Source organism: Streptomyces sp. NPDC036813 (assembly GCF_055609245.1).
This window is the reverse complement of the sequence record NZ_JBVJPV010000001.1, coordinates 362,574-474,211: the sequence shown is the minus strand read 5'-3', so window position 1 is coordinate 474,211 and position 111,638 is coordinate 362,574. Positions and strand designations below refer to the sequence as shown.

Here is a 111,638-nt window from a genome sequence, read left to right as displayed (position 1 = left end):
CCGAGTCGACCGGGATCTGGTCCGCGGGCACCCCGAGGCTGCGCAGGAACTGCGAGAGCACCTGGTCCGGCGGGAGCGGCGCGTACGCCCCGCCCCGCTCGTAGCCGCGCAGGTTGACATAGAGCTGCCCGTCGGGGAACGCGGCGCGCACACGCCGGCCGAGGCACACCGCCAGCGCCGTCTTGCCCACGCCGGGCGGCCCGGACAGGACCACGACGGGGACCCCGGTACGGTCCGGCGCCGGGGGCAGGGCCGCCTCGACCCGGGCGCCGATGTCGTCACGCCCGACGAACCCGAGGGCCAGCGGAGGCAGTTGCGCGGGCACGGTGACGACCCGGTCCACGCCGGGGCGCGGCCCGTCGGGCGCCGCCAGCGAGGGGTCCGATTCGAGAATGCCGGTGTGCAGCGCGCGCAGCCGCTCGCCGGGCTCGATGCCGAGCTGCTCCACCAGTTCGCGGCGGGCCTGCTGGTAGACGTCCAGTGCCTCCGCCTGCCGCCCCGAGCGGTACAGGGCGAGCATCAGCAGGCTCCAGAAGTTCTCCCGCAGCGGGTTGTCCATCGCGGCCGTGCGCAGCTCCTTGACGAGCTGTGCGTGCCTGCCGAGGAGCAGCTCCGACTCGAAGTACGCCTCCAGGGCGCCGAGCCGCTCGTCCTCGAGTGCCGGGACCTCGTCCTGGCGCAACGAGTCCGAGGGGATGTCGGCGAGCGGCGCCCCGCGCCACACGCTCAGTGCCTCGCCCAGCAGCCGCGCCCGCTCCTCCGGCGTCGTCGTCTGCTGCGCGGTCAGGACCAGGCGGCGGAACCGCGTCAGGTCGAGTTCGTCTTCGCGCAGGTCGATCCGGTAGCCGCCGGCCACGGTCTCCACCAGGCTCGCGTCGCCGAGCAGCAGCCGCAGACGGCGTACATACGTGTGCAGCGCCCCGCGCGGGTTCGACGGCTTGCGCTCGTCCCACAGCCAGTCGGCGAGGCGGTCGTTGTCGACCACGGCTCCGGCCCGCAGCAGGAGGGCGGCCAGGAGGACCCGGAGTTTTCCGGAATCCATGACCTTTTCATTGCCGGCTATTGACGCTGAGAGCGGTCCGAGAATCCCGAAGTTGTTCCCGTCGCGGTGCAGGGCAGCACTCTGCGATGGGACATATTCCGTTCTTGCCATGTGCGGTTCTTGCCTTCCCCCGTAGGCTGTGCACAACCGCCCCCGTCACACGCACCGCATCATTGCGGAAATGCGCACTTCAGGGGTCTGGTCGGGTTGTGCGGTTGACAGAATAAGGGAGACCGGTGACAGCCCGGTGACCGCAGGTTGTTCGGAAGATCACACGGCGAACTCCTCGGCGACGCGGCGCGTGGGCGAATCGGAAGGTTCGTCGCACAGCTCACCCCGTTCCGGTGAACCAGCGGATCGCCGTCGTCAGCGGGTCCGACGACGCCGGGTCGTCGCGCGGATAAAGAGGCCGCGGGGTGCGCAGTGCCCGCAGGAAGTCCCGCTGCGCGTCCGCCCGAGCGGTGCCGCCGTCCGGTGGTGCGGGCTCTTCCTGCGGCGGCGGCACGACCCCACCGGCCGCAGGCGCGTACGGGAGACCGGCGTCGGCATCGGACCCGCAGGGCGGCGCTGCCTGGCGGCCACCGCCGTACGGGAAGCAGGTGGCCGACGCCGCGCCCACCCGCGCTCTCGGCTGCGGACGCAGGGAAGCGGTCCGGCCCGTCAGGTGACGGCGCATCACAGTCTCCTTCGTACCCGGATCAGGCGGGGCGCGTGCGCCGGCCGCTGTGGTCCGACGGGTGGGACCGGCGGAGGTGGTCGACGATCAGCTCCCGGATCACCGGCGACCAGTGCGGGGGAAAGATGTGGCCCATGCCGGCGATGCGCCACAGGCGCGCGCCGGGGATCACCCGGCGCAGTTCCTCACCGTGCTCCGGCGGGAAGACAGGGTCCTGCTCGCCGTGCACGACCAGCGTCGGCACGTCGAGGGCGGCGAGCCGGTCGGTGAGCGGGGGCGTCCGGTCCAGGGCCGTCAGATGGCGCCCGGAGGTGTCGGGCAGTTCCCCGCGGGACATCACACGCCGGACCAGGTCCTCCCAGTAGGCCCGGTCGAACGGTACGGCGGGGCCGACCAGCACCCGCCAGCCGTCGACCGCGGCGGCCAGTAACTCCTCGGGGCCGCGCGGCGGCGACGCGGAGAGCCGGGCCACCCGGTCCACCATCGCCGGGCCCGGACCGGGCAGTCCGGTGCGCGGCGGGCGCGACACGTCACCGTTGGCGTCGGGGGAACTGGACAGCAGCACCAGGGACCGGACGAGTCCGGGCCGTTCGAGGGCGAGCAGCTGGGCCACCATGCCGCCGAACGACTGGCCCACCACATGCGCCCGGCCCAGCCCGAGCCCGGTGATCACCTCGGCGGCGTCCGAGGCCGGCGCCGAAAGGTCGTACTCCCCCACGGACTTGCCCGATCTGCCGGTGTCCCGGTGGTCGTAGCGCACCACGAAGTAGCCGTCCGCTGCCAGCAGTCGGCACAGTTCGTCCGGCCACACGATGCCGGGCACCGTACCGCCCATCACCAGCAACACCGCCGGATCACGGCGGCTGCCGAACGTCTCCGTCCACAGCCGCAGCCCGTCCCGCGTCGTGATTGGCCTCTCCACTGGGCTGTACTTCCCCTTGGTAGTGTGCCTCGGGACCGCCGATCATCCGTCCCTGGGGGAACACATGACCCGCGCCCGCACGGCACTTGTCCTGATTGATCTGCAACGGTGGATCGTCGACATGCCGTGGCAGCCGATCAGCGGTGACGCCGTGGCCGACGTGTGCGGAAGGCTGCGGGAGCATGTCGCGGACACCGGCTCCTCGACCGTGGTCCTCGTCCGTTACGTACGCGCCGACGGCGCCGACGGCGGCATCGGTGCCGCCCCCAACCAGCTGGTCCCGGCCTGCGCGCCGCGCACCGGCGACCACGTGGTGACCAAGAACGGCCTGGACGCCTTCGAGGGCACCGAACTCGACGGCATCCTGCGCCGCGAGGGGGTCACCGAGGTGGTGGTCGCCGGGCTGTCCACCGCACACGGGGTCGCCGCCACGGCCGCGACGGCGGTGCGCCTGGGCTACGACGTGGTCGTCGTCTCCGACGCCACCGCGAGCGTGAGCGAGGCGCAGCACCGCGAGGCCCTCGACCGGCTCGCCGCGTCCGGTGCGCGCACCGCCCCCCTCGCCGACCTCCTGGCCGCGCAGGCTGCCGGGAGCTGACCCGGCGGCCTGCGGCCGGGCCGCTACTGGTAGCTGACCGCCGTCGGCTTGACCACGTACACGATGCGGTGCGCGGCGTCCGGCGGCGGGCCGTCCAGCTTCATGCCGTACCGCTCGGCGAGCTGCGCGAAGAACTCCGCCGAGGAGTCGTCGTCGATGCGGACCACCTCGCCGCGGATCTCAAGGTAGCGGTAGGGCTGCTCGGGATCGTTGACCGACACCGCGACCTGGGGGTTCGCCGTGATGTTCTTGTACTTGTAGCGGATGGTGGTGTTGGTGAAGCGGATGTACTCGCCGTCCCAGGAGAACCACATCGGGTTCACCTGCGGTCCGCCTGCCCGGCGGATCGTGGCCAGGTGACCGAAGAGCGGCCGTTCCAGCAGGTCCCGGTGGCTGTCCGGAATGAGACTCATGCCGTGTGTGCCTTCACTTTCTCTTGTGTGTCCTGCCGGCTGTCGAACAGGGGCCGGAACAGATCGGTCAGTCGGGCCCGCATCGCGCGGGCGTCCCTGGCGGTGATGTCCACGTGGCCGTCCGGGCGGGCCAGCACCAGGGCCGGCCGGCCGCGGTGGGCCACGGAGCGGATGTCGAGGACGACGCCGAGGCGGTCCGCGCACCAGCGTGTCAGCTCCCGCGTCTCCTCGTCCGGCTGCCCGGCGACGATCAACGTGTGGCGCAGGTCGTCGAGGCGGCCGCGCAGCGGCTTCGGCACCAGCGCACCGGGCACGAAGCCGGCGACCTTGCCCCCGGCCGCCGCGTCGGCGCGGTACTTCGTCCGCAGACCGGCGAGCCAGGGTATGTAGGCGATGTCGAACAGGCGCAGGCCGGAGGCGACCCGCAGCGCGTTGTCCCGCAGCACGACCTGGTGCCGCTTGCGCAGCAGCCACAGCCTGGTCTGCACGTCGGCCTGGCGCACCACCGCGCGCGCCACGTCCCCGCGCTCGCCGGCATACGTGTCCAGCAGCCGCCGCGCGCCGCGCCCGTGCCAGACGAGGGCGAGCTTCCACGCCAGGTTGTGGGCGTCGTTGACACCGGTGTTGAGCCCCTGGCCGCCCGCCGGACTGTGGATGTGCGCGGCGTCCCCGATCAGGAAGACCCGGTCGACCCGGGTGGTCTCGGCGTGCCGGGCGTGCACGTCGAAGACGCTGATCCAGTCGGGGTCGCGCAGCCGGATGCCGCCCGGCCCGCGCTCGTCGACCAGCCGCTGCACCGCCGCCAGGTCGATGTCCTCCCGGGTGACGCCGGGGGGCGCCGAGGTGAACACACGCCAGCGTCCGTCCGGCAGGCCGCACGCCACGAGGATGCCCCGCGGCGAGCAGAAGTAGTGCGTCATACGGTGGTCGAAACGGGTGTCGACCCTCACGTCGGCCACCACGAAGCGCAGTTCGTACGTGGAGCCCTCGAAGCCGACGCCCAGGTGCCCGCGGACGGTGCTGCTCGCCCCGTCCGCTCCCACCAGGTAGGCGTACTCCTGCTCGTGCTCGGTGCCGTCCGGGCCGCGCAGTCTGGCCCGCACCCGGTCGCCGAGCTGTTCGAAGCCGAGCAGTTCGGTCGCCCACTCCACGGCTCCCCCGACGGTGGCGAGGTTGGCCCGCAGCACCTCCTCGATGTCCGGCTGCGGACAGATCAGGGGCTGGGTCTCGGGACGGTAGCGCAGGTCGGCGATGACCTTCCCGTCCGAGTAGTACCGCATCTGCGACTGGGGCAGCGCGCGGGCGGCGAGCAGGTCTTCTCCGCCGACCCGGTGGATCAGTTCGACGGTCCGCGGCCACAGGCCGAGCGCCTTGGACAGGGTGGTGGGGCCGTCGGCCTTGTCCACACAGCGCACCGGTACGCCACGCCGGAGGAGTTCGGTCGCCGCGGTCAGCCCGGCCGGTCCCGCACCGGTGACGAGGACGGGCAGCGCATCCGCCGGGGTGCTCATACGGCGGCCTTCTCGGGGGCGGGCTCGGCGGGTGCCGCCTGCTGGGCGGGCTCGCGCAGCATCACGCCCACCAGCACGGCGCTCGCGGCACAGATGGCGACCACCACCCACAGCACCAGGTGCAGAGCGTCGGTGTAGCCGCCGGTCAGCAGGGCACGGAAGCCGGAGCGTGCGGAGCCGGCGACGGTGCCGGCGGCTCCGGCCAGGTCACCGCTGATCACGCGGTCGGCCAGGGCGCCCGCGTCGGCACCCTGCGCCCCCGGCACGCCGGGCAGGCCGTCGGCGATGTGCGAGCGCGTCGAGTTGAGCAGCACGGCGCTCATCACGGCGATGGCGAACGCCTCACCGGCCAGCCGCATCGTGTTGAACATGCCCGCGGCGGCACCCGCCTGGGTGGGCTCCACTGAGGTGATCGCCACGCCGTCGACCAGACCGGCCGTCATGCCCATCGAGATGCCGAGCAGCAGCAGCGGACCGGCGAGCGTGGCCACCGACACGTCCGGGGCGATCAGCGTGAGCCAGCCGGCACCCAGCGCGGCGACGACGAGGCTCAGGGTGAGCACGAGCCGGGTGGAGACACCGTTCTTGACCAGCTTGCTGACGACGAGCGGCGCCACCAGGACGGGCAGGGTGAGCAGCATCATCGTGGCGCCCGAGGCGTTGATGCTCATCCCCGCCGCCGAGGTGAAGTACGTCGGCAGCAGCACCAGCAGGCACACGAAGCTGAAGGAGAGCGCGACGGGAATCAGCGACACCGCCATGAAGCGGCCCTGCCCCAGCAGCGACAGCTGGAACATGGGCTGGCGCTGGCGCAGTTCGGCGACGACGAACAGGGCCATCAGCACGGCCGCGGAGGCGAACAGCAGCAGCGTCGCAGCACTGGTCCAGCCCCGCTGGGGGCCCTGGACGATGGCGAACATCAGGCAGAACAGCGACAGCGTGAAGGTCGTGGTGCCGGCCCAGTCGACCTTGGTCGCGGCGGGGTTCCTCGACTCGGGCATCGCCGGCACCGCGAACAGCACGATTACGGCGACGACCAGGTGCGACACGAACACCGCACGCCAGCCGAAGGCGTTGACGAGCGCACCCGCGGTCGACGGGCCGAGCGCCAGACCGGCACCGGCCGACGAGCCGAGGACCGCGAAGGCACGGGCCTGCGCGGCGCCCTGGAAGGTCGTGGCGAGCATCGCGGCGCCCGCCGTCATCACCGCGGCGGCCCCGAGTCCGGCGAGCGCACGGGCCACGTCGAGGACGACGATGCTCGACGTCACCGCGCTGGCCAGGCTGGACAGGGCGAACAGCACGGTTCCGGCGGCGAACATCCGGCGCCGGCCCAGGATGTCCGCGAGCGAGCCGCAGCCCAGCATGAAGCAGGCGAAGGCGAGGTTGTAGGCGTTGACCACCCACTGGAGCGGCGCGAGCCCGACGTGGAGCGTGGAGCTGATGTCCGGCAGGGCGACCGAGGTGCCGGTCAGCGAGGCGGGCAGCACCAGGACGGCGAGGCACACCGCGGCGAGAGTCAGCGTCGGATTACCGCGTGCGGTGTCCGGACGAGCCGTGCTCATGAAACGTTTCCCTTTCGTGGGGGGGTGATGGGGGTATGCGGAGAAGGACGAAGAGGTGGGGTCAGCGGGCGGGACGGGCGACGACCGCGCAGGTGAAGCCGAAGCCTCCGCCCGCCGAGATCGCGAGGGCGATGTCGCCCGGCGCGAGCAGCTCCTGCTCCCGGATCGCCGTCAGGTTCGCCGCCATGTCGCCGGCGCCCAAGTGACCGGTGCGGTCGCCCAGTTCGACGATCTGCGCCTTGGTCAGGCCCTCGACCGCCGGGTGGTAGGTCTCCCGGCGGACCTTGATGCCGACCCGGGGCAGAGCGAGGAGGCTGATACGCGGGTCGTCCACGTCGAGGCCGGCCTCGTCCAGCGCGGTCGTGACGACGGTGCGCAGCGCAGTGGACACCCCGCTGTAGAAGCCGTCGAGGCCGGCGTCGGTGATGTACGCCTTCTTCGTGCGCCTGACGTCGATCCGGTCACTGATCCAGCGGCCGGCCGGGGTGAACTCGTCCCGGCCGCGGTGCAGCCCCTCGGCCGCCGAGACCGCGGCGCTGGACAACCCGAGCAGGGTGAACTCGTCGACGCTGTCGTCGCGTTCGTGCAGCAGGAGGGCGGTGGCGCCGTCGCCGTAGAAGACGCCGTAGTCGCCCGCCCAGCGGTCGAACCCCTCGTCGGGGAAGCGGTCGCCGGTGGTGACGAGTGCGGAGCCCGTGGCGGGGTCGGCCAGGAGCCGGGAGGCGGCCGCCTCGAGCGCGGTTCCGCCGCCGTTGCACATCACCTGGATGCCCAGCGGCACCCCGCGCACCGCGCCGACGCGGTGCGCCACGTAGTGGGCGGGCGACCAGAAGTCGTGTCCCTGGTGGTGGATCCAGGCGTGGGTGGTGAAGCCGAGGGCGGCCCCGTCCCAGCCCGCGGCGGCGAGCGCGTCCCGGGCGGCGGCCACCGCCATGTCCGGTGCCGAGACCGTGTCCGCCACCGGGACCTCGAGGACACCGGTGTTCCTCAGGTCCTCCTCGCTGATCCTGCCGCGGGTGAGGGCGTCCTGGGCGGTTTCGACGGTCTGCGGCAGCCAGGTCGTGACGGCCCGGATTCCCAGCCCGTTACCGAGTCGCATCGGTGAGTTCCTCCGTGCTCGAGGTGGATGGAGCGGATGGTGGTGACGGCGTGAAGGCTCCCCGTGAGGCGGGCGGGCCGGTGGCCGGGGCGGGCGGGCCGGTGGCCGGGTCCGCAGCCGCACTCCCCTGTGCTGCGGCTGCGGACCCGGCGGCTGCGGGGAACCTCGTCCAGCCGTGGCGGCCGGCGTGCTCCACGAGCACCGGGTCGTCCCCGACGACCCCCGCCCGGCCCACACAGGACAGGAGCGACAGGTCGGAGGCGTGATCGCCGTAGGCCGCGCACGCCTCGGGACGGGCCCCGGAACGGTCCATCAGGGCGCGGGCGGCCACGGCCTTGCCCTCGCCGATGACGGTGCTGAGCACCTCGCCCGTGTAGCGGCCGGCGACCACCTCGGGCTCGCTGCATAGCACGTGGTCCGCGCCGAGGTACTCCGCGATGGGGTCGAGGCAGGCCCGGAAGGAACCGGAGACCAGAGCGACGCGGTATCCCTCCCCCTTCAGCCGGCGCAGTTCGCTCACGGCTTCCCGGTGGAAGAACCCGGCGCGCCGGTGCGCGCCGGCGAACCAGCGCCGCCCGCTCTCGGCGACCGCCGCCCGCTCCATCCCGGCGTACGCGCGGTAGTAGGCCCGGTTGGTCTCCTCGCGGGGCACGCCGTCGCGTGCCGCACGCGTCAGGGCGTCCGCGACCGCCCGGTAGCGCGCCAGGTCGGCGAGGTGGAACTCCAGGAAGGCGAACATGCTCTTGAGGCCGATGAGCGTCTCGTCGACGTCGAAGAACGCGATCCGGACCGGGCCCGCGGGGCCGCTCGCCTCCTCGCTCGCAGGGAGTCGGGTGGTGGCGCTCATGGGCTCAGTACCTGCTTCCGTGGGCCGGGGGCAGCGCGTCCAGGTCGGCCAGGTCCTGCGCGGTGAGGTCGACCTCCGCCGCGGCCAGGTTCTCCCGCAGATAGCGGGAGTTCTTCGTGCCGGGGATCGGCACCACCCGCTCGCCCTGCGTGAGCGTCCAGGCGATGGCGACCTGGGCGGGCGTGACCGCGCGGCGGTCGGCCACCTCACGGACCACGTCGACGATGCGCTGGTTGGCCTCCATCGCGGCGCGGTGGAAACGCGGGCTGGCCGCGCGGAAGTCGGTGTCCTCGAACTGGTCCGCGTGCAGCGTCCCGGTGAGGAAGCCGCGGCCCAGCGGAGCGAACGGAACGAAGCTCGCCCCCACGCTCTCGCACCAGCCGACGACACCGCCCCCCTCACCCTCCAGGGCATCGCGCGTCCACAGCGACAGCTCGGACTGCACGGCGGTCACCGGGTGGATCGCGTGGGCCTCCCGGGCCTGTGCCACGGTCGGCTCGGACAGGCCGAGCCAGCGCACCTTGCCCTGTTCGACGAGTTCCGCCATGGCCCCCCACGTCTGCGCCAGCGGCACGGCCGGGTCGATGCGGTGGACGTAGTACAGGTCGATGACGTCGGTGTTCAGCCGCCGCAGGCTGGCCTCCACCGCCCTGCGCAGATACGCCGGGGAGTTGTCGCGGTGGGCCTCGCGCGCCTTCAGGTCGTCCAGGACGATGCCGAACTTCGTCGCGACGACGGCCTCCTCCCTGCGGCTCGCGACGGCTCTGCCCAGCAGCGTCTCGTTGTGGCCCGCCCCGTACAGGTCGGCCGTGTCCAGCAGGTTGCCGCCCAGGTCGAGTGCTTCGTTGATGACCCGGATGGAGCGTTCGTCGTCCCGGGCGGACTCCTGGTAGAGCCAGCTCATGCCCATGCACCCGAGGCCGACGCTGCCGATTTTGGATCCCGTGTTGCCCAGATTCCTCAGGCGCATTTCTTTCCTCCCTTTCCTGTCAGGCGGCCGCGAGTACGAGTGCGGCGTTGTGCCCGCCGAATCCGAGCGACGTGCTCACCGCGACCTGGAGGTCCGCCGTGGCCGCCGAGCCCGTCGGAATGTTCAGGTCGATCTCGGGATCGAGCTCGGTGAGATTGGCCGTCGGAGGGACCGACCGGTGGTGCAGTGCCAGCGCGGTGAAGGCGGCTTCGACGGCGCCGGCTGCCGCCAGCGTGTGCCCGGTGACGCCCTTGGTCGACGTGACCAGCGCCCGCTCGCCGAGGACCCGGCGCAGCACGCGCCCTTCGGTGACGTCGTTGAGCGGGGTGGACGTGCCGTGCGCGTTCACGTGGTCCACGTCGCCCGCGCCGACCCCCGCGTCGGCGAGTGCGGCGCGCAGGGCACGTTCCATGCCCGCACCACTCGGATCGGGCGCGGTGGCGTGGTGTGCGTCGGACGACCAGCCGAAGCCCACGACGTCGGCGTAGCTGCGCGCACCCCGCGCCCGCGCGTCCTCGGGCCGCTCCAGCACGAGGATCCCTGCGCCCTCGGCGGCGACGAAGCCGTCGCGCGCCGCGTCGAACGGCCGGGACGCGGCGGCCGGGTCCTCACGCCGCCCCGACAGGCCGCCCATCCGGGTCAGGCCGGTGATGGTCGCGGGTGTCAGCGCGGCCTCGGCCCCTCCGGCGAGCACCACGTCGCAGGTGCCGGACCGCAGCAGATCCCGGGCGAGGCCGATCGCGTTGCTCCCGGACGCGCAGGCGGTGGCCGTGACCATGCTCGGCCCGTACGCCTTGACGTCGATGGCCAGATGGCCCGCGACCATGTTCGACATCCCCATGGGGACCGTCAGCGGGGAGACGCTCTTCGGCCCGTCGTGCAGGAACCGGCGGTGCTGCTCCTCCCAGGTGGCCGTGCCGCCGAGGGAGTTGCCGACGATGACACCGACCCGGGTGCCGTCCCAGCTCTCCGGGTCGAGACCCGCGTCGGCCACCGCCTGGCGGGCGGCGACGATCGCCAGCTGTGTGAAGCGGTCCAGGCGCCACGCGCCGGCGGGCCCGAGCAGCGCCCCGGCGTCGAAGCCGGGCACCCGGCAGGAGAAGTCGACCGGGAGACCGGCGAGTTCGGGATCGGGGGCGGCGGTCGGCCGGCCGGAGCACACCCGCTCCCAGCTCGTCCGCGCGTCGAGGCCGGCCGGGGTCACGAGTCCGAGACCCGTGATCGCCACGGCCCCCTTGGACGAGTCGGTCACGCCGGCACGCCCTGGGACTCGATGAGCTCGACGGTCTCGGCGATCGTCGTCTCGCCCTGGAGGAGGTCGTCGCCGAGGTCGGTGCCCAGCTCCTTGTTGATGATCATCGTGAGTTCGATCAGGGCGAGCGAGTCGAGGCCGAGGTCCTTGTAGGAGATGCCCGCCTCGACCTTCCCGGCGGGCACGCCGAGCTGGGTGACGAGGAGACCGGTCAGCTTTTCGTGGATCGCGCTCATGGTTCTGCCTTCTTCTGTGTGCGTCGGTGTCTACGGATGTGTCGGTGTCTACGGATGTGTCGGGGTCTGCAGATGTGCCGGTGTCTACGGATGGATGGAGCGACCGGCGTACGCGGGCCGTGGGCCGGGCGGGCTAGCTCGCGTGGGCGAGCTCGGCCGGGGCGGAGGTGGGGTACGGCAGCGGTTCGACGGACAGTTCGGGGAACCGCAGAGCCGCGGCCCCCCAGGTGAGGCCTCCGCCGAAACCGCACAGCAGCACCCGGTGGCCGGGGACGATCGACCCCGTGGCCACCGCGTCGGTCAGGGCCAGCGGGATGGAGGCGGCGACGGTGTTGCCGACCCGGTCGAGGTTGGCGACCACCTTCTCGCCGGACAGGCCGAGTTGCGCGCCGACCGCCGACAGGATGCGGATGTTCGCCTGGTGGGCGACGAGCCGGTCCACCGATTCGACCGGCCAGTCGAGGCGTTGCGCGAGCCGCAGCGACGACTCGCTCATCCGGGTCACGGCGTTGCGGAACACCGAACGGCCCTGCATGGCGAAGAACGCGTCGCCGGGCTCGGTGAGTCCCTTCGAGCGGTACTCGGATCCGCCGCCCGGCACGGTGATCAGGTCGGCCTGCGAGCCGTCACTGCCCAGGTCGAACCCGAGCAGCGCACCGTGTTCCTCCGGGTGACCGGCGCGCAGCACCACGGCACCCGCGCCGTCCCCGAAGATCGCCCTGGTCGTGCGGTCCTCGGGGGCGAGGATCGTGGAGAAGGTGTCGGCGCCGATCACCAGCGCGCTGTCGGCCACCCCCGCGCTGATCATGCTCGACGCGGTGGCCAGCGCGTACACGAACCCCGTGCACACGGCGGCCACGTCGAACGCGGGGATCTCGCCGAGACCGAGCCGGCCGGCCACCTCCGGCGCGGTGGCCGGACACGGGTGATCCGGGGTGCTGGTGGCGAGGACGAGGAGGTCCACCCGGTCGGCACCGGCCGAACCCAGCGCCCGCGCCCCCGCCTCGACCGCCACCCCCGAGGTGGACAGGCCCGGCGGGACGACGAACCGCTGCCGGATCCCGGTCCGGGTGGTGATCCACTCGTCGCTGGTGTCGAGTTCCCGGGCGAGGTCGTCGTTGGTGACCCTGACCGGCGGCAGCCAGCCGCCGAGCCCGGCCAGCACCGCCGCCCGTGCGCTCACCGGGCCCTCCGGTGCGAGGCGGGCACGGCCGCGGTCTCGACCGTGCCGAACACGATCTCCTCACCGTTCTGCCGGAAGGCGACCCGGAAGGTGCGGATCCCCTCGCGCTCGTGCCCGGGGCTGACGCTCACCGTGGTCAGTGCGTCGAGTTCGGCGAACCTGGTGAAGGCGAGGTCGAATCCGGTCATCGTGGTGGCGTCCGCGGGCTGTCCGAGGAGCCGGGCGCCGCAGAGCAGGGCTGCCTGACGCGCGGCCTCCGTGAGCACCATCCCCGGCAGGTGGTCCTGCGCGTGGTCGAACATGCTGGGGTTGTCGGTGGGGATCCGTACGCCGGCGACGATGCCGTCACCGTCCCGCACCGGCTCGGTCAGCAGGGCGTTCACGGCACTGGCGCGCCCGACGTCCGGCGCGTCGACCGTCGCCGGCACGGCCGCGACGTCGTCGGACGAGACGGGCGGGCTGCCGCGCCGCTTCGACCGGATGACGGAGTACGCCGCCGACGACACGTAGCCGACCGCCATGCGCACCTCGCCGACCTCCTGGCCCCCGAGGAGGAAGCGCATCTCGTACGCGGCCGAACGCGCGGGGGCGCTCGCCCCGGCGGGACGGTCCGTGGTGACGTCCATGGTCAGTTCGGCCGGGTCACCGCAGTGTGCGTGGAACAGGCCCGGCAGCCGCATCGACCACGACTGGAGGACGAACTTCGTGTCGTCGTCGACGCCCAGGTGGCGATGCGCGCCGCAGGTCTCGGCCTGGCGGGCGCACTCCAGGAGGAGCATCGGGTCGACCACCGTGTGTCCGAAGTGATCGGTGAAGTAGGCGTGAGAGGAGGGGAGCTGGGCGCCCGCGAGGAAGCGCTGCCCGTCCACCGCCGCGGTGTCGGTGAGGAAGACTTCCGACAGGGCCCGGCGGTGGAGCAGGCGCCGGTCGACCGACCGGACGAACTCGAGCTCGCGCAGACCGGGGGTGAAGGCACTGGTGGTCACCGTCATCGGTGGGTAGCCCCTCTCTCGAGAACGCGGCGATCCCCGCGCCGGCGCTCTCGGCATCTCGTGGTGGTGCGCCGCTGGACGAACCCGTCCGCGGCGGATGCGAAGAAAACTAGCCACGGCTTCTGTCGCGCCACTGTCGGAGCGTGTAAGAGGCTGACTCGCGCCTGCAAGGAGGCCGGCTCGAGCGCGAAAGGAAGCTGACTCGAGGGACGCTGGAAACGACAGCACGGCAGCGGCAGAGCGGAAATGACGGCGCGGAAACGACAGCGCGGACCGTCCCCGGAAGTCCGGGGGCGGTCCGCGCCGGTGTGAGAGGTGCCGGGGGGTGGGCTCAGGCGAGCTTCGCGTCCAGCGTGATCGGTACGGCCTTCAGTGCCTGGCTGACCGGGCAGTTGGCCTTGGCGTCCTGCGCGGCGGCGACGAAGGCGTCGTTGTCGATGCCGGGGACGGTGCCCTCGACGGTGAGGTGGATGCCGGTGATGCCCTCACCGGGCTGGAAGGTGACGTCGGCGGACGTGACGAGCTTGGTGGGCGGGGTGCCGGCCCCGGCCAGACCGTGCGACAGAGCCATGGAGAAGCAGCTGGAGTGGGCGGCGGCGATCAGCTCCTCCGGGCTGGTCTTGCCGTTCGCCTGCTCGGCGCGCGACGGCCACGACACCGGCTGCTGACCGATGCCGGAGGAGTCGAAGGTGACGACACCGTTGCCCTCGAGCAGGTTGCCTTCCCAGACGGTGTGTGCGGTACGCGTGGTGGCCACGATTCTTCCTTTCGCGTGTGGTCCCGCCGAAGCGGGTTCCCTTGGCCCCCATCCGATCACATTTCCCCACGCAGCACGCGCAGGATGAGCCCTCATGCCGCCCGCGCGGGACGGCCTCTCACGCCGCGCCGCGCTGCCGCCGCGCCGCGAGCCACGCGTACACGGGAACGCCCGCGAAGAGGAACAGCACGCCCTGGTAGACGGCCGCGTATCCGGCACCCGCGACGAGCCACAGCGAGAAGCCGAAGGCGAGGGCGGCGAGGACGGCGTCGCGCACCAGCCGCACCCGGTCGACCTGCTCGCCCCGGGCGAGGTGGTGGATCTGCGCGGCGGTGGCCAGCAGGTAGGGGACGGTGGCCGTGAAGGTGGTGACCAGGACCAGGATCTCGAAGACCCGCGCCGAGCCGGCCGTGTAGTTGTAGACCGTCAGCAGGGAGGCGAGGACGACGGTGACGCCGACGCCGACGGTCGGCACACCGCGCCGCTTGCGGGTGAACGCGGCCGGGAACAGCCCGTCCCGGGCCGCGGCGTAGGGAGTCTGGGCGCTCAGCAGGGTCCAGCCGTTGAGGCAGCCGGTCATCGACACGAGTGCGGCGAGCGCGACGGCCCAGCCGCCCCAGGAGCCGCCGAACATGGCGTTCACCGCGTCGGAGAACGGGGCGGTGGAGTGCACCAGCCGGTCGTGGGCGACCGTGCCGAACACGGCGAGGGTGCCGAGCAGATACACCACGGCGGCGCCTACGGTGCCGATCACGGTGGCGCGGCCGACGTTGCGGCGCGGGTCGCGCACCTCGCCGGCGCTGACCGCGGCGGACTCCACGCCGAGGTAGGAGAAGAGCAGGATCGCGGCGGACGCGGAGATCGCGCCGAGCGTGCTGCCGCCGCCCGCCTGGAAGGGACCGAGGTTGCGCGCGTCGAAGTGGAACAGGCCGCCGACCGCGACGAGCAGCAGCGGTGCGAACTTCAGCACGGTGGAGACCAGCTGCACGGCGCCGACGTACCGGCTGCCGGCGAAGTTGGACAGGGCGGGCAGCCACTGGATGACGAGCGCGGCCAGGCACGCGCTCCACTTGTGGTCGTTGACCGGGATCAGCACGTCGAGGTAGCCGACGGCGGCGACGGCGAGGGCCGCGTTGGAGACCCAGGTGGTGATCCAGTACGCCCACGCGGCGAGGAAGCCGGCGAAGTCACCGAAGGCCTCGCGGGCGTAGACGTAGGGTCCGCCGGTGCGCGGATCGCGCTCGGCGAGCCGGCCGAAGACCAGGGCCAGCGCGATCGCGCCGAGCGTCAGGACACCGAAGGCGAGCAGGCTGACGGTGCCGAACGGGGCCACGGAGGCCGGGAGGAGGAAGATGCCGCCGCCGATGATGTTGCCCATGACGAGGGCGGTGGCGACGGGGAGCCCGAAGCGCCGGGCGTGCTTCTCGGGTGCCGACGCGGACCGGGGTGCGGTCGCCTCGGGGGCCGGAGCCGGGACGGTTCCGGAGTCGTGCATGGGCAGGTGCGCCTCTCGTACGTGCTGGGTGGCCCGGGGGTCGCCGGGCGGCCCGTGGAGCTGCCGGGCCGGTGTCCGGGATCGCCGGACGACCGACCATGTTCGGTCACCGGTTCGAGCCGTTCCAAATCACGCGCTTTTGTCCTGTACGGCCGGGTCGGGCGCCGTAAAAGGTGCGCCCCCGAGGCTCTCGTACCGCGAATCGTCCAGCGGTACCTGAGGGCCGTCCGCCTCGCGCAGCCAGCGCCGCAGCACCCGGTGCAGGTGCTCGGCGCCGACGAGATCCGCCCCGTCGGCCACGGGCGCGGACAGCGTCAGGGGCGACAGCAGGAAGGGCCGGCTCTGGGCGCCGCCGAGGCCGCCGTGGGAGCCGATCTGCTCCTCGAAGGCGAGCACCTCGCCGTCGGTGGGGTCGTGGGAGGAGTTGACCATGATGTCGGCGGCGTGCGGGAAGGAATGAGTACGGCGCACGGCTTCGGCCGCGCCGGCCCCGAAGGGAGCGAGCGGCCCGCAGCCGTCCTTCAGCTCCTCGACGGGTATCTCGGCCCCCCGCGCACCGAGTACCACCCCACCGTGCTCCGCACTGCGCACCAGCAGGAAACCGACGCCGGGATGGTTGGCGAGGGTGGGCAGCAGCGCGGGGTGGCGGATGTCGATCTCCTCCCTGGTCATGCGGTGCGCGACGTCCGGGAAGGAGACCAGGCCGAGGTTGCCGGAGGCCAGCACGATCGGCTCGGAACGCCGCCCGGACGGCCGGTGCTGCTCGCCGCCCTCCTCCACGGGCCGGCGCAGCGCGGCGCGCACCGCGTTGCGCGCCTCGGCGCCGCTGCGGGTGCGCCGTGCACGGCGCGGCACGGGCAGTCCGCACCCGGCCCGCACCAGGTCGCCGAGCGTGAGCCCGTAGCGGGAGCGGAAGGTCTCCCCGGGACTCTGCCCGTGATCGGACAGCACGACGATCCGGTAGGGCCGAGGGGCATGCTCGGCGGCCTTCTCGATCAGCGCCAGCGACCGGTCGAGCCGCTGGAGCACCTTCTCGGCGTCGCGGCTCGCCGGGCCGGAGTGGTGGGCGACCTCGTCGTAGGCGACGAGGTCGGCGTAGACACTGGTGCGGCCGGCCAGCAGGTCGCCCATGACGGCGGCGACGACGACGTCGCGTTCGACGACGGTGGCGAAGGCGCGCACGAAGGGGTAGAGACCGCCGCGGCCGACCCGCGGCCGCTGTCTGCGCAGCCGGGCCCGGACGGACTGACCGATCTCCCGGCCGACCTCGGCGACGAAGGACAAGGCGGTGCGGACGGCGTTGGCCGGGTCGGAGAAGTAGGCGAAGTACCCGACGCGGGAACGGTTGGCGCGGCCGATACGGGCGGACACGGACAGCACCAGGGCGTTCTCGTCGGCCCCGCCGCTGAAGAGGTTGCCGCGGCTGGCGCCGTCGGCGGTGAGCAACCCGCCGTCATGCGTGCGTGCGACGGCACGGCGCTGCAGCTCGGCCGCCGACGACGGCCGGTTGCAGACCATCACCTCCCGTGTGTCCTTCTCGTACCAGCGGAAGGCGGGTACGTCGTGGTTGGAGCCGTGCAGGATGCCGAGCTGGCTGGCACCGGTCTGACTGGACCAGTCGGTGCGCCAGGGGGTGAGCCGGTGGGTGGGCTCGCCGAGCCAGCGGCTGACGGTCGGCATCAGCCCCTTGGCCAGGGCGTCCCGCAGCACGTCGTGGCCGACGCCGTCCAGCTGGAGGAAGACGGTGCCGGGCCCGGACGGGCAGGGCGGCCCGCGCCGGCGCCGGCGGCTGGCGAGCCGCAGCAGCCGGCGCCGGTAGGCGTCGTCGTCCCGCACCGCGAGGGCGGCGCCGGTCGCGGAGGCCACGGCGGACATCACGGCGGCGACGATGACGGCCGTCTCGGGAGCGGCGGCGCTGTCACCGGAGGGGTTGATCCGCAGGGCGAGCCACAGCAACGACCCGTTGAGGAAGAACACCAGCAGCCCCAGCAGGAGGGCCGGCACGAGCAGCAGCAACCGCACGAGCAACGGCCACACGAGCGCCGACAGCAGACCGAACGCCCCGGCACCGAGCGCGGCGGTCACGGCGATACGGGTCGCGCTGTCACCGTCGGCGGACTGCAACTGGAAGTCCGGCAGCAGCCCGGCGAGCACGAGCATGGTCACGGTGGACGCGGCCCACACGACGACACTGCGCCCCACCTGCCCGAACACCCGCCCCCAACGCCCTCCCCACACGGCACACCAACCTCCCGTCCCGGCCCCACGCCCGACGGGGCCTCCGCCTGTACACCCTGTCATACCGGTTTGTCCGGGGTGGGGGTGTGGTGGGGGCTCTTCCGGACGGTGGGGGCTCTTCCGGATCACCGCCTTCGTGCCTCGTCTGCCCAGGTCGGCGCTCCCGGCGCAGCGGACGCCCGCGGCTGCCGGCCCTGCCGAGAGCGAACATCCTTGAATCCGGGGCGCGTTGTGTGAAGGTGGGGACAGCACACGTCCCGGATCCCGGAGGCCTTTCATGAGCGCCGAGCACACGAACACCCTGTACGAGGCCGTGGGTGGCGCCGATGCGCTGCGCAGACTCTCCGAGACGTTCTACGAGGGCGTCCTCGCCGATCCCCTCCTCGCACCCGTCTTCGCCGACTTCACCGCCACCCATGTCGAGCACGTGGCCGTGTGGCTGGCGGAGGTCTTCTCGGGACCTGCTCTTTTCACGGCGGAGCACGGCGGGCACCAGGCCCTGCTCGGTGCCCACCTCGGGCTCGGCATCACGGAGGAACAGAGGCTGCGCTGGATGGAGCTGATGACGGCGGCCGTGGAGAAGGAACTGCCGGACGACGCCCTGCTGCGCCGCAGGGTGATGGAGTACTTCGACTGGGGCACGCGGATCGCCAAGGACGTCTCGGCCTCGGCTCCGGACACGGACCTGGGCGCCCCCGGCCCCACCCCGCGCTGGGGCTGGGACGGCCTCGCCTGACCCCGCCACCGCACTGCGGCCCGGGCTCCGGCTCCATGACCCTCGGGACATCCCCGGTGGGGGGCAGGGACGGCCGATGTCGCCGGGCCGGGGCGGTGAGCCGGGGGCGGAGCCTCGGGGCGCTGTCCCTTGTCCCGTCGAGTCGGGTGGTGGGTGGGCGGACTTCCCGGGGTCCGGGGCGCAGTCTCAGGGGCGGTACCCCCAGCCACCCCGCACCCGGTGGAGCCGTCAGCGGCCGTCGTACCCCGCCGTCGGCATCGACAGCCGCCGATGCACCCGCGCCTTCATCTGCGCGTCATACGCCGGCTCGGCGCAGCCGACCGTCTCCACCCGCACCCCCCGCCGCGCGCACTCCGCGGTGAACTCCTCCACGGAGGACAGCGCGGACTCCAGCACCCGCCGGCTCGGCGCGACGAACACGTCCCGCCCCGCCCGCACCCCGTCCCACAGCACGCAGTGGTCGGCCCGCAGCCCCCGCACGAGCAGTTCCCGCGCGACGACGTAGCCGCGCTCCGCGGCCCAGCGGGCACACATCGCGAACTGGCTGCGGGAGTCCACCAGAAAGGGGTCGCTGTCCAGCTCCTCCAGCGGCGTCAGACCTGCGATCGACGTGACGCGGACCTGGGCCGGCCGGCCGAAGGCACCCCGCACCTCTCCCATGGCGTCCCCCTCACCTCCGGGTTTCGCCGCCGACCCTACTCCTGCCCGTAGGCTTCGGGGGAGTCGCGCGAAGGAGGCATTGAGGTGCCGGTGGAGATCACCTGGTGGGGTCACGCCACCTGCACGGTGGAGGACTCGGACACCCGTGTGCTCACCGATCCCCTGTTCACCCGCCGGCTGGCGCATCTGCGGCGCCGCCGCGGGGCGCTGCCGCCGCCGGACGCCTGGCGCGCGGACGTCGCACTGGTCTCCCACCTGCACGCCGACCATCTCCACGTGCCCTCCCTGGGGCGGCTCGCGCCGGGCACGCGCCTGCTGGTGCCCCGCGGTGCGCCGGGCGCCGTACCGGGGCTACGGCGTCTGACGCATCTGGATCTGCGCGAGATGGCACCCGGCGACGAGACCCGGGCCGGCGATCTGGTGATCCGCGCGGTGCCGGCCGAGCACGACGGCCGCCGGCTGCCGTTCGGCCCGCACCGCTCCCCCGCCCTCGGGTACGTCGTCGAGGGCGAGGCGCGCACCTACTTCGCCGGGGACACCGGGCTGTTCGAGTCGATGGCGAAGGAGGTCGGCCCGATCGAGGTGGCGCTGCTGCCGGTGGGCGGCTGGGGGCCGTACCTCGGGGAGGGGCATCTGGACGCGGGGCGGGCGGCGCAGGCGCTGGCCCGGCTCGCGCCGCGCTGCGCGATACCCGTGCACTACGGCACGTACTGGCCGATCGGGATGGACGCGGTGCGCCCGCACGAGTTCCACGCGCCCGGCGAGGAGTTCGTGCGGCTCGCGGCGCGCTGGGCCCCGGACGTGACCGTGCACCGGCTGGGCCACGGCGAGAGCGTGCGCCCGGCGGTCGCCCCGTGAACTGGCTGGCCGCCGCGGTGACGGCGGTGCCGACCGAGTCCACGCAGCAGGCGCTCGGCTATCCGTCGCTGTTCCTGCTGGTGCTGATCGGCGCGCTGGTGCCGGTGGTGCCGACGGGCGCGCTGGTGAGTTCGGCGGCGGTGGTGGCCTTCCACCAGACGGCGCCCTTCTCGCTGGCGCTGGTGTTCGTCACGGCCTCGCTGGCCGCGTTCTGCGGAGACGCGGCGCTGTACTGGCTGGGCCGGCGCGGGATGCGCTCGCACAGCGGCTCGCGCTGGCTGGAGGCGATCCGCGCGCGGGCGCCGCAGGAGCGGCTGACACAGGCCCAGGACAAGCTGGCGGAGCACGGGGTGGCGGTGCTGGTGCTGTCCCGGCTGGTGCCGGCGGGCCGTGTCCCGGTGATGCTGGCGTGCCTGCTGGCGAAGTGGCCGCTGCGCCGTTTCGCCCGCGGCAACCTCCCTGCCTGCCTGGCGTGGGCGTTGACGTATCAGGTGATCGGCATCCTCGGCGGCTCGCTGTTCCCGGAGCCGTGGGAGGGTGTGGTGGCGGCGATCGCCCTGACGATCCTGGTCGGCGCGGCCCCCGCCCTGTGGCGCCGGCTCCGCGGCACCCCGGCCCGCTAGACAGCCTCGTCCCCCAGCTTCCCGCCCGCGCGACAGACTCGGCTCCCCCGCCTCACGCACCCGCGACCGCCTCGTCCCCTCTTCACGCACCCGCAGTCTGCGCTTTCCGCACCCCGCGGCAGCCTCAGTCCCCGGCTTCCAGCACCCGGGAGGCACCCACCGCCAGGTCCCACAGGTCGTCGCGGTCCAGCCCGGCCCTCTGCCACGCCTCCCGCACCCGGGTCAGCGGTTCCAGGACGGGTTCCGCGGAGAGGATGAACGTCCCCCAGTGCATCGGGGCCATTCTGCGCGCGCCGACGTCGAGGGCGGCCTGGACGGCCTCCTCCGGGTCGCAGTGGACGTCGCTGAGCCACCAGCGCGGGTCGTAGGCACCGATCGGGAGCAGGGCGAGGTCGATACCGGGGTAGCGGCGGCCGATACGGCTGAACCAGTGGCCGTATCCGGTGTCACCGGCGAAGTACAGCCGCCGGCCGTCGGGCGCTGTGAGCACCCAGCCGCCCCACAGGCTGCGGCAGGTGTCGGTGAGGGTGCGCTTGGACCAGTGATGGGCGGGGACGAAGTCGAAGCGGACGCCGGACAGTTCGGCGCCCTCCCACCAGTCCAGTTCGGTGACGCGGGTGAACCGGCGCCGCTGGAACCAGCCTCCGAGGCCGGCGGGGGCGAACACCGGGGTGTCGCGCGGCAGTCGGCGCAGCGTGGGCGCGTCGAGGTGGTCGTAGTGGTTGTGGCTGATGACGACGGCGTCGACGTGCGGCAGATCCTCCCACTCCACGCCGACGGGCGTGATGCGAGCCGGGGTGCCGAGGATGCGGCGCGACCATACCGGGTCGGTGAGCACCGTCAGTCCGCCGACCCGGACCACCCAACTGGCGTGCCCCGCCCAGGTGATGGCGAGGGTGCGGGCGTCGACGCGGGGCAGCGGGGCGGGAGCGTAGGGCAGGCGGGGGATGTCGGCCAGGCCCTCCTTGCCGGGGCGCACGGCTCCCTCGCGGGCGAAGCGGGCCATGGCCTTGAGGCCGGGCAGCGGGGCGGTGAGCCGGTCGTGGAAGGTCCGCGGCCACACCCGCCGCTCCCCCAGCGGGCGGGGCTCGGCGAGGGGCGGGAACGGCGGCGCGAAACGGGACAGGGATGCCTGGGACGCCGGGGCGCCGGGGGCCGGGGACGGCGTCGTGCCGGTGACGGCTGACGGGGGCGGCGTCGTACTCGTGACCGGGGTCGGGGACGGCGTCGTGCCGGTGACGGCTGACGGGGGCGGCGTCGTACTCGTGACGGGGCTCGGGGACGGCGTCGTGCTCGTGACCGTGCCGGTGGCGGGCGACTCGGACTGCTGCGTCATCGAGGAGGCTCCCATCGCTGGGCGTCGTCGCGGAGGTCGTCGAAGACGGACCGCACCGTGCTCAACGCGCGGTGCACGTGTGGCAGTTCCAACGGCGCGGGGGACGTGAGGCATTCCGCGCGCTCGGCGTCCGTGCCACCCAGCAGCGGACCGGTGGTCAGCCGCACGCGCAGCGCGGCGAGGTCGTCTCCGAAGCGGTGGCCGCCCGGCGCGGGCATGCCGAGCCGGGCGGTGAGGTACTCCTCCACGTCCTGCGCGTCGCTCACCCCGTGCCCGGCGAGCGCCGTGCGCAACGGGCCGAGGTCGACGTACAGGTGGCGGCCGGCCTGCGGCGGGCGGGCCAGGGCGCCGGCGACGACGACGGCGTGATGCACGGCGGCGGCCACGCGCGCGTGCAGCGCCACGGTGGCCGCGACCCGGGCGGCGACCGGCTCGGGTTCGGTCAGCGCGTAGGCGGCCGCGGCGGCGACGGGCGCTGCGACACGGGCGCCGAGCGCGGTGAGGATGTCCAGCACACGCGCGTGCAGTTCACCGCCGCGGCCGTCCGCCGGGAACCGGGCGATCGCCGCCGGCCAGCCGGCCGGCAGCAGCGCGCCGGCCAGGTCGGTGACGACGGTGACCCGGCCGGGCAGCATCTCGGCGGGGCTGAGCAGGACGGTGTCGTGCCGGGCGTGCAGGGTGTCGCGCCAGGTCTCGTCGCTGACCAGGTGCAGTCCCTCCGCGGCGGCGGCCTCCACCGTCTCGTGGAGCAGTTCCGGCGGGGCGACGGTGCCGGTCGGGTCGTCGGCGAGCGACAGCACCAGCAGCCGCGGCTCGCCGCCCTCGGCACGCACCCTTCGCACGGTCTCCAGCAGGGCGTAGGGATCGGGCACGCCGCCGGACTCGGCGGGGGTCGGCACGTGGAAGACGGGTCTGCCCAGCACGCGCGCGTACGGCCCCCACCAGGCCGCGCAGGGCCGGGGTACCAGGACGTCGCCGCCGAGGGCCGCGGTGAGCGCCAGCAGCAGCGCGGGCGCGCCGGGCGCGGCGACGACATGACAGGGATCGCCGGCGAGGCCGCGCCGCTCCCAGTAGCCGCACGCCGCCTCGATGACGGCGGGTGAGCCGCCCACGGGTTCGGCGTCGGCCCGGTCGGCGGCGGCGCAGACGCGGGCGGTGAGTTCGGGGAGCACCGGCAGTCCGGTGCCGGGCAGTGGGGGGCCGTAGCGGACGGGGCCGTGCCCTTCGGGGTCGGTCCGCCGCATGCGTGCCTCCGCGCAGTCGCTCGTGCCCTGGGGCGGGTCGGTGCCGCGTCACCGCCTCGCCGTTCCGCCTCCAAGTACCCACGTCGTGCGCCCCCCATGGCTCGGGGCGCGGGTCGCGCCGGTCACACCCGCCGCTCGTCTCAGGTGCGGTTCCGTTCACGCTGCCGCAGCCGGTGCGCGGCGGCGCCGGCCGCGCCGAGGATGAGCAGTCCCCCGGTCACCAGTGCGGGTGCCGAGGTGGTGAAGGCGCCGCCCTCGCCCGCGTGCACCCCGTGCTCGATCGCCGGGGGCCGGGCCGTGGGCTGCTGCCAGGCGGGTTCCGGCGAGGCCGCTTCCTGCCCGGGCGGCAGCGGCATCTCCCCCTTGCCTCCCGTGTCCCCCGTGTCCTCCTTGTCCTTGCAGGGCGTGAGGTGCGCGTCGGGGCAGGCAGGGGCGGCGGTGGCGCCGTGGGAGGCGTGGGCGACGTCGAACGTGGTGCTCCAGGGCCGGCCCTTGCCGCCCGGCGGTGCCGGACAGGTGCCGTCCACGGTCCAGCCGGCGCCGGAACCGCCTCCGGCCAGGCCCTCGAGGTCCGCGGCGGGGACGATCTTCGCGGTGCCCTTGTAGGCGGGCCCGGACAGTTCGTCGTCGCCGCCGGGGACCTTCTGCAGCTTCACGGTGCCGTCCGCGAAGGCGGCCTCGGAGCTGGCGTCGATGCTCTCGGGCGCGGGTCCGCCCGTCGGGTCGCAGGTCACGGACACGGTGACGGTGCCGCCCGGCTCCACCGAGGCGGGACTGATCTGCGCGGCCGGCGCGGCCGGGTCGCCCGGGCCGGCCTCCACGGCCGTGTCCAGCGGGTCGACGGGGTCGGCCGGGTCATCCGCGGCCCCGGCCGGTGCGGCACCGGCCAGCACGACCAGCGCGGCGACGGACAGGGCACGGGCGGTGCGGCGCATGGGGAGAACTCCTTCGGCCGTACGACTTCGGGCACGGGGGTGTCGTGCCGTACAGCCATCACAGCCCGCCCCGATGCAGGACGCGCGCGGCCGGACCCCGTCAGGGGGACGAAGGACAGCCGACCGGGTGATTCGGGCGACGCGAGGGCAGCCCACCCAGGGACGCGGGGAACTGCGCGAGCAACCCCTCACGATCGCACCGGGCATCGCGAGCCCGGCCCCCACGGCGCTACTCCGCCATGACATCGTCCCGCAGCCGCGCCACGCACCGGCTGATCAGCCGGGACACATGCATCTGCGAGATCCCCAGCTCCTCCGCGATACGGCTCTGCGTCATGTCGCCGAAGAACCGCATGTACAGGATCGCCCGCTCCCGCTCCGGCAGCGCCGCCAGCCGCGGCCGTACCGCCTCGCGGTCCACGACCGTGTCGAGGGCCGCGTCGGGCGAGCCGAGCGTGTCGGTCAGCGCGTAGCCGCCCTCGGCGCCCGTCATCTCCGCGTCCAGGGACAGCGCGGTGAAGCTCTCCAGCGCCTCCAGACCGGCCTTGACGTCCTCCTCGCTGAGCTGTGCGCGTTCGGCGATCTGCGCGACGGTGGGCCGCTCGCCCGAGACGGTCTGGGACAGGTCCTTGACGGCGGCGCGGACCCGGTTGCGCAGGTCCTGGACGCGGCGCGGCACGTGCAGGGTCCACATGTGGTCGCGGAAGTGCCGCTTGATCTCGCCGGTGATGGTCGGCACGGCGTAGCTCTCGAAGGCGTTGCCGAGTTCGGGGTCGTAGCGGTCTACGGCCTTGACCAGGCCGAGGGCGGCGACCTGGCGCAGGTCGTCGTAGGACTCGCCGCGGTTGCGGAAGCGTCCGGCGAGGCGTTCGGCCATCGGCAGCCACGCCTCGGTGATCTCGGCGCGCAGGGCGTCACGCTCGGGCCCCGGCGGGAGCGCGCCGAGCCTGCGGAAGGCGTCGGCGGTGTCGGGGGCGTCGTCGTGCGGGTGCGTGCCGGTTCGGGTTCGCATGGTGCGTCGCTCTCCCCTGGGTGCTCTGGGTGGACGGTCACCGAGGGAATGCGGCAGGCCCGGACGGGGTACGCCGGGGCCACGTGCAGCCGTTCCCACGGACGTGCCTCCGGTCCGAAGCACTGATCCTGCGCCTGCCCTCGACCCCGGCGGGCAAACCCGGGCTCAGGTTTTCCGGGATGCCTGCGGGTGACTCGTCCCGTGCCGACGCTCACCGAAGCCTGTGCGACCTGGAGGTACTGCATGAGCAGCAAGGTGTCCGACTACGTCCTCGAGCGGCTGCGCGACTGGGGCGTGGAGTGCGTCTTCGGCTATCCGGGTGACGGCATCAACGGACTGCTCGCCGCCTGGGGACGCGCCGAGGACAAGCCGCGCTTCATCCAGTCCCGGCACGAGGAGATGTCCGCGTTCGAGGCGGTCGGATACGCCAAGTTCAGCGGCCGGCTGGGGGTGTGCGCGGCCACGTCGGGCCCCGGCGCGATCCATCTGCTGAACGGGCTGTACGACGCGAAGCTGGACCATGTGCCGGTCGTCGCGATCGTCGGGCAGACGCATCGCACCGCGATGGGCGGCTCCTACCAGCAGGAAGTCGACCTGCACACGCTCTACAAGGACGTCGCCTCGGACTTCGTGGAGACGGTGACGGTCCCCGAGCAGCTTCCGAACGTGCTGGACCGGGCGATCCGCACCGCGTACGCGCGGCGCGCCCCGACGGCCGTGATCATCCCGGGTGACGTGCAGGAGCTGGACTACTCGCCGCCGGGTCACGCGTTCAAGATGGTGCCCTCCAGCCTGGACCGCAGCTCGTGGACGGCGATCCCGTCGGAGGAGTCGCTGCGCCGGGCCGCGGAGGTGCTGAACGCCGGCGACAAGGTGGCCATCCTCGTCGGGCAGGGCGCGGCCCACGCACGGGAGGAGGTGCAGCACATCGCCGAGCTGCTGGGCGCGGGCGTGGCGAAGGCGCTGCTCGGCAAGGACGTCCTCAGCGACGAGCTGCCGTATGTGACCGGCTCGATCGGTCTGCTGGGCACCCGTGCGAGCTATGAGCTGATGCGGGACTGCGACACGCTGCTGACGATCGGCTCGTCGTTCCCGTACTCGCAGTTCCTGCCGGAGTTCGGCAAGGCCCGGGCGGTGCAGATCGACATCGATCCGCACATGGTGGGCATGCGCTACCCGTACGAGGTGAACCTGGTCGGTGACGCGAAGGCGACGCTGGACCGGCTGATCCCGATGATCGACTCGGGGCGCGGGCGGGAGTGGTTCGACACGGTCTGCGACAACGTGCAGCACTGGCAGCAGGTGATGGAGCGGCGCGCGCACCTGTCCGCCGACCCGATCAACCCGGAGTACGTCGCCGCCGCGCTGGACCCGCTGCTGCCGGACAACGCGATCATCACCTCCGACTCGGGGTCGACCGCGAACTGGTACGCCCGGCACATCACGATGCGCGGCACCATGCGCGGCTCGCTGTCCGGCACGCTGGCGACGATGGGCCCCGGGGTGCCCTACGCGATCGGCGCGAAGTTCGCCCATCCGGACCGGCCGGTGGTGGCGCTGGTCGGTGACGGCGCGATGCAGATGAACGGGCTCGCGGAGATGATCACCGCGGCGAAGTACGCCGACCGCTGGCAGGACCGGCGGCTGGTCGTCGCCGTGTGGAACAACCAGGACCTCAACCAGGTGACGTGGGAGATGCGGGCCATGGAGGGCGCGCCGTCCTTCGTGGAGTCGCAGGCGATCCCGGACGTGCAGTACGCGGCGTTCGCCCGCTCGCTGGGCCTGACCGGGGTGCGGGTGGAGAAGCCGGAGGACGTGGAGGCGGGCTGGCGCGCCGGTCTGGAGGCCGACGGTCCGGCGGTGATCGAGTTCCTCACCGACCCGGCGGTGCCGCCGGTCCCGCCACACGCCACCTGGGAGCAGATGGAGGCCACGATCGCGTCGATCCTCAAGGGCGACGCCGACCGGAACGCCATGGTCAAGCAGGGCTTCAAGGCGAAGGTGCAGGAGTTCCTGCCGGGCCGGGACAAGAAGTAACCGCCGAAAGGAGCGGGACATGCAGCGAGGCAGCGACCGGATGAGCGTCCACCGGGACGACGAGATGAAGCACCAACTCCAGGGGCTGCTCCGGTCCGGCCACCCGACCCGGACGGAGGAGTGGCACGACCCGGAACCGGCCGCCGACGACGACCCCGAGGTCTGGGGCGGCCCGGTGGCGCCCGGTGGCCTCGGTTCCTCCCTGGAGACCGTCCGCCTGGAGCTGGCGCGGATCCTGGGCCGCGGCTCCTTCCCGGCGAGCCCTCATGAACTGATCGGTGTGCTGCGCCGCAAGAACGCGCCGGACGCGCTCGTGGCCGCGCTGGAGGGGCTGCCCCGCAAGGCGCACTACGGCAACGTCCAGCAGCTGGCCGAGGCGGTCACCGGCACCCCGTCCACACGTACGAAGGGATGATCATGCGTATCGCTTTCCTGGCGGCCCCCGAGGGCGTCGAACAGATCGAGCTGACCGACCCGTGGCAGGCCGCGAAGGACGCCGGGCACGAGCCGGTGCTGGTGTCGACGAAGCCGGGTGAGATCCAGGCGTTCAACCACCTGGACAAGGCCGACACCTTCCCCGTCGACGAGGTCGTGGGGGACGCCTCCGCCGACTCCTTCGGCGGCCTGGTGCTGCCCGGCGGCGTCGCCAACCCGGACTTCCTGCGGATGGACGACAAGGCGGTGGCGTTCGTCAAGGACTTCTTCACGCAGGGCCGCCCGGTCGCGGCGATCTGCCACGCCCCGTGGACGCTGGTCGAGGCCGACGTCGTACGGGGCCGGGTGCTGACCTCGTGGCCGAGCCTGGAGACGGACATCCGCAACGCGGGCGGCACCTGGGTCGACGAACAGGTCAAGGTCTGCGACCACGGGCCGAACAAGCTGGTCACCAGCCGCAAGCCGGACGATCTGAAGGCCTTCTGCGCGACCTATCTGGACGTGTTCGCGCAGGAGCAGGCCGCCTGAGCGCGGGAAGACCCGGCGGGCCGCCCGAGCGGCGGCCCGACATCCGGGCCGGCCTCCCGATCGCCGGCGTCACCAGGTCAGGACGCCGGCGTCCGGCCCGGGTCGCCGGCGATCGGCCGGCGTCACCAGGTCAGGACGGGCGTCAGCAGGTCAGGAGCGGGGAGTCGCCGACTCCCCGCTTCCGCGTTCCCGGGCGCCTTCCCGGGTGCGGCCGGCCGCGACGGGACGGCTCGGATTGCGGCGCAGGTACTCGCCCTCGAGCTGCGCCATGCGTTCGTTGTGGGCGCGCAGCGCGTCGTTCGAGCCGTACAGCAGGGTGTCGTGACGCGTGCGGTGGATGGTCTCCAGCTCCCTCATCAGCTGCTGGTCGTCCAGTCGCTCTGGGTCGACTCCGCTCATGGTGGTCCCGTCCGGTCGGTCGTGTTCGTGTCTGCGGTCCGGGTACCCGCCCGGTGAGCACTACCCCCGAGCGCGTCACGGGAGCGAGCCATGGATCTCGCCTTTCTGCATCCACTCTATGAACAGTCCGGCTCCTGGGCCTCCGTGTACGTCGACCTCTCACGCCATGCGGAGGACACGGCGCACGAGCGGGAACTGACGGCGCAGGCGGTGGCGCGGGAGCTGGCCGGGCAAGGGGCGGACGAGGCGACCTGCCGTGCGGTGCGCGAGGCCGTGGACGAGTTGCGCCATGCGAGTGATCCCCACGGGCGCGCGTTGTTCGCGCGGGACGGCGAGGTGGTGCTGGATCCGCCGCTGGCCCGGGCGCCGGTGCGGGGCAGCTCCGCGCAGTGGGCCCCGCTGCCGCGGGTGTCGCCGCTGCTCGAGCTCGCCGGAGAGGATCCGGTGTGCGTGGTGGCGTACATCGACCGCAAGGGCGCGGACTTCGAGCTGCGCTCCGGTCTGGGCAGCCAGGGGACCGGCTCGGTCAGCGGGCGGCAGTGGCCGGTGCACCGCACCAGTTCGGTCGACTGGTCGGAGCGCCACTTCCAGCTGCGGGTGGAGAACACCTGGGAGCACAACGCGGCGGAGATCGCCGACGCGCTCGCGGTGTGCCAGGAGGAGTCCCGCGCCGATCTGCTGATCCTGGTGGGTGACGCGCGCGAGCGGCGGGCCGTGCACGAGCGGCTGCCGCAGCGGCTGCACGGGAGTGTGGTCGAGGCCGACCACGGCAGCGGCAGCCGGCTGCTCGACGAGGAGGTGGATCGGGCGCGCGCCGCGCATGTGCGGCGGCGGGCGCAGGAGGACCTGGACCGCTTCCTGGCCGCCCGCACGCCCGGCGGCGAGGGCCGCGCGGCCGCCGTGGAGGGTGTGCCGGCGCTGGTGGAGGCGGCCCGTGAGCACCGCATCGACGAGCTGCTGATCCGGCCGGACGGCCCGGACACGCACCGCGAGGTGTGGATCGGCGAGGACCCGGACCAGGTGGCGGTGCGCCGCACGGAGCTGAAGACGCTCGGCGAGCAGCACTCGTGGTCGGCTCGGGCCGACGACGCCCTGCTGCGCTCGGTCGTGACGACGGGCGCCCCGGCCATATCGGTCACCCCGGCCCTGCCGGAACAGAGCGACGACACCCCGGCGGGCGGCCTCGGAGCCCTGCTGCGCTGGAGCTGACGCAACGCCCGGGTGGGGCGGGTCCCGTCGGACCCGTCCTACCCGTCGTTCTCGGCCGATGGGCCCGCCCTGACCTCGTCGTTCCGGCCAGGGCCTGTTGCGAAAGTCCCGATGTACTCGGGCTTGTGCCCGGCGCGGCGAGAGTGCGTGCCGGGCGTCGCGCGGCAGGCGGGACTTTCGCAACAGGCCCTGGCGCGCCCGCAGCGGCCTTCGTTCGGTCAGCGCGCCCGCTCCACCCGGCGTTCGTCCCACACCGGGGCCGGGGTCTCGCGGACGTGGCCGTCCGTGCCGAAGACCAGGTAGCGGTCGAAGGAGCGGGCGAACCAGCGGTCGTGGGTGACGGCGAGGACCGTGCCCTCGAACGCCTCCAGGCCCTCCTGAAGCGCCTCCGCGGACTCCAGGTCGAGGTTGTCCGTCGGCTCGTCCAGGAGCAGGGCGGTGACGCCGGCGAGTTCCAGCAGCAGGATCTGGAAGCGGGCCTGCTGACCGCCGGAGAGGCGGTCGAAGGACTGCTCGGCCTGCTGGGTGAGCTCGTAGCGGCGCAGCCGGGACATCGCCGCGCCCCGGTCCTGGGAGTGTTCCGTCCACAGGATGTCCAGCAGGGTGCGGCCCACCAGCTCCGGGTGTGCGTGGGTCTGCGCGAAGTGTCCGGGCACGACCCGCGCGCCCAGCTTCCACTCACCCGTGTGGGCCACGTCCTCACCGGCGAGCAGGCGCAGGAAGTGCGACTTGCCGGAGCCGTTGGAGCCAAGGACGGCGACCCGCTCGCCGTAGAACACCTCCAGGTCGAACGGTTTCATCAGGCCGGTCAGTTCGAGGCGTTCGCAGGTGACGGCGCGTACGCCGGTGCGGCCGCCCTTGAGGCGCATGGTGATGTCCTGCTCGCGGGGCGGCTCGGGCGGCGGTCCGGCCTCCTCGAACTTGCGCAGCCGGGTCTGGGCGGCGGCGTACCGGGAGGCCATCTCATGGCTGACGGCAGCTGCCTGACGCAGGTTCAGCACCAGCTTCTTCAGCTGGGCGTGCTTCTCGTCCCAGCGGCGGCGCAACTCCTCGAAGCGGGCGAAGCGTTCCCGGCGGGCCTCGTGGTACGTGGCGAAGCCGCCGCCGTGCACCCACGCGTCGGCCCCGGCCGGCCCGGGCTCCACCGAGACGATCTTCTCGGCGGCGCGGGATAGCAGTTCACGGTCGTGGGAGACGAAGAGCACGGTCTTGCGGGTCTCCCGCAGCCGTTCCTCCAGCCAGCGCTTGCCGGGCACGTCGAGGTAGTTGTCCGGCTCGTCGAGCAGCAGCACCTCGTCGGTGCCGCGCAGCAGCGCCTCCAGCACCAGCCGCTTCTGCTCACCGCCGGACAGCGTGCTCGCCTGCCGCCACTGCGCCTTCTCGTACGGCACTCCGAGCGCGGCCGTGGTGCACATGTCCCACAGCGTCTCCGCCTCGTAGCCACGCGCCTCCGCCCAGTCGGACAGGGCCTGGGCGTACCGCATCTGGGCGGCCTCGTCGTCGACGGTGAGCAGGGCGTGCTCGGCGGCGTCGACGGCGGCCGCGGCCTCGCGGATCCGGGGCGACGCGACGGAGACCAGCAGGTCGCGTACGGTCGTGTCGTCCCGGACGGACCCGACGAACTGCCGCATCACGCCGAGCCCGCCGCTGACGGTGACGGTCCCGCCGTGCGGTTTCAGCTCGCCGGAGATCAGCCTGAGCAGCGTGGTCTTGCCGGCGCCGTTCGGGCCGACGAGCGCGACGACGGCGCCTTCGCCGACCCGGAAGGACACGTCACCGAGCAGTGCCCTCCCGTCGGGGAGGTAGTACTCCAGGTGCGCGGCTTCCAGATGTCCCATGGGCAGGCATTCTCCGGTGCAGTGAGGAACGGCGGCAAACTCTTAATCGCGGGGCCCGTCGGCCGGCCCCTGCGGACACCGGTCACTCGGCGTCGGGGACGGGCTCTCCCGTCGGGCCCGCCTCGCCCGGCGGCACCACCGTCTCGTCCGCCCAGGTCAGGGCCGTCCAGCCGGTGGACGGGCTGCCCTCGAGCACGACCACGCCGGTGTTGCGCAGGGGGTGCGCGGCGGCGAAGGGGACATCGACGTTCGCGGCGCGGACCGCGGTCCACAAGCGGATCACCGCGCCGTGGCTGACCAGGGCGGCCGTCCCGGCGCCGGTCGCCGCGGCCTCGGCGACCACCGCGTCGTAGCGTTCCAGCACCTCGTCGCCGCTCTCGCCGCCGGGCAGACGCAGTCCGGTGTCCCCGGCGGCCCAGGCGAACACGGTCTTCATGTACAGCTCCCCCTGGGCGCTGTCGCCGGGCAGCATCTCCAGGTCGCCGGCGGTGACTTCCCGGATGCCGTCACGGACGCGCACCTCGAGACCGCGGGCGGCGGCCAGTGGGGCGGCGGTGAGCTGGGTGCGGATCAGGGTGGAGGCGTAGAGCACCGTGATGTCCTCGTCCGCCAGCGCCTCGGGCAGCGCGGCGGCCTGCTGTGCGCCGAGGGTCGTCAGAGCGGGGCCGGGCACCCCCGTGTCCAGCAGATGCCGCACGTTGGAGGGGGTCTCGGCGTGGCGGACGAGCAGCAGACGCATACGGCGGTCTCCGTGCGGTGTGGCCCCCCGGTCGGCAAACGGCCACTTCAGGGTACCTGCCAGGGTATGAGTCCCGATCTCGACCTCACCGCGCCCCGCTCCGGGGGCCATCCCCTGCGGCAGAAGCTGCTCGCCCTGGACTGCCGTCTCTTCGAGTTCGCCGCCGAGCGGAACTGGCCGGCCGCCGAGCCGGTGCTTCCCCGGCTGAGCCGCAGCGCCAACCACGGCCTGCTCTGGTTCGCGACGGCGGCCGCCATCGCGGCGAGCCGTACCCCCCGCGGCCGCCGGGCCGCCGCCCGCGGTGTGGCCTCGCTGGCGCTGGCCTCGCTGACCGTCAACACGCTCGGCAAGCGCTCGGTGCGCCGCGACCGGCCGGTGCTGGACCCGGTGCCGCTGGTACGGCAGCTGAAGCGGCAGCCGATCACCACGTCGTTCCCGTCGGGCCACGCGGCGTCGGCGGCCGCGTTCGCCACCGGGGTGGCGCTGGAGTCCCCGGCCTGGGGCGCGGCCGTGGCGCCGGTGGCGTTCTCGGTGGCGATGTCGCGGGTCTACACCGGCGTGCACTTCCCGAGCGACGTCCTGGCCGGTGCGGCGCTCGGCGCGGGCGCCGCCTTCGCCGTACGCGGCCTGGCGCCCACCCGGGCCCAGCTGGCGCCGCCGGCCCGGCCGCGCGCGGACGTCCCGGCGCTGCCGGGCGGGCGGGGTCTGGTGCTGGTGGCGAACACCGCGGCGGGCACCGCCGACCGGGTGCGGGCGCTGCGGGACGCGCTGCCGGCCGCGGAGATCGTGGAATGTGCGCCGCAGGACGTGCCGGCGGAGCTGGAGAAGGCGGCGGCGCGGGCCGTCGTGCTCGGCGTGTGCGGCGGTGACGGCACGGTCAACACGGCCGCCGAGGCCGCCCTGCGCCACGGGCTGCCGCTGGCGGTGCTGCCGGGCGGCACGCTGAACCACTTCGCCCTCGACCTGGGCCTGGAGGACGTCCGGGACCTGGCCGGGGCGCTGACGCGCGGCGAGGCGGTGCGCGTGGACGTGGGCCGGTTCACCTCCGGCGAGCAGCGCGGCATCTTCGTCAACACGCTCAGCCTCGGCGTGTATCCGGAACTGGTGCGGGAGCGGGACCGCTGGGCGCACCGCGTCGGCGGCTGGCCGGCCGGGGTGCTGGCGGCACTGCGCGTGCTGCGCGCGGACCGGCATCCACTGGAGGCGGAACTGGGCGGCCGGCCGCACCCGCTGTGGCTGCTGTTCGTCGGCAACGGCACCTACCACCGCATGGGTCTCACCCCGGGCCGCCGCCTGGACCTGGCGGACGGGCAGCTGGACGTGCGGGTCGTGCACGGCGGACGCAACCCGGCACTGCGACTGCTGGCCGCCGCCGTCGCGGGCCCGCTCACGCGATCCCCTGCGCACGCCGCGGTGCAGGTGCCCCGGCTGCGGCTGGCCGGTCTCGCCCCGGGCACGCTGCTGGCGTACGACGGGGAAGTGGCCGAGGTGCAGGGCGAGGTGACGGTGGAGAAGCTGCCGCAGGCGCTGACCGTCTACCGGCCGGCGACCACGCGCTGACGATCCGTCAGTCCACATAGCAAAACACAAATCTCACCATGCGGCCAACGCGCGTACGGTGACGAGCACCGGCCGGGCATCCGGCCGGTCTCGACGAGGAGGGCACAGCCATGCCGGAAGCGCAGGAGAAGGCCGTCTACACGCACGGGCACCACGCGTCGGTGCTGCGATCGCACACCTGGCGCACCGCCGCCAACTCGGCCGGCTACCTGCTCGGCGCGCTGAAGCCGCACATGAGGATCCTGGACATCGGCTGCGGCCCGGGCACCATCACCGCCGACCTGGCCGCACTCGTCCCGGACGGGCACGTCACCGGTGTGGACCGGGCAGCGGGTGTCCTGGAGCAGGCGCGGGCCGAGGCCGCCGGGCGGGGTCTGACGAACGTCGACTTCGCCACCGCCGACGTGCACGCCCTCGGCTTCCCGGACGACACCTTCTGCGTGGTCCACGCCCACCAGGTGCTGCAGCACGTCAGCGACCCGGTACAGGCGCTGCGCGAGATGAAGCGGGTCACGAGGCCCGGCGGCTTCATCGCGGTCCGCGACGCGGACTACGCGGCCATGACCTGGTACCCGCACGTGCCAGGGCTGGACGACTGGCTGGCGCTGTACCACCGGGTCGCCCGCGCGAACGGCGGCGAGCCGGACGCGGGGCGCCGGCTGACGGCGTGGGCACGGGCGGCCGGCCTGACCGACGTCACGGCTACCTCCGGCACCTGGACGTACGCCACGCCCGAGGAGCGGGAGTGGTGGAGCGGCCTGTGGGCCGAGCGCACGACGGCCTCCGCGTTCGCCGGGCTGGCCGTCGCCGGCGGGCACGCCACCGAGGCGGAGCTGGCCGCCGCGGCGGCGGCCTGGCGGGAATGGGGGAAGCACGAGGACGGCTGGTTCGCGGTGCTGCACGGCGAGATTCTGTGCCGAAAGGAAGTCTGAATCCCTCTTTTCGGGAAACCCGGAAAGCAGGAGGTTCAGACTATGGTTCCCATCCTGCTGGTACTGCTTCTCGCGATCGTGCTTTTCGGTCTCGGATTCGCAGTGAAGGTCCTGTGGTGGATCGCGCTGGCGGTCCTGGTGGTATGGCTTCTGGGATTCCTGCTGCGGAGCACAAGTGCGGCAGGCGGCAGGGGCCGTTGGTACAGGTGGTGACACAACCGTAAGCCCTGACTCCCGGGGGCTTCCCCGGGAGTCAGGGCTTTCCTGCGGGAGTCACTCCCGGGGAAGCAGCGGTCCGAGCGGCCCGAGGTCCAGATTGAGGTCCTCGGGCCGCAAGCCGTAACGGTCCCGCAGTTCTGCCATCCGGTCCTCCAGCAGCATCAGGGTCAGCCCGATGCGTTCCTCCTGCTCCTCGCTCAGGTCGCCCTCGTCGAAGCGGCGCACGGCCTGGCGCTCCATGAGCTGACGCAGCAGTTCCACCACCGTCAGGACGAGCTTGACCAGGTCCCGCTCCACCGTGTCGGGATCGAGGTCCATGCGGCGGTCGGTCACGGCAGCTCCTTGCGCGAGGGGACCAGGGGGTCGAACGGCGAGGGCACCTGTGCGTTCACCGAGCTGATCAGCGCGTTGAGGTCGATGCGCACCAGATCGACGTCGGCGATGCGCAGGGTGATGTCCCCCGTGATCACCACGCCGCCGGCCAGCAGCCGGTCCAGCAGGTCCACGAGCGCGATCTCTCGGCGTTCGACGACGGTCACCCGGATCCCTCCCCCACCGGCCGCGGGGTCTCCACGAACGAATAGGCGGCCCATGGGCCCGTGAGTTCCACGCGCATTCCCGGGACGTCGTCCTTCGTCCGGTCCACGAGTTCCACGAATTCCTCGGACGCCGCCCGCGGCACCAGATAGGCCGCATTGAGCACATTACGTCCGGCCGCGCCGGAAAGCGCCGGGTTCTGCGGCGCGTGTACCCGGGAATCGACGGCGTGCGCGGAAAGGGACTCGTGCAGCCGCGTGGCGAATTCCTCGGCCTTCTGCCACATGTCCTCGTGCGCCCGGGCGCGCATGCTGCGCCGGCGCAGATAGTCCCGCCCCGACGCGGCCGGCGCCGCCCCGGAGGAGTCCTGCGGTGACGGGGTCCCGCGCTGTGCCTCCTCGCCCTGGACCTCCGCGTACACCTTCACGCCCCACTCGACCTTGCCCTGGAGCCGGTCCAGGGTGCGCCGGAAGTCGCGCTCGCGTGCCTCCATCATGGTGCGCACCCCGCTGTCGTCGTGGAAGACGGTGCCCAGGCGCAGCGGCAGCGGCGTGGTGACGACGGTCAGCGCGTCGATCACGCCCTGGTGGGCGCGGGCCGTCGAGGTCACCCAGTCGAGGTCCTCCAGGTGCGCGCGCAGCGGTTCCTCGGCGAAGTCCCGGGCCGGGACCTCGCTGTAGACGGCGACCAGCCCGTGGTGGGTCAGATGCCGGGGCGGCGCGCCGCCCACCCCTGTCAGCTGCGCCTGGAGGGGCGCGCTGAACGGGCGGCAGACGGCGTAGACGTACCGCAGTCCGGTCATGGGGCCTCCTCCTGGCCGTGCCCGGGCTCCAGCTCCGCCAGCCGGGCCCGCAGCTCGGCGTTCTCGCGGGTCAGTTCGTCGCGGCGGGCGCGGCTGGAGAGCGCCGGATCGGTCTCCCACCAGTCGATGCCCATCTCCTTTGCCTTGTCCACGGAGGCGACGATGAGCCGCAGCTTGATGGTGAGCAGTTCGATGTCGAGCAGGTTGATCCGGATGTCACCCGCGATGACGATGCCCTTGTCCAGGACACGCTCGAGGATGTCGGCGAGGTTGGCTCCGCTGCCGCCCCCGTAGGGCTCGGGCATCCGGCCGGACATGGGGCTGGGTGTGGTCATCGCCGGCTCCCGGAGTACTCGTCCTCGTCCTCCTCCTCTTCCTCGTACTCCTCATCGGCGTCCCCGGCGCCCTCGGCGCCCTCGTCCTCGTAACCCTCCTCGGGCTCGTCCTCGTCCTCGCCCTCCTCCTCGTCGTACGGCTCCTCGTCCTCCTCCTCGTCCTCGGAGGCGGCCTGCCGGTCCGCGTTCTCGGGGGCCTGCTCGTCCTCGTCCTCGTCCTCGTCCGTCTCCTCGTCGTCGTACTCGTCCTCGGCCTCGGCCTCGTCGCCTTCGGCTTCCTGGCCTTCCCCCTCCTCGCCTTCCGCTTCCTCGGCCTCCAGGGCCTCCTCGTGGCTGCGGACGACCTCGCCGTCCTGGATCTCGCCGCGCCAGCCCTCGTCCGCCTCTCCCTTGAGGGTGATGAAGCGGGCGTAGTTCTTCAGGTCGAGCCGGGCCCGGCGGCCCTGGGCGCGCCAGATGTTGCCGGTCTTCTCGAACAGACCGGAGGGGTAGTACTCGATCACCAGCAGGACACGGGTGAGATTGTCCGCGAGCCGGTGGAAGGTGACCGCGCCCTTCGTGGTGCCCTTGGCGCCCTCCGACGTCCACGCGATGCGGTAGTCCGGTACCTGCTCGGTGGTGGTCGCCTTCCAGCTGCGGCTCGACCAGAACACCTTGGCCTGCCAGTCGGAATGGGTGTCGTCGGCGCGGCTCGCGCTCTTGACGCCCTTGGCGAAGTTGCTGAAGTCCTGGTACCGGGTCCACTGGTCGTATGCGGTGCGCAGCGGCACACCGACGTCGATGTGCTCGATGATCACGGTCGGCTTGTTGCCGGCGCGTCCCTTGCCGCCCTTCTTGCCACCGCCGCCGAGGCCCTTCAGCTTGTCCATCACGCTGTCCTTGGCTCGGGAGGTGCCGAGTTCCAGGGCCGTGCGCAGCGGGCCCTTGCCCTCGGCGAGCTTGCGCCCGCCGTCGAGGGCCAGCTTGGCGAAGCCCGGGCTGTTGCCCTCGGCGATGTCGTTCAGTTTCCCAGTGGTCTCGCCGAGCTTGCGCCCGACGCCGCTGAGCATCCGGGTCGCCTGTGCGGCGAGGTAGTCCTGTACTTCGGCCTTGAGCCGGTCGGCGGCCTCGCTGTGCGCCAGGTCGGCCAGCGGGTTCTTGTCCGTGGCGCCCTTGGCTGCGCCTGCCGCACCCCGCGCTGCAGAGCCGGCCGATCCCAGGGTGTCGGTCATCGTTCACCGCCTCCCTTCTCCTGCCCGCGCCCACCGGCGGACTTCTCCGCCGTCCTGCGGGCCGAGGCGGTCTTCTTGGCGGCGCCGGAGCCCGGCGCCTTCTTGGCGGCCTTCTTGGCGGGGGCGGCCTTCTTGGCCGGAGCCTTCTTGGCCGCCTTCTTCGCCTTCTGGGCCGAGCCCGCCGCCTTCTTCGCCGGGGCCCGGCGCTCGCCGCGCGAACCCTCCGATGCGTCGTCGGCGCCCTCGTCCCGGTCCTCGGCGTCGTCCTCGTCCCGGTCCTCGGTGTCGTCCTCGTCCCGGTCCTCGGTGTCGTCCTCGGGCTCCTCGTCCCGGTCCTCCGGCTCCTCGTCCTCGTCGTCCCGCTCACCGCGGGAGGAGCCGCCGGAGACCTGCCCGCGCAGATCGGCCGTACGGGAGTGCAGCCGGTCGGCGAGGGCGCCGATCTGCCGCTCGACGAGGGCGCCGGAGGCCGCCTTGCCGACTCCGCGCAGGTCCCCGCGCAGCTGGTCCCCGATCTCCTTGACCTGGGGATTGTTCTTCAGCTGCTGGTTCACCAGGTCGGCGACCATGCGCGGGCTGAGGTTCATCCGCTTGCCGGCGACCATGCTGCCGACGGCGATCGCCAGCTTCGCCTTCTTGGTACGTCCGAGGACGTATCCGGCCCCTACCGCGAGGCCCAGTCCCACTCGGTTCATTGCGCTGTCCACTCACCTGTTCCCGCGCTCGCGCGCGTCGCCGTCTCCAGCCGGTCGAGAAGCTCGTCCTCCTGACGGTCGAATTCCTCCTCGGTGATCTCCCCGGCCTCCAGCCGTTCCTCCAGGCGGGCCAGCTCGGTCCGGATGGTGGCCGGGTCGTAGTAGATCCGTTCCGCTTCCTGGAGGACCTGTTTGATCACCCAACCGCTGCCGCGCACCGGTGCGAACGGCAGCAGCAGCACCTCGCCGAGCAGGCCCATGCCCTCACCCCTCCTCGGTCTCCGCGCTGCCGGCCAGGGTGGCCGTGTGCTCGGCCGGGCCCGGGTCGACGAAGCTGTAGGGCGGCAGCGGACCGTTGACGCGGATCTCCAGCTGCGGCAGGTCCTTACGGGCCTGCTCGACGGCGGCCAGGAACTGCTCCGCGCTGTCCTTGTCCACCAGGAACGACATGTTGGCCAGCCAGCCGGTGGACTCCGGCCCCGCGCTGACCGCGTCGGCGTTCGGCTCCAGCAGCCGCTGCAGGATGGTGCCGTCCTCGGCCTCCTTGGCCTTCACGGCGGCGGCGACCATCTCGCCGAGGCGCAGCTTGTCGTCGTAACTCCCGCCGCCCGCCTGCCGGTTGGCCTCGGCGAGGGTGCGGATCTCCGGGCTTTCGGACATCACCCGGTGCAGGACCGCCTCTTCCACGTGGTTGGCCTTGATGTTGTACTCCACGCGGTTGTCGAGGGCGCGCAGGCGTTCCTTGTAGTGGTCGGCCCGCTCGGTGAGGACCGAGGTGACGGTGTCGTCGTCGGGGGCGACGCTGCCGAACCGCATGGGCAGCACACAGCCGGCCGCGCCTGCCTCGCCGAGCACGTTCTGGTGGGCGAGCAGGTCGCGCCGCTTGGGGCGCAGCCCCTCGGGGGCGTCACTGACGACGGCCGCCAGCTCACCCGCCCTGAGGATGCGGACGGGACGGGCGGGCTCGCCGACCCCGTCCATGCCCTCGGGGAGCTTCGGGTGGGAACTCGCAGTGATCCCGTAGACGTACGTGCTCACTCCTGCTCCTCCTTACGGCGGGCGGCCGTGCTCTTGCGAGGCCGCCGCTCCTCCGCCTCACCCTCGCCACGTGCCTCCTTGAACGCGTCCGAGATGGTCTGCGCGGCACCGGACAGGGCGCCCTTGGACTTGCCGCGCGCGCCGGACTCGGTGATCTCGCCGACCAGGTCGGGCAGGCCGGGGGCCTTGCGCGGCCCGGCCTCCAGGTCGAGCCGGTTGCACGCCTCGGCGAAGCGCAGATAGGTGTCGACGCTGGCCACCACGACCCGTACGTCGATCTTCAGGATCTCGATGCCGACGAGGGACACCCGCACGAACGCGTCGATGACCAGCCCCCTGTCGAGGACGAGCTCGAGAACGTCGTAGAGGCCGCTGCTGCCGCCTCCGCCGCCGGACTGCTGTGCCGGGACAACGGTCATACCGACCGTGCCTCCTTCTGTCGTGATCGTGTGTGTTCGGTCGTCGAGAGCGGCCGGCTACCGGCCGCGGGCGTCGGACCGGCCGCGCTCGTAACGACGGACCTTCCGGTAACCGGTGAGCTGACCCTCGGGGTCCAGCTCCACCTGGTAGCTCGCCATCAGGCTCATCGTGTCGGGGACCCGGGCGAGTTCGAGGACTTCGACCTCCAGTGCCCAGCCGTCCTCCGTCTGCTCGAAGGACGACACGGACTCCGGGTTCATACCGGTCAGCTCGGCGAGCTGGGCCCGTGCGTTGCGGAGCACCTCCATCGGCCGGAGCCTCGACTCGGCGGTCTTCCGCTCTCGTGCGGGTTCCCGTTCCTCCGCGGGCTCCCGCTCTTCGGGTTCGTTCGGTGAATTCTGCGAATCTCGCGTGTTCTTTGTGTTCGCCATGGCCACCTCTCTCCTCCGTGTGGCCGCTCGTTCCATGGCCAAACCTTCACCGGGGCAGGCGCAAGCGGCGCGGGCCGTTCCGCTCGCACAGGGTGGCCGGTCAGCCGCGCAGCGCGTCGAGCCGGCGCCGGGCAGGCCCGAGCGCACGGCCCCGGCCCATCAGCCCGGCCCACGGGTTGGTACGGGCCTGGTCGACGGCGTCGGCGAGGGTCCAGCGGCGGGCGTCGACGCCGGGATCGTCCAGCTGGTCCCAGGTGACGGGCACGGCGACGGGCGCGCCGGGCAGGGCCCGCACGGTGAACGGGGCGACGGCGGTCTGCGCGTAGGCGTTGCGCTGGATGTCCAGGTAGAGCCGGTCGCCGCGGTCCTTCTTGCGGGCGGCGGTGGTGAGCCGGTCGGGGTGCTCGGCGGCGAGCAGCTCGGCGGCGTCGCGCGCGAACTGCCGTACGGTGTCGAAGTCCTGATGGGCCGCCAGGGGAACGACGACGTGTACCCCTGACGATCCGGTGGTCATCGGAGCCGACGGCAGGCGCAGCTCGTCGAGCAGCTCGCGCAGCCACCGGGCGGCGTCCCGGACGGCCGCGAAGCCGTCACCGGAAGGGTCGAGGTCGAAGACCATCCGGTCGGGCGTGTCGACACTGCCGGTGCGTGAGAGCCAGCGGTGAAAGGTGAGACAGGCCTGGTCAGCGAGGTAGACGAGAGTGGAGGTGTCGTCACACACGGTGTGACACACCGTGCCGTCCTCCTTCGCCAGCTCGACGCGGGTAATCCACTCCGGATAGTGCTCCGGGGTGTTCTTCTGCATGAATCGGGGTCCGTCGACGCCGTCGGGATGCCGCTCGAGCATCAGCGGCCGGCCGCGCAGATGCGGCAGCATGAACGCGGCGACGGACCGGTAGTAGTCGACGAGATCGCCCTTGGTGTACTCCTTGGCTCCAAAGCCGCCCGGGAAGAGGACCTTGCCGGACCGGTGCACCGCCACGCTGCGGCGCCCGGCCCGCACCGTCCGCGTGTCGTCGCGGTCGCTCACCGCACGACCGCCTCCCCCACCAGCAGCCGTCCGGCCGCCGCGATGGACTCGGCGTCGATGCCGGCGGCGTGCAGCTGCTCCTCGGGCGTGGCCGATCCCGGCATGTTCCGCACGCCGAGCCGGACCAGCCGCGGCACCGGACGCCCGTCGGAGAACGCCTCCGCCACGGCGTCGCCGAGACCGCCCTCGGGGTGGTGATCCTCGACCGTGAGCAGGCAGCCGGTCTCCTCGCCGGCCCGCCGCAGCGTCTCGACGTCGACGGGCTTGACCGAGTACAGATCGATCACCCGCACGGCGATGTCCTGCGCGGCCAGCGCGTCCGCGGCGGCGAGCGCCTCGGGCACGGTGACCCCGGCGGCGACGACCGTCAGCCGGTCACGGCCGGAGGAGCGCAGCACCTTGCTGCCGCCGACGGGGAACTCCTCCTCGGGCCCGTACAGCACCGGGCTCTTGCCGCGCGAGGTGCGCAGATAGCGGATGCCGTCCAGCCCCGCCATGGCGGCGACCAGCTTGGCCGTCTGGTTGGCGTCGCAGGGGTAGAGGACGGTGGAGCCGTGCACGGACCGCATCATCGCCAGGTCCTCCACACCCATCTGGGAGGGCCCGTCCTGCCCGATGGCCACCCCGGCGTGCGAGCCGACGAGATTGATGCCGGAGCCGCTGATGGCTGCCATGCGCACGAAGTCGTGGGCGCGGGTGAGGAAGGCGGCGAAGGTCGCGGCGTACGGCACCCAGCCGCGCGCGGCGAGCCCGACGGCGGCCGCGACCATCTGCTGCTCGGCGATGTAGCACTCGATGTACCGCTCGGGATGCTCCTTGCCGAACAGCTCCGCCCGCGTGGAGTCGCCGACCTCTCCGTCGAGCGCGACGACGTCGCCGCGTCCGTGCCCTAGGGCGGCGAGGGCCTTGCCGTAGGCGTCCCGCGTGGCGGCCTCCTCGCCCTTGTCCCAGCGGGGCAGCTCATAGGGCGAGGTGGTGGCCGAACGCAGCACCGTGACGGTCGGCGGTTCGTGCACCTGCACCCGCAGGTCGCGCACCCCGCCGAGCTGCTCGATGGCCTCCTCGGCCTCCGGCAGCGGCTTGCCGTGCAGCCCCTCCCGGTCCTGGACGCCTTCGACGCCCTTGCCCTTGAGGGTGCGGGCGATGATCGCGGTGGGCTGCCCGGCGGTGGACAGGGCTTCGCCGTAGGCGCGGTCGATGGCGTCCACGTCGTGGCCGTCGATCTCGACGGTGTGCCAGCCGAAGGCCTTGAAGCGGCGGGCGTAGGCGTCGAGGTCGTGACCGTGCCGGGTGGGTCCGCGCTGTCCGAGCCGGTTGACGTCGACGATCGTGATCAGGTTGTCGAGATGCTCGTGACCGGCGTGCTCGGCGGCCTCCCACACCGAGCCCTCGGCGAGTTCGCTGTCGCCGGTGAGGACCCATACGCGGTAGCCGTCGTGCTCCAGCCGCTTGCCGGACAGCGCGATGCCGACCCCGACGGGCAGGCCCTGCCCGAGCGAACCGGTGGCGGTCTCCACCCAGGGCAGCCGCTGCGGGGTCGGATGCCCCTCGAGCCGGCTGCCGAGCTTGCGGAAGGTCAGCAGTTCCTCGTCGTCGATCGCCCCGGCCGCCTTGTACGCGGCGTACAGCAGCGGTGAGGCGTGGCCCTTGGAGAGCACGAAACGGTCGTTGCCGGGGTGGTCGGGCCGGTCGAAGTCGTAGCGCAGATGGTTCGCGAGCAGGACGGCCATCAGATCGGCCGCGGACATCGAGGACGTCGGGTGCCCGGAGCCCGCGGCGGCGGCCGCGCGCACGCTGTCCACGCGCAGCTGCTGACCGAGTTCGACGAGTTCACCGGTGTTCATGAGTCTCCTTGGGCGTCGGAATCGGTTGCGTCGGTGCGGGTTTCATCGCTGCCGGTCTCGTCGGTGCGGGTGGCGTCGGTGCGCTTGACCGGCCCGGGGGCGGGATGGTCCGCGTCGAGGGCGTCGGGCCCGGGCCGCTGGGCGGGCGCGGGCTCCTGCCGTCCGGGGGCCCCGGGCGTCCGGGCCAGCTCCGGCGAGGCCGTGTCCAGGGGCACCGACCAGGACCGTACGAGTCCCAACTGGACGCCCTGGCGCGGCAGTACGGCGTCGAGCAGCCAGTCGGCGGCGACGCGCACCCGGTTGCCGGGCATCGCCGCGAGGTGGTAGCCGCGGGTGACCAGGCCGGCGACCGGCCCGGACAGCGGGACGCCCAGCGGGTTGGCGGAGGCCTGCGCGCCCCCGAGGTCGACGACGAACCCCAAGTCCCGGTGGCGGTAGGACCGCAGCGCGCCGCCGGTCAGCGAGGCGGCCACGTTCTGCGCGGCGACCTTCCCCTGCCGCCACGCGTGCTGCGCGGTCATCGGGGTGTACGACCCCGGCTCGTCCAGGTCCGGCACGGCGGCGGCGTCACCGCAGGCGAAGACCTCGGGACGCCCCGGAACCCGAAGGGTGGGCTCGACGAGGAGCCGGCCGCGCTCCAGCGGCAGCCCCAGCGACTCGGCGAGCGGATCGGGCCGCACACCGACGCACCACACCAGGGTCCTGGTCTCGACGAACTCTTCGTCGGTGAGCAGGACGCCCCGCTCGGTGGCCTCCTTGACGGAGGTCCCCATCCGCACGTCGACACCCCGCTCGCGCAGCACGCGGTCGGCGGTGCGCGACAGCCGCTCGTCCAGCTCGGGCAGGACGCGTTCGGCGACGTCGAGCAGCAGCCAGCGTGGGCGCATGCGGTCGCGCGGAGGGTGGTCGCGCACCAGCGCGTCGGTGAACAGCTGCCCCTGCGCGGCGACCTCGGTGCCGGTGTATCCGGCGCCGACGACGACGAAGGTGCAGCGGGCGGCGCAGGCGGCGGGGTCGTCACCGCCGGCGGCCAGCTCGACCTGCCGGATCACGTGATCACGCAGATAGAGCGCCTCGGGCAGCCCCCGGAAGCCGTGGGCGTGCTCGGCGATGCCCGGGACGGGCAACAGTTTGTTGACACTTCCGGCGGCCAGCACCAGCCGGTCGTAGGGCAGGGAGCCCGTGTCGCCCTCGGGGCCTGTGTAGTGCACGGTCCGCGCATCGAGATCGACCCGCCCGACCTCCCCCAGCACCAGCCGCACACCCCGCAGCGTCCCGGTCAGCGACACGGTCACCCGTCGCGCCTCGAGGATCCCGGCGGCGACCTGGGGCAGCAGCGGCAGGTACAGGAAGTAGTCGGTCGGGTTCACCAGGGTGATCTCGGCCCGCCCCCGAGCCATCCGCCCCAGCACCCGAGCGGCCCGGAACCCGGCGAACCCCCCACCGACAATCACCACCCGGGGTCGACCCACGACGTCCCTGCCCTCCACGTCCACCACAACGGCCCGCCTGACCGCGTTTCCCTCCGGGGGTACACCAAACGTGACCCTCCGGGGGCGAGCGGATTCGACCCACCGGGGCACGGAGGCCCCGCCGGGGTGCAGGGGGCGCAGCCCCGCCGGGGTGCAGTGGGCGCCGCCCCAAGGGGTGCAGGGGGCGCCGCCCCATAGGGCGGAGGGGGCGCAGCTCCCGCCGGGGTGCGGAGGACGCCACCCCGCAGGGGTGCAGGGGGCGCAGCCCCCGCCGGGGCGAGGGGCGGAGCCCCTCAGGGGGTCCGGGGCGCAGCCCCGTGGCGGCGCCTCCTGCGCAACCGAGACGGGCGGGCGGGCGGGTGGGCAGACACCCCCTGGGGGTCCGGCGCACAGCCCCGTGGCAGCGCCTCCTGCGCAACCGAGACGGGCGGGCGGGTGGGCAAGCACCCCTGCGGGTCCGGGCGGAGCCCCCGGCGCAACCGAGACGGGCGGCCGGGCAAACACCCCCGGGGGGCCCGGGCGGAGCCTCCGGCTCAACCGAGACGGGTGGGTGGGCAACCACAGCGACACCCCCGTTGCACCGGCGGAGCCCTGGGTACTCGCCGGCTCGACCGCCCACCCCACCCCCACCTCCGGAGGCGCCGCCCATGCCCCAGTACGGCTACTTCCTCTCCTGCGAGCAGTACGGGCCCGCGGAGCTGATCGAGCAGGCCCGGATGGCCGAGCAGGCCGGTTTCCAGGCGCTGTGGATCTCGGACCACTACCACCCGTGGAACGACGCGCAGGGCCAGAGTCCGTTCGTGTGGTCGGTGATCGGCGCCCTCTCCGAAGCCGTGTCACTGCCCGTCGAGACGGCGGTGACCTGTCCCACCGTCCGCATCCACCCCGCCGTCGTCGCACAGGCCGCCGCGACCAGCGCGGTCATGACGAACGGCCGCTTCCGTCTCGGCGTCGGCACCGGTGAGGCCCTCAACGAACACATCGTCGGCGGTCCGTGGCCCCCGGCCCACGTCCGGCTGGAGATGCTGGAGGAAGCCATCCAGGTGATGCGGCGCCTCTTCACCGGCGAGGAGGTCAACCACCACGGCACGCACTACACGGTGGAGAACGCCCGCCTGTACACGGTCCCCGACGAGCCCGTCCCGATCGACATCTCCGGCTTCGGCCCGGCCGCCGTCAAGCTGGCCTCCCGCGTGGGCGACGGCTACATCACGGTCGCCCCGGACGCCTCGATGGTGGAGCAGTACCGCAAGGGCGGCGGCGGAGCGAAGCTCGTCAGCGGCGGCACCAAGGTCTGCTACGACACCGACAGGGACGCCGCGGTGCGCACGGTCCACCGTCTGTGGGCGAACGAGCAGCTGCCCGGCGAACTCGCCCAGGTGCTCCCCTCGCCCAAGCACTTCGAGCAGGCCCAGCAGCTCGTCACCGAGGACATGGTGCGCGAGAACCGGGTGTGCGGCGACGACGTGGACGAGCACGTGGCCGAGCTGCGCCAGTTCGCCGACGCCGGCTTCGATGTCGTGTACGTCAACCAGATCGGCCCGGACGTGCGCGGCTTCTTCGACTTCTACCGCACGAAGGTGCTGCCGCAGCTGACCTGATGCTCGTCCGGCGTCTCCCCGACGGCGGGCCGCGCGCCACGCGGGGCGGCGCCGTCGGGGGTTCCCTGGTATGCCGCTTTGCAGCTGGGCCGTGGCCGTCGCGCAGTTCCCCGCGCCCCTGGGTCGGTCGCAGAACCGTTGGTGAGACGACCTTCAGGGACCGTCCGTGCGCCGTCAGGCCCGGTGGTGGGGCGAGGCGGAGTCGGCGTCGTCCGGGCGTGGCACGGCCGGCCCGGGCGCTCCGTCCGCCGGGGTGCCCACGCTGGGGGCGACGGGCGGCATCGGCGGGTAGGGAGGGGTCGCGCCGGCCTCGGGCGCCGTGGTGCCGGCGGCGTCCCCCGCCGCGCGCGCCCGTTCGGACCGCGCCGCGGACGGCCGGGCGGCGCCGCGCAGCACGAAGGCGGTGGCGCCCAGGATCGCGGCGGTGATCAGCGCGGCGGCCCAGCCGGGCAGGCCGAGGGCGAGCGCCAGGCCCACGGCGAGCGCGAGAGCCGCGCCCGCGTACAGCGCGGCCGCGCCGGACGCCGCGTACAGCAGGGCGGTGCGGCGCCGTTCACGCGTCTGCCGCCGCAGTTCGTCGCGCACGGTCTCGCGGGCCACCTGCGCCAGCTCGTCGACCAGATGCTTGTCCAGATGCTCCAGGTGATCCAGCGGTTTCATACCGTGCGGGTACCCGGCGCCACAGTGCCGTAACGGTGTGCAGCCGACCGCCGGCCGGGGGGATCGGGTGAAACGATCACCGGCGCCGCGCGGGCCCAACTAGGCTCTGCCGTATGGAGATCCAGGGTGCCACACTCCGTGTCTGCGTCGACGACCTCGAGTCCGCCATCCCCTTCTACGAGCGGCTCGCGGGCGGCAGCGCCCTCCGCTTCGAGCGGGGCGGCGTCCAGGTCGCCGCGATCGGCTGCTTCCTGCTCATGAGCGGCCCGGCCGCGGAGATCGAGGTGCTGCGCAAGGTGGCGGCGACGATCGCGGTCGCCGACGTGGACGAGGCGCACACCGTGCTGACCGAGCTGGGCGCGGAGATCGTGGCCGGCCCGGTACCGACACCGGTGGGCCGCAACCTGATCGCCCGCCACCCGGACGGCGCCGTGTACGAGTACGTGGACCGACGCCGCCCGTAGCCCGCGCCGCCGCCGGCCGGCCGCCTCACGACGGCCGCATCCGGAAGTCGTACCGCTCCGGGAGGGGTTCGTCGGTGAGCCGGGCCCACAGCCGCCCGATCACCTCGTCCCCCTCCCTGAGGTCGGCGACCTCGAAGCCCGCGTCGAACACGGCCCGCGCCTCGCTCGTCCTGCCCTCGGCGAGCAGCAGGGCCGCCTCGACCAGCCGGAACCGGCCGCGTTCCCGGGTCTCGGGGCGCAGCCGCTCCCATACGGCTCTCGCCGCCTGCGTACGCCCGGCGGCGAGGAGCGCCTCGATGGCCTCGCGACCGAGCGCGGCGGTGGCGGCCGCCCACTCCGGGCCGTCGCCGTGCGGCTCCCGGCACAGGTCGTCGAAGGCCTCGGCGTACCGCTCGGCCGCCCGTTCCCCGTGGCCGCCCTCGCGGTCGGCGACGGCGAGGCAGCGCAGCAGCGGCCACCGCGAGGGAGCGAGCGGCAGCGCCCGTTCCCAGCTGCGCACGGCCTGGGCGCGGTCGCCCGCGTGCCACTGGGCGACGCCGAGGTGGTACTCGCTGTGCGGACGGGCCGGCGCGGTCTCCAGCATGTCCCGCCAGTGCGGGGCGACGAGGCTCTCGCCGGGCGGACGCTCGCCGCTCGGTTCGGGCAGCGCCCCGGTGTGCAGCAGCGCCAGCCAGGGCTTCTGCTCCTCCCCGAGGGTGGCCTCCGCGAACGGGGTGCCGGGCAGCTTGAAGCCGCCGCGCAGGACCTCCAGCGCGCCCCAGCCGGAGCCGGCGGCGAGCGTCTCGGTGGGTTCGGTGTCGGCATGCCGCAGCCACGCGGAGTAGGCGGCGTCGACGTCGGCCGTCGGCAGTACGGCCGCGAGCCGGGCCTCGGCCCGGCCGACGACGGCGTCCCACTCCCCCTCGGGATCGGTGTCGAGGGGGCCGTACGCCTCCAGCCAGGCGACCTCGCTCTGCTCCTCCAGCCGCACATGCTCCAGCTGGGTGCGGGCGAGGCCGGCCTGGATCTCGCAGTAGCCGCCGGTCCCGGGTTCGGTGAGCCACTGCTGCCAGCGGCGGCCGCCGGGCAGGTGGCCCCACACGAACAGCTTGCGGCCGCGCAGGACGTCGGTGGAGGTCTGCACCAGCCCGTGGCCGCTCTCGTCCAGCGCGGCGATCCAGGGGCGGCGCCGCGCGGGCACGTCGTAGAAGTAGTCGGCGGCGTACGGGCTGCCGAGCGGGTAGGTGCGGTCGGCGCCGTCGTACGCCGGGACGGGGACCCGGCGCAGCCGGCGCTCGTAGCCGAAGTGGTAGGCCTCGCTCGCCGGCGCGAGGACGCGGCACTCCTCGGGGACGGCGATGTTGGACCACCAGTAGGCGGGCACCGGCCGCTCGTGCGGGTTGCGGACACGGACGCCGACGTACAGGAAGTCGGAGCCGTCCGGCAGCCACAGGTCGACCTGGAAGGGCAGGTCGCGCAGCCGCTCCCACTCCCACAGCCGCAGCATGTCGGTGCCGTCGGGGCCGGGCACGCGGGCGGCGTGCAGGGGCGCACAGGACAGGGTCGTGTGACCGGTGGCGCCGATGTTCCACTCGATGCCGCCGGAGTACCAGGCGCCGTTGAGGGCGAAGTTGGCGGGCCGGAACACCGGGTTGCGGTAGAGGAGTTCGCGCCCGGTCGGCTTGTGCAGCAGGGAGACGATCCGGCCGCCGAGGCCGGGCAGGACGGTGGCGCGCAGCCGGTCGTTCTCGATGACGAGCGTGTCGAGGCGGCGCGGTGCGCGGTCGCGTCCGTAGCCGTCGCGGACCCGCACGGGCAGCAGGCTGGTCAGTGGGGCGTAGCCGATCTGCCGGGCCATGTCGCGCGGCAGATCCTCCTTGTCCCGGTCGTCGATGTGGTGCATCTCGTCCAGGGGCCGCAGCGCGGGCAGCGGGTTGTCCGGACCGAGGTCCGCGGCGGGCAGGGTCAGTACCTCACGTCGGATCGTCGTCACGATGACCATGGAAGCGGTTGCCGGGTGATCCGGCCAGGGCCGCTGCGGGTCAGGGTTGCGCAAAGCCGCCGGTTTTATTCGGTGGGCGGGGCGGCGGGCGCGCCCGTACAGTCGGCTCTTCGACCGCGGTCACGAAGGAGCACGAGCGTCCCATGAGTGAGCAGCACACCTACCGGGTGATCGTCCGGGGCACCTGGGACGGGCTGAGTGAGGAGGCCCGGGAGCGGCTTCTCGCCGGGGCCGCCGATCACGGGCTGGCGAGCATGCGGTTCACCGAGGAGGGCACGCTGAGCTACGAGCCGCGGCCGCTGAAGCACTTCTCGATGCGGTTCGTGGTGGTGTCGGACGCCGGGGACGGTGAGGAGATGGCCGCGGCCATCGCGGAGGACCGTGCCGCGACCGTGCTGCGCTCTCTCGGGTACGGCTTCGGCGAGCTGAAGTCGTCGGTCACCGACCTCGACACCATGAAGATCAACTACAAGCCCGCATCTCGGCGGTGACCGCCCAGCGCTCGTGATCGCGCCACGCCCCGTCGATGAAGAGCATCTTCGGTGAGAACCCCTCGAGCCGGAAGCCGCAGGCGCGGGCGAGGCCGATGGAGGCAGCGTTGCCCGGCTGGACGTTGATCTCCAGCCGGTGCAGCCGCATCGGGCCGAAGGCGTGGCCGACGACGAGGCCGAGGCCCTCCTTCATCAGCCCGCGTCCGGCCGCGTGGGCGAAGGCGCCGTAGCCGAGGGCTCCGCTGAGGAAGGCGCCCTCGACGATGTTGTTGATGTTGATGAAGCCGGCGATGTCCCCGCCGTCCTTCTCGCAGACCAGGAATCCGGCTTTCGTCGGGTCCTCGATCAGCCGGGACGCGTACGCGGTGTAGGCGTCGGCGCTGTCCGGCGGAAACAGCCACGGGTGGTGCAGATCCTTGCTCTGCCGGGCCCGTGCGGCGAACTCGGGGCCGTCGTCGTAGGCGAAGTGGCGTATGCCCACGCGAGGCCCCTCGGCGAGCCAGCGGGATGCGGTGTGCGGCATTCGAACACCTTACGACGGGCCGGCAACGGCCGGCGGGTCCCAGGGGGCTCCTCGCCGAGCACGCCGCAGGCCCGGCGTGATCGGCGCGACGTCCGCTAGCGGCGCCGGTTGAGGAAGACCGCCCCGCACAGTGCGCCGATGACGCCGGTGGCCAGCAGTGCCACCCACAGGGGCATGGTGACCACCGGCACCAGCAACCGGATCTCGGTGTCCTGGGTGTTCTCGAAGACGAAGACCAGACCGAGCAGCGCGAGCACCAGCGCGATGATCCGCCGCGGTGTGAGCAGCGCGGACCAGCCGCCCCGCGTGTGGTCACCGACGGGAGTCTTCGTCTTCACCTTCATGATCCCAGGGTGCGGCCGAAACGGCGCCCGCGCACGGTGGGCCGCGCACGGTGGGCCGCGCCCTGCGGGCGACTCGACTGCCGGCTGCGGCCGCCCCGCCGGGGGGAGTGCACGGTGTCCCGGGGCGCGCGAACGGCGGTGACGGACGCTTCGGGCGGCGTGGTCGCGACGACGTCTTTGGTCCGGCGGCACGGCCGGTCAGCTCAGCGCGGGCTCCTCCAGCGTCAACGTGGCCGCCTGTGCGTCGAGTTCCGCCGGGACACCGAACGGGATGGTCAGCGCTCCCGCCCCGTGCCCGAATCCGAACTCCTCTGCGACGGGCACGCCGAGCCCGCCGAGCCGGTCGGCGAGCAGGGTCCGCACCCGCTCGTAGGGGCCGCACCGCTCCCACGAGCCGAGCAGCACCCCGCGCACGCCGTCCAGCCAGCCGGAGCGCAGGAGTTGGGTGAGGTAGCGGTCCAGGCGGTAGGTCTCCTCGCCGACGTCCTCCAGGCACAGCAGCCCGCCCCGCGCGGACGGCCGGGCGTGCGGGGTGCCCAGTTCGGCGGCGAGCAAGGACAGGCAACCGCCCAGCAGCACGCCCCGCGCCCGCCCGGCCACCAGGGCGCCGCCGCCGGAGGTGATCGTGCGGGCCGTGTCCGGGGCGAACAGTGTGGCCCGCAGGTGTTCCTGGGCGCGGGCGTTCTTCACGAAGTCGATCCCGGCGGCCATCGGGCCGTGCAGGGTGACCAGGCCGAGCCGGGTCGCGAACGCCTCGTGCAGCGCCGTGATGTCGCTGAAGCCGACGAACACCTTCGGCCCGGCGGCCGCCATCGCGTCCCAGTCGAGCAGGCCGGCGATGCGCTGCGCCCCGTAGCCGCCCCGCGCGCACAGCACGGCGTCGACGGCCGGATCGCACCAGGCGCTCTGGAGGTCGGCGGCCCGGTCCTCGTCGGTCCCGGCAAGGTAGTCGAAGTCGCGGTGCCGGTCGAGCACATGGGGCGCGACGACCGGGTCCAGGTCCCAGCCGCGCAGCACGTCGAGCCCGGCCTGCAGGCGCTCCTCGGGCACGGGTCCGCTGGGGGCGACGACGGCCACGCGGGCGCCGGGGGCGAGGCGGCGGGGCCGCAGCAGCGGCTTCACTTGGCCAGCTCCAGCCGCGGGACGTCCGTCACCGTCAGCCCGAACACCTGGGCGTACAGGGACAGTTCGGCCTCCAGGGCGTGGACCATGGTCTCGGCCCGCCGGAAGCCGTGGCCCTCTCCTTCGAAGGCGATGTAGGCGTGCGGCAGCCGCCGGCCCTCGATGCGGGCGAGGAACCGTTCGCACTGCTCGGGCGGGCAGATCACGTCGTCGAGCCCCTGGAGCAGCAGGAAGGGCGCGGTGATCCGGTCGGCGTGGGTCAGCGGCGAACGCTCGGCGTAGCGCTCCGGGCTGAACGGCCCGACCAGGGAGTCGAGGTAGCGCGACTCGAAGTCGTGGGTGCCGCCGCGGGCCCAGCCGACGAGGTCGAGCACGGGATAGATGATGGTGCCGCAGGCGTAGACGTCCGTCGTGGCCAGGGAGGCGGCCGCGGTCCAGCCGCCGGCGCTGCCGCCCCGGATCGCCAGCCGGGCCCGGTCGGCGGTGCCCTCCTCGGCGAGGGCCAGCGCGACGGCCGCGCAGTCCTCGACGTCGACCACGCCCCACTGCCCCCGCAGCCGCTCGCGGTAGGCGCGCCCGTACCCGGTGGAACCGCCGTAGTTGACCTCGGCCACTCCGATGCCGCGGGAGGTGAAGTAGGCGATCTCCAGGTCCAGCACGAGCGGGGAACGGCCGGTGGGCCCGCCGTGCGCCCATACGACGTACGGGGGCAGTTCGCGCTCCGGTGCCGCGCAGTGCGGGTGGTGGGGCGGGTACACATGGGCGTGGATCTCGCGTCCGCCGGGACCGGTGAAGGTCCGCACCTGCGGTTCGGGGCAGTAGGCGGGGTCGACGGCGTCCTGATGGGCGGCGCCGACCACCCGGGCGCGCCCGGTGCAGGTGTCCAGCTCGACGACCTCGCCCCCGGTCCGCGGGCTCGCGCCGACGGCGAGGACCCGGTCGCCGTGCACGGCGAGGGTGGCGGCGTACTCGGTCCACGGGCCGACGGCGTCGGCCAGGTCACCGGTCTCCGGGTCGAGTATGCCGAGAACGGCGGGTCCGCGCCCGTGCAGTACGGCGATCAGCCCGCTGTCCAGCGGCGCGAACCAGCGCTGCCCCAGCTTCCACAGCGGCCCGCCGAACTCCTCCTCGCGCGGGCACAGCGGCTCGCCGTCGCGGTAGAGGTTCCACCAGCCGGTGCGGTCGCTCGCGTACAGCAGCCGCCCGTCCGCCGACCAGTCGGCCTGCGCGACGGACTCCTGCGCACCGCCCGCGGCGACCCGCGGCTCGCCGAAGGTGCCGTCGGCGCCGACGTCGGCGACCAGCAGCTCGGTGCCGTCCCACGGCATCCGCGGATGGTCCCAGGCCAGCCATGCCACCTTGCGCCCGTCCGGCGCGAGCCGCGGCCCGGTGACGAACCGGTGCCGCTCACCGGCCAGTTCCCGCACCGCGCCCCGGTCCTCGGCGGCCGACCCGTCGAGCGGTACGGCGGCCAGGACGCGCCGTACGTCGGTGGGCGCCGGGCCGGTGAACTCCTCCAGCACGCACCACACCTCACCGCGGTCGAGCAGGATCTGCGGCTCGGCCCAGCGCGGGCCCCGCGGGGTGAGCGGGCGGGGCTCGCCGCCGGGTTCGTGCGCGTACAGCCGCTGGTCGGCGAAGTGCGTGAACACCACGAGCGGCCGCCCCTGGCGCAGCACTCCGGCCCAGGGCCGTCCGCCGTACTCGATGACCCGGCTGCGCACGTTCCACGGCGCGGGCAGCACCGGCTCCGCGCGGCCGTCGGCGTGCCGCCGCACCAGGGCACGCCGGCCGCCCTCGGCGGGGCGCGGCTCGGTCCACCAGGCCTCGTCGCCGACGAAGCCGACGTACTCGGGGAACCCGTCATGGGATGCGGCGAGCGCCGCGTCGACCGGCGACGGCCACGATCCGTACGGCAGGATCTGCACGGTGTGTCCCTCCTAGGCGGTGCGCAGGAAACGGTCGAGGACGCGGACGCCGAAGTGCAGGGCCTCGACGGGCACGCGCTCGTCGACGCCGTGGAAGAGGGCCTGGTAGTCGAAGCCCTCGGGCAGCTTCAGCGGGGCGAAACCGTAGCCGGTGATGCCGAGCCGGGAGAACTGCTTGGCGTCCGTGCCGCCCGACATGCAGTACGGCACCACGTGCCCCTCCGGCGCGAACTGCTCCACGGCCGCACGCATCTTGGCGTACGTCGGCGAGTCCACCGGTGCCTGGAGGGCGACCTCGTGGTGGTGGAAGTCCCAGTCGACGTCCGGCCCGGTCAGATCGTCGAGGGTGGCGCGGAACTCGTCCTCGTGGCCCGCGAGGTAGCGTCCGTCGACGTAGGCGAGGGCCTCGCCGGGGACGACGTTGACCTTGTAACCGGCGTCCAGCATGGTCGGGTTGGCGCTGTTGCGGATCGTGGCCTCGACCAGCTGGGCGGCCGGGCCGAGCTTGCCCAGCAGCGCGTCCACGTCCTCGAAGTCGGGCTCGACGCCGTACAACGCGGCGAGTTCGGTGAGCGCGGCCCGCACGGTGGGGGTCAGGCGCGTGGGCCAGCTGTGCTCGCCGATGCGGGTGACGGCGGCGGCGAGCCGGGTCACCGCGTTCTCGCGGTTGACCTTGGAGCCGTGTCCGGCCCGGCCGCGCGCGGTGAGCTTCAGCCAGCCGGTGCCCCGCTCGCCTGCAGCGATGGGGTAGATCTGCCGCCCGGAGCCGTCGTGGAAGGTGAAAGCGCCGGACTCGCTGACACCCTCGGTGCAGCCTTCGAACAGGTGCGGATGACGGTCGGCGAGGAAGCCGGAGCCGTCCTCGGCGCTGGCCTCCTCGTCGGCGGTGAACGCGACGACGATGTCCCGCCGGGGCCGGAAGCCCTCACGGGCCCAGGCCCGCACGACGGCGAGGATCATCGCGTCCATGTTCTTCATGTCGACGGCCCCGCGCCCCCATACGACGCCGTCGCGCACCTCCCCGGAGAAGGGGTGCACGCTCCAGTCCCGCGCCTCGGCCGGTACGACGTCCAGGTGGCCGTGGACCAGCAGCGCGTCGGCGGACGGGTCGGTGCCCTCGATACGGGCGACGACGTTGGTGCGGCCGGGCGTGCGCTCCAGCAGCACGGGTTCGAGACCGGCGCCGGCGAGCCGTTCGGCGGCGTACTCGGCGGCGGGCCGCTCCTGGCAGTCGCCGCCGCCACGGTTGGTGGTGTCGATGCGGATGAGACCGGAGGTGAAGTCGACGACCTCGTCCAGGGCCTGCTGGTCAGCCATACTGCTCCTCCACTGCGGCCGAGGCGATGGTGGTGACCGCCTTGAACGTGCGGATCCCCTCGTACATGGTGTCGCTGGTGTACGCGACCTTCCGCTCCCCGATCCGGCCGACCCCCGGCACGACGGTCGCGGCCATGGCCAGATGCTCGGCATCGAACTCGACGGCGACGGTGAACGGTCCTGTGTCTGCCGGTGGCTGACGGACCGCCAGCCGCGCGGCCTCTTTCGCGGCGGCGCGGATGTCGGCGGCGGTACGGGCCGGGGTGCGGCACACGGCGGCGTAACGCGACACGTGGTCCTTGACGGCGACCTTCAGCGCCTCGGGCGCGTAGCCGAGTGCGTCCTCGCAGGCGACGTCGTCGCCGGTCACGAGGATCACGGGGACGCCGTACTCGGCGACGACGTGCGCGTTCAGCAGTCCCTCGCTGGCCCTGACGTCGTTCAGCCAGACGCCGGTGATCTGGTTGGCGAGGTACGTGTGGGCGAGGACGCCCTCCATGCCGGCGCCCGCGTGATAGCCGACGAACGCGATGCCGTCGATGTCACCGTGCTGCACCCCCTCGACCATCGACAGGTCCTTGTGCCGCCCGGTGAGCATCTGCGCCCGCTCGTCCAGCCGCTCCAGCAGCAGGTTGCGCATGGTCCAGTGGGCCTCGTTGACGACCACCTCGTCGGCGCCGCCGTCGAAGAAGCCCCGCACGGCGGCGTCGACGTCGGAGGTGAACATCGCCCGGCACCGCTCCCACTGCGGCGTCCCCGGCAGCACGTCGGCCGGCCAGGTGACCCCCGTGGCCCCCTCCATGTCGGCACTGATGAGGATCTTCATGCTCCGCCACGTTACGCGCCGCCCGCCCCACCGGCCAGGCTCCCACCCGGGGTGTCCCGGGCACCGGCGGCGACGACTCCGGCTGCGGGAGGCCCCGGGGGCCACGCCGGGCCGTCGTCCCACCCGACCGGCGATCCACCCGGCGCAGGACAGCCGGGCGCTGCGGCGGCCCGGCTGTCCTCCGTGGCGTTCAGGCCGTCAGGCCCAGGATCAGGGACGCCACCGCCGGTGCCGCGTACACCAGGGGGAACGGCACGTGGGAGAACCAGCGGGCGCGGATCACGGTGATCGCCGCGCCGAGGAAGTACAGGATCAGGCCCGCTGCGGCCAGCCGCCCGATCACCGGTACCGCGAGGCCGACCAGCAGGCCCACCGCGCCGGCGGCCTTGGCCGCGCCCAGCCACGGCCACCACGCGCGCGGGACGCCGTAGTCGGCCAGCGGCTTGAGGGTCCATTCGGCGTGGAAGAAGACCGCGCCGGCGGAGAAGGCCGCCATGGCGGCCGCGAGGACGGTGACGATGACGTAGGCGGTGGACATGGCTGCGTCTCCTTGGCTGGGGGCGACCCTGCTGTGCTGTCACCGGTCTGACGAACCACCGGACGCGGATGTGACCGCTCCGGGGCCGCCCTGCGCCGTGACCTGGGTCACGCTGGCGTGCGGGCCAGCACGAACCAGTGCGCGGGCAGCTCCAGCAGGCTGCCGTCGGGCAGGTACTCGGTCTGCGCCAGCGCCGTGTCTCCCTCGGCGAGGATCTCCAGACCGGCCGCGCCGAGCAGCTGCCGGATCTCGTCGTCGGGCGCGTCGGCCGGCTTGAGCCCGTGCTCGAAGACCCGGCGCAGCTTGGGCCCTGGCCCGCCCGGCCCCTGCGCGGCCCGCTGCAGCACCTCGCGGGAGCCGGAGGTCAGCTCCACGACGAAGGCCCGGCCGCGTTCGCCCGTCAGCTCGGCGACGGCCGCCGCGACCGCGGGCCGTGCCTCCGGCTCGCTCTGGTGGATGACCGCCCGCATGTAGACGTTGGTGTCGCCGAGCCGTTCGTGCAGCGCGCGCACGGCGTCCGCGTCGGTCAGGTCGAGCTGGAGGAACTCCACCCCGTCGCCCTCTCCGCCGCGCCGCGCGTGCTCGACGGCCGCGTGCGACAGGTCGACGCCGACGGCCCGCGCGAACCGGGTCGCGAGATAGCGGGTCTGGGTGCCGTTGCCGCAGCCGAGGTCGACGACCGGCAGGCCCGCGTCGGCGTGGGGCAGCAGCAGCTCGGTGTGCGGCACGGCGGTCAGCTCCACCCCGGCGTCCCAGATCGCCTCGCCCGGCTCGTCGGAGGTCTTCTCCCAGTAACTCTCCCAAGCGCTGCGGTAGTTGTCCGAGACGTTCATGCGTGCTCCCCAGGTCGGCGTCGTGATCGACATATCGCGACGCGTCAGGGCACGGCAAGGGGTCGCGAGCAGGCTTTCACCCGATGTTCGACGAGAGGGTCAGGACGTCAACGCCTGTTCGAACCACACCGTCTTGCCGTTGCCCTGCACACTGGCGCCCCACTCCCGCGCCAGCCGGCTGACCACCCGCAGTCCGCGCCCGTGCTCCTCTTCCAGCCCGGCGGCGAGCAGTGCGGGCAGGTCGGCACCCTCGTCGGTGACCTCGACGAGCAGCGCGTCCGCCAGTACGAGCCGCAGCCCGATGCGCCGTCCACCGGTGTGGCGTACGGCGTTGGTGACGATCTCGCTGACGAGCAGCTGTGCCGTCTCCACCGCGTCGGCCAGGTCCCAGCGCAGCAACTGGTCGCGGACCAGCCGGCGGGCCCGGCCCACCTCGCGCGGGTCGTGGTCGAGCGGCCACTCGGCGATGTGACCGGCGGGGATGCCGTTGAGGCGGGCCATGAGGAGTGCGACGTCGTCCTTGCGTTCGCCGTGGGTGTTGAGCGCCCGGATGATGGTGTCGCAGGCGTCGTCCATGGAGGCCGCGGGATGGGCGGCGGACTCGCACAGCGCGGCCAGCCCGTCCCCGATGTCCGCGCCGCGCACCTCGACGAGCCCGTCGGTGCACAGCACGAGCCGGTCGCCGGGCGCCACCCGGACCACGGCGGTCTCGAAGGGCACCCCGCCGATGCCGATGGGCGCGCCGGTCGGCAGTTCGAGCAGCTCACTGCGGCCGTCCTCGGCGCGCACCAGCACCGGCGGGATGTGCCCGGCGTTGGCGATCCGCAGCTCGGCGTGGATCGGGTCGTACACCGCGTACAGGCAGGTGGCGAGGTAGGTCTCGCCGAGCCGCCGGGCCAGGTCGTCGAGGTGGCGCAGCAGCTGGGCGGGCGGCACCTCCATGGCGGCCATGGTCTGCACGGCCGTACGCAACTGGCCCATCATGGCAGCGGAGTTCAGGCCGTGGCCCATGACGTCGCCGACGACGAGGGCGGTGCGGGCGCCGGGCAGTTTGATGGTGTCGAACCAGTCGCCGCCGACCCGTCCGAGACGGGTGCCGGGCAGGTAGCGGGTGGCGGTGTCGCAGCCCGCCATACGCGGGGCGACCTGGGGCAGCATGCTGTCCTGGAGGGTCTCGGCGACGTTCTCCTGGTAGGTGTACATGCGGGCGTTGTCGAGCACCAGGCCAGCGCGGGCGGCGAGTTCGGCGCCGGTGGTGCGGTCCATGTCGTCGAAGGCGGCGCGGTCGGGGCGGCGCATGAGCACCATGAAGCCGAGGACGACGTTGCGCGCCTTGAGCGGCACGATCAGCAGGGAGCGGCCGGTGATCAGCGGACGCAGATCGCGTTTTTCGAACTCGCCGGAGATCCGCTCGCTCAACTCCGGGCTCACCCGCTCGATGAGGACCGGTTCGCCCGTGACCATGCACCGGTAGAAGGGCGTGTGTTCGGGGAAGGCGAATGTCTCGCCGACCGGGACGGTGTCGTCCCAGCGGCCCGGTGCGTCGTTGTGCTCGACCCAGACGCGGTGCATCACGGTCTGCGCGTCCGGCGGCCCGTCCGGGAACTCCTCACCGGCCAGGACGGCCGCGCGCAGATGGGTGCCGGCGAAGTCCGCGAAGCGGGGCACCGCGGCGCTGGTGACCTCGCGGATGGTCGCGTCGAGGTCGAGGGAGGAGCCGATGCCCCGGCTGACCTCGTTGAGGAACTCCAGCCGCTCGCGTACGGCCGCGTACTCCAGGTCCGACTCCGCGCCCGCGGGTACGGCCGCCGGCTGGAGCGCCGGTGTCCGTGCGAGGGTGGCCGCCGCACGCCGGTCGGCGCGGCGCGGCACACCCCAGTCCGGGGTGACGGGCACCCGGTCGAACTGGCTGAACTCCAGGACCGGGTAGCCCAGTTCGAGCACCTGCGAGATGATCCGGGCGCTGCGGCCGGGACCCATGTTGGGCAGGATCTCCGGCAGCCTGCGGGCGAGGCCCTCTGCGTCGGGCAGTTCGGTGTGGCGGGCGAAGCCGGGCGAGATCCGTTCGATCAGCTCGTCGTCGTAGCCGCGCTCGGCGTGCAGCCGGGCCGCGTCCGCGGCGAGCACCAGCAGCCGCGCGGAGCCGGGGCCGACCAGCGGGTAGGCCCACCACATCACGTCGAGACGATCGCCCTGACCGGGGTGGGCGACGCGTGCCCGGCCCGCCGCCGGGTAGGCCGTGCGGCCGCCGAGCGAGGCGCCCAGGCCGGGGCCGAGGCCGTCGTACACGTCGTACGCGTCCAGCGTCGGCCCGTCGTCCGGGTCCTCGGGCAGCGCGCCGGAGACCGGCAGCAGATCGACGGCCGCGCGGCCGACGGCGTCCTCGCGCGCGGTGCCGAACAGCCGCCGCGCGCCGGTGCTCCAGTGGGACACCAGGCCGTCCCGGTCGACGACGACCACGGCGAGCGGAATCCGCCCGGCGTCCGCCCGCGCACTCTCGCCGCCGGCCGCGCGGCCGAAGTGCACGCCCGTTTCGGTGCCATGGTCCATGACCCAGGCCCCTTCTCCCCCTCGACGTCACGTGGGTTCCCCGTGGGTGCCGCGCACTCAAGATCTGCGCCGCTCTCCCACGGTACGGTGACCGCGCACCGCGGTGTGCGGCAAACACAGGATTTAGAGCGGCCGGATGCGCCGGCCCTCACTCGTCGGCTCAGTCCTCGTGGCCGAGTTGCAGGTCCCGTTCGGTGCGGCCGCCACCGGCCACCTGCAGCACGGTGGCGACGGGCGGGTAGCCGGCGGCGATGACGGTGTACTCGCCGGACGACAGGTCGACGAAGCGGAAAGTCCCGTCCGCGCCGGTGGTGAGGGTGTCGACGACGTTGCCGGCCGCGTCGAGCAGCGTCACGCGCGCGTCCTCCACCGCCCGTCCTCCGCTCGCCCGCACGGTGCCGCGCAGCACGGCGCCGCCCGCGAGTTCGATGTCCTGCCGGGTCTCGCGGGAGGCCTGCACGGTGACCGGGAGGGCGGCGGGGCGGTAGGCGGGGGCGCTGGCGGCGAGGGTGTACTCGCCGGCGACGAGCTCGGTGATGACGTAGCCGCCCTCGCGGCCGCTGCGGGTGGTGGCGACGACCTCGCCGTGCACATTGGTGAGGGTGACGGTGGCGTCGCGCACCGGGGTGCCGTCGGCGGTGAGCACGCTGCCGGCGAGGCGTCCGGCGCCGCCGAGGACGACGTCGAGCTCGACGGGCCGCTCGCCGACGGTCACCGAGACGGCCTGCGGCTGGTGCCCGCCCGCGGCGGCGATCAGGACGTACGCCCCCGAGCCGGGCGTGGCCAGCGCGTACCGCCCGTCCTCGCCGCTGGCGCCCCGGCCGATCTGCTGCCCGGCGACGTCGATGAGGGTGAGCGCCGCGCGGGGCACGACGGTGCCGTCGGGGTGCTGCACGGTGCCGCAGACGGGGATGCCCGCGGTGTGGGGGGCGCGGGCCTGCGGGACGCTCGCGTGCACGCGCCCGGTCTCCGTCTCGGGGACGGGGGCGTTGTGGGACTCTGCAGTGGTCAACAGCGGGGTCTCCTTGAGGAAGAAGGCGATGAGCAGGCCGAGGACGAGCACCGGCACCAGGTAGAGGAAGATGCGCGGCATGGCGTCGGCGTACGCCTGGATGTAGGCGTCGCGCAGGGCGGGCGGCAGCCGGTGGACGAGCTGCGGGGTGATGGACTCGGCGTCGGGCAGGGCTCCCCCCGCGTGTGCCGGGAGGCGGTCCGCGAGGGCGTCGGTGAGGCGGTCGGCGAAGAGGGTGCCGAAGATCGCGGCGCCGACACTGCCGCCGATCTGCCGGAAGTAGTTGTTGGCGCTGGTGGCGGTGCCGAGGTCGGCGGGCCGTACGGAGTTCTGCACGGCGAGGACGAGGACGGGCATCACCAGGCCGATGCCGGCGCCGAGGACGGCCATCCAGATGCTGTAGTGCAGCCGGGGGGTGTCCACTTCGAGCCGGGACAGCAGCCACATGCCGAGCGCGGAGACGGCGCCGCCGAGCACCGGGTAGAGCTTGTAGCGGCCGGTGTGGCTGATGAGCTGGCCGGAGATGACGGAGGCGCCGACGATGCCGCCCATCATGGGCAGCATCAGCAGTCCGGACTCGGTGGCGGAGGCCCCGTCGACCATCTGCAGGAACGTCGGCAGATAGCTGGCGGCGCCGAACAGGGCGACGCCGATCACCAGGCCGACGAGCGCGGAGACGTTGAAGACGGAGTCGCGGAACAGCCGCAGCGGGACGATGGGTTCGGCCGCGCGGTGCTCGGTGAGCAGGAACAGCGCGGCCGCGACGAGCGCTCCGGCGCCGAGGCCGGCGATGACCCGCGAGTCCCAGGCGTATTCGGTGCCGCCCCAGCTGGTCAGCAGCACCAGGCAGGTGGAGGCGGCGGCGAGCAGCAGGGTGCCGAGGATGTCGAAGCGGGGGCGGGCGGTGGGCTTCGGCAGTTTCAGCACGACGGTGACGACGGCGAGGGTGACCAGTCCGAAGGGGACGTTGACGTAGAAGCACCAGCGCCAGGAGAGGTGGTCGGTGAAGTAGCCGCCGAGCAGGGGTCCGGCGACGGAGGCGAGGCCGAAGGCGGCGCCGATCAGGCCCATGAACCGGCCGCGCTGCCGCGGCGGCACGATGTCCGCGATGATCGCCTGGACGCCGATCATCAGGCCGCCCGCGCCGACACCCTGCACGGCCCGGAAGGCGATCAGCTGGTCCATGCTCTGCGCCCGTCCGGCGAGCGCGGAGCCGATGACGAAGACGACGATCGCGAACTGGAAGACGCTCTTGCGGCCGAGCAGGTCGCCGAGCTTGCCGTAGACGGGCAGTCCGACGGTGGAGGTGAGCAGGTAGGCGGTGATCGCCCAGGACATCCGCTCCAGGCCGTGCAGCTCGCCGACGATCTTCGGCAGGGCGGTGGCGACGATCATCTGCTCGAGCGCGGCGAGCAGCAGCGCGAGCATCAGGCCGAGGAAGACCAGGCGCACCCGGCGGGGGCTGAGCCCGGCCGGATCGCCGGGCTCGGGCGCGGGAGGTCCGGGCGGCGCCGCGACCGGCGCTTCCCGCAGCTCCTCCTGCGTCAGGGTGATCCCGCCCACGTGCCGCTCCCCTCGTCGCGTCTGCCACGCAATTCCCGCGTAAGGCGACAACTACGGGCAGGCGCGACGAGTTACGGCGAATCGGCGCGTCGAACGGAGATCCACTCGAACCGGTGACGGAGTCAAGACCCCTTCACCGGGGGCGACTTGTCACGTCCCGGACATCAACGACCGGCCCTCACTTCTCGACCTCGGCGGCGAGCTTGGCGAGCATCGCGTCGTAGATCCGGGCGAGCCCCTTGGGCGCGAAGGTCTTCTCGAAGAAGCCGCCGATGCCGCCGGCCCCCTTCCAGGTGGTGGTCACCTGCACCCGGGACCTGCCCTCCCCGGCCGGGGTGACGGTCCAGGTGGTGACCATGGAGGAGTTGCGGTCCTTCTCCACCAGCTGCCCGTCGGTGGGCTCGGTGACCTCCAGGAGGCAGTCGCGGATGCGCTTGCTGGTGGCCTGGAGCTTCCAGTGGACGAGGGTGCCCTCGCCGTCGCCGCCCTCGCGCACCTCGTACTCGCTGAAGTGCTCGGGCAGCAGCTTCTCGCGCGCGCCGCTGTAGTCGGCGAGGGTGTCGAACACCTTCTCCGGGTCCGCCGCGACGACCCGCTCGGTAGTGGCCTCGACCTGCGCCATCGGATCCCTCCAGGACCTCGTGTTCTCGGGTTGGGGCAAGCCAACCACCCCGCCGCGCGGCCGCCCAAATCGGGGTGCCGGAAGTGATCGATCGGGGGGCTTCGGATGACCGGAGATGACGTTCGCACGATCAAGGGAACAAATGTTCTATTCTGTCGCCGGAGGCACCGGGCCTTCGCCAGAGCTACCGAGGAGGCGTCATGCGCTGGGAGAACCTCACCGTGGACTCCGGCGAGCACGGCCGGGCCGAGGACAGCGCCCTGTTCGGGGCGGACGCGGTGGTCCGCCGCACGATCGACACGCCGGAGTTCCGCGGGATCACCTTCCACGAGATCCGGGCCCGCTCGATCATCAACCGCGTCCCCGGCGCCTCCCGCATGCCCTTCGAGTGGACGGTGAACCCCTACCGGGGCTGCTCGCACGCGTGCGTGTACTGCTTCGCCAGGAAGACGCACAGCTATCTGGACCTGGACACCGGTATCGGCTTCGACACCCAGATCGTGGTCAAGGTGAACGCGCCGGAGCTGCTGCGCCACCAGCTGGCCTCACCGCGCTGGCAGGGCGAGCACATCGCCATGGGCACGAACGTCGACTGCTACCAGCGCGCCGAGGGCCGCTACCGGCTCATGCCCGGCATCATCGGCGCCCTGCGCGACCGCGCGAACCCCTTCTCGATCCTCACCAAGGGCACGCTGATCCTGCGCGACCTGGAGCTGCTGAAGCAGGCGGCCGCGGTCACCGACGTCGGCATCTCCGTCTCGGTCGGCTTCACCGACGGCGAGCTGTGGCGCACCGTGGAGCCGGGCACCCCCGCCCCGGAGCGGCGCCTGGACGTCGTGCGCACCCTGGCCGAGCACGGCATCGGGTGCGGGGTGCTGATGGCACCGGTGATCCCGTTCCTCGGCGACCGGCCCGAGCAGCTGCGGGCGACCGTACGGGCCATCGCGGAGGCCGGGGCGACCTCGGTGACGCCGCTGACGCTGCACCTGCGGCCCGGGGCCCGGGAGTGGTACATGGCGTGGCTGCGGCAGCACCACCCGTACCTGGTGCCGCGGTACGAGCGGCTGTACGCCACGGGCGCCTACGCGCCCAAGTGGTACCAGCGCCGGATCACCCGTCAGGTGCACGAGCTGGCCCAGGAGTACGGCATCGGTCCGGCAGGCCCGGGCCTGCCCCGCCGGATCCGGCCCGCGCAGGCCACTGGCACACCGGCGTCCGAGCCGACCCAACTGTCGCTGATCTGAGAGCGTTCGAGGGCATCCGGCGGCCCATCCGGGTCAAGTATCGCCGGAACACGTTCTTCCGGGGTCCCTTGCCGGGACGATGCGGCGTGGACCGTGAATCTCGCGGCCCACCACCCTCCGTCCTGGGAGGACCCCCATGAGCAAACGCGCAGCCGCGCTGTGCGGCGCCGCCGCCGTGCTGGCCGGAGCCCTCACGGCCGCGCCCGCGCAGGCCCACGCCGCGCACGGCGCACCCGCCGCCCCTCTCACCTGGAAGAAGTGCGGCACCACCGACTACCCGACGCTCCAGTGCGCGTCCCTGACGGTGCCGCTGGACCACGCGGACCCGGACGGGCGGCAGATCACCCTGGCGCTCTCCCGCGTCCCGCACACCGCCCCGGCGTACCAGGGCCCGCTGCTGGTCAACCCCGGCGGTCCCGGCGGCAGCGGACTCAGCCTCGCCGGGTTCGTCGCCTCCTCCCTGCCCAAGGCGGTGGCAGCGCAGTACGACGTCATCGGCTTCGACCCCCGTGGCGTCGGCAGGTCCCGCCCCGCCCTGGACTGCGCGCCCGGCCACTTCAAGCCGGTGCGGCCCGACTCGGTGCCGGCGACCGGGGCCCTGGAGCAGGCGAACCTGCGCCGCGCCACGTCCTTCGCCGCGGACTGCGGCAGGAAGTACGCGGATCTGCTGCCCCATATGGACACCGTCAGCGCCGTGCGGGACATGGACGCCATCCGCGCGGCGGTCGGCGCGCAGAAGCTCAACTACTTCGGTTACTCCTACGGCACGTACCTGGGCGCCGTCTACGCCCGGCTGTTCCCTCAGCGGGTGCGCCGCCTCGTGCTGGACTCGATCGTCGACCCCACGGGTGTGTGGTACGACGACAACCTCACCCAGGACTACGCCTTCAACGACCGCCACCGCGCGCTGATGGCGTGGATCGCGAAGTACGACACCGCCTACCACCTGGGCACCGACCCGGAGAAGGTGGAGGCGAAGTGGTACGCGATGCGGGCGGCCCTCGCCGGGAAACCGGCCCAGGGGAAGGTGGGCGCCTCCGAGCTGGAGGACACCTTCATCCCCGGCGGCTACTACAACGGCTACTGGCCCTACCTCGCCGAGGCGTTCTCGGCGTACGTCACGAAGAAGGACACCGCGCCGCTGGTCGAGGCGTACGACAACTTCGGTGCGGTGAGCGCCTCCGGTGACAACGGCTACAGCGTCTACACCGCCGTGCAGTGCCGGGACGCCTCCTGGCCGCGCGACTGGCGGCAGTGGCGCAAGGACAACTGGGCGGTGTACGAGAAGGCGCCGTTCATGACGTGGAACAACGCCTGGTACAACGCGCCGTGCGCGTTCTGGCCGACGTCCGCGCGGCGGCCGGTGCACGTCGCCAACGCGAGCCTGCCGCCGGCGCTGCTGTTCCAGGCGACGAACGACGCGGCGACCCCGTACCGGGGCGGTGCGACCGTGCACCGGCTGCTGGGCCGTTCCAGCCTGGTCGTCGAGCAGGGGGGCGGCAACCACGGCATCACCCTGAGCGGCAACAGCTGCCTGGACCGGTATCTGTCGGCGTATCTGGCCGACGGCACGGTGCCGCGCGGTCGCGGGCCGGTCGACGCGGTGTGCGCGACGCTGCCCGACCCGAAACCGCTCGGCACCAAGGAGGCGTCCAGCGGCTCGCGCGGCTCGGCGCTGCACGGACTGCTCGGCTTCCGCAGCTGAGCCTGCCCTGCAGGTCTCTGACGTCCCGTCGGGGGCGGTCGTTGTCAGACCCGTGCTCCATGATGGACGCATGAGCGAGCTGACGAGGATCACCGCCCCCGACGGAGTCGCGCCCGCGACGCAGTACAGCCATGTGGTGATCGGCACGGGCCGCCTGGTCGCCGTCTCCGGGCAGCTGGCTCTGGCCGAGGACGGCAGCGTGGTCGGCGAGGGTGACGCGTCCGCGCAGGCCCGCCAGGTCTTCGACAACCTCCGCCGCTGCCTGGCCGCGGCCGGGGCGACCTTCGACGACGTCGTGAAACTGACCTACTTCGTCACGGACATGGCGCACATGCCGGCGATCCGCGCGGCCCGCGCCGCGCACCTGCCGGACGACCGTCTCCCGGCGTCCTCGGCCGTCCAGGTGGCGGCGCTGGTGCGCCCGGAGTTCCTGATGGAGATCGAGGCCCTGGCGGTCACTCGGGCCTGACGGCCACCGGCGTTCACTCCGGCCTGACGGCCACCGGCGATCGCCCCGGCTCGGCCCAGGGGCGACTCCCACCGCACGGGCACCGGACCGATCCCGGCACGACGGCCACGGGAGCTGACCACGGCTGACCGAGCCCGGCCGACCACCGGGGCTGCCCCCGGCCCCTACGGCCGCCGGGGACGGCCCCGGCGCAACGGCCGACGCGGCTGACCCCGGCACGACGGGCGCCCGGCGGTGAGTCCGGCCTGACGGGCCACCGGCGGTCGCCCGGCTCGACGCCTGGGGCGGTCCCACCGCACGGGCGCCGGAGCGATCCCGGCACGACTGCTCCGGGGACGGCCCCGGCGCAATGGCCGACGCGGCTGGCCCCGGCACGACGGGTGCCGGCGGTCAATCCGGCCTGACGGCCACCGGCGGTCGCCCCGGCTCGACGCCAGGGGTGACTCCCACCGCACGGGCGCCGGAGCGATCCCGGCACGACTGCTCCGGGGACGGCCCCGGCGCAACGGCCGACGCGGCTGGCCCCGGCGCAACGGCCGCGCGGCTGGCCCCGGCGTGACGGGTGCCGGCGGTCGCTCAGGCGACACGGCCACCGGTGGGTGCTCCGGGGCCGCGGCCGTTCACCGCTGCTTCGGGATGCGGGCCAGTGCGTGGACCGCCGCCTCGGCGAGGGCCGGGTGGGCCAGGGCCTCGGTGAGGACCTCCCGGGCGCGGGCGTCGGCCAGGGCGCCGAGGCCCTCCACACAGGCGAGGGCCACCCTGCGGTAGGGATCGTGGGGGCTGAGGCGGCGGCGCAGCGTGGTGATCAGGGCCGGCACGGACTCCGGAGCGTCCAGTGCGACCAGCAGGCGGACGGGGTGCAGGGCGTAGGCCACGCGCAGTTCGTTGGTGGCGAGGGCGGCCGCGGCGCGGGCGGTGCGCGGATCGCCGAGGCGGGCCAGGGCGTGCGCGGCGGCCGCGCAGCGCTCGGGGTCACGGTGGTTGAGCAGCAGGACGAGGGCCTCGAAGGCACGCCGGTCGCCGGCGCGGCCCAGCCGGAAGGCGGCCAGCTCGCGGGCCCACAGCGGCTCCGCGGGCGCGGTCAGTACCCGGGCCAGCGCATCGGCGTCCGCCGTGAGCAGCCGCTCGAAGTCCGGCCCGCCTCCCGACTCCCGCCGTAAGCGCTCCGTGAGCGCTCGCAACTCTTCGTCCATGCCTGAGAGGGTAGGACGCCCGCGGCGTCGAGGGACGTACATCACAAAGGCCGAGGGCTGGCGCGCTCGTTACCAGCCGGTTAAGCTCAAGCGAGCGGGTTACCCACTCGCACCCCTCCCCGTGGCGGTTTGGTGACGCAGCCTCACGGGAGCAGTCGGTTCGGTACTTCATGTACCGCAGTGCGACCCGGCCTCGGGACAGGGCCGGTCGATCCCTCGCCGTTCCACGGGCGTGTGCACGCCCGCCCCGCCCTCGGGTCCGCCCGAGCGGGGTACCGGCGACGGCACCGGGCGTGTGCGCTCAGCAGCCCGGACATCACACCCGCACTCCTGCACGCACCCGGTGCGCCCCCGCGGCGCACCCGGGCGCTCTCCTCGTCGTCACCCTCATTCCTGGAGTCCCGCGATGGCCACTCCCCTGTCCCACAGCTCTCCCTCCGCCCTGCAGAAGATCGCCGTCGTCGGTCTCGGCACCATGGGCACCGGCATCACCGAGGTCCTGGTCCGCGCCGGCCGCGAGGTGACCGGCATCGACATCAGCGAGGCGCAGGCGGCCGCTTGCCTCGCCGCCCTGGAGGCCTCCACCGCCCGCGCGGTCGAGCGCGGCCGGCTGACCGAGCAGGAGCGCGCCGACGCCCTCGCCCGCGTCCGCACCACCACCGAGCTGTCCGCCGCGGCCGACGCCGACCTCGTCATCGAGGTGGCGCCCGAGTCGTACGAGATCAAGCAGCAGATCTTCCGCGAGCTGGACGGGATCGTGCGTCCCGAGGCCATCCTCGCGACCGGCACCAACGCCCTGTCCGTGACCCGGCTGGCCGCCGACTCGGCCCGCCCGGAGCGGGTGCTGGGCCTGCACTTCTTCAACCCGGCGCCGGCCATGAAGCTCGTCGAGGTCGTCTCCTGCGTGCTGACCGCGCCGCAGGCCGTCGCCGCGGTCACCGACCTGGCGCTCGAGCTGGGCAAGGAGCCGGTCGCGGTCGGTGACCGTCCCGGGTTCGTGGCGGACGGGCTGCTGTTCGGCTACCTCAACCAGGCGGCCGCGATGTACGAGGCGAAGTACGCCTCCCGGGAGGACATCGACGCGGCGATGCGGCTCGGCTGCGGTCTGCCGATGGGTCCGCTGGCGCTGCTCGACCTGATCGGCATCGACACCGCGCGCACGGTCCTGGACGCCATGTACGCCGAGTCCCGCGACCGGCTGCACGCTCCGGCGCCGATCCTGAAGCAGCTCAGCGAGGCGGGCCTGACGGGCCGCAAGGCCGGCCGCGGCTTCTACACCTACGAGGCCCCGGGCAGCGCCACCGTCGTGCGGGACGCCCTGACCCCGCTGGAGGGTGCCGCTCTCACCCCCGGCCGCGCGGTGCGCTCGGTCGGCGTGGCGGGCTCCGGCACCATGGCCTCCGGCATCGCCGAGGTCTTCGCCAAGGCCGGTTACGAGGTCGTGCTCGCCGCCCGCAGCGAGGAGAAGGCGCAGACGGCGAAGGCCCGCATCGGCAAGTCGCTCGCGCGCTCGGTCGACAAGGGCCGGATGACCGCCGAGGCCGCGGCCCAGACCCTGGAGCGGATCACCCCGGCGGGCTCCTACGACGCGTTCGCGGACGTCGACCTGGCCGTCGAGGCCGTCGCGGAGGACCTGGAGGTCAAGCGGCAGCTGTTCGCGGCGCTGGACAAGGTCTGCAAGCCCGGCGCGGTCCTCGCGACGACGACGTCCTCACTGCCGGTCGTCGCCTGCGCCCGTGCCACCTCGCGCCCGCAGGACGTGATCGGCATGCACTTCTTCAACCCGGCGCCGGCGATGAAGCTGGTCGAGGTCGTCCGTACGGTGCTCACCGCCGACGATGTGCACGCCACCGTCCGGGAGGTCTGCGCCAAGATCAGGAAGCACGCCGTGGACTGCGGCGACCGGGCCGGGTTCATCGTCAACGCGCTGCTGTTCCCGTACCTGAACAATGCGATCAAGATGGTCCAGGAGCACTACGCCTCGCTCGACGACATCGACGCGGCGATGAAGCTGGGCGGCGGCTACCCGATGGGCCCCTTCGAGCTGCTGGACGTCGTCGGCCTGGACGTCTCGCTGGCCATCGAGAAGGTGCTGCACCGCGAGTTCCGCGACCCGGGCCTCGCCCCCGCGCCGCTCCTGGAGCACCTGGTGGCCGCGGGCTGCCTCGGCCGCAAGACGGGCCGCGGCTTCCGCGAATATGCCCGCCGCTGAGCATTCCGGCGAGTGGTCCGGGACGGATCCGGACCGCGCGGACTGGGGCGGGCTGCTGGATCCGGCCGCCCTTCCCCCGCCCTTCGAGGGCGGGGGAAGCCCCGGACCTGCACAGAGAGCCGCGCCCATGCAGTACGTTCGGGTCATGTCCCAGCCCGCCAAGTCCTCACGTACCTCCGCCACGCCCGACGCGCCGGAAACCGCCGCGGGTTCCCGCGCGGCTGCCCAGCGGCTGAAAATGCGCCGAGAACTGGCGGCCGCCGCGATGGAGCTCTTCGCGACGAAGGGGTACGAGGCGACCACCGTCGACGAGATCGCCGCAGCGGCCGGCGTCGCCCGCCGCACCTTCTTCCGCCACTTCCGCTCCAAGGAAGAGGCGATCTTCCCGGACCACGACGACACCCTGGTCCGCGCCGAGGCGGTGCTCAACGCGGCCCCCGCGCACGAGCACCCGCTGGACACGGTGTGCCGCGGCATCAAGGAAGTCATGAAGATGTACGCGGCCCGCCCGGAGATCTCCGTGGCCCGCTACAAGCTCACACGCGAGGTGCCCACCCTGCGCGAGGCCGAGATCGCCTCGGTGGCCCGCTACGAGCGTCTGTTCACCCGCTATCTGCTCGGCCACTTCGACGAGCACGCGCACGACGACGACGCCAACGACGACCCGCTGCTGGCCGAGGTCGCCGCTTCGGCGGTGGTCACCGCGCACAACCACGTGCTGCGGCGCTGGCTGCGGGCCGGCGGGCAGGGGGACGTGGAGGCGCAGCTCGACCACGCCTTCGCGATCGTGCGCAAGACGTTCGGCACGGGAATCATGGCGGGGCGTTCCGCGCCGCCCGCGCCCCCGACCGCCGCGACGACGTCCGCGCAGGGGGAGGTGCTGGTGACGGTCGCCCGCACCGACGCCCCGCTGGAGGAGGTCATGCGGACCATCGAGCAGGCGCTCAAGGAGCGCTGAGCACCTACCTCACCTCTGTGATGACGGCCACCCCCCGGGGTGGCCGTTTTGGCATGCCCCGAGCCGTTTTCGACCGGCTCTCCAGCGCCGTTCGATCGATCATCGCTCATTTGTTGCGTAAAGATTTCATCTGAGAGGAAGTTCTGGCACTCAGTGCCTTGTCACCTGACACGCTGTGCCATACGTTGAGAGTGTTCCGGGCGGCCGGCGCACAGCGAAACAGCACAGTGCCGGCTGTCCCCGCAAGCCACTGGTTTGCGCGCCCGGACGCCTGCGTCACAGGCACCCTCCCGCGCCACAAAGCGCTGCCGAACAGCACCACCCGCCGAACCGACGGCACACCCTCAAACCCCTCAGCAGCACCGACGTACCCATCGGCGCCCCTCCCTCAGGGCGCTCACCGCCGGAGGCAACACCGTGACCGTGAAGGACATCCTGGCCGCGATCCAGTCGCCCGAGACCACCTCGGCCGACTTCGCCAACCTGCCGCTCCCCGAGTCGTACCGCGCGATCACCGTCCACAAGGACGAGGCGGAGATGTTCGCGGGCCTGAACAGCCGCGACAAGGACCCGCGCAAGTCGATCCACCTCGACGACGTCCCGGTGCCCGAGCTCGGCCCGGGCGAGGCCCTGGTGGCCGTCATGGCCTCCTCGGTCAACTACAACTCCGTGTGGACGTCGATCTTCGAGCCGGTGTCGACCTTCGCGTTCCTGGAGCGCTACGGCAAGCTGTCCCCGCTGACCAAGCGGCACGACCTGCCGTACCACATCATCGGCTCCGACCTGGCCGGCGTCGTCCTTCGCACCGGTCCCGGCGTCAACGCCTGGCAGCCCGGCGACGAGGTCGTCGCCCACTGCCTCAGCGTCGAGCTGGAGTCGCCCGACGGCCACGACGACACCATGCTCGACCCGGAGCAGCGCATCTGGGGCTTCGAGACCAACTTCGGCGGCCTCGCCGAGATCGCGCTGGTGAAGAGCAACCAGCTGATGCCCAAGCCCAAGCACCTGAGCTGGGAGGAGGCCGCCGCCCCGGGCCTGGTGAACTCCACCGCCTACCGGCAGCTGGTCTCCCGCAACGGCGCGGCGATGAAGCAGGGCGACAACGTGCTGATCTGGGGCGCCTCCGGCGGCCTCGGCTCCTACGCCACCCAGTTCGCCCTGGCCGGCGGCGCCAACCCGGTCTGCGTCGTCTCCTCCCCGGAGAAGGCCGAGATCTGCCGCAAGATGGGCGCCACGGCGATCATCGACCGCAACGCCGAGGGCTACAAGTTCTGGAAGGACGAGCACACCCAGGACCCCAAGGAGTGGAAGCGCTTCGGCAAGCGCATCCGCGAACTCACCGGCGGCGAGGACATCGACATCGTCTTCGAGCACCCCGGCCGCGAGACCTTCGGCGCCTCGGTCTACGTCACCCGCAAGGGCGGCACCATCACCACCTGCGCCTCGACCTCGGGCTACATGCACGAGTACGACAACCGCTACCTGTGGATGTCGCTGAAGCGGATCATCGGCTCGCACTTCGCCAACTACCGCGAGGCCTACGAGGCCAACCGCCTCATCGCCAAGGGCAAGATCCACCCGACCCTGTCGAAGACGTACTCCCTGGAGGAGACCGGCCAGGCGGCCTACGACGTCCACCGCAACCTGCACCAGGGCAAGGTCGGCGTGCTGTGCCTGGCGCCCGAGGAGGGCCTCGGCGTGCGCGACCACGAGATGCGCGCGCAGCACATCGACGCCATCAACCGCTTCCGCAACGTCTGAGGAACGGGGCCCAGATGACTGAGCGTCAGCCCGCCGAGGCGAAGCGGGAGAAGGACCGGCCGTGGCTCATGCGCACCTACGCCGGTCACTCCACGGCCGAGGCGTCCAACGAGCTGTACCGGCGCAACCTCGCCAAGGGCCAGACGGGCCTGTCGGTGGCGTTCGACCTGCCGACGCAGACCGGCTACGACTCCGACCACATCCTCGCCCGCGGCGAGGTCGGCCGGGTGGGCGTGCCCGTCGCGCACCTCGGTGACATGCGCCGGCTGTTCCAGGACATCCCCCTGGAGCAGATGAACACCTCGATGACGATCAACGCCACCGCCATGTGGCTGCTGGCGCTCTACCAGGTCGTCGCGGAGGAGCAGGGCGCGGACATCACCAGGCTCCAGGGCACGACCCAGAACGACATCGTCAAGGAGTACCTGTCCCGGGGGACGCACGTCTTCCCGCCGGGCCCGAGCCTCCGCCTGACGACGGACATGATCGCGTACACGGTCTCCCACATCCCGAAGTGGAACCCGATCAACATCTGCAGCTACCACCTGCAGGAGGCCGGGGCCACGCCGGTGCAGGAGATCGCGTACGCGATGTCCACCGCGATCGCCGTGCTCGACGCCGTGCGCGACTCCGGCCAGGTGCCGCAGGAGCGCATGGGCGACGTGGTCGCCCGGATCTCCTTCTTCGTCAACGCGGGCGTCCGCTTCGTCGAGGAGATGTGCAAGATGCGCGCCTTCGGCCGCATCTGGGACAAGGTCACCCGCGAGCGGTACGGCATCGAGAACCCCAAGCAGCGCCGCTTCCGCTACGGCGTCCAGGTCAACTCGCTCGGGCTGACCGAGGCGCAGCCGGAGAACAACGTCCAGCGGATCGTGCTGGAGATGCTGGCGGTCACCCTCTCCAAGGACGCACGCGCGCGTGCCGTGCAGCTGCCGGCCTGGAACGAGGCGCTCGGCCTGCCCCGCCCCTGGGACCAGCAGTGGAGCCTGCGCATCCAGCAGGTCCTCGCCTACGAGAGCGACCTGCTGGAGTACGACGACATCTTCGAGGGCTCGAAGGTGATCGAGGCGAAGGTCGACGAGCTGGTCGAGGCCTCCCTCGCGGAGATCGAGCGGATCCAGGAGATGGGCGGCGCGATGGCCGCCGTGGAGTCCGGCTACCTGAAGTCGCAGCTGGTCTCCTCGCACGCCGAGCGCCGGGCCCGGATCGAGTCCGGGCAGGAGAAGATCGTCGGCGTCAACATCTTCGAGTCGACCGAGCCCAATCCGCTGACCGCCGACCTGGACACCGCGATCCAGACGGTCGACCCGGCGGTCGAGGCCCAGGTCATCGCCTCGCTCCAGCACTGGCGGGACACCCGCTACCAGCCGCCCTTCAACCACCCGCGCCCGTGCAAGGCGCTGGAGAAGCTGAAGGAGGCCGCGAAGGGCACCGACAACCTCATGGAGGCCACCCTGGAGTGCGCCCGCGCCGGCGTGACGACCGGCGAGTGGGCCGGGGCGCTGCGCGAGGTGTTCGGCGAGTTCCGCGCCCCGACGGGCGTGTCCTCCGCACCGGTGGCCGTTGCGGCCGAGGCGGGCTCGGCGCTCGCCGAGGTGCGCCGCAAGGTCGAGCTGACGGCTCAGGACCTGGGCGTGGGCAAGCTGCGCTTCCTGGTCGGCAAGCCGGGCCTGGACGGGCACTCCAACGGCGCCGAGCAGATCGCCGTGCGGGCCCGTGACGCCGGGTTCGAGGTGGTCTACCAGGGCATCCGGCTCACCCCGGAGCAGATCGTGGACGCCGCCCTGGCCGAGGACGTGCACGCGGTGGGTCTGTCCATCCTGTCCGGCTCGCACGCGCAGCTGGTGCCGGACGTGCTGGACCGGCTGCGTGTGGCCGGTGCCACAGATATACCCGTGATCGCGGGTGGCATCATCCCCAGCGGGGACGCCGCGCAGCTCAAGGCCGCCGGCGTGGCCGCCGTCTTCACCCCGAAGGACTTCGACATCACCGGAATCATCGGCCGCATCGTCGACGAGATCCGGACAGCGAACAAGCTCGACCCCCTGGAGGTCCCCGCATGACCACGGTCAACCGCCTTCGCCCCCGGCGTTCCTGCCTGGCGGTGCCGGGCTCGAACCCGCGCTTCCTGGAGAAGGCCCAGGGCCTCCCCGCCGACCAGGTCTTCCTCGACCTGGAAGACGCCTGCGCGCCGCTGGCCAAGCCCGAGGCGCGGCACACCATCGTGAAGTTCCTCAACGAGGGTGACTGGACCGGCAAGACCAGGGTCGTGCGGGTCAACGACTGGACGACCGAGTGGACGTACCGGGACGTCGTGACGGTCGTCGAGGGCGCGGGGCAGAACCTCGACTGCATCATGCTGCCGAAGGTGCAGAACGCCGAGCAGATCGTCGCCCTCGACCTGCTGCTGACGCAGATCGAGAAGACGATGGGCTTCGAGGTCGGCAAGATCGGCATCGAGGCGCAGATCGAGAACGCGCAGGGCCTCAACAACGTCAACGCGATCGCGCAGGCCTCCCCGCGCGTCGAGACGATCATCTTCGGCCCGGCCGACTTCATGGCGTCGATCAACATGAAGTCGCTCGTCGTGGGTGAGCAGCCGCCCGGCTACCCGGCGGACGCCTACCACTACATCCTGATGAAGATCCTGATGGCCGCCCGCGCCAACAACCTGCAGGCGATCGACGGCCCCTACCTGCAGATCCGCAACATCGACGGCTACCGCGAGGTCGCCCGGCGCGCCGCCGCCCTCGGCTTCGACGGCAAGTGGGTGCTGCACCCGGGCCAGGTCGAGGCGTCGAACGAGATCTTCTCGCCCTCCCAGGAGGACTACGACCACGCCGAGCTGATCCTGGACGCGTACGACTACTACACGTCCGAGGCGGGCGGCAAGAAGGGCTCCGCGATGCTCGGCGACGAGATGATCGACGAGGCCAGCCGCAAGATGGCCCTGGTCATCTCCGGCAAGGGCCGCGCCGCCGGCATGCAGCGCACCAGCAAGTTCGAGATTCCGGAGGCGTGAGCATGCAGTTCGGGCGCACCTACGAGGAGTTCGAGGTCGGGGCGACGTACAAGCACTGGCCGGGCAAGACGGTCACGGAGTACGACGACCACCTGTTCTGTCTCCTCACCATGAACCACCACCCGCTCCACATGGACACGAACTATGCGGAGAAGACGACGGACTTCGGCAAGAACGTCGTCGTCGGGAACTACATCTACTCCCTGCTGCTCGGCATGAGTGTGCCGGACATCTCCGGCAAGGCGATCGCCAACCTGGAGATCGAGTCGCTCAAGCACGTGGCGCCGACCTTCCACGGCGACACGATCTACGGCGAGACGACGGTCCTCGACAAGTGGCCGTCGAAGTCCAAGAACGACCGCGGCATCGTCTACGTCGAGACCAAGGGCTACAAGCAGGACGGCACCCTGGTGTGCGTCTTCCGCCGCAAGGTCATGGTGCCGACCGAGACGTACATCAAGGAGCGCGGCGGCGAGCAGCCGGGCCGCCCGGAGCTGAAGCAGCAGGAGAAGTAATGGCGCGCCTCGCCCAGACCGCCGGTCTGACCGACGTCCAGCAGGAGATCCTCTCCACCGTCCGGGACTTTGTCGACAAGGAGATCATCCCTGTCGCGACGGAGCTGGAGCACCGCGACGAGTATCCGCAAGCGATCGTCGACGGGCTGAAGGAACTCGGCCTGTTCGGCCTGATGATCCCCGAGGAGTACGGGGGCCTGGGCGAGTCGCTGCTCACCTACGCCCTGTGCGTGGAGGAGATCGCCCGCGGCTGGATGAGCGTGTCCGGCATCATCAACACGCACTTCATCGTCGCGTACATGCTCAAGCAGCACGGCACGCAGGAGCAGAAGGACCACTTCCTGCCGAGGATGGCGGCCGGCGACATCCGCGGCGCCTTCTCGATGTCGGAGCCGGCCCTGGGCTCCGACGTGTCGGCCATCACGTCGAAGGCGGTGAAGGACGGCGACGAGTACGTCCTGAACGGCCAGAAGATGTGGCTGACGAACGGCGGTACGTCCTCGCTCGTGGCGGTCCTCGTCCGCAGTGACGAAGGACACCCCGAGGGCACGGCCCCGCACAAGTCGATGACCACCTTCCTCGTCGAGAAGGAGCCCGGCTTCGGTGAGGTCCGCCCCGGCCTCACCATCCCGGGCAAGATCGACAAGATGGGCTACAAGGGCGTCGACACCACCGAGCTGATCATGGACGGCCTGCGGATTCCGGCCGACCGGGTGCTCGGCGGGGTCACCGGCCGAGGTTTTTACCAAATGATGGACGGCGTGGAGGTCGGCCGCGTCAATGTGGCGGCGCGTGGCTGCGGTGTCGCGCAGCGTGCCTTCGAGCTGGGCGTTCAGTACGCGCAGCAGCGGCACACGTTCGGCAAGCCGATCGCCCAGCACCAGGCGATCCAGTTCAAGCTCGCCGAGATGGCCACCAAGGTGGAGGCCGCGCATGCGATGATGGTGAACGCAGCGCGCAAAAAGGACTCCGGTGAACGAAACGACCTCGAGGCAGGGATGGCGAAGTACCTCGCCTCCGAGTACTGCAAGGAGGTCGTGGAGGATGCCTTCCGGATCCACGGCGGCTACGGCTTCTCCAAGGAGTACGAGATCGAGCGCCTCTACCGTGAGGCCCCGATGCTGCTCATCGGTGAAGGTACCGCCGAGATCCAGAAAATGATCATCGGGCGCAGGCTGCTCGAAGAGTATCGGTTCCAGGGCTGATTGTCCGGGTACGGGGTGTTATCTCCGGGAGGAAGATCACACCCCGTAGGCACTCTTCGGACGCCGACTCGGCTTCCTGGCTTACCCAGTTGTGCCCGTGAACCGCTACGATCGCGGAAAGCCGCCGTCCCCCTCCTGAAGCGCGGCATCATCCGCTACGAAGGTCATCCATGCCCCACAGCCAAACCTCTGCACCTCGCGACAGCCGAGCCGGCGTACGCCTCGCGCGCGGAGCATCGCCGTGGCTTCTCCCGACCGTCGCCACCGCAGCCCTCAGCCTGGCCCGGGCGCGCCGCTCCGGCGCCGCCAGGGCCGTCGCCGTTCCCGCCACCGCGCTCGCGGCGGGGATGCTGTGGTTCTTCCGCGACCCCGAGCGCGAGATCGCCCAGGGCCGGGTCATCTCCCCGGCCGACGGTGTGGTGCAGAGCATCATGCCGTGGAAGGACGGACGGACCCGGGTCGCGATCTTCATGAGCCCGCTCAACGTCCACGTGAACCGCGCCCCGCTGGCCGGCACCGTGACGTCGGTCGAGCACATCCCGGGCGGCTTTGTTCCGGCTTTCAACAAGGAGAGCGAGAACAACGAGCGCGTAGTCTGGCATTTCGACACCGAACTCGGCGACATCGAGATGATCCAGATCGCCGGCGCGGTGGCCCGTCGCATCGTGCCGTACATCCCGCAGGGGACGAAGGTCGAGCAGGGCGACCGGATCGGGCTGATCCGCTTCGGCTCGCGTGTCGATCTCTACCTGCCGGAGGGTGTGGAGGTCGCGGTCGAGGTCGGTCAGAAGACCGTGGCTGGGGTGACTCGCATTGACCGTGATTGATCCGCAGACTCAGTCGGGCTGGGTGCCGGAGGCGGCCGAGGAGGACGAGGAGGAGATGCCTCTCTCCCTCCGCCTCTCAATAGCGGACACCCTGACCCTCGGTAACGCCACGTGCGGCTTCATGGCGGTGTACTTCACCACCACCGGCATCCTGATCCCGCACCTGACCGGCAGCCAGGAGTCCGGCATGGCCCGCCACAGCGCGGCCACGGCGGTCATCCTGATGCTCTGCGCGGCGGTCTTCGACCTGTTCGACGGCCTGGTGGCGCGCAAGCTGCGCTCCTCGCCGATGGGCGCCGAGCTGGACAACCTGTCCGACCTGATCAGCTTCGGCCTGGCCCCGGCGTACTTCGTCCTGGTCTACGGCATGGTCGCCGACGACGCCCACCAGAGGGTGGCCGCGGTCGGCGCGATCGTGGTTCTGCTGGCGGTCGTGCTGCGCCTCGCGCGCTTCTCGTGCGTGACGGTGAAGGACGGGACCTTCCAGGGCATGCCGAGTCCCTTCGGGGCACTGACGGTCGTGGCGATCGTCCTGCTGGAGCTGCCGTTCGCGGCGACGCTGCTGGCGATCATCGGTACGGCGTGGCTGATGGTGAGCCGCGTGGAGTACCCCAAGCCGCGCGGGCGTCTCGCGGTGGCGATGCTCTCCTGGATCGTGCTCAGCATGGGCCTGCTGGCGGCGTGGGCCTTCGGCGCGCCGAGCGGGCAGCTGCTGCTGCAGACGGGTTGCGCGCTGCAGCTGGTGATGGGCGCGGTGATCCCGCTCTTCGCCACGGCTCGGCGGGTGAACAACTTCCGCGACAATCGGCGCGAGGCGCGGGCTGCGCAGTTGCCGTGACGGCGCCCTCGAAGGGCCCCGCACCTGTCGGGTGCGGGGCCCTTCGTCGTGTGCGCGGCCGGTGCGGGTGGGATCGCCGTGCCGACGGGCTGCGCCCCGGCACAGGAAAGCGACCCCGGGGACGTCGTCCGTGAAGACGGCGTCCCCGGGGTCGACGGGCCCGGCGCCCCCGAGGGGCTCAGGCCAGGTAGTCCCTCGCGATCTGTTCCGCCACCCGCTCCAGGATGGGGCCGGCGTCCGCGATGCACTTCGCCACGTCCGGCTCGATCTCCGTCAGGGGGTACGCGCGGCGGATGCCCGCGCGGCCCAGGGCCTCGTGCGGCAGGGCGAGGCGGCCGCAGACCGCCACGACCTCCTTGTCCGCCGCCCGCGCCGCCGCGGCGACGCCCGCCGGGGCCTTGCCGTGCAGGGTCTGCTCGTCCAGGGAGCCCTCGCCGGTGATCACCAGCGTGGCGCGCTCCAGGGCCGGGGCGAAGCCCAGCACGTCCAGCATCAGCTCGATGCCGGGGCGGAAGCTCGCGCCGAGCAGCAGGGCGCCGTAGCCGATGCCGCCCGCGCCGCCTGCGCCCGGGGACGCGGCGAGCTCAGCGGCCTTGGGGCCGATGGCCTTCTCCAGGACCTGCGCGTAGTGCGCGAGGGCCGCGTCGAGGGTCGCCACGTCCTCCTCGGAGGCGCCCTTCTGCGGTCCGTACACCGCCGCGCAGCCCTTCGGGCCGGTGAGCGGGTTGTCCACGTCGCTTGCGAGGACGAGGTCCACCTCGGCGAAGCGGGGGTCCACCCCCGACAGGTCGGCCGAGGCGAGGTCCGCCAGCGCGCCGCCGCCCGGGCCGACCGGCTCCCCGTCGGCGTCCAGGAACACCGCGCCGAGGGCGGCCAGCATGCCGGCGCCGCCGTCGGTGGTGGCGCTGCCGCCCACACCGAAGACGATGGTGCGGGCACCCGCGTCGAGCGCCGCCTTCAGCACCTCACCGGAGCCGTAGGTCGTGGCGGTCAGGGGGGCGAAGACGCCCGCCGGGAGCAGCTGGAGGCCCGAGGCCTCGGCCATCTCCACCACCGCGGTGCCGTCGCGCAGCGCGAAGGCAGCCGTGACCGGCTCGCCGAGCGGGCCGGTGACCCGGACCTCCCGGCGTTCGAAACCGGCCGCCACGGCAGCCGCGACCGTGCCGTCACCGCCGTCCGCGACGGGGAGCGTCTCGACCTCCACGCCGGGTACGACCCGGCGCAGCCCGGCCGTCACCCGCTGGGCGACCTCCACCGCCGTCAGCGAGCCCTTGAACTTGTCCGCGGCAACGAGCACCCGCCGGGTGCCCTCCACAGCAGCGTCCGCCACCTTGCTATCCCCTTGCTCTCCGGGCTCCCGACGCACGTCGGGGCCAGTCGCGCCGCTGCGACCATAACCGGAGGACACCCCTTACGTCATGCCCCGCCCGCTGGCTGGAACGCCCGCTCGCCTGCGCAGACCCGGCCGCGAGCGGGTACCCCTCCCCCATGACCGCTGTGGGCACGAGGCCGGAACTGGCCGACCGCATCCTCGGAGGCTGGCTGGGCCGGATCGCGGGGAACATGCTCGGCAAGCCGGTGGAACAGGGCGAGGTGTGGACCCGGGACCGCATCGACCGCTACCTGCGGCGAGCCGCCGCGCTGCCGCTGACCGACTACCTCCCCGAGCCCGTGGACGGCGGTGAGCACGACCCGCCGCTGCGCCCGGAGTGGCGTGACTGCGTGCGCGGCCGCATCCACGGCAGCTGCCGGGACGACGACATCGACTACGCGATCCTCGGTCTGCACCTGCTGGAGACGTACGGCTTCGCCTTCAGCACCGAGCAGGTCGGCGACCTGTGGCTGCTGAGGCTGCCGTATCTGCAGACCTTCACGGCGGAGCGGGCGGCGTACCGCAATCTCGCCAACGGGCTGAAGCCGCCGCTGACGGCGACCTTCGACAATCCCTACCAGGAGTGGATCGGCGCACTGATCCGCGCCGACGTCTTCGGCTGGACCTGTCCCGGCGCCCCGCGCCGCGCGGCGCTGCTGGCCCGCCGGGACGCGGTGCTGTCGCACACCGGCAACGGTGTGTACGGCGCCATGTTCGCGGCGGCGCTGATCTCCGCCGCGTTCGGCGCGGCCGGCGTGCGGGAGGCGCTGGAGAGCGCGCTTGCGGTCGTACCGGCGAGCAGCCGTCTGGCGCGGACCGTGCGCCGGGTGATGTCCCTGCACGAGACGCGGCTGCCCTGGGAGGACACCCTGGCCACGGTGGAGGAGGAGACCGCCGGGCTGGGCTGGATCCACACCGTGCCGAACGCCGCGGTGCTCACCGCGGGCCTGCTCTACGGCGACGGGGACTTCACCCGCACCATCGCGCTGACCGTGCGCGGGGGTCTGGACACCGACTCCAACGGGGCGACGGCGGGGTCGGTGGCCGGGGTGCTGGCCGGTGCCGCGGCGATCCCGGCGCAGTGGAAGGAGCCCTTGGAGGACACCGTGCGCAGTGCGGTGTTCGGCTTCGACGGGGTGCGGATCAGCGAGCTGGCCGAGCGGACGCTGCGGCTGGCCGGGACGGAGGGCTGAGACGCGGGCGGGCTGGTTACCCTTCCTGGATGACCACAGCTGACTTCGCGACCTACATCGCCTCCCTCCCGCGTGTGCTCGCCGGGGCCGCCGTGCTGTTCCGGGACGCCGGGGGCCGGGTGCTGCTGGTGGAGCCCAACTACCGCGAGGGCTGGGCGCTGCCGGGCGGCACGATCGAGTCCGACGACGGTGAGACGCCGCGGCAGGGCGCGCGGCGCGAGACGCTGGAGGAGATCGGTCTGGACCGGCCGCTGGGCCGGCTGCTCACCGTGGACTGGTCGCACGGCCCCGGCCGGCCGCCGCTGGTGGCGTATCTGTACGACGGCGGTGTGCTGACCGAGGACGACTTCAAGGCGATCCGGCTGCAGGAGGAGGAGCTGCTGTCCTGGCGGCTGGTGCCGCGCGAGGAGCTGACCGGCTACCTCCTCGACCCCCTGGGCAGTCGGGTCCTGGCCGCGCTCGACGTCCTGGCGGAGGACTCGGGCACGGCGGAACTGGAGAACGGGCACCGAGTCGCGTGAGCGCCGGCGTGCTCAGCCCTCGACGTCCCTCGGCTTGATGTCCACCTGGTGCAGCGCCTCGTCGCGGGTCGCCGTGCGGGCCTCGGTGCGGTGGCCGCGCTCGATGTAGTCGCGGACGACGAGTTCGACGGCGTCCTGGGGGCTGCCCACGCCCGCGAGGACCATGACCTCGACGACCAGTTCGGCGTCGAGGGAGACGGTGACCTTGGCCATGCGCGGACCCTAACACCGGGCGCCCGCCGGAGGAACGGGTTCGGGCACCGTCCTCAGCGGCGTGCGGAGGGGGCGCCGAGCCGGTACACGACGCTGCGGCGCAGCGGGCCGTCCGGCACGGCCGGGTCGTCGAAGTCGTCGGCCGGGTCGTGGGTCATGCCGAGCCGGCGCATGACGGCCTGCGAGCGGACGTTGGCGGCCGCCGTCACCGCGAGGATCTCCCGCAGCCGCAGACGCGTGAAGCCGAAGTCCAGCACCGCCCGGGCCGCCTCGGTGGCGTAGCCGTGCCCCCAGGCGGGGCGGGCCAGCCGCCACCCGGCCTCCACTCCGGTGAACGGCACGTCCTCTTCCACCGGGTCCAGCCCGGCGAACCCGATGAACGCGCCGGTGGCCCGCACCTCGACCGCCCACCAGCCCCAGCCGCGCCGGTCCAGGTCGGCCTGGAAACGCGCCACGGACGCGTCGCTCCGCTCCGGCGTGAGGACGTCGGGGAAGTACGCGCGCACCTCGGGGTCGGCGTTCATGGCCGCCCACGGGGCGAGGTCGGACTCGCGCCAGTGGCGCAGCAGAAGCCTGTCGGTCGTCAGCTCGGACACCGGGCCACCGTAGCGGGACCACGCCGCCCGGACGACCGCTTATCGCCGGCCCCCCGTCCGGGCCCTTTCCGGTCGGATACTCGCTCGCTCCGCGCGCACGGGCGTCCTACTCTCGGCCCCATGACCAGGCCCCTTGTAGCGATCCTCAGTGGCGCGGGCATCTCGACCGACTCCGGCATCCCCGACTACCGAGGCCCGCACGGGCTGTGGCGGCGCGATCCGGATGCCGAGAAGCTCGTGACGTACGCGTACTACATGGCGGATCCGGAGATCCGGCGGCGCTCCTGGCGGATGCGGCGCGAGAGCGGCGCGCTCCTGGCGCGGCCCAACGCCGCGCACCGGGCCGTCGCGGAGCTGGAGCGGACCGGGGTGCCGGTGCGGGTGATCACGCAGAACGTGGACGGGCTGCACCAGCTGGCCGGGATGCCCGCCCGCAAGGTGCTCGAACTGCACGGCAGTGCCCGCAGCGTGCTGTGTACCGCGTGTCATGCGCGCAGTTCGATGGAGGACGCCCTGTCCCGGGTCGACGCCGGTGAGGAGGATCCGTCCTGCCGGGACTGCGGCGGCATCCTGAAGCCGGCGACCGTCATGTTCGGCGAGCGGCTCGACCCGATGCTGCTCGGTGAGGCGGCCGCGGTCAGCAGGGCGTGCCAGGTGTTCATCGCCGTCGGCACCTCGCTCCAGGTGCATCCGGCGGCCGGGCTCGCGGGTGTCGCCGTCGACCACGGGGCGCGGCTGATCATCGTCAACGCCGAGCCGACTCCGTACGACGAGCTCGCGGACGAGGTGATCCGCGAGCCCATCGGCACGGCGCTGCCCGCACTGCTGCGCCGGATCGGCGGCGGCGAGGACGGGTGAGGTCCGCGGCCTTCAACCGCTCCTGCTGCCGGTGCAGTTGGCGGCCGCGGGCGTCAGGCCTCGGTCAGAGCGCGACCTCGACGCAGAGCTGGGCCTGCAGGCACGCCTCGCCGGTCCCCGCGGCGCCGACGGCGAGCCCGGCGCCGAGGCCCACACCGGCGTGCACGGCGAGACCACCGGCGACGTCGTCGAGTTCGGCCTCGGAGATCTCGGCGGTCTCGACCTGGTAAACGGAGTTCATGACTGTTCCCTTCGTACTGGCTGCCGGAAGATCCAAACACGCATACGGAGGGCAGTCGTCCGGTCCCGGTGCGTCTGCGGTGAATCTGCACAGCACGTGCGCACGGCGGTCAGAACAGCGCCGCACCGCCTTCGAAGTCCAGCAGTTGGCGCTTGCGGGACAGGCCGCCGCCGTAGCCGGTGAGGCCGCCGTCGGCGCCGACGACGCGGTGGCAGGGGACGATGATGCCGATCGGGTTCCTGCCGTTGGCGAGACCGACCGCGCGGGAGGCGCGCGGGGTGCCGAGGACGGCGGCCAGTTCGCCGTAGGTGCGCCGCTCGCCGTAGGGGATCGCCCGCAGCTGTTCCCACACCCTGCGCTGGAACGGGGTGCCGTCGAGGCGCAGTTCGAGGGTGAACTCCCGCAACTGGCCCGCGAAGTAGCCCTTCAGCTGCTCCTCCGCCTCGGCGAACGGGGTCGGGTCGCGGTCGCCGAAGGTCTCCTCGGGTGGGCGATGGCGCTGCGCGGTCATGTACAGCCCGCACAGGACGCCGTCGTCGGCGACGAGGGTCAGCGGGCCGCAGGGGCTGTCGATCACGGTGTGCTGCTTCATGAACGTCCTCACACGGGAAGGAAGTTGATGGGGTGGTCGTCGGTCGCCCAGAGGTACTGCACGGCGTAGGCCCGCCAGGGGCGCCAGGCCGTCGCGCGGGCGGTGAGGGCGGCCGGGGTGGCGGGCAGGCCCAGCTCGGCGGCCGCGCGCCGGATGCCGAGGTCGGTGGGGAGGAAGGCGTCGGGGTCGCCGAGGGCGCGCATCGCGATGACGTCGACGGTCCAGGGACCGAAGCCGGGCAGGTCCAGCAGCCGGGCGCGGGTCTGCGCCCAGTCGCTCTCGACGCCCAGGTGGAGCGAGCCGTCCGCCAGGTGACGGACCAGGGTGGTGAGCGTGGTGCGGCGGGTGCGGGGCATCGCCAGGGTTTCGGGGTCGACCGCCGCGAGGGCCTGCGGGGACGGGAAGAGGTGGGTGAGGCCGCCCTCCGGGTCGGTGACCGGCTCGCCGTGCGCCGTGGTGAGCCGGGCGGCGTGGGTGCGGGCGGCGGCCGTGGACACCTGCTGTCCGAGCACGGCCCGTACCGCGAACTCCGCCTCGTCGACGGTGCGCGGCACGCGCCGCCCGGGGGCCTTGTCGACCAGGGGGGCGAGCAGCGGGTCGGCGCGCAGCGCGTCGTCGACGGCGACCGGGTCGGCGTCCAGGTCGAGCAGCCGGCGGCAGCGGCTGATGGCGACGGTGAGGTCGCGCAGGTCGGTGAGGGTGAGGCGGCAGGCGATGTGGTCGGGCCGGGGCGTGAGGGCGACGATGCCGTGCCCGTACGGCAGCCGCAGCGTGCGCCGGTAGGAGCCGTCCCGCCACTCCTCGACGCCGGGTACGGCGGTCGCGGCGAGGTGGCCGAAGAGGTTGTCGGGGTTGAGCGGGGCCCGGAAGGGCAGGCGCAGTGACAGGGTGCCGGGGGCGGTCGGCGCGGCGCTGCGCGGGGCGCGGGCGCGCAGGTCGCTCGGGGCGAGGGCGAAGACCTCGCGGACGGTGTCGTTGAAGGCGCGGATGGAGGAGAAGCCGGCGGCGAAGGCGATGTCCGCCATCGGCAGCGGTGTCGTCTCGATGAGCAGGCGCGCGGTCTGGGCCCGCTGGGCGCGGGCCAGGGCCAGGGGTCCCGCGCCCAGCTCGGCGAGCAGTTGGCGCTCGACCTGGCGGGTGCTGTAGCCGAGGCGGGCGGCGAGGCCGGGCACGCCCTCGCGGTCCACGACGCCGTCGGCGATCAGCCGCATGGCGCGGGCGGTGAGGTCGGCGCGCTGGTTCCACTCGGGCGAGCCGGGGCTGGTGTCGGGGCGGCAGCGTTTGCAGGCGCGGAAGCCGGCCTGCTGGCAGGCGGCCGCGCTCGGATGGAAGGTCATGTTGTCGGGCTTCGGCGGCACGGCCGGGCAACTGGGCCGGCAGTAGATGCCGGTGGTCAGGACGGCGGTGAAGAACCAGCCGTCGAAGCGCGCGTCCTTGGACTGGACGGCGCGCACGCACCGCTCCCGGTCGGTGTGCATCCCGTTCTGCATGCCTCAAGCATCGGCCACGCGACGTGGGCCGGGCTGGCGGAAATCCGACATCAACGCGGCGCGGGCTGGGCGGCGACGGATCACCGCCGGGACGCGTTCACCGCCTGCCGTCGCGTCGTTACGATACGGCCATGGCCCACGGAGTCGTCACCGGCCGCCGGCCGGCACACGGAGTACCCCCGGCCGGGGCACGGTGACGCCGCCGGACGAGCCGGCGCCGCGCCGGGCGACGGGGCCGCTGTACGCGGCCGGTTTCACCACCGCCTTCGGGGCGCACGGCATCGCAGCCAACCTCGGCGCGGCCGACGCGGACGCCGTCACCTCGCTGCTGGTCCTCGGCGCTCTGCTCGCGCTGTACGACGGCGCGGAGGTGCTGCTCAAGCCGCTGTTCGGCACGCTGGCCGACCGGGTCGGGGCGCGTCCGGTGCTGCTCGGCGGGCTGGTCGCGTTCGCGGCCGCGTCCGCCCTGTACGTCGCCGTGGACCGGCCCGGCTGGCTGTGGGCGGCGCGGCTCGGGCAGGGTGCGGCGGCCTCCGCGTTCTCCCCGTCGGCCTCGGCGCTGGTGTCCCGGCTGAACCCGGCGGCTGGGCAGGGCCGTGCCTTCGGCAGCTACGGCTTCTTCAAGTCCGTCGGCTACACGCTGGGCCCGCTGCTGGGCGGGGTGCTGGTGTGGGCCGGGGGGCTGCGGCTGCTGTTCGGGGTGCTCGCGGTGCTCGGCGCCGCCGTCGCGCTCTGGGCGTGGGTGGCCGTGCCGGTCGTGCCGCCGCTGCCGAAGGAGCGGCAGACGGTGGTGGATCTGGCGCGGCGGCTGGCCGACCCGGTGTTCCTGGTGCCGACGGCAGCGCTGGCGGGGGCGACGGCCGCGCTGTCGGTGGGGGTGGGTTTCCTGCCGGTGTCCGGGCGGGCGGCCGGGCTCGGGCCCGTGGCGACGGGCGCGGCGGTGTCGGTGCTGGCGGCGTGCGCGGCGGCGGTGCAGCCGCGGGCCGGGCGGGCGCTGGACGCCGGGCGGCTGGGGACGGGGGCCGGGCTGGGCGCGGGGCTGCTGCTGGCGTCGGCCGGGGCGGGGTGCGCGATGCTGCCGGGCCTGGTGGGCGTTCTGTCGGCCGCCGTGCTGATCGGGACCGGCACCGGGCTGATCACGCCGCTGGGGTTCGCCGCGCTGGCCGCGGGGACGCCGAAGGAGCGGCTGGGGCAGACCATGGGGGCGGCGGAGCTGGGCCGGGAACTGGGCGACGCGGGCGGGCCGTTGCTGGTCGCGGGTGTGGCGTCGGCGGCGACCCTGACGTACGGGTACGCGGCGCTGGCGGTGCTGCTGGCGCTGGGGCCGCTGCTCGCCCGGTCCGGTGCCCGCCCGAGCGGGGCGAGCACCGGTGACCCGCGTTAGAAGTTGATCATGTGTCCGGCGAGTCCGTGGACGGCCTCCTTGACCGCCTCGCCCAGCGTCGGATGGGCGTGGACGTTGCGGGCGACCTCGTGGACGGTGAGGTCCCACTGCTGGGCCAGGGTCAGCTCGGGCAGCAGCTCGGTGACGTCGGGGCCGATGAGGTGGCCGCCGATCAGCTCGCCGTACTTGGCGTCGCTGATCAGCTTGACGAAGCCGGTGGAGTCGCCGAGGCCGTGCGCCTTGCCGTTGGCGGTGAAGGGGAACTTCGCGACCTTCACGTCGTAGCCGAGGTCGCGGGCCTGGGCCTCGGTGTAGCCGAAGCTGGCGATCTGCGGCTGGCAGTACGTGGCGCGCGGGATCATCGCGTACTCCAGCTCCATGGTCTCCGCGTCCGCGATGGTCTCGGCGGCGACCACGCCCATCGCCTCGGCGGCGTGCGCCAGCATCAGCTTCGCGGTGACGTCACCGATGGCGTAGATGTGCGGCACGGAGGTGCGGCAGCGGCCGTCGACGTCGATGGCGCCGCGGTCGGTGACCTTGACGCCGGTGTTTTCCAGGCCGTAGCCCTCGACGTTCGGGGCGAAGCCGATGGCCTGGAGCACCTTGTCGGCCTCCAGTACCTGCTGGGAGCCGTCCCCCGCGGTGACGGTGACGCGGACCTGCGGGCCGGACTCGTCGATGGCGTCGACCCGGGTGGAGGTGAGCACGTCGATGCCCAGCTTGCGGTACTGCTTGGCCAGCTCCGCGGAGACCTCGGCGTCCTCCAGCGGGGCGACGCGGTCCAGGAACTCGACGATGGTGACCTTCACGCCGTAGTTGTGCAGCACATAGGCGAACTCGATGCCGATCGCGCCGGCGCCCGCGATGACGATCGACTGCGGGAGGTCCTCGGCGAGGATCTGCTCCTCGTAGGTCACCACGCGCGCGCTGCGCTTGGTGCCGGGCAGCAGCTTGGGGGTGGCGCCGGTGGCGATGATGCAGTTGTCGAAGCCGATCGTGCGCGTGTTGCCGTCGTAGTCGGCGACCTGGAGGGTGTTCGCGTCGAGGAAGGTACCCCGGCCGTCGAACTCCGTGATCTTGTTCTTCTTCATCAGGTAGTGGACGCCCTTGACCCGGCCGTCGGCGACACGGCGGCTGCGGCGGAAGGCCTCGCCGTAGTCGAAGGAGATGGGGCTGTCCGACTTGATGCCGAAGGTCTTCGCCTCACGGGTGACGATGTGCGCGAGCTCGGCGTTGCGCAGCAGCGCCTTGGTGGGGATGCAGCCGACGTTCAGGCAGACGCCGCCCCAGTACTTCTCCTCGACGACGGCGACGCGCTTGCCCAGCTGGGCGGCGCGGATCGCGGCCACGTAGCCGCCGGGGCCCGCGCCGAGGACCACGACGTCGAAGCGCTCGTCCTGCTCGACCATGGGGACTTCCTTTTCGGGTGTGCCGTGAAGTGCTGACCCCCGGATTCTTTCTCCCCCACCGCCTCCCCGCCACGCCGATCACGGATCTCGCCCGCACGGGGGGTGTGATCTTGGTCCTTGCTCCGGGGTGACGAGCGAGTCCTCCGTCTCGCAGGCCGCCCGGGTCAGACGGTTCCGGTCGGCCGGCGGGACAGCGACGTGGCCCGGTCCACGTCCGTGAGAGGGCGCAGGCGGTAGGTGTACGTGTAGTCGCGGTCGGTGAAGAGTTTGTACTCGTCGTGGGTGTGGGCGCCCCAGCTGTTGTCGCCGCCGACGCCCATCTGGCGGTGGTTGACCCGCAGGACGACCTCCTTGCGCGGGGTGAGCTGGTAGTCGTGGCGGACGCCGAGGGAGAGGTCCTCGGGGGTGAAGTGAGAGGCGTTGACCTCGATCAGCGGCTCCCCGGCCACCAGCAGGCCGCGGCCGGCGGCGTCCGTGAGGGCGGCCCAGCGCACGTCGGTCTTGTTGCCGTTCTCCTGGGGGCGGATGTAGGAGGTCCACTGCTCGGAGACCGTCCCGGACCACAGGCCGACGTCGGTGCCGTCGTTGCGGTCCCAGTAGTTGTCCTCGGGCCCGCGCCCGTAGTAGTGCAGGTGCTCCAGCCGCTCCGGCAGGAACAGCATCGTGCCGACTTCCGGAAGGTACGGCAGGCTCGCGGCGCCCGGGTGCAGGCTGTGATCGACGCGGATCTCGGCGTTGCCGAACACCGTGTAGGTGGTGGAGTACGCCGACGCCACCGTGGTGGGCAGGGTGCCGGTCACCTTGATCTCGACGGCGCGGTCGCGCACGGGCCGCACGGTCACCCCGGTCACGGCGCGGCGCGCGCCCGCGTCGCGCCATGTCTGGTTGCGGGTGTGCTGGCCGTTGCCGCGGTCGTTGTCGGTGGGCGCACGCCAGTAGTTGGGCACGGGGCCCGAGGTGATCAGGCGCATCCCGGCGGCCTCGTAGGTGGTGATGAGGCCGGTGCGCTTGTCGACGGTGACGGTGAAGTCCGCGCCGGTGACGGTGACGGACGCGGCCGTGTCGGCGTACCGCAGCGCGGGCACGGAGCCGAGCGGGGCGGGGGTCACGGCCGGGCTGCCCGCGTCGAGCGGGATCTGCTGCCGGGCCACCTCGAAGCCGGCCTTCGCCCAGGGCGTGGCCTCCCGGGTGGTGAAGGACAGCTCGAGGAAGTGGTCCGTGCCGGGCGCGGGGCTGCCGGGCAGGGTCAGCGGCACGGTGACGTCCTTGCGGGTGAGCGGTGGGACGTCCAGCTGATCCCGGGTCAGCTTTCCCTTCTGCACGACGACGCCGTCGGCGACGAGCGACCAAGTTCCGTCGAATTCCCGGACGTTGGTGAACAGGTATTCGTTGGTGAGCGTCACCCGGCGCGGGTCCCGACCGGCAGGGGCGGCGTTGATCGCCTGGTAGATCCGCTTGACCTCGGCGGCCTTGCCGGTGTGACCGCGGTCGGCGGTGACGATGCCGTCGGCGGCGAAGGCGCCGTCGTTCGGGTTGTCGCCCCAGTCACCGCCGAACGCGAAGAACGTCTTCTCCTTCGGCTCGACCTCGGTGAGTCCCACCGTGGCCGCGTCGAACCAGAACCGCACCCCCGCGTCCCCCGGCCCGCGCCCCTCGGCGGCCAGCTCACCGGCGCCCAGCGCACGGGCGTGGACCCGTGCCCGCCGGATCGTGCCGCTGAACTCCCGGGTCGGGTTGTCGACATCGGTGGCGAGGGAGAGGGGCGCGGTGGTGCTGGTCGGCCGCAGGGGGGTCTTCCGTGTCGCCCTCACCGCGCCGTCGGCGTACAGCGTGACCGTGCCCGCGTCCGCGTCGAAGACGCCGGCGACATGGTGTTCGCGGCCGGCCCAGTCCGCGGGCAGTGCCCAGCTCGCGGTGACCCACTGACCGGCGCTGTGGATGGAGAACTCCAGGTTCCCGTTGGTCTGTTTGAGCGCGTACTGGGTGTCGCCCTTGGCGAGGATCGGCTGGTGGTAACCGGTGACGCGCGGCGTGATCCAGGCTTCCAGGGTGAGCGAACCGGTGAGGTCGAGGCGGTCGTCGCGGGCGAAGACGGTGCCGCCGCTGACGCCCTTGGCCCGGTCGAAGCGGCCGTGCGCCGGGAGGATCTCACCACGCAGCCTGCCCGGCCCGGTCTCGGTGAGGAGCGTGCGCGCGGGGGTCGGCCAGCTCAGCGACTGGTCGACGAAGTCCCAGATCCAGCCGCCCTGCAGCACGTCGTAGCGCCGGATCAGCTCCCAGTACTGCTTGAGGTTGCCGTTGGAGTTGCCCATCGCGTGGGCGTACTCGATCATGACGTACGGCCGGGTGTCGGTGGTGTCCTCGGCCCGCTGCTCCACGCGCGCCGGGGTGTCGTACATCTCCGAGCGGATGTCGCTGACGCCGGGGCGGTCGTCGCCCTCGTACTGGATGACGCGGGTGGGGTCGTAGGAGCGGATCCAGTCGTGCATGGCGGAGAACGTACTGCCGCCGCCGGCCTCGTTGCCGAGGGACCAGATGACCACCGAGGCGTGGTTCTTGTCGCGGTGGACCATGTTCTGCGCACGGGCGACGCAGGCGGCGGTCCACTCGGGGTGGCTGCCGGGGTACTGGCCGCGGACGCCGTGCGTCTCCAGGTTGGTCTCGTCGACGAGGTAGAGACCGTACTCGTCCGCGAGTTCCAGCCACTGCGGGTTGTTCGGGTAGTGGGAGGTGCGGACCGAGTTGATGTTCATCCGCTTGATGATCTCGATGTCGCGCACCAGGTCGGCGCGGGTGAGCGCGGTGCCGCGGTCGGGGTGCATCTCGTGGCGGTTGGTGCCGCGGAACGACACCGGCCGGCCGTTGATGCGCATCAGGCCGTCCTTGAGCGCGAACTCGCGCAGCCCGACCCGGTGCGAGAGCGTCTCGGTCACCCTCCCGGCCGGGTCGCGCAGTTGCAGGACGGCGGTGTAGAGATACGGCCGCTCGGCCGACCACAGCTTCGGATCGGGTACGGCCCTGGCGGCCTGCACGGTCAGCTCGCCGCCGGAGCCGAGGTCGGCGCTCAGCGGCAGGGGCCGCGGCCAGACCGGGTGGCCGTCGGCGTCGTACAGCGTGCACTCGACGGTGTGCCGGCCACCGCCCCCGCCGCCGTAGTCGCGCACGCTCGCGGTCACCTTCAGCTCCGCCGACCGGTAGCCGTCGCCGAGCGGGGTGTCCAGCTTGAAGTCGCGCAGGTGCACGCTCGGCGTGGAGTACAGGTAGACCGAGCGGAAGATGCCGCTCAGCCGGATCATGTCCTGGTCCTCCAGCCAGTCGCCGTCGGAGTAGCGGTAGACCTCGACGGCGATCTGGTTGGTGCCGGCCTTCAGGTGGTCGGTGATGTCGTACTCGGCCGGCGTGTAGGAGTCCTCGTGGTAGCCGACGAGCTGCCCGTTGATCCACACGTAGTGCGCGGACTTGACGCCCTCGAAGTGCAGGAAGGTGCGGCGGCCGGACCAGTCGCCGGGGACGGTGAACGTGCGCCGGTACTGGCCGACGGGGTTGTAGCGGGTCGGCGCGGTGGGCGGCTGCGGGTCCTCGCCGAGGCCGTTGGGACCCCAGTAGGGGTAGGTGATGTTGACGTAGATCGGGAAGTCGTGGCCGTGCAGTTGCCACACGGAGGGGACGGGGATGGTCTCCCAGTCCCGGTCGTCGAGGTCGGTACGGTGGAAGTCGGCGTCCCGGTCGTCGGGACGGTCGGCGTAGGCGAACTTCCAGGTCCCGTCGAGGCTCATCCGGTACGGCGAGGCGGTGCGGTCGGCCTTCAGCGCCTGGGCGAGGTTCGCGTACGGCATGAGGGTGGTGTGCGGGGGCTCGGTGCCCACCTGGAACAGGGCCATGTGTCCGTTCCACTCCGAGCGGTCGTCCGCCGCTTCCCGCGGGCCGTCGGCATGTGCGACGGTGGACGGACCGGACAGGGCGAGCGCGCCGAGCACGGCGACGGAGGACTCCAGGAGACGACGGCGGCTGACGACCGTGCGCTCGGGGCGGGCGGACGGGGACGCGTTCGGGTGCGGCATGACCGGGGCCTTCCTGACGACCGACACGCAACTCATGGTGACCGTGCGGCTACTGAGCCACCGTCACCCTAGAACCCGAACACTTTCCTATCAATGATGCTGTCGGAGTTTGTGTGATCCTGATGGGCGCACGTCGCCCATCAGGATCAGCGGCGCGGCAAAACCGGCTCACGTCGGCGCAAAACCGGCTCACGTCGGCGCGGAACCGGTGATGCCACGGCATGCGACCGGCGAGGCCGCGGCGCCCAAGCGGCGGTGCCCCGGCGGGGCCGGGTCGCGGGAGCGGCTACGCCTCGGCCTCGGCCTTCACGCCGGCGAGCGTCGCCTCGATACCGGTACGCAGCAGGGCGAGCCGGCCGTCGACGATCTGCTCCTCGCGCTCCGGGAACTTCTCCACGAAGTCGTTCAGCGGGCCGCGGCCGGGGCCGATGCGCATGCCGTGGCGCAGCCGGGTGGCGGACCCGTCGGCGACCGGCTCCAGGGTGTACGTCCACCGCGCGAGCGCCTCTTCGTCCCGGTCGCTGTGCCGGACGACCTCCCAGGCGTAGGTGTGCGGCTCATCGAGCACGGTGATGCGGCTGACGGTGCGCCACTCCCCTATGTGCTCGTTGTGGTTGCGGCCGGAGAAGCACGCCCCGACGGACGGCTCGCGCGCCCCGTCGAGCCACTCCACCTCCTGCAGCTCGGGGCTGTACTTCGCCGAGGTGGCGATGTCCGAAACGATCTTCCACACCTGTTCCGGCGCGGCCGCTATCTCGATCTCGCACTCCACCCCGGGTCCATCGGCAAGACGCATCGCTTCAACCTCCATACAGGGGAACGGCTCCATTCCGTGCACCGGTCGGTGATCACCGGCGCAGGGCGCGGCCAGGCTAGCGCGTGACTTTGACGCATCGTCAGCGACCCCGGCTCCGGAAGGGCCGCGACCCCAGGGGCCGCCGCGTCAGCCCAGCTGCCGGGCGAACGCGTCGTACGCGCGGTCGTCGAAGAGGACGAAGCGGACCTCTTCCACCGCGGTGGGGGTGGTGCGGACCGTCTCGACCGCGATGCGGGCCGCGTCGTCCATCGGCCAGCGGTAGACGCCCGTGGAGATCGCGGGGAAGGCGACGGTCCTCGCGCCGAGTTCGTCGGCCACGCGCAGGGACTCCCGGTAACAGGAGGCGAGCAGGTCGGAGCGGTCCTCGCTCGCGCTGTGGACCGGGCCGACCGTGTGGATCACCCAGCGGGCGTCCAGCTCGCCCGCGGTGGTGGCGACCGCCCGGCCGGTGGGCAGCCCCTTGCCGTACCGCGAGGCGCGCAGCTTGCGGCAGTCGTCAAGGATCGCCGGGCCGCCGCGGCGGTGGATCGCGCCGTCGACGCCTCCGCCGCCCAGCAGGGAGGAGTTGGCCGCGTTGACGAGGGCGTCGGCGCTCTGCCGGGTGATGTCGCCCTGGACCAGGGTGATGGTGGTCATTCCTGCCTCAGCCTCCTCCACACGGCCTTGGCCGCGTTGTGCCCCGACATGCCGTGCACGCCCGGGCCCGGCGGGGTGGCCGACGAGCAGATGAAGACGGCCGGATGCGGGGTGGCGTACGGGAACAGGGACAGTCTGGGGCGCAGCAGGGTCTGGAGCCCGGACACCGCGCCGGAGGCGATGTCACCGCCGACGTAGTTGGCGTTGCGGGCGGCCAGTTCGGGCGGGCCGGCGGTGGCGCGGGCGAGGACACGGTCGCGGAACCCCGGCGCGAAACGCTCCAGTTGACGTTCCAGGGCGTCGGTGAGGTCGCCGGTCCAGCCGTTCGGGACGTGGCCGTAGGCCCAGAAGACGTGGCGGCCTTCGGGCGCGCGGGTGGGGTCGACCACGCTCGGCTGCACGGTGATGAGGAACGGCCGGTCGGGGGCGCGGCCCTCGCGGGAGGCCGCGCGCAGCGCCGCGCCGATCTCCGCGCTGTTCGCGCCGATCTGCACGGTCCCGGCGGTGCGGGCCTGCGGCGCGGTCCACGGGACCGGGCCGTCCAGGGCGTAGTCGATCTTGAAGGCGCCGGGGCCGTGGCGGAAGCCGTCGTAGTGGCGACCGAAGCCCGCGATGCGGGCCAGGGCGGTGGGCGAGGTGTCGAAGACGTAGGCGCGGGCCGGGGGCAGGTCGTCGAGCCGCTTGACCTCGTAGTCGGTGTGGATGTCGCCGCCCAGGTCGGTCAGGTAGGCGGCGAGCGCGTCGGAGATCGCCTGGGAACCGCCTCGGGCGACGGGCCAGCCGCGGGCGTGCGCGGCGAGCGCGAAGACCAGGCCGATGGCGCTGGTGGCGACGCCGCCGAGCGGGGCCATGACATGCGCGACGAGACCGGCGAACAGTGTCCTCGCCTTCTCGTCGCGGAAGCGGCGCATCAGCCACGTGGACGGGGGCAGGCCGGCCAGGCCGAAGCGGGCGAGCGTCACCGGGTCGCGGGGCAGCGCGGTCAGCGGCAGGGACATGAAGTCCCGGACGAGGGTGTCCCAGCGGTACAGGAACGGCTCCACCAGCCGGCGGTAGGCCCCGGCGTCGCGCGGGCCGAAGGACGCGGCGGTCTCGGCGACCGAGCGGGCGAGCACGGCCGCGCTGCCGTCCGGGAAGGGGTGCGCCATGGGCAGCTCGGGGTGCAGCCACTGAAGGCCGTAGCGCTCCAGCGGCATGGCGCGGAACGCGGGCGAGTTGACGGCGAGGGGGTGGGCCGCGGCGCACGGGTCGTGGTGGAACCCGGGCAGGGTCAGCTCCTCGGTGCGGGAGCCGCCGCCGACGGTGTCGCGGGCCTCGAACAGGGCGACGGAGAAGCCGCGGCGGGCCAGCTCCACGGCTGCGGTCAGTCCGTTCGGCCCCGCACCCACCACGACCGCATCGAGCATCGACGGCACCTTCGGACCCCTTCGTCAGCCGACGGCCTGCCTGAGGGGATCAGGATATGCCGGGGCACCGACAGGCCCGGCGGCGCGGTCGGCCGCCGCCGGCCGGTCCGTGGGCTTCACCCCTGCCACAGCGGCGCCGCCCGTCCCTCACGCCCCCTGCGCCAGCAGCGCCTGTATCCGGCGCGCCGTGGCCGCGTCGCGGGCCGCGGTGAAGGGCAGGGCGTTGCCGCCGGCGATGCGGAACGGCTCACCGGTGACCGTCAGGTGGACACCGCCCGCCTCCTCGACGAGCAGCAGGCCCGCCGCGTGGTCCCATGCCGCCTCCCAGGAGAAGGCGACGGCGTCGGACTCGCCGCGGGCGACGGCCAGATACTCAAGCCCCGCCGAACCGCAGGCGCGCGGTGCGACTCCCGGCGTCCACAGGCCCAGCAGGGCCCGCTTCTGTTCGTCGGTGGTGTAGTCGGGGTGCGAGGTGGCGACCCGCAGGTCCTCGCCCGAGGCCGGCACTCCGGCGTACAGCCGCTGTCCGTCGAGGTGGGCGCCGCCGCCCCGCACGGCGGTGGCGAACTGGCCGCGGGCGGGTGCGAACGTCCACGATGCCAGCAGGACGCCGCCCTGGGCGAGCGCGACCAGGGTGCAGAAGCCGTCCTCGCCGTGCACGAACTGCCGTGTGCCGTCGACGGGGTCGACGATCCACACCGGGGCCGCGCCCCGTATCGCCTCGTACGTCGCCGGGTTGGCGTGCACGGCCTCCTCGCCGACCACCACGGAGCCCGGCAGCAGGGCGCGCAGGGTCTCGGTGAGATACAGCTCGGCCTTGCGGTCGGCGTCCGTCACCAGGTCGTGCGGCCCGCTCTTGACGTCCACCTCGTGATCGGCGAGCTGCCGCCAGCGGGGCATGATCTCGGCCGCGGCGGCCTCGCGGACCGCCTCCTCCACGTCGGCCGAGTGGCGGGCGAGAAACTCCTCGATGGTTCCCGTTTCTTGGATCATGCCTCCATCACAGCATGCGGCACTGACATTCCTCACGCGGCCCGTGCACACCGGGTTGAATCGGGATGAACGTGCGGCTCCGCTCATCCTGCCCAAGGCCGGGTGCGGCTCCGCTCATCCTGCCCAAGGCCGGATGCGGCTCCGCTCATCCTGCCCAGGGCTCCGGGTTCAGCGGCCCACCGCGTATCCCTGCATCCCCCGCGGGTTGGCCGCCGCCGACAGCACGCCGGTGCGCGGGTCGCGGGCGACCGCGCACAGCCGGCCCTCGGACCAGGCCGGGCCGACGGTCACGTCATGACCGCGGCGGCGCAGCTCGGCGACGACGTCGGGGTCCGTGCGCGACTCGACGGTGAGGGCGCCCGGCCGCATGGCGCGCGGGTAGAAGGAGCCGGGGAAGCTGTCGTTGTGCCAGTTCGGGGCGTCGATCGCGCCCTGCAGGTCGAGCCCGCCGCGCACCGGGGAGCGCAGGGCCGCGGCCAGGAAGAAGTGCAGCTGCCACTGGTCCTGCTGGTCGCCGCCGGGGGTGCCGAAGGCGAGGACGGGCACGCCGTCGCGCAGGGCGAGCGACGGTGTGAGCGTGGTGCGGGGGCGGCGGCCGGGCGTCAGGGAGTTCGGCAGGCCCTCCTCCAGCCATGTCATCTGCAGCCGGGTGCCGAGCGGGAACCCCAGCTCGGGCACGACGGGGTTGGACTGGAGCCAGCCGCCGCTGGGCGTGGCGGAGACCATGTTGCCCCAGCGGTCGACGACATCGAGATGGCAGGTGTCCCCGCGTGTGACACCGTCGGCGCCGACCATCGGCTCACCCGGCACCGGGGAGGTGACCGGCCCCGCGACGGTGGGCTCGCCGACGCCGAGCGCGGCCAGCGGATCGGGACCGTCCGCCACGGTGGCGGCCACGCGTGCGTGGGCGCTCAGCCGCGGGGTGCGGCCGCCCGGGCTGCCGGGCCGCAGCTCGGTGGCGGCCGTGTCGCCGATCAGGGCCCGGCGTGCCGCGTTGTAGTCCTCGGACAGCAGCTCGTCGACGGGCACCTCGGCGGCGTCGCCGTACCAGGCCTCGCGGTCGGCCATGGCGAGCTTGCAGCCCTCGACGAGCAGGTGGACGTAGTCCGCTGAGCCGTACGGCGGCAGCTGCGGCGGGAGCAGGGCGAGTTGCTGGAGCAGGACGGGGCCCTGACTCCAGGGGCCGGCCTTGCACAGGGTCCAGCCGTTCCAGTCGTACGTCACCGGCGTCTCGTAGGCCGCGGACCAGGCGGCGAGGTCGGTGAGCGTGAGGGTGCCGGTGTGGCGCTCGCCGCTGGTGTCCAGCGTGGGCCGCCCGGACTGCCGTACCAGCGCCTCGGCGATGAAGCCGGCACGCCACACCTCGCGCGCGGCGTCGATCCGGGCTTCCCGTTCTCCCGCCCCGGCGACCTCGGCCAGCAGCCGCTTCCAGGTGGCGGCGAGCGCGGGGTTGCGCAGCAGCTCACCGGTCCGGGGCGCGCGGCCGCCGGGCAGATAGACCTCCGCCGAGGAGGTCCACTCGGTCTCGAACAGCTCCCGTACGGTCTCCACGGTCGCGCCGACGTTCTCCACGGGCGCGTGCCCGTGTTCGGCGTACCCGACGGCGTACTTCAGGACGTCGGCGAGGGACTTGGTGCCGTGGTCGCGCAGCAGCAGCATCCACGCGTCGAAGGCGCCGGGCACGGCGGCGGCGAGCGGGCCGGTGCCGGGGACGAGGTCCAGGCCGAGGCCGCGGTAGTGCGCGACGCTCGCGCCCGCCGGCGCCACGCCCTGTCCACACAGCACCCGCACCTCGCCGCCGGCGGGGGCGAGGAGGATCGGCACCTCGCCCGCCGGCCCGTTCAGATGCGGCTCCACCACCTGCAGCACGAACGCCCCGGCCACGGCGGCGTCGAAGGCGTTGCCGCCGTCCTCCAGAACCGCCATGGCCGACTGGGAGGCCAGCCAGTGGGTGGAGGACACCATGCCGAAGGTGCCCTGCAGGGTGGGCCGGGTGGTGAACACGGGCGCCTCCTGGGCTCGGGTGTGTCTCCCGGGTGGATCGTACGAGCGTGATCACGCTCCGGGGAACACGGCGGTCGCCCGCGGCGTTGATCCCGTAGGCAGGAGGGGAGGCCCCGTGCACGGTGAGTACAAGGTCCCCGGCGGCAAGCTCGTCGTCGTGGACGTGGACGTCGAGGACGGCGTGCTGCGGCACGTGCGCGTGGCTGGCGACTTCTTCCTGGAGCCGGACGAGGCTCTGGACGCGGTGAACGGCGCGCTGGAGGGCGCCCCGGCGGACACCGACGCGGCGGGGCTCGCGGCCCGCGTCGACGCGGCGCTCCCCGAGGGCACCGTGATGTACGGGCTCACCTCGGAAGGCGTCGGGATCGCGGTGCGCCGCGCCCTCGCGCACGCGACGGACTGGACGGACTACGACTGGCAGCTGATCCACGAGGGTCCCCAGTCACCGGCGCTGCACATGGCGCTGGACGAGGTGCTGACCGCCGAGGTGGCGGCCGGACGGCGCCCGCCGACGCTGCGCGTGTGGGAATGGGGCGCCCCCGCCGTGATCATCGGCAGCTTCCAGTCCCTGCGCAACGAGGTCGACGCCGAGGGAGCCGCACGCCACGGCGTGCAGGTCGTGCGCCGGATCTCCGGCGGCGGCGCGATGTTCGTGGAGCCGGGCAACACCATCACCTACTCCCTGTCGGTGCCGGAGGCGCTGGTGCAGGGCCTGTCCTTCCAGGACAGCTACGCCTACCTCGACGACTGGGTGCTCGGCGCGCTCGGCGACATGGGCATCCGGGCCTGGTACCAGCCGCTGAACGACATCGCCACCGACCAGGGCAAGATCGCGGGTGCCGCGCAGAAGCGGCTCGTGGCCCCGCACGGCGGGCCGGGGGCCGTACTGCACCACGTGACCATGTCGTACGACATCGACGCCGGCAAGATGGTCGAGGTGCTGCGCATCGGGCGGGAGAAGCTGTCCGACAAGGGGACCAAGAGCGCGAAGAAGCGGGTGGACCCGCTGCGCCGGCAGACCGGACTGCCCCGCGAGGCGGTCATCGAGCGCATGATCGACTCCTTCCGCACGCGGTACGGCGTGACCGAGGGCAAGATCACGGACGAGGAGCTGGCCCGCGCCGAGGGACTGGCCCGCACCAAGTTCTCCTCGCCGCAGTGGACCGCCCGGGTGCCCTGAGCATCCCGGCAGGAGAGGCTTTTCGTACAAGTCCGGCGCCCGTCGGCACGCCAGCGTCACCGCACCGGCACGGAGCGAGTTCGCCCTTCCGCCCCACAGGGAGTCATGTGACACTGTCGTCCCGTCCGCACTTCGGACGCCCCTCACAGCCTCCCCCATGAGATGTGCGCCGTGCGTTTGCTTCCTCTGCCGCTCGCCCTGACCGCGCGCCTGTCCCCGGTGGCCGTGCTGGCCACGGCCGGCTGGGCCCTGTCGTCCGGCCCGCTCGCCCCGGCCCCGGCCGCCGGGCACGAAGTCGCGCAGAACAAGACGGCCACCCAGTCGGCCACCGCCCCCTCCGCGACGACGGAGTCGAAGTCGTACGCCACGGCCCCCGCGCCCTGCACGAGCATCGGCACGAAGACGATCACCTCGCTGGTGCCCGGCGCCAAGACGGGCGGCAAGGAGATCCCCTCCACGGACGTGAAGCTGCGCCGCACATGCTCCTGGAACGCCCTCAAGGGCTACGACTACCGCTGGCTCGACGTCTCGTTCGAGATCATGGGCTCCGGGGAGCAGGCGCAGAAGTCGTACCAGGAGCGCACGGCGGAGAAGGGCGGCGGCGGTGCCGTGCCCGGTCTCGGTGACGAGGCCTACTCGGTGGTGAACCTGACCACCGAGGACAAACAGCAGACCCGGGAGGGCGAGGTGATCGCCCGCGCGGACAACGCCGTGGTGGTGGTCACCTACAACGGCAGCGACTTCGAGACGAAGAAGGCGCCGAGCACCGACGAGATCAACAAGGGCGCGATCAAGGCGGCCAAGGAGGCGATGGCGGCGCTGAAGGGCGGCCAGGCCGGCTGACCGCCCCTGCGCATGCTCACGCGTCGGCGTACGAGCGGCACCACCGCCGCGCTCACACCTCGGCGTATGCGCGCCGGTGGCGTGGCAGCATCAGCGCCAGATACACCACCAGCGACGTCGCGAGCCCCACGGCCCAGCCGTAGTCGGCGAGAGCGGCCAGCGCCGGGACGGGGCGGCCGTCGATCAGCGGGTGGAAGTCGGCGCCGCCGACGGCCAGCACTCCGCCCGCCGCGAAGGCGGCCACGGCCCGCCAGTTCCAGCCGCGCGCGTACCAGTAGCGTCCGCCCGCCCGGTACAGGTCGGCGAGGTCGAGCCGGGCGCGGCGCAGGATCCAGTAGTCGGCGACGAGGATGCCGGCGACCGTGCCGAGCAGTCCGCCGACCAGCCCGAGCCAGGTGAAGATGTAGCCCTGCGGGTCGGCGTAGAGCTTCCACGGGCAGATCAGCACGGCGAGCACGCAGGTGATCAGCGCACCGGTGCGGAAACCGACCCTGCGCGGCGCGACGTTGGAGAAGTCGAACGCCGGGGAGACGAGGTTCGCCGCGATGTTCACGGACAGGGTCGCCACCAGGACCGTGACGAGGGCGTACAGCAGGCCGACCGTGCTGTCCGTCTTCGCCGCGAGCTGCACCGGGTCCCAGACCGGCTCGCCGTACACCGCCTGAGAGCCGGAGGTGACCAGCACGGACAGGAACGCGAACAGGGTCATCGTGGTGGGCAGTCCGAGCGCCTGACCCCACGTCTGCGCCTTCTGGCTGCGGCCGTAGCGGGTGAAGTCGGGGATGTTCAGCGACAGCGTGGACCAGAAGCCGATCATGCCCATGAGCGAGGGCGCGAAGAGTTTCCAGAAGTCGGCGCCCCAGCCCAGCCGGGACGGCTGGTCGAAGAGGGGGCCGAGACCGCCGGCCTTGTCGCTCATCCACCACAGCATCACGAACGCGCCGACCAGCACGAAGGGCGCCGCCCAGTTCTCGAAGCGGCGGATCGTCTCCATGCCCCGGTGGATGATGGCGACCTGGAGCACCCAGAACAGTGCGAACGACAGCCACATGGTCCAGGCGTAGCCGGCGATGTGGGACGCCTGCGACCAGCCGGAACCGATCAGTTTCCCGGCCAGGAAGTAGATCGCCTCGCCACCGATCCAGGTCTGGATGCCGAACCAGCCGCAGGCCACCAACGCCCGCACCACGGCGGGCAGGTTCGCGCCGCGCAGGCCGAAGGAGGCGCGCGCGAACACCGGGAAGGGGATGCCGTACTTGGGTCCGGCGTGCCCGGTGAGCAGCATCGGCACGAGCACGATCACATTGGCCAGGGCGATGGTGAACACCGCCTGCTTCCAGTCCATCCCGACGGCGATCAGCCCGGAGGCCAGCGTCCAGGAGGCGGTGTTGTGGGCCATGCCGACCCACAGCGCGCAGAAGTTGTACGTGGTCCAGGTGCGCCGCGCCGCCGGGACCGGCAGCAGGTCCTCGTTGGCGTACCGGCTGCCGGGCGGCGCGGAGTCCGGCGCGAGCTCCACCCGGCCGTCGGGCAGGGTGACCTGGCCGGTCGGGGGTATGGCGGTGGGAGCGGTCTCGGTCATGGCAGCCCCATGGGGTGAGGTGGGTCGGGGTGTGTGCGGGCACCGGCCCCTCCCCCCACGCGGTGGGGAGGGGCGACCAAGGGCTTGAGGGAGAGGGGGCGGGCGGTCAGGCGGTCAGCGCGGGGATGATGTGCCGGCCGTAGGCGTCGATGACGGCTTCCTGCGCGTCGTGCATGTCGTAGACGGCGAACTGGTCGACGCCCAGCGCGCGCAGCGCCCGCAGCTTCTCGATGTGCCGCTCGACCGGTCCGATCAGGCAGAACCGGTCGACGATCTCGTCGGGGACGAAGGCGGTGTCGGGGTTGCCGCTGCGTCCGTGATGGGCGTAGTCGTAGCCCTGGCGGGCCTTGATGTAGTCGGTGAGTTCGTCGGGGACGGCCGCCGAGTGCTCGCCGTACTTGCTCACCAGGTCGGCGACGTGGTTGCCGACCATGCCGCCGAACCAGCGGCACTGCTCGCGGGCGTGGGCGAGGGCCTCGGGCGAGTCGTCGGCGGTGACGTAGGCGGGGGCGGCGACGCAGACGGTCACCTCGGACGGGTCGCGTCCGGCGGCGGTGGCGGCGTCACGGACGGCCTTGACCATGTACTCGGTCAGATAGAGGTCGGCGAGCTGGAGGATGAAGCCGTCGGCCTCCTCGCCGGCCATCTTCAGCGCCTTGGGCCCGTAGGCGGCCATCCACACGGGCAGTTCGGCGCCCGGTTTGATCCAGGGGAACCGCACGACCGTGCCGCCGCCGAGGTCGGCCTCCCGGCCGCTGCCGAGGGCCCGGATGACCTTCATCGCCTCGCTGATCCGGGCGAGCGTGTTGGGTTTGCGGCCGGCGACGCGCATGGCGGAGTCGCCGCGGCCGATACCGCACACCGTGCGGTTGCCGAACATGTCGTTCAGGGTGGCGAAGGTGGAGGCGGTGACCTCCCAGGTGCGCGTCCCCGGGTTCGTCACCATCGGGCCGACGGTCAGCGTCTTGGTCTGGGCCAGGATCTGGCTGTAGATCACGAACGGTTCCTGCCACAGCACGGCGGAGTCGAAGGTCCAGCCGTGGCTGAAGCCGTTGTGTTCGGCCCGTTTCATCAGGTCGATGACCCGGGAGGCGGGCGGGTCTGTCTGCAGGACGAGCCCGAAGTCCATGGGCGCCACTCCTCGTTCGGCTAGTTCAGGTACTGACAGGTGGAGCGGGGGAGGTAGACGCCGTGACCGGCGTGCCCGGTGTACTCCCGCTGGTCGATGACGAGCTCACCGCGCGAGAGCACGGTCTCGACACGGCCGGTGACCCGTTTGCCCTCGTACGCCGAGTAGTCGACGTTCATGTGGTGCGTCTGCGCGGAGATCACCTGCTCGGCGTGCGGGTCGTAGATCACGACGTCGGCGTCGGCGCCGGGCGCGATGGTGCCCTTCTTCGGGTACAGGCCGAACATCCGGGCCGGGGTGGCGCAGGCGATCTCGATCCAGCGGCGCCGCGAGATGTGCCCGTCGACGACGGCCTGGTGCAGCAGGTCCATACGGTTCTCGACGCCCGGCAGGCCGTTGGGAATCTTGGAGAAGTCGCCCAGGCCCAGTTCCTTCTGGCCCTTGAAGCAGAACGGGCAGTGGTCGGTGGAGACGACCTGGAGGTCGTTGGTGCGCAGGCCCTTCCACAGCTGGGCCTGGTGCTCCTTCGGCCGCAGCGGAGTGGAGCAGACGTACTTGGCGCCCTCGAAGCCGGGCTCGGCGAGGTTGTCGGTGGACAGGAAGAGGTACTGCGGGCAGGTCTCCCCGAACACCGGCAGTCCCTCGTCGCGGGCCCGGGCCAGCTCGGCCACCGCCTCCGTCGCCGAGACGTGCACGACGTACAGGGGCGCCCCGGCGACCTGTGCGAGCCGGATCGCGCGATGGGTGGCCTCGGCCTCCAGCAGCGCCTTGCGGACCTCACCGTGGAAACGCGGGTCCCGCTCGCCGCGCTCCAGGGCCTGCTGGACGAGGACGTCGATAGCGATGCCGTTCTCGGCGTGCATCATGATCAGCCCGCCGTTGTCGGCGGAGCGCTGCATGGCGCGCAGGATCTGGCCGTCGTCGGAGTAGAACACTCCCGGGTAGGCCATGAACTGCTTGAAGGAGGTCACGCCCTCCTCCACCAGCAGGTCCATCTCCTTCAGCGTCTCGTCGTTGACGTCCGAGACGATCATGTGGAAGCCGTAGTCGATCGCGCAGTTGCCTTCCGCCTTGGCGTGCCAGGCGTCCAGGCCCTCGCGCAGGCTGTGTCCGACGCTCTGCACCGCGAAGTCGACGATCGTGGTCGTCCCGCCCCAGGCGGCGGCCCGGGTGCCGGTCTCGAAGGTGTCGGAGGCGAAGGTGCCGCCGAACGGCAGCTCCATGTGGGTGTGCGCGTCGACGCCGCCCGGCAGGACGTACTTCCCGGTGGCGTCGATCGTCCGCTCGGCCGTCCACGCCCCGGCGGCCGGGGTGCCGGAGGCGGCGAGGGCGGCGATACGGCCGTCCTCGATCAGGACGTCGGCGTGGATCTCGTCGGACGCGGTGACGACCAGGCCCCCACGGATGACGGTTCGGGTGCTCATGTCTGTGTCGCTCCTCCCGGTGGATGTGTGCCGGTCGTGGGTGGCTGGTCGCGCCCGCGCGGCGGTACCCGCAGATCGGACCCGGCCCCGCGCCCGGGGTGTCTACGGTGCCGTCAGCGGTTCGTACGCCCCGGGGGCGCGGTCCCGGTAGAACTGCCAGCGGTCGCGCACCTCACGCAGCTTCGCCAGGTCAAGGTCGCGCACGACCAGTTCCGTCTCCTTGTCGCTCGCGACCTCGCCGACGAACTGCGCCTCGGGGTCGACGAAGTAGCTCGTGCCGTAGAAGTCGTTGTCACCGAGGTCCTCGACGCCGACCCGGTTGATCGCGCCGACGAAGTACTCGTTGGCCACGGCCGCCGCCGGCTGCTCCAGCTGCCACAGGTAGCGGGACAGACCGCGCGAGGTCGCCGACGGGTTGAAGACGATCTCGGCGCCCGCGAGACCGAGGGCCCGCCAGCCCTCCGGGAAGTGCCGGTCGTAGCAGATGTAGACGCCGATGCGGCCGGCGGCGGTGTCGAAGACGGGCCATCCGCCGTTGCCGGGACGGAAGTAGAACTTCTCCCAGAACCCCTTGACCTGCGGGATGTGCGTCTTGCGGTACTTGCCGAGGTAGGAGCCGTCGGCGTCGATCACGGCGGCGGTGTTGTACAGGACGCCGGGCTGCTCCTCCTCGTACATCGGCAGGACGAGGACAATGCCCGCCTCCCGCGCGAGTGCCTGGAAGCGCTGCACGATCGGGCCGTCCGGGATCTGCTCGGCGTACGCGTAGAAGGCGGGGTCCTGGACCTGGCAGAAGTACGGCCCGTAGAACAGCTCCTGGAAGCACAGCACCTGGGCGCCCTGCGCGGCGGCGTCGCGCACCGCCTGCTCATGGACCTGGATCATGGACTCCTTGTCGCCCGTCCACGCGGTCTGGAAGAGGGCGGCGCGGATCACTCGGCTCATCACGTTCCTCCGCTCGGTCGGTGTGCGGCGAGCGTAGAAAGTCCGGGGGCGCGCGGTGAGGTACACCGTGTCACGTCCACAGGGGTGCGGCGTGCCACCGTGTCACCCTTCGTCTGGCGCATGTTTCACCGCCGTTTTCGCAGGTGGTCGTCTGTGTCAGGGATGTTGCGCGTCGTGCGCGAGGAGGGCTATGTGCACCGAGGCGGCCTGTTCGAAGTCGTCCAGGTCCACCCCCAGGCGGGTCTGTATCGCTTCCAGGCGGCGGTACAGGGCGGGCCGGGAGACATGGTGGAGCTGGGCGGTGCGGGACTTGTTGCGGCCGGTGGCGAGGTAGGTGCGCAGGACGGCGAGCAGGTCGTCGTCGGCGGTGCCGAGCAGCCCGTCCAGCTCCCGCTCCGCGAAGGACTGCACATGCGGGTCGTCCCGCAGCAGCCGGATCAGGCCGCGCAGATGGACGTCCCGGAGACGGACCACGGGCGGCAGGTCGAGGGCGGCCGCGGAGTCGGCGACGGCGTCGGCGACGTGCCGCGCCTCGCGCAGCCCGGCCGGTACGTCGTCCCAGGCGGTGCGCGGGTCGGCGGCGGCGACCACGGCCGGGGCGTGGTCGTCCGGCCGGCCCGCGGGGTGCGCGGCGCGCAGCCGGGCCGCGAAGTGGGCGGTGAGCGCGTCGGCGTCCTGGTCGCGGGCGAGACTGAGCAGGACGGCGGTGGTGTCGCCGGCGAGTTCGGCCACCAGCCCGGGCAGCCCCAGCAGCCGCAGGACGCGGTCCAGTTGTGCGGCGTCACGGTCGCGGACGACGAGCGGGACGAAGGTGCGCCGGTTGACCGGCAGCCCCGCGGCGCGGGCGCGGGGCAGCAGTTGCCGGGCCGGTACGACGCCGGAGACCAGGTCGGTGAGCAGGCTCTGCGCGGACTGCTCCTCCCAGGTGCGGGCGGCCGGTCCGGCGAGCATGCGGTGCAGGACGAGGGCCTCGGCGGCCCGCTCGGCGAGGAGGCGGCCGACGGCCGGGTCTCCTCGGTGGCCGCACAGCACGAGGCGGCCCCAGCGCTCGCCGCGCCCGCCGAGTTCGGCGCGGATCCAGCCGTCGGCGTCGGCGGCGCCGGCCTGGCGTGCGATGCGGTCCCAGTCGCGCAGCACGTCGTCCACCGCGGGCCGCTCCCCCGCCGTGGCCAGCACCCGGTGGGCGAGGTTGGTGACGACGACGGGGCAGCCGCAGTGCCGGGCGATCTCGTCGAGGAGGCGTTGCAGCGGGGCGCCGGAGGTGATCAGCGCGGTCAGCGCGGTGCGTACGGACTCCGACAGGCTGACCGCGGCGAACTCGCGTCGCACCAGCCGCGCCTGCACCTCTTCGGTCAGCTGGGCGAAGGGGAACGGCCGGTGCAGCACGACCAGCGGCAGCCCGCACCGCTCGGCCGCCCTGCGCATCACCTCCGGCGCGGCCGGGAACGCCCGCCCGAGGCCCAGGACGACCGCGGCCGCCTCGGCGCGGTGCAGGGAGCGGATGTAGTCGGCCTGCTTGTCCTCGTCGCCGGCGAGGAGCACGCCGGTGGTGAGCACGAGTTCGCCGCCGCTGAGCATCACGCCGACGTCGGGCGCCTCGGCGACGTGCACCCAGCGCACGGGACGGTCCAGCCGGCCGGCGCCGGCCACCACCTCGGGCTGCCCGGCGAGCACCCGCTCGAGGGTGAGGATCTGCCGTACGGACAGGGCCGGTTCCACGGGTTCCCAGGTGATGGTCATGGCGCCTTCCTCGATGCTGCCGCTCGGCTCACCGCTCACCGAGCCGCTACTGGAGGCTTCTCAGGGCGTCCTCGAGGATCGCGGCGCCCTCCTCGGCCTCCGCGACGGTCAGGGACAGCGGCGGAGCGATGCGCAGCGCGGAGGTGTTGTGCCCGCCGCCCTTGCCGATGAGCAGCCCTTGGGTGCGGCACGCCTCCAGGACGGCCGCGGCGGCCTGCGGATCGGCGTCGTCGGTGCCGGGCCGCACCAGCTCGACGCCGATCATCAGCCCGCGCCCGCGCACCTCCCGTACGGCCGGGACCTGGGCGGCGATCCCGCGCAGCCGCTCGATGAGCAGGCCGCCGACGCGCCGGGCGTTGCCCTGAAGGTCGTGCTCCAGCAGATAGCCCAGGTTGGCGAGGCCCGCGGCCATGGTGACCTGGGTGCCGCCGAAGGTGGAGATGCTATTGGCGTCCAGGCAGTTCATGATCTCGGCGCGGGCGATCACACCGCCGATGGACATGCCGTTGCCGATGCCCTTGGCGAAGGTGACGATGTCCGGCGGGCCGCTGCGGGCGTGAGCCTGCCAGCCCCAGAAGTGGTCGCCGGTGCGGCCCCAGCCGGTCTGCACCTCGTCGGCGATCCACAGCACGCCCCGCTCGGCGAGCACCTCGCGGAAGGCGGCGTACAGACCGTCCGGCGGGGAGGTGAAGCCGCCGACGCCCTGGATGGGCTCGGCGATCAGCGCGGCGGGCGGGCGGGTGTGGCCGAGGAGGTCCTTCAGGTCGTCCACGCAGGCCGCGATGAAGTCCTCGTCGCTCAGGGAGGCGTACGGGCCGCGGGTACGCACCCCGCCGTGCACGTACAGCGTCTGCAGCGGGGAGAGCGAGGTCGGCGACCAGCTGCGGTTGCCGGTGATGCCGACGGCGCTGAACGAGCGGCCGTGGTAGCTGTTGCGCATGGCGAGGATCGTGTTGCTGCGCCGGTGCGTCGTCGCGAGCAGCAGGGCCGTGTCGTTGGCCTCGGTGCCGGAGGTGGTGAAGAAGACGCGGGCGTCGGGGATGCCGCTGAGGTGGGCGACGCGCTCGGCCAGCTCGACCATCGGGCGGTTGAGGTAGAGGGTGGAGGAGTGGATGATCCGCCCGGCCTGCTCGCTGACGGCCTTGGTCACCTCCGGCAGGGCGTGGGCGGTCATCGTCGTCAGGATGCCGCCGAAGAAGTCCAGGTAGCGGCGGCCGTCGGAGTCCCAGACATGGCGTCCCTCGCCGTGCGTGATCTCGATCGGGTCGTCGTAGTACAGCGCGAGCCAGTCCGGCATGACACTGCGGTGGCGGGCGTACAGGTCGCTCACGGCTGCACCAGTCCTTCGTAGGCGTCGGGGCGGCGGTCGCGGTAGAAGGCCCACTGCTGCCGCACCTGGTCGATCAGGTCGAAGTCGAGGTCGCGGACGACGAGTTCCTCCTTGGAGTCGGAGGCGGCTCCGCCGACGAACTGCCCGCGCGGATCCACGAAGTAGCTCGTGCCGTAGAAGTCGTTGTCGCCGTAGGGCTCCTGCCCGACGCGGTTGATCGCGGCGACGAAGTACTCGTTGGCGACCGCGGCGGCGGGCTGCTCCAGCTGCCACAGATAGGCCGACAGGCCGCGGTGGGTGGCGGAGGGGTTGTAGACCAACTGCGCGCCGTTGAGCCCGAGTTGCCGCCAGCCTTCCGGGAAGTGCCGGTCGTAGCAGATGTACACGCCGACCTTGCCGACGGCCGTGTCGAAGACGGGCCAGCCGAGGTTGCCGGGCTTGAAGTAGTACTTCTCCCAGAAGCCCCGCACCTGCGGGATGTGGTGCTTTCTGTACTTCCCCAGATAGCTGCCGTCGGCGTCGATCACGGCGGCGGTGTTGTAGTAGAAGCCGGACTGCTCGACCTCGAACACCGGGACGACGATCACCATGCCGGTCTCGCGGGCGAGCTCCTGCATACGGCGCACGGTCGGGCCGTCGGGGACGGGCTCGGCCCAGCGGTAGTGCTCGGGCTCCTGGACCTGGCAGAAGTACGGGGCGTTGAACACCTCCTGGAAGCCGATCACCTTGGCTCCCTGGCGGGCTGCCTCGCGGGCGTGCTCCTCGTGCTTCGCCACCATGGACTCGGTGTCGCCGGTCCAGGTGGCCTGGACCAGGGCGGCACGGACGACGTTCGCCATGAGCTGCTCCTTCGACGCGACGTCAGAGCCTCTACGCCCGTAGAAGCAGGCCGTAGAGGGACGAACGTAAGCCTCCCGGACGGGCTTGCCAAGACCATCGTCGCCAACCCGCTGAGTCGAGGGCGATTGACACTCCTGTGGGTGATCCGTGGGGCTGGTGGGGTGGGTGGGGCGGCGTTTTCGGTGCGCGGGGTGCGCGTGGGTCGCTTCTGGGCGAGTGGTCTCGGTGCGGGCGGATGGCCTCGGGTGCCTGTGGGGGCATCCGGTGCGGGCGGTGGTCTCGGGTGCCCGTGGCGGGCATCGGCCGGGGGGTGGTCTCGGTGCGGGCGGGTCTCGGGTGCGCGTGGGCGGCATCGGCGCGGGCGGGTGGCCACGGGGGCGGGTGTCGGTGGCTTCGGGTGCGCTCAGTGGGCGAGACCGGCGACACGCAGGGCGTGCAGGAGGTCCCAGTGGCGTTCGTCGGTGACGCCCCGGGCGGCCTCGAGCAGCAGCGGCACGAGGAGCCGGGGGTCGGGGGCGGCGCTGCGGGCGGCCTCCTCGGGGGTGCGGACGCGGACGTAGGCGCCGAGCAGCGCGCGCACCTCGCGGTGGCGGCCGGCCGTGTGCAGCGCGAGCACGGCAGCGCCGATCTCCTCGGCGGGCCGTGCGACGCCCTGCCGCAGGATGTGCTCGCCGTCGGCGTCCCGGCCTGCCGCGACGAGCGCGTCCGCGGCGGCGACGAGCCGCTCGGCGGGCAGCGAGGCGGCCTCCCACAGCAGCGTCGCCCAGTCCGCGCCGAGCCCGGCCCGGTGCAGCTCGGCGGCGAGCAGCGGGAAGCGGGCGGCGGGCCAGTGGGCGAGCTCGATGAGCAGCACGTGTGCGTCACCGGTACGACCGTCGGCGCGCAGCCGCGCGAGCCGGTCCACGGCGTCCTCGACCGCCCGGCGATCGGCCCCGTCCACCGGCTCGGCCCCGTCCACCGGCTCGGCCGCGGGCACCGCCTCGGCGCCCTCCCCGGCCCCGGCGAACCGGGCCCCCCGCGGGCCACGGCCGGCGTCGGCAACCGGCACCGGCTCCGCGAGAAGCGCGGCGTCGCCCTCGTCGACGGCACCGGCGAAGCGAGCCCCGCCACGACGCCGCTTACGCGGCTTGGAGCCGGGGGGTACCGGGCGCGCGGCAGCCTGGGCATCGGCTGGAGGACCGGTGGGGGGCGCCACGGGGTCGGACAGGGCGGAGGCGAGGGCGTGTGATCCCGGCCGGGCAGGGGGGACGCCAGGCTGTGCGGGCGGGACGCCGGGCTGGGCAGGTCGGCCGTCGGCCTGCGAGCGGGGATCGGCGACCCGGTGCGGTGCGGGCGCGGTACCGGCGGGCGGGCGCGTGACGGTCCCGGTACGGGCGGCCGGGGACGCGACGGGCCCGGGCGGGAGCGCGGGGTCAGGCAGGGACCTGAAGGGCGCGGGGCGAGCCTCCTGCACCGGCCGGGAGGCCGCACCCCCCACCGCCTCCGGCGCGGCACCGACGGCGGCCGTGGCACCCCGACCGCCAAAGTACGGCTCGGCATGCGAAGGAGAGGCGATGACCGGCTCGCCCTGCCCAGCCCCCGCCACCGCGGCCGGGCCGAGGAAG

General features: G+C 72.7%; 104 protein-coding genes (1 of these 104 only partly in view). 32 read left to right on the top strand and 72 right to left on the bottom strand.

Going from position 1 to position 111,638, the window contains the following annotated elements:
• The 3 genes from ACZ67Q_RS02010 to ACZ67Q_RS02000 all read right to left on the bottom strand — a co-directional run.
• Positions 1-1,042, bottom strand: partial view of an AfsR/SARP family transcriptional regulator gene (locus tag ACZ67Q_RS02010; protein WP_471175199.1) — the start only. The gene continues 2,219 nt to the left of window position 1, outside the view; the window shows 1,042 of its 3,261 coding nt (coding positions 1-1,042); it begins with the start codon at positions 1,040-1,042; its stop codon lies off the left edge, out of view.
• 331 nt (positions 1,043-1,373) lie between these two features.
• Positions 1,374-1,718, bottom strand: coding sequence for a hypothetical protein (locus tag ACZ67Q_RS02005; protein WP_471175198.1), 345 nt, complete (start codon positions 1,716-1,718; stop codon positions 1,374-1,376).
• A 22-nt stretch (positions 1,719-1,740) separates the two neighbouring features.
• Positions 1,741-2,640, bottom strand: coding sequence for an alpha/beta fold hydrolase (locus ACZ67Q_RS02000; RefSeq protein ID WP_471175196.1), 900 nt, complete (start codon positions 2,638-2,640; stop codon positions 1,741-1,743).
• A 64-nt stretch (positions 2,641-2,704) separates the two neighbouring features.
• Between ACZ67Q_RS02000 and ACZ67Q_RS01995 the strand changes: the two genes are divergently transcribed.
• A complete protein-coding gene (locus ACZ67Q_RS01995; protein WP_471175194.1) occupies positions 2,705-3,238 on the top strand; it encodes a cysteine hydrolase family protein in 534 nt (177 codons plus the stop codon).
• 23 nt (positions 3,239-3,261) lie between these two features.
• On the opposite strand, the gene ACZ67Q_RS01990 is transcribed toward ACZ67Q_RS01995, so the two are convergent.
• From ACZ67Q_RS01990 to ACZ67Q_RS01930, 13 genes are all read right to left on the bottom strand, one after another.
• Positions 3,262-3,651, bottom strand: a complete 390-nt coding sequence (locus ACZ67Q_RS01990) for a PPOX class F420-dependent oxidoreductase (RefSeq protein ID WP_361627128.1) — start codon at positions 3,649-3,651, stop codon at positions 3,262-3,264.
• Positions 3,648-5,162, bottom strand: a complete 1,515-nt coding sequence (locus tag ACZ67Q_RS01985) for an FAD-dependent monooxygenase (protein ID WP_471175192.1) — start codon at positions 5,160-5,162, stop codon at positions 3,648-3,650. Before ACZ67Q_RS01985 ends, ACZ67Q_RS01990 begins: the two co-directional genes overlap by 4 nt.
• Positions 5,159-6,727, bottom strand: coding sequence for an MFS transporter (locus tag ACZ67Q_RS01980; RefSeq protein ID WP_471175190.1), 1,569 nt, complete (start codon positions 6,725-6,727; stop codon positions 5,159-5,161). The genes ACZ67Q_RS01985 and ACZ67Q_RS01980 overlap by 4 nt, the downstream gene beginning before the upstream one ends.
• Positions 6,728-6,788: 61 nt before the next feature.
• Positions 6,789-7,826: a 3-oxoacyl-[acyl-carrier-protein] synthase III C-terminal domain-containing protein gene (locus ACZ67Q_RS01975; RefSeq protein ID WP_471175188.1), complete on the bottom strand. Its 1,038-nt coding sequence runs from the start codon at positions 7,824-7,826 to the stop codon at positions 6,789-6,791.
• The gene (locus ACZ67Q_RS01970; protein ID WP_471175186.1) at positions 7,813-8,673 is read right to left on the bottom strand and encodes an HAD family hydrolase; all 861 of its coding nucleotides are present in this window, start codon (positions 8,671-8,673) and stop codon (positions 7,813-7,815) included. Before ACZ67Q_RS01970 ends, ACZ67Q_RS01975 begins: the two co-directional genes overlap by 14 nt.
• Positions 8,674-8,677: 4 nt before the next feature.
• A complete protein-coding gene (locus ACZ67Q_RS01965; protein WP_471175184.1) occupies positions 8,678-9,643 on the bottom strand; it encodes an aldo/keto reductase in 966 nt (321 codons plus the stop codon).
• Positions 9,644-9,662: 19 nt separating this feature from the next.
• Entirely contained in the window at positions 9,663-10,895 is a 1,233-nt protein-coding gene (locus ACZ67Q_RS01960; RefSeq protein WP_471175182.1) for a beta-ketoacyl-[acyl-carrier-protein] synthase family protein, read from the bottom strand.
• Positions 10,892-11,131 carry an acyl carrier protein gene (locus tag ACZ67Q_RS01955; protein WP_471175180.1) on the bottom strand — a complete coding sequence of 80 codons (240 nt, stop codon included), beginning with the start codon at positions 11,129-11,131 and terminating at the stop codon, positions 10,892-10,894. Before ACZ67Q_RS01955 ends, ACZ67Q_RS01960 begins: the two co-directional genes overlap by 4 nt.
• A 133-nt stretch (positions 11,132-11,264) precedes the next feature.
• Positions 11,265-12,314 carry a beta-ketoacyl-ACP synthase III gene (locus ACZ67Q_RS01950; RefSeq protein ID WP_471175178.1) on the bottom strand — a complete coding sequence of 350 codons (1,050 nt, stop codon included), beginning with the start codon at positions 12,312-12,314 and terminating at the stop codon, positions 11,265-11,267.
• A complete protein-coding gene (locus ACZ67Q_RS01945; protein ID WP_471175176.1) occupies positions 12,311-13,306 on the bottom strand; it encodes an AfsA-related hotdog domain-containing protein in 996 nt (331 codons plus the stop codon). Before ACZ67Q_RS01945 ends, ACZ67Q_RS01950 begins: the two co-directional genes overlap by 4 nt.
• Positions 13,307-13,637: 331 nt before the next feature.
• Positions 13,638-14,063 (bottom strand): OsmC family protein, encoded by a 426-nt coding sequence (locus tag ACZ67Q_RS01940; protein ID WP_471175174.1) that lies wholly within the window; start codon positions 14,061-14,063, stop codon positions 13,638-13,640.
• A gap of 118 nt (positions 14,064-14,181) precedes the next feature.
• Entirely contained in the window at positions 14,182-15,558 is a 1,377-nt protein-coding gene (locus ACZ67Q_RS01935; RefSeq protein WP_471175173.1) for an amino acid permease, read from the bottom strand.
• Between the two features lie 129 nt (positions 15,559-15,687).
• A complete protein-coding gene (locus ACZ67Q_RS01930; protein WP_471175171.1) occupies positions 15,688-17,796 on the bottom strand; it encodes a phage holin family protein in 2,109 nt (702 codons plus the stop codon).
• A 277-nt stretch (positions 17,797-18,073) separates the two neighbouring features.
• On the opposite strand from ACZ67Q_RS01930, the gene ACZ67Q_RS01925 reads away from it, so the two are divergent.
• Positions 18,074-18,532, top strand: a complete 459-nt coding sequence (locus ACZ67Q_RS01925; RefSeq protein ID WP_471175169.1) for a group II truncated hemoglobin — start codon at positions 18,074-18,076, stop codon at positions 18,530-18,532.
• Positions 18,533-18,760: 228 nt separating this feature from the next.
• Here ACZ67Q_RS01925 and ACZ67Q_RS01920 read toward each other — a convergent pair whose 3' ends face one another.
• Positions 18,761-19,192, bottom strand: coding sequence for a hypothetical protein (locus ACZ67Q_RS01920; RefSeq protein ID WP_471175167.1), 432 nt, complete (start codon positions 19,190-19,192; stop codon positions 18,761-18,763).
• A gap of 84 nt (positions 19,193-19,276) precedes the next feature.
• Here ACZ67Q_RS01920 and ACZ67Q_RS01915 point away from each other — a divergent pair, with 84 nt between their 5' ends.
• Positions 19,277-20,050, top strand: coding sequence for an MBL fold metallo-hydrolase (locus tag ACZ67Q_RS01915; RefSeq protein WP_471175165.1), 774 nt, complete (start codon positions 19,277-19,279; stop codon positions 20,048-20,050).
• Complete coding sequence (locus tag ACZ67Q_RS01910; RefSeq protein ID WP_471175163.1) at positions 20,047-20,673, top strand: DedA family protein; 627 nt, start codon at positions 20,047-20,049, stop codon at positions 20,671-20,673. The genes ACZ67Q_RS01915 and ACZ67Q_RS01910 overlap by 4 nt, the downstream gene beginning before the upstream one ends.
• A 124-nt stretch (positions 20,674-20,797) precedes the next feature.
• On the opposite strand, the gene ACZ67Q_RS01905 is transcribed toward ACZ67Q_RS01910, so the two are convergent.
• The 4 genes from ACZ67Q_RS01905 to ACZ67Q_RS01890 all read right to left on the bottom strand — a co-directional run bounded on the left by ACZ67Q_RS01905 (position 20,798) and on the right by ACZ67Q_RS01890 (position 25,200).
• Positions 20,798-22,009 (bottom strand): MBL fold metallo-hydrolase, encoded by a 1,212-nt coding sequence (locus tag ACZ67Q_RS01905; RefSeq protein ID WP_471175161.1) that lies wholly within the window; start codon positions 22,007-22,009, stop codon positions 20,798-20,800.
• A complete protein-coding gene (locus tag ACZ67Q_RS01900; RefSeq protein WP_471175159.1) occupies positions 22,006-23,253 on the bottom strand; it encodes an aminotransferase class I/II-fold pyridoxal phosphate-dependent enzyme in 1,248 nt (415 codons plus the stop codon). Before ACZ67Q_RS01900 ends, ACZ67Q_RS01905 begins: the two co-directional genes overlap by 4 nt.
• A 140-nt stretch (positions 23,254-23,393) precedes the next feature.
• Positions 23,394-24,188, bottom strand: coding sequence for a hypothetical protein (locus tag ACZ67Q_RS01895; RefSeq protein WP_471175157.1), 795 nt, complete (start codon positions 24,186-24,188; stop codon positions 23,394-23,396).
• 229 nt (positions 24,189-24,417) lie between these two features.
• Entirely contained in the window at positions 24,418-25,200 is a 783-nt protein-coding gene (locus tag ACZ67Q_RS01890; RefSeq protein WP_471175155.1) for a SigB/SigF/SigG family RNA polymerase sigma factor, read from the bottom strand.
• A gap of 243 nt (positions 25,201-25,443) precedes the next feature.
• Between ACZ67Q_RS01890 and ACZ67Q_RS01885 the strand changes: the two genes are divergently transcribed.
• From ACZ67Q_RS01885 to ACZ67Q_RS01875, 3 genes are read left to right on the top strand one after another with little or no spacing between them, the layout of a single operon-like run.
• Positions 25,444-27,237: a thiamine pyrophosphate-requiring protein gene (locus ACZ67Q_RS01885; protein ID WP_471175153.1), complete on the top strand. Its 1,794-nt coding sequence runs from the start codon at positions 25,444-25,446 to the stop codon at positions 27,235-27,237.
• A gap of 19 nt (positions 27,238-27,256) precedes the next feature.
• Positions 27,257-27,652 carry a DUF2795 domain-containing protein gene (locus tag ACZ67Q_RS01880; protein WP_471175151.1) on the top strand — a complete coding sequence of 132 codons (396 nt, stop codon included), beginning with the start codon at positions 27,257-27,259 and terminating at the stop codon, positions 27,650-27,652.
• A 2-nt stretch (positions 27,653-27,654) separates the two neighbouring features.
• Complete coding sequence (locus ACZ67Q_RS01875; RefSeq protein WP_471175149.1) at positions 27,655-28,200, top strand: type 1 glutamine amidotransferase domain-containing protein; 546 nt, start codon at positions 27,655-27,657, stop codon at positions 28,198-28,200.
• A gap of 150 nt (positions 28,201-28,350) precedes the next feature.
• On the opposite strand, the gene ACZ67Q_RS01870 is transcribed toward ACZ67Q_RS01875, so the two are convergent.
• Positions 28,351-28,599, bottom strand: coding sequence for a DUF6158 family protein (locus ACZ67Q_RS01870; RefSeq protein ID WP_361627198.1), 249 nt, complete (start codon positions 28,597-28,599; stop codon positions 28,351-28,353).
• A gap of 90 nt (positions 28,600-28,689) precedes the next feature.
• On the opposite strand from ACZ67Q_RS01870, the gene ACZ67Q_RS01865 reads away from it, so the two are divergent.
• On the top strand, positions 28,690-29,808 hold the full coding sequence (locus tag ACZ67Q_RS01865) for a baeRF2 domain-containing protein (RefSeq protein WP_471175147.1): 1,119 nt from the start codon (positions 28,690-28,692) through the stop codon (positions 29,806-29,808).
• A gap of 218 nt (positions 29,809-30,026) precedes the next feature.
• Here ACZ67Q_RS01865 and ACZ67Q_RS01860 read toward each other — a convergent pair whose 3' ends face one another.
• Entirely contained in the window at positions 30,027-31,646 is a 1,620-nt protein-coding gene (locus ACZ67Q_RS01860; RefSeq protein ID WP_471175145.1) for an ABC-F family ATP-binding cassette domain-containing protein, read from the bottom strand.
• Between the two features lie 82 nt (positions 31,647-31,728).
• Positions 31,729-32,385: a histidine phosphatase family protein gene (locus ACZ67Q_RS01855; RefSeq protein ID WP_471175143.1), complete on the bottom strand. Its 657-nt coding sequence runs from the start codon at positions 32,383-32,385 to the stop codon at positions 31,729-31,731.
• A 66-nt stretch (positions 32,386-32,451) separates the two neighbouring features.
• Between ACZ67Q_RS01855 and ACZ67Q_RS01850 the strand changes: the two genes are divergently transcribed.
• From ACZ67Q_RS01850 to ACZ67Q_RS01840, 3 genes are all read left to right on the top strand, one after another.
• Positions 32,452-33,945, top strand: coding sequence for a phosphatase PAP2 family protein (locus ACZ67Q_RS01850; RefSeq protein WP_471175141.1), 1,494 nt, complete (start codon positions 32,452-32,454; stop codon positions 33,943-33,945).
• A 110-nt stretch (positions 33,946-34,055) separates the two neighbouring features.
• A complete protein-coding gene (locus ACZ67Q_RS01845; protein ID WP_471175139.1) occupies positions 34,056-34,877 on the top strand; it encodes a methyltransferase domain-containing protein in 822 nt (273 codons plus the stop codon).
• Positions 34,878-34,919: 42 nt separating this feature from the next.
• Positions 34,920-35,090, top strand: a complete 171-nt coding sequence (locus tag ACZ67Q_RS01840; RefSeq protein WP_361627216.1) for a hydrophobic protein — start codon at positions 34,920-34,922, stop codon at positions 35,088-35,090.
• Between the two features lie 60 nt (positions 35,091-35,150).
• Here ACZ67Q_RS01840 and ACZ67Q_RS01835 read toward each other — a convergent pair whose 3' ends face one another.
• The 13 genes from ACZ67Q_RS01835 to ACZ67Q_RS01775 form a co-directional block, all read right to left on the bottom strand.
• Positions 35,151-35,414, bottom strand: a complete 264-nt coding sequence (locus tag ACZ67Q_RS01835; protein ID WP_471175991.1) for a gas vesicle protein K — start codon at positions 35,412-35,414, stop codon at positions 35,151-35,153.
• Between the two features lie 11 nt (positions 35,415-35,425).
• The gene (locus ACZ67Q_RS01830; protein ID WP_471175137.1) at positions 35,426-35,635 is read right to left on the bottom strand and encodes a gas vesicle protein; all 210 of its coding nucleotides are present in this window, start codon (positions 35,633-35,635) and stop codon (positions 35,426-35,428) included.
• Complete coding sequence (locus tag ACZ67Q_RS01825; RefSeq protein ID WP_471175135.1) at positions 35,632-36,435, bottom strand: GvpL/GvpF family gas vesicle protein; 804 nt, start codon at positions 36,433-36,435, stop codon at positions 35,632-35,634. Before ACZ67Q_RS01825 ends, ACZ67Q_RS01830 begins: the two co-directional genes overlap by 4 nt.
• Entirely contained in the window at positions 36,432-36,770 is a 339-nt protein-coding gene (locus ACZ67Q_RS01820; protein WP_361627228.1) for a gas vesicle protein, read from the bottom strand. The genes ACZ67Q_RS01825 and ACZ67Q_RS01820 overlap by 4 nt, the downstream gene beginning before the upstream one ends.
• Complete coding sequence (locus ACZ67Q_RS01815; protein ID WP_471175133.1) at positions 36,767-37,981, bottom strand: SRPBCC family protein; 1,215 nt, start codon at positions 37,979-37,981, stop codon at positions 36,767-36,769. The genes ACZ67Q_RS01820 and ACZ67Q_RS01815 overlap by 4 nt, the downstream gene beginning before the upstream one ends.
• The gene (locus ACZ67Q_RS01810; protein WP_471175131.1) at positions 37,978-38,676 is read right to left on the bottom strand and encodes a DNA primase; all 699 of its coding nucleotides are present in this window, start codon (positions 38,674-38,676) and stop codon (positions 37,978-37,980) included. The genes ACZ67Q_RS01815 and ACZ67Q_RS01810 overlap by 4 nt, the downstream gene beginning before the upstream one ends.
• Positions 38,673-38,936, bottom strand: coding sequence for a gas vesicle protein GvpG (locus ACZ67Q_RS01805; RefSeq protein ID WP_471175129.1), 264 nt, complete (start codon positions 38,934-38,936; stop codon positions 38,673-38,675). The genes ACZ67Q_RS01810 and ACZ67Q_RS01805 overlap by 4 nt, the downstream gene beginning before the upstream one ends.
• A gap of 4 nt (positions 38,937-38,940) precedes the next feature.
• Positions 38,941-39,714 carry a GvpL/GvpF family gas vesicle protein gene (locus tag ACZ67Q_RS01800; RefSeq protein WP_471175127.1) on the bottom strand — a complete coding sequence of 258 codons (774 nt, stop codon included), beginning with the start codon at positions 39,712-39,714 and terminating at the stop codon, positions 38,941-38,943.
• The gene (locus ACZ67Q_RS01795) at positions 39,711-40,133 is read right to left on the bottom strand and encodes a gas vesicle structural protein GvpA (protein ID WP_471175125.1); all 423 of its coding nucleotides are present in this window, start codon (positions 40,131-40,133) and stop codon (positions 39,711-39,713) included. The genes ACZ67Q_RS01800 and ACZ67Q_RS01795 overlap by 4 nt, the downstream gene beginning before the upstream one ends.
• Positions 40,134-40,190: 57 nt before the next feature.
• Positions 40,191-40,565 carry a gas vesicle protein GvpO gene (locus ACZ67Q_RS01790; protein ID WP_471175123.1) on the bottom strand — a complete coding sequence of 125 codons (375 nt, stop codon included), beginning with the start codon at positions 40,563-40,565 and terminating at the stop codon, positions 40,191-40,193.
• 100 nt (positions 40,566-40,665) lie between these two features.
• Positions 40,666-41,595 carry a non-homologous end-joining DNA ligase gene (gene ligD, locus ACZ67Q_RS01785; RefSeq protein WP_471175121.1) on the bottom strand — a complete coding sequence of 310 codons (930 nt, stop codon included), beginning with the start codon at positions 41,593-41,595 and terminating at the stop codon, positions 40,666-40,668.
• Complete coding sequence (locus ACZ67Q_RS01780) at positions 41,592-43,439, bottom strand: transketolase (protein ID WP_471175119.1); 1,848 nt, start codon at positions 43,437-43,439, stop codon at positions 41,592-41,594. The genes ligD and ACZ67Q_RS01780 overlap by 4 nt, the downstream gene beginning before the upstream one ends.
• On the bottom strand, positions 43,436-44,839 hold the full coding sequence (locus ACZ67Q_RS01775; RefSeq protein WP_471175117.1) for an NAD(P)/FAD-dependent oxidoreductase: 1,404 nt from the start codon (positions 44,837-44,839) through the stop codon (positions 43,436-43,438). The genes ACZ67Q_RS01780 and ACZ67Q_RS01775 overlap by 4 nt, the downstream gene beginning before the upstream one ends.
• A gap of 719 nt (positions 44,840-45,558) precedes the next feature.
• On the opposite strand from ACZ67Q_RS01775, the gene ACZ67Q_RS01770 reads away from it, so the two are divergent.
• Positions 45,559-46,512, top strand: coding sequence for an LLM class F420-dependent oxidoreductase (locus ACZ67Q_RS01770; RefSeq protein WP_471175115.1), 954 nt, complete (start codon positions 45,559-45,561; stop codon positions 46,510-46,512).
• A gap of 174 nt (positions 46,513-46,686) precedes the next feature.
• Here ACZ67Q_RS01770 and ACZ67Q_RS01765 read toward each other — a convergent pair whose 3' ends face one another.
• Positions 46,687-47,172 (bottom strand): phage holin family protein, encoded by a 486-nt coding sequence (locus ACZ67Q_RS01765; RefSeq protein WP_471175113.1) that lies wholly within the window; start codon positions 47,170-47,172, stop codon positions 46,687-46,689.
• Positions 47,173-47,285: 113 nt separating this feature from the next.
• Between ACZ67Q_RS01765 and ACZ67Q_RS01760 the strand changes: the two genes are divergently transcribed.
• A complete protein-coding gene (locus ACZ67Q_RS01760) occupies positions 47,286-47,636 on the top strand; it encodes a VOC family protein (RefSeq protein ID WP_471175111.1) in 351 nt (116 codons plus the stop codon).
• 25 nt (positions 47,637-47,661) lie between these two features.
• Here the strand turns inward: ACZ67Q_RS01760 and ACZ67Q_RS01755 are convergent, their stop codons facing one another.
• On the bottom strand, positions 47,662-49,617 hold the full coding sequence (locus ACZ67Q_RS01755) for a DUF5107 domain-containing protein (RefSeq protein WP_471175109.1): 1,956 nt from the start codon (positions 49,615-49,617) through the stop codon (positions 47,662-47,664).
• A 143-nt stretch (positions 49,618-49,760) separates the two neighbouring features.
• Between ACZ67Q_RS01755 and ACZ67Q_RS01750 the strand changes: the two genes are divergently transcribed.
• Positions 49,761-50,108, top strand: a complete 348-nt coding sequence (locus tag ACZ67Q_RS01750) for a DUF6204 family protein (RefSeq protein WP_471175107.1) — start codon at positions 49,761-49,763, stop codon at positions 50,106-50,108.
• Here ACZ67Q_RS01750 and ACZ67Q_RS01745 read toward each other — a convergent pair.
• The 11 genes from ACZ67Q_RS01745 to ACZ67Q_RS01695 all read right to left on the bottom strand — a co-directional run bounded on the left by ACZ67Q_RS01745 (position 50,080) and on the right by ACZ67Q_RS01695 (position 63,286).
• Positions 50,080-50,631, bottom strand: coding sequence for a GNAT family N-acetyltransferase (locus ACZ67Q_RS01745; RefSeq protein ID WP_471175105.1), 552 nt, complete (start codon positions 50,629-50,631; stop codon positions 50,080-50,082). The genes ACZ67Q_RS01750 and ACZ67Q_RS01745 overlap by 29 nt on opposite strands.
• Before the next feature lie 95 nt (positions 50,632-50,726).
• The gene (locus ACZ67Q_RS01740) at positions 50,727-50,975 is read right to left on the bottom strand and encodes a LapA family protein (protein ID WP_471175104.1); all 249 of its coding nucleotides are present in this window, start codon (positions 50,973-50,975) and stop codon (positions 50,727-50,729) included.
• Between the two features lie 198 nt (positions 50,976-51,173).
• Positions 51,174-52,097: a S66 peptidase family protein gene (locus ACZ67Q_RS01735; protein WP_471175102.1), complete on the bottom strand. Its 924-nt coding sequence runs from the start codon at positions 52,095-52,097 to the stop codon at positions 51,174-51,176.
• Positions 52,094-54,025, bottom strand: a complete 1,932-nt coding sequence (locus tag ACZ67Q_RS01730; RefSeq protein ID WP_471175100.1) for a prolyl oligopeptidase family serine peptidase — start codon at positions 54,023-54,025, stop codon at positions 52,094-52,096. The genes ACZ67Q_RS01735 and ACZ67Q_RS01730 overlap by 4 nt, the downstream gene beginning before the upstream one ends.
• 12 nt (positions 54,026-54,037) lie before the next feature.
• Positions 54,038-55,342, bottom strand: coding sequence for a M20/M25/M40 family metallo-hydrolase (locus ACZ67Q_RS01725; protein ID WP_471175098.1), 1,305 nt, complete (start codon positions 55,340-55,342; stop codon positions 54,038-54,040).
• Entirely contained in the window at positions 55,335-56,168 is an 834-nt protein-coding gene (locus ACZ67Q_RS01720; RefSeq protein ID WP_471175096.1) for a M55 family metallopeptidase, read from the bottom strand. The genes ACZ67Q_RS01725 and ACZ67Q_RS01720 overlap by 8 nt, the downstream gene beginning before the upstream one ends.
• 190 nt (positions 56,169-56,358) lie before the next feature.
• Positions 56,359-56,706, bottom strand: coding sequence for a DoxX family protein (locus ACZ67Q_RS01715; RefSeq protein WP_471175094.1), 348 nt, complete (start codon positions 56,704-56,706; stop codon positions 56,359-56,361).
• A gap of 107 nt (positions 56,707-56,813) precedes the next feature.
• Positions 56,814-57,539, bottom strand: a complete 726-nt coding sequence (locus tag ACZ67Q_RS01710) for a class I SAM-dependent methyltransferase (protein WP_471175092.1) — start codon at positions 57,537-57,539, stop codon at positions 56,814-56,816.
• A gap of 99 nt (positions 57,540-57,638) precedes the next feature.
• Positions 57,639-60,089, bottom strand: coding sequence for a SpoIIE family protein phosphatase (locus ACZ67Q_RS01705; RefSeq protein ID WP_471175090.1), 2,451 nt, complete (start codon positions 60,087-60,089; stop codon positions 57,639-57,641).
• Positions 60,090-60,249: 160 nt separating this feature from the next.
• Positions 60,250-62,664 carry an MFS transporter gene (locus ACZ67Q_RS01700; protein WP_471175088.1) on the bottom strand — a complete coding sequence of 805 codons (2,415 nt, stop codon included), beginning with the start codon at positions 62,662-62,664 and terminating at the stop codon, positions 60,250-60,252.
• A 178-nt stretch (positions 62,665-62,842) separates the two neighbouring features.
• Positions 62,843-63,286 carry an SRPBCC family protein gene (locus tag ACZ67Q_RS01695; RefSeq protein ID WP_471175086.1) on the bottom strand — a complete coding sequence of 148 codons (444 nt, stop codon included), beginning with the start codon at positions 63,284-63,286 and terminating at the stop codon, positions 62,843-62,845.
• Positions 63,287-63,486: 200 nt separating this feature from the next.
• Here ACZ67Q_RS01695 and ACZ67Q_RS01690 point away from each other — a divergent pair, with 200 nt between their 5' ends.
• The 3 genes from ACZ67Q_RS01690 to ACZ67Q_RS01680 all read left to right on the top strand — a co-directional run bounded on the left by ACZ67Q_RS01690 (position 63,487) and on the right by ACZ67Q_RS01680 (position 66,704).
• On the top strand, positions 63,487-64,530 hold the full coding sequence (locus ACZ67Q_RS01690; RefSeq protein WP_471175084.1) for an Rv2578c family radical SAM protein: 1,044 nt from the start codon (positions 63,487-63,489) through the stop codon (positions 64,528-64,530).
• Between the two features lie 136 nt (positions 64,531-64,666).
• Complete coding sequence (locus tag ACZ67Q_RS01685) at positions 64,667-66,235, top strand: alpha/beta hydrolase (protein WP_471175082.1); 1,569 nt, start codon at positions 64,667-64,669, stop codon at positions 66,233-66,235.
• 70 nt (positions 66,236-66,305) lie between these two features.
• A complete protein-coding gene (locus tag ACZ67Q_RS01680; RefSeq protein ID WP_471175080.1) occupies positions 66,306-66,704 on the top strand; it encodes a RidA family protein in 399 nt (132 codons plus the stop codon).
• A 620-nt stretch (positions 66,705-67,324) separates the two neighbouring features.
• On the opposite strand, the gene ACZ67Q_RS01675 is transcribed toward ACZ67Q_RS01680, so the two are convergent.
• Positions 67,325-67,897 (bottom strand): adenylosuccinate lyase, encoded by a 573-nt coding sequence (locus ACZ67Q_RS01675; protein WP_471175078.1) that lies wholly within the window; start codon positions 67,895-67,897, stop codon positions 67,325-67,327.
• Positions 67,898-68,303: 406 nt separating this feature from the next.
• Between ACZ67Q_RS01675 and ACZ67Q_RS01670 the strand changes: the two genes are divergently transcribed.
• The 9 genes from ACZ67Q_RS01670 to pssA all read left to right on the top strand — a co-directional run bounded on the left by ACZ67Q_RS01670 (position 68,304) and on the right by pssA (position 79,235).
• Positions 68,304-70,109: a 3-hydroxyacyl-CoA dehydrogenase family protein gene (locus ACZ67Q_RS01670; protein ID WP_471175076.1), complete on the top strand. Its 1,806-nt coding sequence runs from the start codon at positions 68,304-68,306 to the stop codon at positions 70,107-70,109.
• 145 nt (positions 70,110-70,254) lie between these two features.
• Positions 70,255-71,067 (top strand): TetR family transcriptional regulator, encoded by an 813-nt coding sequence (locus tag ACZ67Q_RS01665; RefSeq protein WP_471175074.1) that lies wholly within the window; start codon positions 70,255-70,257, stop codon positions 71,065-71,067.
• A 423-nt stretch (positions 71,068-71,490) separates the two neighbouring features.
• Positions 71,491-72,828, top strand: coding sequence for a crotonyl-CoA carboxylase/reductase (gene ccrA, locus ACZ67Q_RS01660; protein WP_471175988.1), 1,338 nt, complete (start codon positions 71,491-71,493; stop codon positions 72,826-72,828).
• A gap of 14 nt (positions 72,829-72,842) precedes the next feature.
• Positions 72,843-74,891, top strand: coding sequence for a protein meaA (locus tag ACZ67Q_RS01655; RefSeq protein ID WP_471175072.1), 2,049 nt, complete (start codon positions 72,843-72,845; stop codon positions 74,889-74,891).
• Complete coding sequence (locus ACZ67Q_RS01650) at positions 74,888-75,850, top strand: HpcH/HpaI aldolase/citrate lyase family protein (RefSeq protein ID WP_361627314.1); 963 nt, start codon at positions 74,888-74,890, stop codon at positions 75,848-75,850. Before ACZ67Q_RS01655 ends, ACZ67Q_RS01650 begins: the two co-directional genes overlap by 4 nt.
• A 2-nt stretch (positions 75,851-75,852) precedes the next feature.
• On the top strand, positions 75,853-76,365 hold the full coding sequence (locus ACZ67Q_RS01645) for a MaoC family dehydratase (RefSeq protein ID WP_019757884.1): 513 nt from the start codon (positions 75,853-75,855) through the stop codon (positions 76,363-76,365).
• The gene (locus tag ACZ67Q_RS01640) at positions 76,365-77,570 is read left to right on the top strand and encodes an acyl-CoA dehydrogenase family protein (RefSeq protein WP_471175070.1); all 1,206 of its coding nucleotides are present in this window, start codon (positions 76,365-76,367) and stop codon (positions 77,568-77,570) included. The genes ACZ67Q_RS01645 and ACZ67Q_RS01640 overlap by 1 nt, the downstream gene beginning before the upstream one ends.
• A gap of 170 nt (positions 77,571-77,740) precedes the next feature.
• Positions 77,741-78,397 (top strand): phosphatidylserine decarboxylase, encoded by a 657-nt coding sequence (locus ACZ67Q_RS01635; RefSeq protein ID WP_103783614.1) that lies wholly within the window; start codon positions 77,741-77,743, stop codon positions 78,395-78,397.
• 22 nt (positions 78,398-78,419) lie between these two features.
• Complete coding sequence (gene pssA / locus ACZ67Q_RS01630; protein ID WP_103783613.1) at positions 78,420-79,235, top strand: CDP-diacylglycerol--serine O-phosphatidyltransferase; 816 nt, start codon at positions 78,420-78,422, stop codon at positions 79,233-79,235.
• 178 nt (positions 79,236-79,413) lie between these two features.
• On the opposite strand, the gene ACZ67Q_RS01625 is transcribed toward pssA, so the two are convergent.
• Positions 79,414-80,565: a glycerate kinase gene (locus ACZ67Q_RS01625; RefSeq protein ID WP_471175068.1), complete on the bottom strand. Its 1,152-nt coding sequence runs from the start codon at positions 80,563-80,565 to the stop codon at positions 79,414-79,416.
• A 158-nt stretch (positions 80,566-80,723) separates the two neighbouring features.
• Here ACZ67Q_RS01625 and ACZ67Q_RS01620 point away from each other — a divergent pair, with 158 nt between their 5' ends.
• On the top strand, positions 80,724-81,800 hold the full coding sequence (locus ACZ67Q_RS01620) for an ADP-ribosylglycohydrolase family protein (RefSeq protein ID WP_471175066.1): 1,077 nt from the start codon (positions 80,724-80,726) through the stop codon (positions 81,798-81,800).
• 29 nt (positions 81,801-81,829) lie between these two features.
• Complete coding sequence (locus ACZ67Q_RS01615; protein WP_471175063.1) at positions 81,830-82,321, top strand: NUDIX domain-containing protein; 492 nt, start codon at positions 81,830-81,832, stop codon at positions 82,319-82,321.
• 12 nt (positions 82,322-82,333) lie between these two features.
• Here the strand turns inward: ACZ67Q_RS01615 and ACZ67Q_RS01610 are convergent, their stop codons facing one another.
• Complete coding sequence (locus ACZ67Q_RS01610; protein ID WP_471175061.1) at positions 82,334-82,534, bottom strand: type II toxin-antitoxin system VapB family antitoxin; 201 nt, start codon at positions 82,532-82,534, stop codon at positions 82,334-82,336.
• A 53-nt stretch (positions 82,535-82,587) separates the two neighbouring features.
• A complete protein-coding gene (locus tag ACZ67Q_RS01605; RefSeq protein ID WP_471175059.1) occupies positions 82,588-83,130 on the bottom strand; it encodes a GNAT family N-acetyltransferase in 543 nt (180 codons plus the stop codon).
• A gap of 120 nt (positions 83,131-83,250) precedes the next feature.
• Here ACZ67Q_RS01605 and ACZ67Q_RS01600 point away from each other — a divergent pair, with 120 nt between their 5' ends.
• Positions 83,251-83,988, top strand: coding sequence for an SIR2 family NAD-dependent protein deacylase (locus ACZ67Q_RS01600; protein WP_471175057.1), 738 nt, complete (start codon positions 83,251-83,253; stop codon positions 83,986-83,988).
• A 64-nt stretch (positions 83,989-84,052) separates the two neighbouring features.
• Here ACZ67Q_RS01600 and ACZ67Q_RS01595 read toward each other — a convergent pair whose 3' ends face one another.
• From ACZ67Q_RS01595 to ACZ67Q_RS01585, 3 genes are all read right to left on the bottom strand, one after another.
• Complete coding sequence (locus tag ACZ67Q_RS01595) at positions 84,053-84,229, bottom strand: hypothetical protein (protein WP_471175055.1); 177 nt, start codon at positions 84,227-84,229, stop codon at positions 84,053-84,055.
• Positions 84,230-84,338: 109 nt separating this feature from the next.
• On the bottom strand, positions 84,339-84,821 hold the full coding sequence (locus tag ACZ67Q_RS01590; RefSeq protein ID WP_471175053.1) for a methylated-DNA--[protein]-cysteine S-methyltransferase: 483 nt from the start codon (positions 84,819-84,821) through the stop codon (positions 84,339-84,341).
• Between the two features lie 8 nt (positions 84,822-84,829).
• Entirely contained in the window at positions 84,830-86,299 is a 1,470-nt protein-coding gene (locus tag ACZ67Q_RS01585; RefSeq protein ID WP_471175984.1) for an AlkA N-terminal domain-containing protein, read from the bottom strand.
• Positions 86,300-86,504: 205 nt separating this feature from the next.
• On the opposite strand from ACZ67Q_RS01585, the gene ACZ67Q_RS01580 reads away from it, so the two are divergent.
• On the top strand, positions 86,505-87,695 hold the full coding sequence (locus ACZ67Q_RS01580; protein ID WP_471175051.1) for an MFS transporter: 1,191 nt from the start codon (positions 86,505-86,507) through the stop codon (positions 87,693-87,695).
• On the opposite strand, the gene lpdA is transcribed toward ACZ67Q_RS01580, so the two are convergent.
• From lpdA to ACZ67Q_RS01545, 7 genes are all read right to left on the bottom strand, one after another.
• Complete coding sequence (gene lpdA / locus ACZ67Q_RS01575; protein WP_471175049.1) at positions 87,692-89,104, bottom strand: dihydrolipoyl dehydrogenase; 1,413 nt, start codon at positions 89,102-89,104, stop codon at positions 87,692-87,694. The genes ACZ67Q_RS01580 and lpdA overlap by 4 nt on opposite strands.
• 164 nt (positions 89,105-89,268) lie before the next feature.
• A complete protein-coding gene (locus tag ACZ67Q_RS01570; RefSeq protein ID WP_471175981.1) occupies positions 89,269-93,165 on the bottom strand; it encodes a glycoside hydrolase family 2 TIM barrel-domain containing protein in 3,897 nt (1,298 codons plus the stop codon).
• A gap of 286 nt (positions 93,166-93,451) precedes the next feature.
• Positions 93,452-93,961 carry an SRPBCC family protein gene (locus ACZ67Q_RS01565; RefSeq protein WP_471175047.1) on the bottom strand — a complete coding sequence of 170 codons (510 nt, stop codon included), beginning with the start codon at positions 93,959-93,961 and terminating at the stop codon, positions 93,452-93,454.
• Positions 93,962-94,108: 147 nt separating this feature from the next.
• A complete protein-coding gene (locus ACZ67Q_RS01560) occupies positions 94,109-94,618 on the bottom strand; it encodes an O-acetyl-ADP-ribose deacetylase (protein ID WP_471175045.1) in 510 nt (169 codons plus the stop codon).
• Positions 94,615-96,024, bottom strand: a complete 1,410-nt coding sequence (locus ACZ67Q_RS01555; protein ID WP_471175043.1) for a phytoene desaturase family protein — start codon at positions 96,022-96,024, stop codon at positions 94,615-94,617. The genes ACZ67Q_RS01560 and ACZ67Q_RS01555 overlap by 4 nt, the downstream gene beginning before the upstream one ends.
• A 147-nt stretch (positions 96,025-96,171) precedes the next feature.
• The gene (locus ACZ67Q_RS01550; protein ID WP_471175041.1) at positions 96,172-97,017 is read right to left on the bottom strand and encodes an inositol monophosphatase family protein; all 846 of its coding nucleotides are present in this window, start codon (positions 97,015-97,017) and stop codon (positions 96,172-96,174) included.
• Positions 97,018-97,185: 168 nt separating this feature from the next.
• Positions 97,186-99,021: a gamma-glutamyltransferase family protein gene (locus tag ACZ67Q_RS01545; RefSeq protein WP_471175039.1), complete on the bottom strand. Its 1,836-nt coding sequence runs from the start codon at positions 99,019-99,021 to the stop codon at positions 97,186-97,188.
• 115 nt (positions 99,022-99,136) lie between these two features.
• Here ACZ67Q_RS01545 and ACZ67Q_RS01540 point away from each other — a divergent pair, with 115 nt between their 5' ends.
• Together ACZ67Q_RS01540 and ACZ67Q_RS01535 are read left to right on the top strand one after the other, a co-directional pair.
• On the top strand, positions 99,137-100,201 hold the full coding sequence (locus tag ACZ67Q_RS01540) for a lipoate--protein ligase family protein (RefSeq protein WP_471175037.1): 1,065 nt from the start codon (positions 99,137-99,139) through the stop codon (positions 100,199-100,201).
• Positions 100,202-100,372: 171 nt separating this feature from the next.
• Positions 100,373-101,044, top strand: coding sequence for a hypothetical protein (locus ACZ67Q_RS01535; protein ID WP_471175035.1), 672 nt, complete (start codon positions 100,373-100,375; stop codon positions 101,042-101,044).
• 52 nt (positions 101,045-101,096) lie between these two features.
• Here ACZ67Q_RS01535 and ACZ67Q_RS01530 read toward each other — a convergent pair whose 3' ends face one another.
• From ACZ67Q_RS01530 to ACZ67Q_RS01495, 8 genes are all read right to left on the bottom strand, one after another.
• Entirely contained in the window at positions 101,097-102,626 is a 1,530-nt protein-coding gene (locus tag ACZ67Q_RS01530; protein ID WP_471175033.1) for an NCS1 family nucleobase:cation symporter-1, read from the bottom strand.
• Between the two features lie 106 nt (positions 102,627-102,732).
• Positions 102,733-103,755, bottom strand: coding sequence for a TIGR03842 family LLM class F420-dependent oxidoreductase (locus ACZ67Q_RS01525; protein WP_471175031.1), 1,023 nt, complete (start codon positions 103,753-103,755; stop codon positions 102,733-102,735).
• A 20-nt stretch (positions 103,756-103,775) separates the two neighbouring features.
• Positions 103,776-105,179 (bottom strand): dihydropyrimidinase, encoded by a 1,404-nt coding sequence (gene hydA / locus ACZ67Q_RS01520; RefSeq protein ID WP_471175029.1) that lies wholly within the window; start codon positions 105,177-105,179, stop codon positions 103,776-103,778.
• A gap of 102 nt (positions 105,180-105,281) precedes the next feature.
• Positions 105,282-106,124, bottom strand: a complete 843-nt coding sequence (locus ACZ67Q_RS01515; protein WP_471175027.1) for a nitrilase-related carbon-nitrogen hydrolase — start codon at positions 106,122-106,124, stop codon at positions 105,282-105,284.
• Between the two features lie 156 nt (positions 106,125-106,280).
• Complete coding sequence (locus ACZ67Q_RS01510; RefSeq protein ID WP_471175025.1) at positions 106,281-107,864, bottom strand: PucR family transcriptional regulator; 1,584 nt, start codon at positions 107,862-107,864, stop codon at positions 106,281-106,283.
• 46 nt (positions 107,865-107,910) lie between these two features.
• Positions 107,911-109,161, bottom strand: coding sequence for an aspartate aminotransferase family protein (locus ACZ67Q_RS01505; RefSeq protein WP_471175978.1), 1,251 nt, complete (start codon positions 109,159-109,161; stop codon positions 107,911-107,913).
• Positions 109,162-109,190: 29 nt separating this feature from the next.
• Positions 109,191-110,033 carry a nitrilase-related carbon-nitrogen hydrolase gene (locus ACZ67Q_RS01500; protein WP_471175023.1) on the bottom strand — a complete coding sequence of 281 codons (843 nt, stop codon included), beginning with the start codon at positions 110,031-110,033 and terminating at the stop codon, positions 109,191-109,193.
• 404 nt (positions 110,034-110,437) lie between these two features.
• Complete coding sequence (locus ACZ67Q_RS01495; protein ID WP_471175021.1) at positions 110,438-111,082, bottom strand: hypothetical protein; 645 nt, start codon at positions 111,080-111,082, stop codon at positions 110,438-110,440.
• Between the last annotated feature and the right edge of the window lie 556 nt (positions 111,083-111,638).

Coding starts and splice junctions, on each gene's coding strand:
- ACZ67Q_RS01925 (WP_471175169.1), top strand. CDS start 18,074: ATGAGCGCCGAGCACACGAACACCCTGTACGAGGCCGTGGGTGGCGCC.
- ACZ67Q_RS01500 (WP_471175023.1), bottom strand. CDS start 110,033: ATGGCGAACGTCGTCCGTGCCGCCCTGGTCCAGGCCACCTGGACCGGC.
- ACZ67Q_RS01825 (WP_471175135.1), bottom strand. CDS start 36,435: ATGACCGGACTGCGGTACGTCTACGCCGTCTGCCGCCCGTTCAGCGCG.
- ACZ67Q_RS01685 (WP_471175082.1), top strand. CDS start 64,667: ATGAGCAAACGCGCAGCCGCGCTGTGCGGCGCCGCCGCCGTGCTGGCC.
- ACZ67Q_RS01770 (WP_471175115.1), top strand. CDS start 45,559: ATGCCCCAGTACGGCTACTTCCTCTCCTGCGAGCAGTACGGGCCCGCG.
- ACZ67Q_RS01510 (WP_471175025.1), bottom strand. CDS start 107,864: ATGACCATCACCTGGGAACCCGTGGAACCGGCCCTGTCCGTACGGCAG.
- ACZ67Q_RS01705 (WP_471175090.1), bottom strand. CDS start 60,089: ATGGACCATGGCACCGAAACGGGCGTGCACTTCGGCCGCGCGGCCGGC.
- ACZ67Q_RS01670 (WP_471175076.1), top strand. CDS start 68,304: ATGGCCACTCCCCTGTCCCACAGCTCTCCCTCCGCCCTGCAGAAGATC.
- ACZ67Q_RS01505 (WP_471175978.1), bottom strand. CDS start 109,161: ATGCCGGACTGGCTCGCGCTGTACTACGACGACCCGATCGAGATCACG.
- ACZ67Q_RS01555 (WP_471175043.1), bottom strand. CDS start 96,024: ATGCTCGATGCGGTCGTGGTGGGTGCGGGGCCGAACGGACTGACCGCA.
- ACZ67Q_RS01615 (WP_471175063.1), top strand. CDS start 81,830: ATGACCACAGCTGACTTCGCGACCTACATCGCCTCCCTCCCGCGTGTG.
- ACZ67Q_RS01935 (WP_471175173.1), bottom strand. CDS start 15,558: ATGCACGACTCCGGAACCGTCCCGGCTCCGGCCCCCGAGGCGACCGCA.
- ACZ67Q_RS01585 (WP_471175984.1), bottom strand. CDS start 86,299: ATGCACACCGACCGGGAGCGGTGCGTGCGCGCCGTCCAGTCCAAGGAC.
- ACZ67Q_RS01760 (WP_471175111.1), top strand. CDS start 47,286: ATGGAGATCCAGGGTGCCACACTCCGTGTCTGCGTCGACGACCTCGAG.
- ACZ67Q_RS01695 (WP_471175086.1), bottom strand. CDS start 63,286: ATGGCGCAGGTCGAGGCCACTACCGAGCGGGTCGTCGCGGCGGACCCG.
- ACZ67Q_RS01885 (WP_471175153.1), top strand. CDS start 25,444: ATGAGCAGCAAGGTGTCCGACTACGTCCTCGAGCGGCTGCGCGACTGG.
- ACZ67Q_RS01780 (WP_471175119.1), bottom strand. CDS start 43,439: ATGAACACCGGTGAACTCGTCGAACTCGGTCAGCAGCTGCGCGTGGAC.
- ACZ67Q_RS01645 (WP_019757884.1), top strand. CDS start 75,853: ATGCAGTTCGGGCGCACCTACGAGGAGTTCGAGGTCGGGGCGACGTAC.
- ACZ67Q_RS01850 (WP_471175141.1), top strand. CDS start 32,452: ATGAGTCCCGATCTCGACCTCACCGCGCCCCGCTCCGGGGGCCATCCC.
- ACZ67Q_RS01870 (WP_361627198.1), bottom strand. CDS start 28,599: ATGAGCGGAGTCGACCCAGAGCGACTGGACGACCAGCAGCTGATGAGG.
- ACZ67Q_RS01945 (WP_471175176.1), bottom strand. CDS start 13,306: ATGACGGTGACCACCAGTGCCTTCACCCCCGGTCTGCGCGAGCTCGAG.
- ACZ67Q_RS02005 (WP_471175198.1), bottom strand. CDS start 1,718: ATGCGCCGTCACCTGACGGGCCGGACCGCTTCCCTGCGTCCGCAGCCG.
- ACZ67Q_RS01965 (WP_471175184.1), bottom strand. CDS start 9,643: ATGCGCCTGAGGAATCTGGGCAACACGGGATCCAAAATCGGCAGCGTC.
- ACZ67Q_RS01675 (WP_471175078.1), bottom strand. CDS start 67,897: ATGGACGAAGAGTTGCGAGCGCTCACGGAGCGCTTACGGCGGGAGTCG.
- ACZ67Q_RS01565 (WP_471175047.1), bottom strand. CDS start 93,961: ATGCGTCTTGCCGATGGACCCGGGGTGGAGTGCGAGATCGAGATAGCG.
- ACZ67Q_RS01805 (WP_471175129.1), bottom strand. CDS start 38,936: ATGGGCCTGCTCGGCGAGGTGCTGCTGCTGCCGTTCGCACCGGTGCGC.
- ACZ67Q_RS01725 (WP_471175098.1), bottom strand. CDS start 55,342: ATGGCTGACCAGCAGGCCCTGGACGAGGTCGTCGACTTCACCTCCGGT.
- ACZ67Q_RS01860 (WP_471175145.1), bottom strand. CDS start 31,646: ATGGGACATCTGGAAGCCGCGCACCTGGAGTACTACCTCCCCGACGGG.
- ACZ67Q_RS01755 (WP_471175109.1), bottom strand. CDS start 49,617: ATGGTCATCGTGACGACGATCCGACGTGAGGTACTGACCCTGCCCGCC.
- ACZ67Q_RS01985 (WP_471175192.1), bottom strand. CDS start 5,162: ATGAGCACCCCGGCGGATGCGCTGCCCGTCCTCGTCACCGGTGCGGGA.
- ACZ67Q_RS01650 (WP_361627314.1), top strand. CDS start 74,888: ATGACCACGGTCAACCGCCTTCGCCCCCGGCGTTCCTGCCTGGCGGTG.
- ACZ67Q_RS01920 (WP_471175167.1), bottom strand. CDS start 19,192: ATGGGAGAGGTGCGGGGTGCCTTCGGCCGGCCGGCCCAGGTCCGCGTC.
- ACZ67Q_RS01530 (WP_471175033.1), bottom strand. CDS start 102,626: ATGACCGAGACCGCTCCCACCGCCATACCCCCGACCGGCCAGGTCACC.
- ACZ67Q_RS01855 (WP_471175143.1), bottom strand. CDS start 32,385: ATGCGTCTGCTGCTCGTCCGCCACGCCGAGACCCCCTCCAACGTGCGG.
- ACZ67Q_RS01990 (WP_361627128.1), bottom strand. CDS start 3,651: ATGAGTCTCATTCCGGACAGCCACCGGGACCTGCTGGAACGGCCGCTC.
- ACZ67Q_RS01665 (WP_471175074.1), top strand. CDS start 70,255: ATGTCCCAGCCCGCCAAGTCCTCACGTACCTCCGCCACGCCCGACGCG.
- ACZ67Q_RS01980 (WP_471175190.1), bottom strand. CDS start 6,727: ATGAGCACGGCTCGTCCGGACACCGCACGCGGTAATCCGACGCTGACT.
- ACZ67Q_RS01975 (WP_471175188.1), bottom strand. CDS start 7,826: ATGCGACTCGGTAACGGGCTGGGAATCCGGGCCGTCACGACCTGGCTG.
- ACZ67Q_RS01750 (WP_471175107.1), top strand. CDS start 49,761: ATGAGTGAGCAGCACACCTACCGGGTGATCGTCCGGGGCACCTGGGAC.
- ACZ67Q_RS01865 (WP_471175147.1), top strand. CDS start 28,690: ATGGATCTCGCCTTTCTGCATCCACTCTATGAACAGTCCGGCTCCTGG.
- ACZ67Q_RS01840 (WP_361627216.1), top strand. CDS start 34,920: ATGGTTCCCATCCTGCTGGTACTGCTTCTCGCGATCGTGCTTTTCGGT.
- ACZ67Q_RS01720 (WP_471175096.1), bottom strand. CDS start 56,168: ATGAAGATCCTCATCAGTGCCGACATGGAGGGGGCCACGGGGGTCACC.
- ACZ67Q_RS01995 (WP_471175194.1), top strand. CDS start 2,705: ATGACCCGCGCCCGCACGGCACTTGTCCTGATTGATCTGCAACGGTGG.
- ACZ67Q_RS01895 (WP_471175157.1), bottom strand. CDS start 24,188: ATGCGCCGCACCGCCCGTGCCCTGTCCGTCGCCGCGCTGGTCGTGCTG.
- ACZ67Q_RS01875 (WP_471175149.1), top strand. CDS start 27,655: ATGCGTATCGCTTTCCTGGCGGCCCCCGAGGGCGTCGAACAGATCGAG.
- ACZ67Q_RS01655 (WP_471175072.1), top strand. CDS start 72,843: ATGACTGAGCGTCAGCCCGCCGAGGCGAAGCGGGAGAAGGACCGGCCG.
- ACZ67Q_RS01690 (WP_471175084.1), top strand. CDS start 63,487: ATGCGCTGGGAGAACCTCACCGTGGACTCCGGCGAGCACGGCCGGGCC.
- ACZ67Q_RS01810 (WP_471175131.1), bottom strand. CDS start 38,676: ATGAACCGAGTGGGACTGGGCCTCGCGGTAGGGGCCGGATACGTCCTC.
- ACZ67Q_RS01745 (WP_471175105.1), bottom strand. CDS start 50,631: ATGCCGCACACCGCATCCCGCTGGCTCGCCGAGGGGCCTCGCGTGGGC.
- ACZ67Q_RS01595 (WP_471175055.1), bottom strand. CDS start 84,229: ATGAACTCCGTTTACCAGGTCGAGACCGCCGAGATCTCCGAGGCCGAA.
- ACZ67Q_RS01515 (WP_471175027.1), bottom strand. CDS start 106,124: ATGAGCCGAGTGATCCGCGCCGCCCTCTTCCAGACCGCGTGGACGGGC.
- ACZ67Q_RS01845 (WP_471175139.1), top strand. CDS start 34,056: ATGCCGGAAGCGCAGGAGAAGGCCGTCTACACGCACGGGCACCACGCG.
- lpdA (WP_471175049.1), bottom strand. CDS start 89,104: ATGGTCGAGCAGGACGAGCGCTTCGACGTCGTGGTCCTCGGCGCGGGC.
- ACZ67Q_RS01635 (WP_103783614.1), top strand. CDS start 77,741: ATGCCCCACAGCCAAACCTCTGCACCTCGCGACAGCCGAGCCGGCGTA.
- ACZ67Q_RS01795 (WP_471175125.1), bottom strand. CDS start 40,133: ATGACCGTTGTCCCGGCACAGCAGTCCGGCGGCGGAGGCGGCAGCAGC.
- ACZ67Q_RS01970 (WP_471175186.1), bottom strand. CDS start 8,673: ATGAGCGCCACCACCCGACTCCCTGCGAGCGAGGAGGCGAGCGGCCCC.
- ACZ67Q_RS01890 (WP_471175155.1), bottom strand. CDS start 25,200: ATGCGAACCCGAACCGGCACGCACCCGCACGACGACGCCCCCGACACC.
- ACZ67Q_RS01815 (WP_471175133.1), bottom strand. CDS start 37,981: ATGACCGACACCCTGGGATCGGCCGGCTCTGCAGCGCGGGGTGCGGCA.
- ACZ67Q_RS01610 (WP_471175061.1), bottom strand. CDS start 82,534: ATGGCCAAGGTCACCGTCTCCCTCGACGCCGAACTGGTCGTCGAGGTC.
- ACZ67Q_RS01715 (WP_471175094.1), bottom strand. CDS start 56,706: ATGTCCACCGCCTACGTCATCGTCACCGTCCTCGCGGCCGCCATGGCG.
- ACZ67Q_RS01570 (WP_471175981.1), bottom strand. CDS start 93,165: ATGCCGCACCCGAACGCGTCCCCGTCCGCCCGCCCCGAGCGCACGGTC.
- ACZ67Q_RS01710 (WP_471175092.1), bottom strand. CDS start 57,539: ATGAACGTCTCGGACAACTACCGCAGCGCTTGGGAGAGTTACTGGGAG.
- ACZ67Q_RS01765 (WP_471175113.1), bottom strand. CDS start 47,172: ATGAAACCGCTGGATCACCTGGAGCATCTGGACAAGCATCTGGTCGAC.
- ACZ67Q_RS01680 (WP_471175080.1), top strand. CDS start 66,306: ATGAGCGAGCTGACGAGGATCACCGCCCCCGACGGAGTCGCGCCCGCG.
- ACZ67Q_RS01620 (WP_471175066.1), top strand. CDS start 80,724: ATGACCGCTGTGGGCACGAGGCCGGAACTGGCCGACCGCATCCTCGGA.
- ACZ67Q_RS01775 (WP_471175117.1), bottom strand. CDS start 44,839: ATGGCTCGGGGGCGGGCCGAGATCACCCTGGTGAACCCGACCGACTAC.
- ACZ67Q_RS01900 (WP_471175159.1), bottom strand. CDS start 23,253: ATGCGGCGGACCGACCCCGAAGGGCACGGCCCCGTCCGCTACGGCCCC.
- ACZ67Q_RS01525 (WP_471175031.1), bottom strand. CDS start 103,755: ATGGACTTCGGGCTCGTCCTGCAGACAGACCCGCCCGCCTCCCGGGTC.
- ACZ67Q_RS01590 (WP_471175053.1), bottom strand. CDS start 84,821: ATGAAGCAGCACACCGTGATCGACAGCCCCTGCGGCCCGCTGACCCTC.
- ACZ67Q_RS01640 (WP_471175070.1), top strand. CDS start 76,365: ATGGCGCGCCTCGCCCAGACCGCCGGTCTGACCGACGTCCAGCAGGAG.
- ACZ67Q_RS01560 (WP_471175045.1), bottom strand. CDS start 94,618: ATGACCACCATCACCCTGGTCCAGGGCGACATCACCCGGCAGAGCGCC.
- hydA (WP_471175029.1), bottom strand. CDS start 105,179: ATGAGCACCCGAACCGTCATCCGTGGGGGCCTGGTCGTCACCGCGTCC.
- ACZ67Q_RS01600 (WP_471175057.1), top strand. CDS start 83,251: ATGACCAGGCCCCTTGTAGCGATCCTCAGTGGCGCGGGCATCTCGACC.
- ACZ67Q_RS01740 (WP_471175104.1), bottom strand. CDS start 50,975: ATGAAGGTGAAGACGAAGACTCCCGTCGGTGACCACACGCGGGGCGGC.
- ACZ67Q_RS01905 (WP_471175161.1), bottom strand. CDS start 22,009: ATGACGCAGCAGTCCGAGTCGCCCGCCACCGGCACGGTCACGAGCACG.
- ACZ67Q_RS01550 (WP_471175041.1), bottom strand. CDS start 97,017: ATGATCCAAGAAACGGGAACCATCGAGGAGTTTCTCGCCCGCCACTCG.
- ACZ67Q_RS01820 (WP_361627228.1), bottom strand. CDS start 36,770: ATGACCACACCCAGCCCCATGTCCGGCCGGATGCCCGAGCCCTACGGG.
- ACZ67Q_RS01835 (WP_471175991.1), bottom strand. CDS start 35,414: ATGGACCTCGATCCCGACACGGTGGAGCGGGACCTGGTCAAGCTCGTC.
- ACZ67Q_RS01790 (WP_471175123.1), bottom strand. CDS start 40,565: ATGGCGAACACAAAGAACACGCGAGATTCGCAGAATTCACCGAACGAA.
- ACZ67Q_RS01955 (WP_471175180.1), bottom strand. CDS start 11,131: ATGAGCGCGATCCACGAAAAGCTGACCGGTCTCCTCGTCACCCAGCTC.
- ACZ67Q_RS01880 (WP_471175151.1), top strand. CDS start 27,257: ATGCAGCGAGGCAGCGACCGGATGAGCGTCCACCGGGACGACGAGATG.